105 protein-coding genes, 5 tRNA genes and 2 riboswitches (1 of these 112 cut by a window edge) are annotated in these 111,208 nt (G+C 67.5%); of the genes, 45 read left to right on the top strand and 65 right to left on the bottom strand.

What is annotated here, in order from left to right; all coding sequences use genetic code 11:
• On the bottom strand, nt 1-412 hold the start of the coding sequence (locus ACGTN6_RS13885) for a M18 family aminopeptidase (RefSeq protein ID WP_394592469.1). It extends 887 nt beyond the left edge of the window; 412 of the gene's 1,299 nt are visible here — the first part of the coding sequence; it begins with the start codon at nt 410-412; its stop codon lies beyond the left edge, outside the window.
• Between the two features lie 138 nt (nt 413-550).
• Here ACGTN6_RS13885 and ACGTN6_RS13880 point away from each other — a divergent pair, with 138 nt between their 5' ends.
• Nucleotides 551-2,605, top strand: a complete 2,055-nt coding sequence (locus ACGTN6_RS13880; protein ID WP_394592467.1) for a carboxy terminal-processing peptidase — start codon at nt 551-553, stop codon at nt 2,603-2,605.
• 208 nt (nt 2,606-2,813) lie between these two features.
• On the opposite strand, the gene ACGTN6_RS13875 is transcribed toward ACGTN6_RS13880, so the two are convergent.
• The 5 genes from ACGTN6_RS13875 to ACGTN6_RS13855 all read right to left on the bottom strand — a co-directional run bounded on the left by ACGTN6_RS13875 (nt 2,814) and on the right by ACGTN6_RS13855 (nt 4,380).
• Nucleotides 2,814-2,889 (bottom strand) — tRNA-Asn (locus ACGTN6_RS13875).
• A 59-nt stretch (nt 2,890-2,948) separates the two neighbouring features.
• A tRNA-Asn gene (locus ACGTN6_RS13870) sits at nt 2,949-3,024 on the bottom strand.
• A gap of 49 nt (nt 3,025-3,073) precedes the next feature.
• Nucleotides 3,074-3,149, bottom strand: a tRNA-Asn gene (locus ACGTN6_RS13865).
• Between the two features lie 121 nt (nt 3,150-3,270).
• Nucleotides 3,271-3,347, bottom strand: a tRNA-Met gene (locus ACGTN6_RS13860).
• Nucleotides 3,348-3,441: 94 nt separating this feature from the next.
• Nucleotides 3,442-4,380, bottom strand: coding sequence for a choline ABC transporter substrate-binding protein (locus ACGTN6_RS13855; protein ID WP_394592465.1), 939 nt, complete (start codon nt 4,378-4,380; stop codon nt 3,442-3,444).
• 164 nt (nt 4,381-4,544) lie between these two features.
• Between ACGTN6_RS13855 and betI the strand changes: the two genes are divergently transcribed.
• The 6 genes from betI to ACGTN6_RS13825 all read left to right on the top strand — a co-directional run bounded on the left by betI (nt 4,545) and on the right by ACGTN6_RS13825 (nt 12,728).
• Nucleotides 4,545-5,174 (top strand): transcriptional regulator BetI, encoded by a 630-nt coding sequence (betI, locus tag ACGTN6_RS13850; protein WP_394592463.1) that lies wholly within the window; start codon nt 4,545-4,547, stop codon nt 5,172-5,174.
• A gap of 13 nt (nt 5,175-5,187) precedes the next feature.
• On the top strand, nt 5,188-6,654 hold the full coding sequence (betB, locus tag ACGTN6_RS13845) for a betaine-aldehyde dehydrogenase (RefSeq protein WP_394592461.1): 1,467 nt from the start codon (nt 5,188-5,190) through the stop codon (nt 6,652-6,654).
• Between the two features lie 248 nt (nt 6,655-6,902).
• Nucleotides 6,903-8,594: a choline dehydrogenase gene (gene betA, locus ACGTN6_RS13840; protein WP_394592459.1), complete on the top strand. Its 1,692-nt coding sequence runs from the start codon at nt 6,903-6,905 to the stop codon at nt 8,592-8,594.
• A 147-nt stretch (nt 8,595-8,741) separates the two neighbouring features.
• Nucleotides 8,742-11,189 (top strand): acyl-CoA dehydrogenase, encoded by a 2,448-nt coding sequence (locus ACGTN6_RS13835; protein WP_394592457.1) that lies wholly within the window; start codon nt 8,742-8,744, stop codon nt 11,187-11,189.
• 143 nt (nt 11,190-11,332) lie between these two features.
• Nucleotides 11,333-12,499: a Na/Pi symporter gene (locus ACGTN6_RS13830; protein WP_394592455.1), complete on the top strand. Its 1,167-nt coding sequence runs from the start codon at nt 11,333-11,335 to the stop codon at nt 12,497-12,499.
• Between the two features lie 13 nt (nt 12,500-12,512).
• The gene (locus tag ACGTN6_RS13825; protein WP_394592454.1) at nt 12,513-12,728 is read left to right on the top strand and encodes a hypothetical protein; all 216 of its coding nucleotides are present in this window, start codon (nt 12,513-12,515) and stop codon (nt 12,726-12,728) included.
• Nucleotides 12,729-12,961: 233 nt separating this feature from the next.
• Here the strand turns inward: ACGTN6_RS13825 and ACGTN6_RS13820 are convergent, their stop codons facing one another.
• On the bottom strand, nt 12,962-14,782 hold the full coding sequence (locus ACGTN6_RS13820; RefSeq protein WP_394592452.1) for an SLC13 family permease: 1,821 nt from the start codon (nt 14,780-14,782) through the stop codon (nt 12,962-12,964).
• 93 nt (nt 14,783-14,875) lie between these two features.
• Nucleotides 14,876-15,784: a LysR family transcriptional regulator gene (locus tag ACGTN6_RS13815; protein WP_394592450.1), complete on the bottom strand. Its 909-nt coding sequence runs from the start codon at nt 15,782-15,784 to the stop codon at nt 14,876-14,878.
• A gap of 130 nt (nt 15,785-15,914) precedes the next feature.
• Here ACGTN6_RS13815 and ACGTN6_RS13810 point away from each other — a divergent pair, with 130 nt between their 5' ends.
• Genes ACGTN6_RS13810 through ACGTN6_RS13790 form a run of 5 tightly spaced genes read left to right on the top strand, consistent with a single transcriptional unit; the run spans nt 15,915 to nt 21,221 of the window.
• The gene (locus tag ACGTN6_RS13810) at nt 15,915-16,931 is read left to right on the top strand and encodes a TRAP transporter substrate-binding protein (protein WP_394592448.1); all 1,017 of its coding nucleotides are present in this window, start codon (nt 15,915-15,917) and stop codon (nt 16,929-16,931) included.
• A gap of 12 nt (nt 16,932-16,943) precedes the next feature.
• On the top strand, nt 16,944-17,507 hold the full coding sequence (locus ACGTN6_RS13805; RefSeq protein ID WP_394592446.1) for a TRAP transporter small permease subunit: 564 nt from the start codon (nt 16,944-16,946) through the stop codon (nt 17,505-17,507).
• Nucleotide 17,508: 1 nt separating this feature from the next.
• Nucleotides 17,509-18,807, top strand: coding sequence for a TRAP transporter large permease (locus ACGTN6_RS13800; protein ID WP_394592444.1), 1,299 nt, complete (start codon nt 17,509-17,511; stop codon nt 18,805-18,807).
• Between the two features lie 33 nt (nt 18,808-18,840).
• Nucleotides 18,841-20,331 (top strand): M81 family metallopeptidase, encoded by a 1,491-nt coding sequence (locus ACGTN6_RS13795; RefSeq protein ID WP_394592442.1) that lies wholly within the window; start codon nt 18,841-18,843, stop codon nt 20,329-20,331.
• Entirely contained in the window at nt 20,328-21,221 is an 894-nt protein-coding gene (locus ACGTN6_RS13790; protein WP_394592440.1) for a carbon-nitrogen hydrolase family protein, read from the top strand. The genes ACGTN6_RS13795 and ACGTN6_RS13790 overlap by 4 nt, the downstream gene beginning before the upstream one ends.
• A gap of 119 nt (nt 21,222-21,340) precedes the next feature.
• Here ACGTN6_RS13790 and ACGTN6_RS13785 read toward each other — a convergent pair whose 3' ends face one another.
• Nucleotides 21,341-21,922 carry a carboxymuconolactone decarboxylase family protein gene (locus ACGTN6_RS13785; protein ID WP_394592438.1) on the bottom strand — a complete coding sequence of 194 codons (582 nt, stop codon included), beginning with the start codon at nt 21,920-21,922 and terminating at the stop codon, nt 21,341-21,343.
• Between the two features lie 13 nt (nt 21,923-21,935).
• The gene (locus ACGTN6_RS13780) at nt 21,936-23,264 is read right to left on the bottom strand and encodes an aspartate aminotransferase family protein (protein ID WP_394592436.1); all 1,329 of its coding nucleotides are present in this window, start codon (nt 23,262-23,264) and stop codon (nt 21,936-21,938) included.
• 151 nt (nt 23,265-23,415) lie between these two features.
• Here ACGTN6_RS13780 and ACGTN6_RS13775 point away from each other — a divergent pair, with 151 nt between their 5' ends.
• Nucleotides 23,416-24,321: a MurR/RpiR family transcriptional regulator gene (locus ACGTN6_RS13775; RefSeq protein ID WP_394592434.1), complete on the top strand. Its 906-nt coding sequence runs from the start codon at nt 23,416-23,418 to the stop codon at nt 24,319-24,321.
• A 25-nt stretch (nt 24,322-24,346) separates the two neighbouring features.
• On the opposite strand, the gene ACGTN6_RS13770 is transcribed toward ACGTN6_RS13775, so the two are convergent.
• Nucleotides 24,347-25,324: an NADPH:quinone reductase gene (locus ACGTN6_RS13770; protein WP_394592432.1), complete on the bottom strand. Its 978-nt coding sequence runs from the start codon at nt 25,322-25,324 to the stop codon at nt 24,347-24,349.
• 167 nt (nt 25,325-25,491) lie between these two features.
• Here ACGTN6_RS13770 and azu point away from each other — a divergent pair, with 167 nt between their 5' ends.
• Nucleotides 25,492-25,959, top strand: a complete 468-nt coding sequence (gene azu, locus ACGTN6_RS13765) for an azurin (RefSeq protein ID WP_394592431.1) — start codon at nt 25,492-25,494, stop codon at nt 25,957-25,959.
• Nucleotides 25,960-26,001: 42 nt separating this feature from the next.
• Here azu and ACGTN6_RS13760 read toward each other — a convergent pair whose 3' ends face one another.
• Both ACGTN6_RS13760 and ACGTN6_RS13755 read right to left on the bottom strand, forming a co-directional pair.
• A complete protein-coding gene (locus ACGTN6_RS13760) occupies nt 26,002-26,586 on the bottom strand; it encodes a hypothetical protein (protein WP_394592429.1) in 585 nt (194 codons plus the stop codon).
• 72 nt (nt 26,587-26,658) lie between these two features.
• Nucleotides 26,659-27,438 (bottom strand): YiiX/YebB-like N1pC/P60 family cysteine hydrolase, encoded by a 780-nt coding sequence (locus ACGTN6_RS13755; RefSeq protein ID WP_394592427.1) that lies wholly within the window; start codon nt 27,436-27,438, stop codon nt 26,659-26,661.
• Between the two features lie 309 nt (nt 27,439-27,747).
• Between ACGTN6_RS13755 and ugpB the strand changes: the two genes are divergently transcribed.
• The 5 genes from ugpB (at nt 27,748) to ACGTN6_RS13730 (ending at nt 32,752) form a co-directional block, all read left to right on the top strand.
• Nucleotides 27,748-29,064 carry a sn-glycerol-3-phosphate ABC transporter substrate-binding protein UgpB gene (gene ugpB / locus ACGTN6_RS13750; RefSeq protein WP_394592425.1) on the top strand — a complete coding sequence of 439 codons (1,317 nt, stop codon included), beginning with the start codon at nt 27,748-27,750 and terminating at the stop codon, nt 29,062-29,064.
• An 83-nt stretch (nt 29,065-29,147) separates the two neighbouring features.
• Complete coding sequence (ugpA, locus tag ACGTN6_RS13745; RefSeq protein ID WP_394592423.1) at nt 29,148-30,032, top strand: sn-glycerol-3-phosphate ABC transporter permease UgpA; 885 nt, start codon at nt 29,148-29,150, stop codon at nt 30,030-30,032.
• A gap of 17 nt (nt 30,033-30,049) precedes the next feature.
• Nucleotides 30,050-30,895: a sn-glycerol-3-phosphate ABC transporter permease UgpE gene (ugpE, locus tag ACGTN6_RS13740; RefSeq protein ID WP_394592421.1), complete on the top strand. Its 846-nt coding sequence runs from the start codon at nt 30,050-30,052 to the stop codon at nt 30,893-30,895.
• 28 nt (nt 30,896-30,923) lie between these two features.
• Nucleotides 30,924-32,048: a sn-glycerol-3-phosphate import ATP-binding protein UgpC gene (locus ACGTN6_RS13735; RefSeq protein WP_394592420.1), complete on the top strand. Its 1,125-nt coding sequence runs from the start codon at nt 30,924-30,926 to the stop codon at nt 32,046-32,048.
• Nucleotides 32,021-32,752 carry a glycerophosphoryl diester phosphodiesterase gene (locus ACGTN6_RS13730; protein ID WP_394592418.1) on the top strand — a complete coding sequence of 244 codons (732 nt, stop codon included), beginning with the start codon at nt 32,021-32,023 and terminating at the stop codon, nt 32,750-32,752. The genes ACGTN6_RS13735 and ACGTN6_RS13730 overlap by 28 nt, the downstream gene beginning before the upstream one ends.
• A 40-nt stretch (nt 32,753-32,792) precedes the next feature.
• Here the strand turns inward: ACGTN6_RS13730 and ACGTN6_RS13725 are convergent, their stop codons facing one another.
• Nucleotides 32,793-34,256: a cobyric acid synthase gene (locus tag ACGTN6_RS13725; RefSeq protein WP_394592416.1), complete on the bottom strand. Its 1,464-nt coding sequence runs from the start codon at nt 34,254-34,256 to the stop codon at nt 32,793-32,795.
• 150 nt (nt 34,257-34,406) lie between these two features.
• On the opposite strand from ACGTN6_RS13725, the gene ACGTN6_RS13720 reads away from it, so the two are divergent.
• The 3 genes from ACGTN6_RS13720 (at nt 34,407) to ACGTN6_RS13710 (ending at nt 35,653) form a co-directional block, all read left to right on the top strand.
• On the top strand, nt 34,407-34,817 hold the full coding sequence (locus tag ACGTN6_RS13720; protein ID WP_394592414.1) for a hypothetical protein: 411 nt from the start codon (nt 34,407-34,409) through the stop codon (nt 34,815-34,817).
• Complete coding sequence (locus ACGTN6_RS13715) at nt 34,810-35,175, top strand: VOC family protein (protein ID WP_394592412.1); 366 nt, start codon at nt 34,810-34,812, stop codon at nt 35,173-35,175. Before ACGTN6_RS13720 ends, ACGTN6_RS13715 begins: the two co-directional genes overlap by 8 nt.
• Before the next feature lie 79 nt (nt 35,176-35,254).
• Nucleotides 35,255-35,653 (top strand): GFA family protein, encoded by a 399-nt coding sequence (locus tag ACGTN6_RS13710; RefSeq protein ID WP_394592410.1) that lies wholly within the window; start codon nt 35,255-35,257, stop codon nt 35,651-35,653.
• A 93-nt stretch (nt 35,654-35,746) separates the two neighbouring features.
• Here the strand turns inward: ACGTN6_RS13710 and bluB are convergent, their stop codons facing one another.
• From bluB to cbiE, 6 genes are all read right to left on the bottom strand, one after another.
• Nucleotides 35,747-36,472, bottom strand: a complete 726-nt coding sequence (gene bluB, locus ACGTN6_RS13705; protein ID WP_394592408.1) for a 5,6-dimethylbenzimidazole synthase — start codon at nt 36,470-36,472, stop codon at nt 35,747-35,749.
• 204 nt (nt 36,473-36,676) lie between these two features.
• Nucleotides 36,677-37,282 (bottom strand): cob(I)yrinic acid a,c-diamide adenosyltransferase, encoded by a 606-nt coding sequence (cobO, locus tag ACGTN6_RS13700; RefSeq protein WP_394592406.1) that lies wholly within the window; start codon nt 37,280-37,282, stop codon nt 36,677-36,679.
• A gap of 229 nt (nt 37,283-37,511) precedes the next feature.
• Nucleotides 37,512-38,303, bottom strand: coding sequence for a precorrin-6A synthase (deacetylating) (gene cobF, locus ACGTN6_RS13695; protein ID WP_394592404.1), 792 nt, complete (start codon nt 38,301-38,303; stop codon nt 37,512-37,514).
• Nucleotides 38,300-39,118: a precorrin-4 C(11)-methyltransferase gene (cobM, locus tag ACGTN6_RS13690; RefSeq protein WP_394592402.1), complete on the bottom strand. Its 819-nt coding sequence runs from the start codon at nt 39,116-39,118 to the stop codon at nt 38,300-38,302. The genes cobF and cobM overlap by 4 nt, the downstream gene beginning before the upstream one ends.
• On the bottom strand, nt 39,115-39,507 hold the full coding sequence (locus ACGTN6_RS13685; protein ID WP_394592400.1) for a cobalamin biosynthesis protein: 393 nt from the start codon (nt 39,505-39,507) through the stop codon (nt 39,115-39,117). Before ACGTN6_RS13685 ends, cobM begins: the two co-directional genes overlap by 4 nt.
• Before the next feature lie 47 nt (nt 39,508-39,554).
• Nucleotides 39,555-40,781, bottom strand: coding sequence for a precorrin-6y C5,15-methyltransferase (decarboxylating) subunit CbiE (gene cbiE, locus ACGTN6_RS13680; protein WP_394592398.1), 1,227 nt, complete (start codon nt 40,779-40,781; stop codon nt 39,555-39,557).
• Here cbiE and ACGTN6_RS13675 point away from each other — a divergent pair.
• On the top strand, nt 40,780-41,562 hold the full coding sequence (locus tag ACGTN6_RS13675) for a cobalt-precorrin-6A reductase (protein ID WP_394592396.1): 783 nt from the start codon (nt 40,780-40,782) through the stop codon (nt 41,560-41,562). The two genes, cbiE and ACGTN6_RS13675, sit on opposite strands and share 2 nt — an antisense overlap.
• Here the strand turns inward: ACGTN6_RS13675 and cobJ are convergent.
• The 8 genes from cobJ to ACGTN6_RS13635 form a co-directional block, all read right to left on the bottom strand.
• Nucleotides 41,538-42,302, bottom strand: coding sequence for a precorrin-3B C(17)-methyltransferase (cobJ, locus tag ACGTN6_RS13670; protein WP_394592395.1), 765 nt, complete (start codon nt 42,300-42,302; stop codon nt 41,538-41,540). The genes ACGTN6_RS13675 and cobJ overlap by 25 nt on opposite strands.
• The gene (gene cobI, locus ACGTN6_RS13665) at nt 42,299-43,039 is read right to left on the bottom strand and encodes a precorrin-2 C(20)-methyltransferase (protein ID WP_394592393.1); all 741 of its coding nucleotides are present in this window, start codon (nt 43,037-43,039) and stop codon (nt 42,299-42,301) included. The genes cobJ and cobI overlap by 4 nt, the downstream gene beginning before the upstream one ends.
• A complete protein-coding gene (locus tag ACGTN6_RS13660; protein ID WP_394592391.1) occupies nt 43,036-43,665 on the bottom strand; it encodes a precorrin-8X methylmutase in 630 nt (209 codons plus the stop codon). Before ACGTN6_RS13660 ends, cobI begins: the two co-directional genes overlap by 4 nt.
• Before the next feature lie 72 nt (nt 43,666-43,737).
• Nucleotides 43,738-44,967, bottom strand: a complete 1,230-nt coding sequence (locus ACGTN6_RS13655) for a cobalamin biosynthesis protein CobG (RefSeq protein WP_394592389.1) — start codon at nt 44,965-44,967, stop codon at nt 43,738-43,740.
• Between the two features lie 26 nt (nt 44,968-44,993).
• Nucleotides 44,994-48,887, bottom strand: coding sequence for a cobaltochelatase subunit CobN (gene cobN, locus ACGTN6_RS13650; RefSeq protein ID WP_394592387.1), 3,894 nt, complete (start codon nt 48,885-48,887; stop codon nt 44,994-44,996).
• Complete coding sequence (cobW, locus tag ACGTN6_RS13645) at nt 48,887-49,987, bottom strand: cobalamin biosynthesis protein CobW (protein ID WP_394592385.1); 1,101 nt, start codon at nt 49,985-49,987, stop codon at nt 48,887-48,889. The genes cobN and cobW overlap by 1 nt, the downstream gene beginning before the upstream one ends.
• Nucleotides 49,984-51,408, bottom strand: coding sequence for a cobyrinate a,c-diamide synthase (locus ACGTN6_RS13640; protein ID WP_394592508.1), 1,425 nt, complete (start codon nt 51,406-51,408; stop codon nt 49,984-49,986). Before ACGTN6_RS13640 ends, cobW begins: the two co-directional genes overlap by 4 nt.
• A complete protein-coding gene (locus tag ACGTN6_RS13635) occupies nt 51,405-53,240 on the bottom strand; it encodes an AAA family ATPase (protein ID WP_394592383.1) in 1,836 nt (611 codons plus the stop codon). The genes ACGTN6_RS13640 and ACGTN6_RS13635 overlap by 4 nt, the downstream gene beginning before the upstream one ends.
• A 120-nt stretch (nt 53,241-53,360) precedes the next feature.
• A riboswitch (cobalamin riboswitch) is annotated at nt 53,361-53,586 on the bottom strand.
• A gap of 222 nt (nt 53,587-53,808) precedes the next feature.
• On the opposite strand from ACGTN6_RS13635, the gene ACGTN6_RS13630 reads away from it, so the two are divergent.
• From ACGTN6_RS13630 to ACGTN6_RS13610, 5 genes are all read left to right on the top strand, one after another.
• Nucleotides 53,809-54,825: an ABC transporter substrate-binding protein gene (locus ACGTN6_RS13630; protein ID WP_394592381.1), complete on the top strand. Its 1,017-nt coding sequence runs from the start codon at nt 53,809-53,811 to the stop codon at nt 54,823-54,825.
• 140 nt (nt 54,826-54,965) lie between these two features.
• Nucleotides 54,966-55,946, top strand: coding sequence for a FecCD family ABC transporter permease (locus ACGTN6_RS13625; RefSeq protein ID WP_394592507.1), 981 nt, complete (start codon nt 54,966-54,968; stop codon nt 55,944-55,946).
• Nucleotides 55,943-56,707, top strand: a complete 765-nt coding sequence (locus ACGTN6_RS13620; RefSeq protein ID WP_394592379.1) for an ABC transporter ATP-binding protein — start codon at nt 55,943-55,945, stop codon at nt 56,705-56,707. The genes ACGTN6_RS13625 and ACGTN6_RS13620 overlap by 4 nt, the downstream gene beginning before the upstream one ends.
• 89 nt (nt 56,708-56,796) lie before the next feature.
• A complete protein-coding gene (locus ACGTN6_RS13615) occupies nt 56,797-57,159 on the top strand; it encodes a hypothetical protein (protein ID WP_394592377.1) in 363 nt (120 codons plus the stop codon).
• Nucleotides 57,160-57,336, top strand: coding sequence for a DUF1289 domain-containing protein (locus ACGTN6_RS13610; RefSeq protein ID WP_394592375.1), 177 nt, complete (start codon nt 57,160-57,162; stop codon nt 57,334-57,336).
• A gap of 8 nt (nt 57,337-57,344) precedes the next feature.
• Here ACGTN6_RS13610 and ACGTN6_RS13605 read toward each other — a convergent pair whose 3' ends face one another.
• The 13 genes from ACGTN6_RS13605 to ACGTN6_RS13545 all read right to left on the bottom strand — a co-directional run bounded on the left by ACGTN6_RS13605 (nt 57,345) and on the right by ACGTN6_RS13545 (nt 70,222).
• Nucleotides 57,345-58,142 carry an ABC transporter ATP-binding protein gene (locus tag ACGTN6_RS13605; RefSeq protein ID WP_394592373.1) on the bottom strand — a complete coding sequence of 266 codons (798 nt, stop codon included), beginning with the start codon at nt 58,140-58,142 and terminating at the stop codon, nt 57,345-57,347.
• A complete protein-coding gene (locus ACGTN6_RS13600) occupies nt 58,139-59,140 on the bottom strand; it encodes a FecCD family ABC transporter permease (RefSeq protein ID WP_394592371.1) in 1,002 nt (333 codons plus the stop codon). Before ACGTN6_RS13600 ends, ACGTN6_RS13605 begins: the two co-directional genes overlap by 4 nt.
• Nucleotides 59,127-60,044, bottom strand: coding sequence for a cobalamin-binding protein (locus ACGTN6_RS13595; protein ID WP_394592369.1), 918 nt, complete (start codon nt 60,042-60,044; stop codon nt 59,127-59,129). Before ACGTN6_RS13595 ends, ACGTN6_RS13600 begins: the two co-directional genes overlap by 14 nt.
• A 17-nt stretch (nt 60,045-60,061) precedes the next feature.
• A complete protein-coding gene (locus ACGTN6_RS13590; RefSeq protein WP_394592367.1) occupies nt 60,062-61,888 on the bottom strand; it encodes a TonB-dependent receptor domain-containing protein in 1,827 nt (608 codons plus the stop codon).
• Between the two features lie 87 nt (nt 61,889-61,975).
• A riboswitch (cobalamin riboswitch) is annotated at nt 61,976-62,148 on the bottom strand.
• A gap of 84 nt (nt 62,149-62,232) precedes the next feature.
• Nucleotides 62,233-62,655, bottom strand: coding sequence for a bifunctional adenosylcobinamide kinase/adenosylcobinamide-phosphate guanylyltransferase (locus ACGTN6_RS13585; protein WP_394592365.1), 423 nt, complete (start codon nt 62,653-62,655; stop codon nt 62,233-62,235).
• Complete coding sequence (locus ACGTN6_RS13580) at nt 62,607-63,257, bottom strand: histidine phosphatase family protein (RefSeq protein WP_394592364.1); 651 nt, start codon at nt 63,255-63,257, stop codon at nt 62,607-62,609. Before ACGTN6_RS13580 ends, ACGTN6_RS13585 begins: the two co-directional genes overlap by 49 nt.
• Nucleotides 63,209-63,979, bottom strand: a complete 771-nt coding sequence (gene cobS / locus ACGTN6_RS13575) for an adenosylcobinamide-GDP ribazoletransferase (protein ID WP_394592362.1) — start codon at nt 63,977-63,979, stop codon at nt 63,209-63,211. The genes ACGTN6_RS13580 and cobS overlap by 49 nt, the downstream gene beginning before the upstream one ends.
• Nucleotides 63,976-64,512 (bottom strand): bifunctional adenosylcobinamide kinase/adenosylcobinamide-phosphate guanylyltransferase, encoded by a 537-nt coding sequence (locus ACGTN6_RS13570; protein WP_394592360.1) that lies wholly within the window; start codon nt 64,510-64,512, stop codon nt 63,976-63,978. The genes cobS and ACGTN6_RS13570 overlap by 4 nt, the downstream gene beginning before the upstream one ends.
• Nucleotides 64,509-65,618 carry a threonine-phosphate decarboxylase CobD gene (gene cobD / locus ACGTN6_RS13565; protein WP_394592358.1) on the bottom strand — a complete coding sequence of 370 codons (1,110 nt, stop codon included), beginning with the start codon at nt 65,616-65,618 and terminating at the stop codon, nt 64,509-64,511. Before cobD ends, ACGTN6_RS13570 begins: the two co-directional genes overlap by 4 nt.
• On the bottom strand, nt 65,615-66,595 hold the full coding sequence (gene cbiB, locus ACGTN6_RS13560; protein WP_394592356.1) for an adenosylcobinamide-phosphate synthase CbiB: 981 nt from the start codon (nt 66,593-66,595) through the stop codon (nt 65,615-65,617). The genes cobD and cbiB overlap by 4 nt, the downstream gene beginning before the upstream one ends.
• Nucleotides 66,592-67,431: an adenosylcobinamide amidohydrolase gene (locus ACGTN6_RS13555; protein WP_394592354.1), complete on the bottom strand. Its 840-nt coding sequence runs from the start codon at nt 67,429-67,431 to the stop codon at nt 66,592-66,594. The genes cbiB and ACGTN6_RS13555 overlap by 4 nt, the downstream gene beginning before the upstream one ends.
• A gap of 17 nt (nt 67,432-67,448) precedes the next feature.
• Nucleotides 67,449-68,486 carry a nicotinate-nucleotide--dimethylbenzimidazole phosphoribosyltransferase gene (gene cobT / locus ACGTN6_RS13550; RefSeq protein ID WP_394592505.1) on the bottom strand — a complete coding sequence of 346 codons (1,038 nt, stop codon included), beginning with the start codon at nt 68,484-68,486 and terminating at the stop codon, nt 67,449-67,451.
• Nucleotides 68,487-68,617: 131 nt separating this feature from the next.
• Entirely contained in the window at nt 68,618-70,222 is a 1,605-nt protein-coding gene (locus ACGTN6_RS13545) for an OpgD/OpgG family glucan biosynthesis protein (protein ID WP_394592352.1), read from the bottom strand.
• 430 nt (nt 70,223-70,652) lie between these two features.
• Here ACGTN6_RS13545 and ACGTN6_RS13540 point away from each other — a divergent pair, with 430 nt between their 5' ends.
• Nucleotides 70,653-72,242: an ABC-F family ATPase gene (locus ACGTN6_RS13540; protein ID WP_394592350.1), complete on the top strand. Its 1,590-nt coding sequence runs from the start codon at nt 70,653-70,655 to the stop codon at nt 72,240-72,242.
• A gap of 230 nt (nt 72,243-72,472) precedes the next feature.
• On the top strand, nt 72,473-73,543 hold the full coding sequence (locus tag ACGTN6_RS13535) for a PA0069 family radical SAM protein (RefSeq protein WP_394592348.1): 1,071 nt from the start codon (nt 72,473-72,475) through the stop codon (nt 73,541-73,543).
• 16 nt (nt 73,544-73,559) lie between these two features.
• On the opposite strand, the gene ACGTN6_RS13530 is transcribed toward ACGTN6_RS13535, so the two are convergent.
• Complete coding sequence (locus ACGTN6_RS13530) at nt 73,560-74,480, bottom strand: LysR family transcriptional regulator (protein WP_394592346.1); 921 nt, start codon at nt 74,478-74,480, stop codon at nt 73,560-73,562.
• Nucleotides 74,481-74,663: 183 nt separating this feature from the next.
• Here ACGTN6_RS13530 and aptA point away from each other — a divergent pair, with 183 nt between their 5' ends.
• Nucleotides 74,664-76,007, top strand: a complete 1,344-nt coding sequence (aptA, locus tag ACGTN6_RS13525; RefSeq protein ID WP_394592344.1) for an omega-aminotransferase AptA — start codon at nt 74,664-74,666, stop codon at nt 76,005-76,007.
• 232 nt (nt 76,008-76,239) lie between these two features.
• Nucleotides 76,240-77,730: a CoA-acylating methylmalonate-semialdehyde dehydrogenase gene (locus tag ACGTN6_RS13520; protein WP_183388786.1), complete on the top strand. Its 1,491-nt coding sequence runs from the start codon at nt 76,240-76,242 to the stop codon at nt 77,728-77,730.
• Between the two features lie 69 nt (nt 77,731-77,799).
• Here ACGTN6_RS13520 and ACGTN6_RS13515 read toward each other — a convergent pair whose 3' ends face one another.
• From ACGTN6_RS13515 to ACGTN6_RS13480, 8 genes are all read right to left on the bottom strand, one after another.
• Nucleotides 77,800-78,819 (bottom strand): zinc-dependent alcohol dehydrogenase family protein, encoded by a 1,020-nt coding sequence (locus tag ACGTN6_RS13515; protein ID WP_394592342.1) that lies wholly within the window; start codon nt 78,817-78,819, stop codon nt 77,800-77,802.
• 70 nt (nt 78,820-78,889) lie between these two features.
• On the bottom strand, nt 78,890-79,681 hold the full coding sequence (locus ACGTN6_RS13510) for a DUF2797 domain-containing protein (protein WP_394592503.1): 792 nt from the start codon (nt 79,679-79,681) through the stop codon (nt 78,890-78,892).
• Between the two features lie 31 nt (nt 79,682-79,712).
• On the bottom strand, nt 79,713-79,997 hold the full coding sequence (locus ACGTN6_RS13505) for a YeaC family protein (RefSeq protein WP_183388527.1): 285 nt from the start codon (nt 79,995-79,997) through the stop codon (nt 79,713-79,715).
• 63 nt (nt 79,998-80,060) lie between these two features.
• Complete coding sequence (locus ACGTN6_RS13500; RefSeq protein ID WP_394592340.1) at nt 80,061-80,924, bottom strand: rhomboid family intramembrane serine protease; 864 nt, start codon at nt 80,922-80,924, stop codon at nt 80,061-80,063.
• 165 nt (nt 80,925-81,089) lie between these two features.
• A complete protein-coding gene (locus ACGTN6_RS13495; protein ID WP_394592501.1) occupies nt 81,090-82,076 on the bottom strand; it encodes a metallophosphoesterase in 987 nt (328 codons plus the stop codon).
• 16 nt (nt 82,077-82,092) lie between these two features.
• Nucleotides 82,093-83,004 carry an NAD(+) kinase gene (locus ACGTN6_RS13490; protein ID WP_394592338.1) on the bottom strand — a complete coding sequence of 304 codons (912 nt, stop codon included), beginning with the start codon at nt 83,002-83,004 and terminating at the stop codon, nt 82,093-82,095.
• 64 nt (nt 83,005-83,068) lie between these two features.
• Nucleotides 83,069-83,938: a carboxylate/amino acid/amine transporter gene (locus ACGTN6_RS13485; protein ID WP_394592336.1), complete on the bottom strand. Its 870-nt coding sequence runs from the start codon at nt 83,936-83,938 to the stop codon at nt 83,069-83,071.
• 65 nt (nt 83,939-84,003) lie between these two features.
• Complete coding sequence (locus tag ACGTN6_RS13480) at nt 84,004-84,570, bottom strand: YqaE/Pmp3 family membrane protein (RefSeq protein ID WP_394592334.1); 567 nt, start codon at nt 84,568-84,570, stop codon at nt 84,004-84,006.
• A 231-nt stretch (nt 84,571-84,801) separates the two neighbouring features.
• Between ACGTN6_RS13480 and ACGTN6_RS13475 the strand changes: the two genes are divergently transcribed.
• The gene (locus ACGTN6_RS13475; RefSeq protein WP_394592332.1) at nt 84,802-85,209 is read left to right on the top strand and encodes a CBS domain-containing protein; all 408 of its coding nucleotides are present in this window, start codon (nt 84,802-84,804) and stop codon (nt 85,207-85,209) included.
• A 281-nt stretch (nt 85,210-85,490) separates the two neighbouring features.
• Nucleotides 85,491-85,564: transfer RNA gene (locus tag ACGTN6_RS13470), tRNA-Gly, on the top strand.
• Between the two features lie 241 nt (nt 85,565-85,805).
• Here ACGTN6_RS13470 and fnr read toward each other — a convergent pair.
• Together fnr and ACGTN6_RS13460 are read right to left on the bottom strand one after the other, a co-directional pair.
• A complete protein-coding gene (fnr, locus tag ACGTN6_RS13465) occupies nt 85,806-86,543 on the bottom strand; it encodes a fumarate/nitrate reduction transcriptional regulator Fnr (RefSeq protein WP_394592499.1) in 738 nt (245 codons plus the stop codon).
• 262 nt (nt 86,544-86,805) lie between these two features.
• On the bottom strand, nt 86,806-87,567 hold the full coding sequence (locus ACGTN6_RS13460) for a Crp/Fnr family transcriptional regulator (RefSeq protein ID WP_394592330.1): 762 nt from the start codon (nt 87,565-87,567) through the stop codon (nt 86,806-86,808).
• A 436-nt stretch (nt 87,568-88,003) separates the two neighbouring features.
• On the opposite strand from ACGTN6_RS13460, the gene ACGTN6_RS13455 reads away from it, so the two are divergent.
• The 5 genes from ACGTN6_RS13455 to putP all read left to right on the top strand — a co-directional run bounded on the left by ACGTN6_RS13455 (nt 88,004) and on the right by putP (nt 95,263).
• On the top strand, nt 88,004-88,555 hold the full coding sequence (locus tag ACGTN6_RS13455; protein ID WP_394592329.1) for a hypothetical protein: 552 nt from the start codon (nt 88,004-88,006) through the stop codon (nt 88,553-88,555).
• Nucleotides 88,556-88,814: 259 nt separating this feature from the next.
• Nucleotides 88,815-89,186: a hypothetical protein gene (locus tag ACGTN6_RS13450; protein ID WP_394592328.1), complete on the top strand. Its 372-nt coding sequence runs from the start codon at nt 88,815-88,817 to the stop codon at nt 89,184-89,186.
• Between the two features lie 60 nt (nt 89,187-89,246).
• Nucleotides 89,247-90,047, top strand: a complete 801-nt coding sequence (locus ACGTN6_RS13445) for an AraC family transcriptional regulator (protein ID WP_394592326.1) — start codon at nt 89,247-89,249, stop codon at nt 90,045-90,047.
• Between the two features lie 352 nt (nt 90,048-90,399).
• Complete coding sequence (putA, locus tag ACGTN6_RS13440; RefSeq protein ID WP_394592324.1) at nt 90,400-93,591, top strand: bifunctional proline dehydrogenase/L-glutamate gamma-semialdehyde dehydrogenase PutA; 3,192 nt, start codon at nt 90,400-90,402, stop codon at nt 93,589-93,591.
• 181 nt (nt 93,592-93,772) lie between these two features.
• Entirely contained in the window at nt 93,773-95,263 is a 1,491-nt protein-coding gene (gene putP, locus ACGTN6_RS13435; RefSeq protein ID WP_394592322.1) for a sodium/proline symporter PutP, read from the top strand.
• Nucleotides 95,264-95,369: 106 nt separating this feature from the next.
• Here putP and ACGTN6_RS13430 read toward each other — a convergent pair whose 3' ends face one another.
• Entirely contained in the window at nt 95,370-95,678 is a 309-nt protein-coding gene (locus ACGTN6_RS13430) for a hypothetical protein (RefSeq protein ID WP_394592321.1), read from the bottom strand.
• 275 nt (nt 95,679-95,953) lie between these two features.
• On the opposite strand from ACGTN6_RS13430, the gene ACGTN6_RS13425 reads away from it, so the two are divergent.
• Together ACGTN6_RS13425 and ACGTN6_RS13420 are read left to right on the top strand one after the other, a co-directional pair.
• Nucleotides 95,954-96,562, top strand: coding sequence for an OmpW/AlkL family protein (locus ACGTN6_RS13425; RefSeq protein ID WP_394592319.1), 609 nt, complete (start codon nt 95,954-95,956; stop codon nt 96,560-96,562).
• Between the two features lie 167 nt (nt 96,563-96,729).
• Nucleotides 96,730-97,350, top strand: coding sequence for an OmpW/AlkL family protein (locus ACGTN6_RS13420; protein WP_394592317.1), 621 nt, complete (start codon nt 96,730-96,732; stop codon nt 97,348-97,350).
• A 67-nt stretch (nt 97,351-97,417) separates the two neighbouring features.
• On the opposite strand, the gene ACGTN6_RS13415 is transcribed toward ACGTN6_RS13420, so the two are convergent.
• From ACGTN6_RS13415 to ACGTN6_RS13395, 5 genes are all read right to left on the bottom strand, one after another.
• Nucleotides 97,418-97,918: a gamma-glutamylcyclotransferase family protein gene (locus ACGTN6_RS13415; protein WP_394592315.1), complete on the bottom strand. Its 501-nt coding sequence runs from the start codon at nt 97,916-97,918 to the stop codon at nt 97,418-97,420.
• A 58-nt stretch (nt 97,919-97,976) separates the two neighbouring features.
• Nucleotides 97,977-98,309: a YqcC family protein gene (locus ACGTN6_RS13410; protein WP_183388615.1), complete on the bottom strand. Its 333-nt coding sequence runs from the start codon at nt 98,307-98,309 to the stop codon at nt 97,977-97,979.
• A gap of 67 nt (nt 98,310-98,376) precedes the next feature.
• Nucleotides 98,377-99,126: an amino acid ABC transporter ATP-binding protein gene (locus ACGTN6_RS13405; RefSeq protein ID WP_394592313.1), complete on the bottom strand. Its 750-nt coding sequence runs from the start codon at nt 99,124-99,126 to the stop codon at nt 98,377-98,379.
• Nucleotides 99,123-99,797 carry an amino acid ABC transporter permease gene (locus ACGTN6_RS13400; protein ID WP_394592311.1) on the bottom strand — a complete coding sequence of 225 codons (675 nt, stop codon included), beginning with the start codon at nt 99,795-99,797 and terminating at the stop codon, nt 99,123-99,125. Before ACGTN6_RS13400 ends, ACGTN6_RS13405 begins: the two co-directional genes overlap by 4 nt.
• 18 nt (nt 99,798-99,815) lie before the next feature.
• Nucleotides 99,816-100,574 carry an amino acid ABC transporter substrate-binding protein gene (locus ACGTN6_RS13395; protein ID WP_394592309.1) on the bottom strand — a complete coding sequence of 253 codons (759 nt, stop codon included), beginning with the start codon at nt 100,572-100,574 and terminating at the stop codon, nt 99,816-99,818.
• Between the two features lie 327 nt (nt 100,575-100,901).
• On the opposite strand from ACGTN6_RS13395, the gene ACGTN6_RS13390 reads away from it, so the two are divergent.
• The 4 genes from ACGTN6_RS13390 to ACGTN6_RS13375 all read left to right on the top strand — a co-directional run bounded on the left by ACGTN6_RS13390 (nt 100,902) and on the right by ACGTN6_RS13375 (nt 103,858).
• Complete coding sequence (locus ACGTN6_RS13390; RefSeq protein ID WP_394592307.1) at nt 100,902-101,945, top strand: DUF3549 family protein; 1,044 nt, start codon at nt 100,902-100,904, stop codon at nt 101,943-101,945.
• Between the two features lie 4 nt (nt 101,946-101,949).
• Nucleotides 101,950-102,387: an ATP-dependent zinc protease family protein gene (locus tag ACGTN6_RS13385; protein ID WP_183388624.1), complete on the top strand. Its 438-nt coding sequence runs from the start codon at nt 101,950-101,952 to the stop codon at nt 102,385-102,387.
• Nucleotides 102,388-102,414: 27 nt separating this feature from the next.
• Nucleotides 102,415-103,323 (top strand): 30S ribosomal protein S6--L-glutamate ligase, encoded by a 909-nt coding sequence (gene rimK, locus ACGTN6_RS13380; protein WP_394592305.1) that lies wholly within the window; start codon nt 102,415-102,417, stop codon nt 103,321-103,323.
• 88 nt (nt 103,324-103,411) lie between these two features.
• Nucleotides 103,412-103,858 (top strand): hypothetical protein, encoded by a 447-nt coding sequence (locus tag ACGTN6_RS13375; RefSeq protein ID WP_394592303.1) that lies wholly within the window; start codon nt 103,412-103,414, stop codon nt 103,856-103,858.
• Here ACGTN6_RS13375 and ACGTN6_RS13370 read toward each other — a convergent pair.
• From ACGTN6_RS13370 to ACGTN6_RS13340, 7 genes are all read right to left on the bottom strand, one after another.
• Nucleotides 103,779-104,534 (bottom strand): SanA/YdcF family protein, encoded by a 756-nt coding sequence (locus ACGTN6_RS13370; protein WP_394592301.1) that lies wholly within the window; start codon nt 104,532-104,534, stop codon nt 103,779-103,781. The genes ACGTN6_RS13375 and ACGTN6_RS13370 overlap by 80 nt on opposite strands.
• A 234-nt stretch (nt 104,535-104,768) precedes the next feature.
• Nucleotides 104,769-105,341 carry a putative Fe-S cluster assembly protein SufT gene (sufT, locus tag ACGTN6_RS13365; protein WP_394592299.1) on the bottom strand — a complete coding sequence of 191 codons (573 nt, stop codon included), beginning with the start codon at nt 105,339-105,341 and terminating at the stop codon, nt 104,769-104,771.
• A 15-nt stretch (nt 105,342-105,356) separates the two neighbouring features.
• Nucleotides 105,357-106,598, bottom strand: coding sequence for a SufS family cysteine desulfurase (locus ACGTN6_RS13360; protein WP_394592297.1), 1,242 nt, complete (start codon nt 106,596-106,598; stop codon nt 105,357-105,359).
• Nucleotides 106,599-106,601: 3 nt separating this feature from the next.
• Nucleotides 106,602-107,951 (bottom strand): Fe-S cluster assembly protein SufD, encoded by a 1,350-nt coding sequence (sufD, locus tag ACGTN6_RS13355; protein WP_394592296.1) that lies wholly within the window; start codon nt 107,949-107,951, stop codon nt 106,602-106,604.
• Nucleotides 107,948-108,700: a Fe-S cluster assembly ATPase SufC gene (gene sufC / locus ACGTN6_RS13350; protein WP_394592294.1), complete on the bottom strand. Its 753-nt coding sequence runs from the start codon at nt 108,698-108,700 to the stop codon at nt 107,948-107,950. Before sufC ends, sufD begins: the two co-directional genes overlap by 4 nt.
• A gap of 227 nt (nt 108,701-108,927) precedes the next feature.
• Nucleotides 108,928-110,370, bottom strand: a complete 1,443-nt coding sequence (gene sufB / locus ACGTN6_RS13345) for a Fe-S cluster assembly protein SufB (protein ID WP_183388631.1) — start codon at nt 110,368-110,370, stop codon at nt 108,928-108,930.
• A gap of 70 nt (nt 110,371-110,440) precedes the next feature.
• Nucleotides 110,441-110,902 (bottom strand): SUF system Fe-S cluster assembly regulator, encoded by a 462-nt coding sequence (locus tag ACGTN6_RS13340; protein ID WP_183388632.1) that lies wholly within the window; start codon nt 110,900-110,902, stop codon nt 110,441-110,443.
• Nucleotides 110,903-111,208 lie beyond the last annotated feature (306 nt).

Below are 111,208 nucleotides of genomic sequence, written 5' to 3'. Positions count from 1 at the left end.
CCTCCAGACGCCCATCGGGATGACGCACATGGAGGCGACCGGCGAGCCCCAGGTCGCGGTCATACCAGGGTGCCAGCAACGCGCCGCCGTATACCTCGACGCCGAGCTGCAGCCAACCGGCAGACGCCTGCGGTGCATGAGGCTTGAGGCGCAGCCCAGGGCTGTCGGTATGAGCACCGATCATGCGCAGCGCCGACAGTGGCTCGCGGGGCAGCTGCAGGACAATGATCGAGGAATCGTTGCGCGTGACGTAGACCCGCTCGCCCGGTGCCAGCTGCCAGGCCTGGGTCTCGTCGAGACGACGGAAGCCGGCTGCCTCGAGGCGATCGGCCATGCGGGCCGTGGCATGCCAGGGAGTGGGCGAACGGCGCAGGAACTCGAGCAATCGCTCGAGCGTGGCATCCTCAGACATGAAACTCCTCTCGGTGTCGCATCTTGGGGTCATGGGAACTCGACCGAGCTGCTACAATGGCGGTTCTGTCTTTGCAACTCGTGAGCCAAATCACGGTCTGGACGCTAGAGTGTACATGAATCCGGGAGTGCTTCATCGATGAGCCTGTTTGTGACCCTGGGTCGTACCGCGGCCCTGGCCCTGCTGCTGGGCACCGGCCCGGCCCAGGCGGCAATTGCCGCCACCGACGCCCAGCGCCAGGCCGCCGTGGAAGTGGCCGAATCGCTGCGCTATGGCCACTACGCGGACGTAAGCCTCGACGACGACTGGTCGCGGCAGGCCTTCGAGCGCTACCTGGACCTGCTCGATGGCCAGCGAGCCTACCTGCTGAAGCGCGACGTGGATGCCTTCGATAACCTGTCGACCAGCCTGGACGACGCCATCCTGGACGGTGAGCTGGCGCGTCCCTACGCCCTCTACCAGCGCTATCAGGAGCGCGCCGAGGCTCGCCTCGAATGGCTGCTCGACCGCCTGGATGACGGCCTCGACTTCCGCTTCGACGGCCATCAGCGCATGGCGCTCGACCGCGAGGACGCAAGCTGGCCGCAGCACGAATCGGCGCTGGATGACCTCTGGACCAAGCGTCTCGAGAACGCCGCGCTGACGCTGTCGCTCAGCGACCAGCCCCCCGAAGAGATCGAGGACACCCTGCGCCAACGCTACGAAAACCAGCTGACGCGCCTGCATCAGACCAACGCCGAGGACGCCTTCGGCCTGCTCATGGCCGCAGTAACCGGTAGCATCGATCCTCACAGTGAATACCTGTCACCGCGCCAGAGCGAGTCCTTCGACATCCAGATGAAGCTCTCACTGGAAGGCATCGGCGCCCTGCTCCAGGCGGACGGCGAGTACGTCAAGGTCGCCAGCCTGGTGCCCGGTGGCCCCGCCGAGAAGGCCGGCGCGCTCAAGCCCGCCGACCGCATCGTGGGCGTCGGCCAGGAAGACGAGGAGATGATCAACGTGGTCGGCATGCGGCTGGACGACGTGGTCGACATGATCCGCGGCCCCAAGGGCTCGGTTGTCCGTCTTGACATCATCCCCGCGCAGGCCGTCGACACCACCCGCTCCAAGGTCATCGAGATCACCCGAGACACCGTCAAACTGGAGGACCAGGCCGCTCATAGCGAAGTCATCGAGATCAACCGCGACGACGGCGTACATCGTCTGGGAGTCATTGATGTACCGACCTTCTACGTTGACTTCGACGCCTGGCAGGCCGGCGAGCCCGACTACCGCAGCACCACCCGCGACGTGGCCAAGGAGATCGAAAGCCTCAAGGCCCAGCAAGTGGAAGGCATCGTACTCGACCTGCGCGACAACGGCGGCGGCGCCCTCCAGGAAGCCAACTCGATGATCGGCTTGTTCATCGACCGCGGCCCGACCGTCCAGGTGCGCGATGCCCAGGGACGCATCAGCCTGTACGGCGACACCGAAAGCGGCACGCTCTACGACGGCCCGTTGGCCGTACTGGTCAACCGCCTGTCGGCCTCGGCCTCGGAAATCTTCGCCGGTGCCATTCAGGACTATGGCCGCGGCCTGGTCGTCGGCAGCGACACCTTCGGCAAGGGCACGGTGCAAACCCTGGACGAACTCAGCCACGGCCAGCTCAAGCTGACCCGCGCCAAGTTCTATCGCATCTCCGGCGAGAGTACCCAGCACCGCGGCGTCACCCCCGACATTCTCTTCCCGAGCCTGGTCGACCCGGAAACCATCGGCGAAAGCAGTCTCGACAACGCCCTGGCCTGGGATCGGGTGCGTCAGGTGCAGTATCGTCGCTATGGCCAGCCGGAGCGCTATCTGGAAACGCTGCGCGAGCGCCACCGTCGACGCGCCGATGACCATCCCGACTTCCGCTACCTGGAGCGGGAGGCCAAGCTCGCCGACCGGCTGCGCGAACAGCACACCAGCGTCAGCCTCAATCGCGAGCAGCGCCAGCGCGAGGCCGAGGCACAGGAAGCCGAACAGCTGGCCCTGGAGAACCAGCGGCGAGAAGCGCTCGGCCTGACGCCGCTGGAGGATTGGGCCGACGCCCGTGACGAGGATACCGAGGAAGCCCAGCCCATCGATCGGGCCCAGGTCGTGGAAAGCGCCGAGATCCTGCTCGACTACGCTCGACTGGATCATGGCCTGCGGCTCGCCGACTACGACGATTGACCCCTCTCCTGCCAACACACGACGCCGGGCCATGCGCCCGGCGTCGTCGTTTCAATGCACCTATTCATACGAAAAGAGCCGACACGCACCACACGAACAGGGCAGACAGGCACGACGATAGCCGGCAAGACGCCGGAGAGATCATGACGAGCGGGGTGGAATCAGAAAGAAGCGCAGAAGATCAGCGCAGGAAGCGAGAGAAAGGCATTGGCTCCCCGAACAGGACTCGAACCTGTGACCCAATGATTAACAGTCATTTGCTCTACCAACTGAGCTATCGGGGAACGTTCATGCGCGCCCAAGAGGGCTGAACTGCAAGCCCTGGCGGGCTGAAAAGGCAAGCTGGCTCCCCGAACAGGACTCGAACCTGTGACCCAATGATTAACAGTCATTTGCTCTACCAACTGAGCTATCGGGGAATGACCTTCAGCTTGTACTACCTTGGTGCTCGTTGCTCTGGGACGAAGCTGGCTCCCCGAGCAGGACTCGAACCTGCGACCCAATGATTAACAGTCATTTGCTCTACCAACTGAGCTATCGGGGAATGGCCTCGAGCACGGGGCGTAGTATACGGATCCGCTTGTAAACGTCAAGAGCCAGATCCCGTCCCTCGGAAAGCAAGACGCCCGCCAGGCGCTGGGCCGGACGGGCGTCTCATGCTGTCCTGGTGGCTACGCCCTGACTCGAACAGGGGACCCCATCATTATGAGTGATGTGCTCTAACCAACTGAGCTACGTAGCCATTTTCTGCGCTGCGAAGACCGAGGCCTCGGCAACGGGGGAGAATTATGCACGGCGGCTCGCCCCAAGGCAAGTCCGCCGTCCGCCCCCATCTGTCAGAGAGACAGCGCCTGCTTGACCGCCGGCAGACCCGGCTCGCCATCGGCGGTGGTCACGCCGTCGAGCCAGCCGTCGAGCACCTGGGGATGGGCCTGCAGATAGCCGCGCGCGGCCTCACGCGGGTCGGTCCCCTCGTCCATGATCTCGCCCATCAGCTGATTCTCCATCTCCAGGGTGAAGGAGAGATTGTTCAGCAGTGCCCCCACGTTGGGGCAGGCATCGGCGTAGCCGGCACGGGTGTTGGTATAGACGGTGGCGCCGCCGAGGTTGGGACCGAAATAGTCGTCGGCACCTTCCAGGTAGGCGATGTCGAAGTTGGTGTTCATCGGATGCGGCTCCCAGCCCAGGAACACCATCCACTTCTCGTCCGGCTCGCGGGCCCGCAGCTCGGCCAGCATGCCGGCCTCACTGGAATCCACCAGCTGCCAATCTCCCAGGCCGAAGGCGTCATCGTCGATCATGTCCTGGATCAGCTGGTTGCCGTCGTTGCCGGCCTCAATGCCGTGCAGCGTGGCATCGAACTGCTCGGCGTGCTCGTTCAGGTCGGCCACCGAGGTCACCCCAGCGTCATGGACGTACTGCGGCACCGCCAGGGTGTACTTGGCCCCCTCCAGGTTGGCACCGAGGCGATCCACCTGGCCTTGCTCGACGTAGGGATCGCTGATCGAGGCCATGGACGGCATCCAATTGCCGAGAAAGACATCGAAGTCGCCGTTTTTCATTCCCGAGTAGGCGATGGGCACCGAGACGGTGTCGACCCGGGTCTCGTAGCCGAGCGCCTCGAGCACCTCGGTGGTCAGGGCGGTCGTCGCGGTGATGTCCGTCCAGCCCACTTCGGCGAAGCGAACCGGCTGGCAGCCCTCCTCGGCGGCCATCAGCGGTGAGGCGGAAAGCGCCAGTGCAGTGGTCGCCAGGCCCATGGTCATCTTGTTCATCGCGTGTCTCCCTTGGGTTGGACAATGAGTATAGTTTGATAGAAATTTCGGCTTGCCATTTTTTTATTGATTGAACGTTCAATAAAAAAATGGCAAGCTGTAGCTATCTTAACCATGCTCCAAGGCATGGTTGCAAGACGAACCCCGGGAGAGGAGTCAGCAAAGTGCCCAAGGTTGGTATGGAGCCCATCCGTCGCCAGCAGCTGATCAAGGCCACCATGGCGGCCATCGACGAGGTCGGCCTGGCCGACGCCACGGTGGTGCGCATCGCCCGACACGCCGGCGTGTCCGCCGGCATCATCAGCCACTACTTCGGCGGCAAGGACGGCCTGCTGGAAGCGACGATGCGCCAGATCCTCAACGATCTGGGGGAAGCGGTGGCGTCACGCCGCCGTGCGCTGACCACCGACGCTCCCGAGGCCCACCTGGCGGCGATCATCGACGGTAACTTCGATCGCAGCCAGGTCACCGGGCCAGTAGCCAAGACCTGGCTGGCCTTCTGGGCCAGCAGCATGCATCGCCCGGCGCTCGAGCGGCTGCAGAACGTCAACGATCGACGGCTGTACGCCAATCTCAGCCACCAGTTCCGGCGCCTGCTGCCCAAGGAGCAGGCTCGCGATGCCGCACGTGCCCTGGCCGCCCTGATCGACGGCCTGTGGCTGCGCGGCGCCCTGACGCCTGAGGGGCTCGACACCGACCGCGCTCGACGGCTGGCCCGTGAATATCTGGAGCAACTGCTCAAGGCACATGGCCTGGGCATACGACATCCCGAGACCCTCTCACTCGAGTCCTGATCTGGAGGACCCCATGACCCACGCAACCGAATCCCTCTATATCGACGGCCGCCGGGTGGATGCCACCTCCGGAGAGACCTTCGCGGTCATCAACCCCTTCGATGGCACCACCTTGGCCGACGTGCAGCAGGCCAGCGAAGCGGACGTGGACGCCGCCGTCGCCGCCGCCCGCCGTGGCCAGCGCGTCTGGGCCTCGATGACCGGCATGGAACGCGCCCGCGTTCTGCAGCGCGCCGTGGCCCTGCTTCGCGAGCGCAATGACGAGATCGCCGAGCTGGAAAGCCGCAATACCGGCAAGCCGATCAGCGAGACGCGCGAGGTCGACATCGTCACCGGCGCCGACGTGCTCGAGTACTACGCCGGCCTGGCCCCGGCCATCGAGGGCAGCCAGATCCCGCTGCGCGAGTCCTCCTTCGTCTATACCCGTCGCGAGCCGCTGGGCGTGATCGGCTCCATCGGCGCCTGGAACTACCCGATCCAGATCGCCTGCTGGAAGTCCGCCCCAGCGCTGGCCGCCGGTAACGCCGTGGTCTTCAAGCCCAGCGAGATCACCCCGCTGACCGCCATGGCACTGGCCGAGATCTTCACCGAGGCCGGCCTGCCCGACGGCGTGTTCAACGTGGTTCACGGCGACGCCCGCGTCGGCCAACTGATCACCGGCCACGGCGACATCGACAAGGTGTCGTTCACCGGCGAGGTGGGCACCGGCAAGAAGGTGATGTCGGCCTCCGCCGCGTCCAGCCTCAAGGACGTGACCATGGAGCTGGGCGGCAAGTCGCCGCTGATCGTGTTCGACGACGCCGATCTGGACCGCGCCGCCGACGCCGCCATGATGGCCAACTTCTACTCCAGCGGACAGATCTGCACCAACGGCACCCGCGTGTTCGTCGCCAGCGCCGTCAAGGACGCCTTCGAGGCCAAGATCGCCGAGCGCGTGGCACGCATCAAGGCCGGCGATCCGATGGATCCGGCGGTCAACTTCGGCCCGCTGGTCAGCTTCGAGCACCAGGAGAAGGTGCTCTCCTACATCGCCATCGGCAAGCAGGAAGGCGCCCGCGTGCTGGCCGGCGGCGAGGCCTGGGACCAGGGCGACTGGGCGCAGGGCGCCTGGGCCGCGCCCACGGTGTTCACCGACTGCAGCGACGAGATGCGCATCGTGCGCGAGGAGATCTTCGGACCGGTGATGTCGATCCTCGCCTTCGACGACGAGGAAGAGGTGATCCGCCGCGCCAACGACACCGCCTACGGCCTGGCCGCCGGCGTGTTCACCGAAGGGCTGAACCGCGCCCATCGGGTCATCCACCGGCTGGAAGCCGGCATCTGCTGGGTCAACACCTGGGGCGAGTCCCCCGCCGAGATGCCGGTGGGCGGCTACAAGCAGTCCGGCGTCGGCCGCGAGAACGGCGTCGAGACCCTGGCCCACTACACCCAGACCAAGTCGGTGCAGGTCGAGATGGGCGCCTTCGAGTCGGTGTTCTGACCCACTCTCCCCCGATGACCGCCGGGGACAGGTCGTAGCGAGGATTTTTTGCCAGGGATGGCAAAAGTAGCGCCCAAGGAAGGGTTCAAAGCGACCTCGTGATGGTCCGGCACTCCGGGACCTGTCGCCGGGAAAGATCATCGCTGCCGAGAGTTGTATCACCTGAGCGCGGAGGCATGCTTCGCGCCCCGTTCGGCGAGACCCGACGCCTCGCCACGAGACCCTTTTGACTGTTTCAGGGAGGCTCCATGTCGCAGTCCCGTGAGTTCGATTACGTCATCATCGGCGCCGGCTCGGCCGGCAACGTCCTGGCCACCCGCCTGACCGAGGACCCGGACGTCAGCGTGCTGCTGCTCGAGGCCGGCGGCCGCGACCATCGCTTCGACTTCCGCACCCAGATGCCGGCGGCGCTGGCCTATCCGCTGCAAGGCAAGCGCTACAACTGGGCCTTCGAGACCGCCCCCGAGCCGCACATGGACGGCCGGCGCATGGAATGCGGCCGCGGCAAGGGCCTGGGCGGCTCCTCGCTGATCAACGGCATGTGCTACATCCGCGGCAACGCCCTGGACTACGACAACTGGGCCAAGCGCGACGGCCTGGCGGACTGGACCTACGCCGACTGCCTGCCCTACTTCAAGAAAGCCGAGACCCGCGACATCGGCGAGAACGACTATCACGGCGGCGAAGGGCCAGTCAGCGTGACCACGCCGAAGGAAGGCAACAACCCGCTGTATCATGCCTTCATCGAGGCGGGGCAGCAGGCAGGCTACCCGGCCACCGAGGACGTCAACGGCTATCAGCAGGAAGGCTTCGGCCCCATGGACCGCTTCGTCACCCCGAACGGTCGCCGCGCCTCCACGGCCCGAGGCTATCTGGACCAGGCCAAGCCGCGTCCCACTCTGACCATCGAGACCCGCGCCACCACCGACGTCATCACCTTCGAGGGCAAGCGCGCCACCGGCGTTCGCTACCAGCGCGGCGGCCAACCCCAGGAGGTCAAGGCGCGTCGCGAGGTGCTGCTGTGCGCCGGCGCCATCGCCTCGCCGCAGATCCTGCAGCGCTCCGGCATCGGCCCGCAGGACGTGCTCGACGAGTTCGGCATCACGCCGGTGCAGGTCAACGAGAACGTCGGCGCGCACCTCCAGGATCACCTGGAGATGTACATCCAGTACGAGTGCAAGAAGCCGATCTCGCTGTATCCGGCGCTGAAGTGGTACAACCAACCGAAGATCGGCGCCGAGTGGATGCTGCTCGGCACCGGCGTGGGCGCCAGCAACCAGTTCGAGGCCGCCGGCTTCATCCGCACCCGCGACGACGAGGAGTGGCCGAACCTGCAGTACCACTTCCTGCCCATCGCCATCAGCTACAACGGCAAGAGCGCGGTGCAGGCCCACGGCTTCCAGGCCCACGTCGGCTCCATGCGCTCCGAGAGCGAGGGCCGGGTGCGCCTGACCTCGCTCGATCCCAAGGCCGCGCCCTCGATCCTGTTCAACTACATGTCCACCGAAAAGGACTGGCAGGAGTTCCGCGACGCCATCCGCCTGACCCGTGAGATCATCGAGCAGCCGGCCATGGACGAGTACCGCGGCCGCGAGATCTCCCCGGGGCCGGACGTGAAGACCGACGCCGAGCTTGATGCCTTCGTCCGCGAGCACGCCGAAACCGCCTACCACCCCTGCGGCAGCTGCCGCATGGGCGAGGGGGATGACGCCGTGGTCGACGGCGCCGGCCGGGTCCACGGCGTGGAGGCCTTGCGAGTGGTCGACGCCTCGCTGTTCCCGGTGATCCCTACCGGCAACCTCAACGCGCCGACGATCATGCTGGCCGAGAAGATGGCCGACAAGATCCGCGGCCGCGAGCCGCTGCCGAAGAGCGACGCGCCCTACTACGTCGCCCACGGTGCTCCGGCCCAGCGGGAGCCGCAGCGCCGCAGCGCCTGATCGCTGCGCCAGCAACAGCCAGACGCCCCGCCCCGTGCGGGGCGTCTTGCGTTGGCCAAGGACCAAGAAGGTATTGGCTGCCAGGCTCCGGATGCGCTAGGCTGAAGGCATTCAAACAAGTGTTTAAATGTCACGGAGCCATCCACCATGCTGACCCTGATACTGCTGTTGCTGGCCGTCGCCGGCCTGCTCGTCGTGATGCGCCGCGAGGCAGGCGCCCTGCCCGCCCTGGGCGTGACCGGTGTCCTCGGCCTCGTCGGCCTGGCCACCGGCGCCGTGGCGATCGGCGTGCTGCTGCTGATCGCCACCGCGGCCATCGCCGTCTGCGGCCTGCCCCTGCTGCGCCGCCGCTGGCTCTCGCCTCGGCTGTTCGCCATGTTCAAGCGCGTTGCGCCCAAAGTCTCGGACACCGAGCGCACCGCCCTGGAAGCCGGCAGCGTGGCCTGGGACGGTGAGTTGTTCACCGGCCGCCCGAACTGGCAGACACTGCTCGGCTTCGGCGACGACGGCCTGAGCGACGACGAGCGCGCCTTCCTCGACCACCAGTGCGGCGTGGCCGCCGGCATGTGCAATGCCTGGGACATCGCCCGCGAGCGCGCCGACCTGCCCCAGGAACTGTGGGACTACCTCAAGCGCGAGCGCTTCTTCGGCATGATCATCCCGCGTGAGTACGGCGGTCTCGGCTTCTCGGCCAAGGCCCAGTCGCTGGTGCTGCAGAAGCTGTCGATCAGCGAGACGCTGATGGTCACCGTGGGCGTGCCCAACTCCCTCGGCCCGGGCGAGCTGCTGCTCAAGTACGGCACCGAGGAACAGAAGAACCACTACCTGCCGCGGCTGGCCGACGGCCGCGAGATTCCCTGCTTCGGCCTGACCGGCCCGCGCGCCGGCTCCGACGCCACCTCGCTGCCCGACATCGGCACGGTGGTTCGCCGCGAGATCGACGGGGAGGAGGTGCTGGGCCTCGAGCTGACCTTCGAGAAACGCTGGATCACCCTGGCCCCGATTGCCAGCGTGGTCGGCCTGGCCTTCCGCCTGTTCGACCCCGATCACCTGCTCGGCGAGGAAGAGGACCGCGGCATCACTCTGGCACTGGTGCCCCGCAACACAGAGGGCCTGGAGATCGGCCGTCGACATCACCCGATCGGCAGCCCCTTCCTCAACGGCCCGATCAAGGGCGACCGCGTCTTCGTGCCGCTGTCCACCATCATCGGCGGTGAGGAAATGATCGGCCAAGGCTGGCGGATGCTGGTCGAATGCCTGTCGGTCGGCCGCTGCATCACCCTGCCGTCCGGCGCCACCGGCACCGCCCGCTACGCGCTGGGCTGGACCGGCGGCTTCGCCCGGATCCGCCGCCAGTTCAACCTCCCGGTGGCCGAGATGGAAGGCGTCCAGGAGCCGCTGGCGCGCATGGCGGCGCTCGGCTACATCGCCCAGGCCGCGGTCTACCAGACCGCCAACACCATCGATCAGGGCGAGAAGCCGGCGGTGCCCTCGGCGATCCTCAAGAGCCAGCTCACCGAGTTCCAGCGCGTGATCCTGGCCGACGCCATGGACATCCACGGCGGCAAGGCGGTGACCCTGGGGCCACGCAACTACCTCGGCATCGGCTACAGCGCCAATCCGGTGGCGATCACCGTCGAGGGTGCCAACATCATGACCCGCAACCTGATGATCTTCGGCCAGGGGGCGATCCGCTGCCATCCCTACGTGCTGGAAGAGCTGGCCGCCAAGGACGCCGACGATCTCAGCGCCTTCGACAGCGCCTTCTTCGGCCACGCCGGGCTGATCTTCGGCAACGCTGCCCGCGCCCTGACCCAGGGGCTAGGCATCGGCCAGCCGAGCGTACCCTTCGACGACGTCGCCGCCCCCTACGCCCGCGACATCGCACGGCTATCAGCCGGTTTCGCACTGACCGCCGACGCCGCCATGGCAAGCCTGGGCGCCAAGCTCAAGCAGAGCGAGATGCTCTCCGCCCGCCTCGGCGACGTGCTCTCCAACCTCTACCTGGCCAGCATGCTGCTCAAGCAGTGGCATGAGGGCGACAAGGTCGAGCACGAGGATACCCTGCTACATTACGCCGCCCGCTTCCTGCTGGGCCGTGCCGAGCAGGCCTTCATCGAGCTGTTCGACAACCTGCCCAATCGCGCCCTGGGCCGGATGCTGCGGGTGGTGGTAATGCCGCGCGGCCAGCGCTGGGCCCGCCCTCACGACGATCTGACTCGAACCATCGCCCAAGCGGTGTCCCGCGACAGCGCCCTGCGCCATCGCCTGCTGGCCAACACCTGGGACGCGGACGACGGCCCCCAGGACAATCCGCTGGCCCGCTACAACGCCCTGCTGGCCACCCAGGAGCGCGCCGAGGCGCTGTATCGCACCGTCACCAAGGCCCATGCCAAAGGCGAGATTCCGGCCGAGGCCCTGCATCCCGAGCAGCAGGTCGACGCCGCGCTCGAGAAAGGCCTGATATCGGAAGAGGATGCCACCTTCATGCGCCAGCGCGAGGCCGAGGTGCTCGACATGCTCACCGTCGACGATTTCGACTACGACGCCTTCGTCACCGACAAGAGCAAGGTGCTGCGCCACCATCCGGCCTGATCCGACCTCTCGCCAGCGAACGCGACGATGCCCCGGCCACCCGCCGGGGCATCGTCGTTTCGGGATCGCCTCACACCGGCTCGCAACGTAACGGTCACATAACTCTTCTACTCTGCGCGGACATTTTCTACCAGGCCACGCCCATGACCGCATCGTCCCCACCCTCCGCGTCCAAGTCCGGCGCCCTCCCCGACTGGCTCAAGTGGCTGGCGATCGCCGGCCTCGTCTATCTGCTGCTGGTGGCCGTCACCATGATCGGCTCGGGGTTCAAGGCCGCCGCCGGCGATCAGGCCAGGACCCTCTTCGACTTCGCCTCCAATCCCTTCGCCGGCCTGGTCATCGGCACCATGGCCACGGCTCTGATCCAGTCTTCCAGTACCGTGACCTCGATCATCGTCGGCCTGGTTGCCGGCGGCATGCCGGTGTCGATCGCGGTTCCCATGGTGATGGGCGCCAACATCGGTACCAGCATCACCAACACCCTGGTCAGCCTCGGCCATGTCAAGGACAAGGAAGAATTTCGCCGCGCTTTCTCCGCCGCCACCGTCCACGACTTCTTCAACCTGCTGAGCGTAGTGATCTTCCTGCCGCTGGAGATCATGTTCGGCTTCCTCGAAAAGATCGGCGGCTGGATGGCCAGCCTGTTCGTCAACGCCGACTCCATGAGCATGGGCGGGCTCAATTTTATCAAACCGCTCACCAAGCCCCTCGCCAATGCCTTTGCCGACGTCTTCACGGCCCTCCAGAACGGGCTCGGGTTGCCCGAGTGGACCTCCGGCGCCCTGTTGATCCTGGCCGGCATCGGCCTGATCTTCTTCGCCGTGACCTACATCGGCCGTCTGATGAAGACGCTGATGGTCGGAAAGGCCCGCGAGATCCTCCACAGCACCATCGGACGCGGGCCCATCAGCGGCATTTTCTCCGGCACCCTGATCACCGTGCTGGTACAGTCCTCCTCCACCACCACCAGCCTGATGGTGCCCCTGGCCGGCTCCGGCGTATTCCGCGTCAAGGACATCTATCCCTTCACCCTGGGCGCGAACATCGGCACCTGCATCACCGCTCTGCTGGCCGCCACGGCAGTGAGCGGCGAAGCCGGCTATTTCGCGCTGCAGATCGCCCTCGTGCACCTGGTCTACAACGTGCTCGGTGTGGTGCTGATCTACGGCGTGCCCTTCCTGCGTCGGATACCGCTAGTGCTCTGCGAAGGGCTGGCAAAGCTGTCGGCGGAACGCAAGGTCTACGGCCTGGGCTACATCCTCGCCGTCTTCTTCGTCGTCCCCGGTGGCCTGATCGTGTTCACCCAATAAAGGAATCGCCGACATGACGGACCAAGCAAAACTCGAAGAGCTCGAGCGCAGGATCGACGAGACCCGGACCCTGCTCGACGAGCTGCAGAAGACCGCCCGCCAGCTGCGTGAGAAGCGACAGCATGAGGCCATCGATCAGCTCGAGGAGCTATTTCCGGATACCAGCCTGCTCGGCCCACTGGCCGCCGAGTGTCGAGAGCTCATCGCTCGCCTGAAGCATATGGTATGAGCTCCGACAAGCCCCGGTTAAAACCATCACGACGCCCCGGCATCGCCCGCCGGGGCGTCGTGCATTCGGCCACTGGCCGCCCCAGCTCGCCACGACCAGCCCCCCAAGGCGTCAAGGCAGTGTCGCGCCGACTTCCTGGCCAGCAGGCTGTACCGAGTCACTCCGCATGACATCTTCGGGCAACGGCGTCCCGCCCCCCGCCTGGGGAGGCGGGTAATCGCTGATAACATCAGCTAAAGCGGCCACACCAGCAGGATCATCGGGATGGCCACCGCCATCACCGCCAGCGACAGCGGCAAACCCAGCTTCCAGTAGTCGCCGAAGCGATAGCCGCCTGGCCCCATTACCAGGGTGTTGGACTGGTGGCCGATGGGCGTCAGGAAAGCACAGGAGGCGCTGATCGCCACCGCCATCAGGAACGGATCCGGGGACGCATCGAAGCCGCGGGCCAGGCTCGCCGCGATGGGCGCCATCAGCAGTGCCGCCGCGGCGTTGTTGACCACGTTGGACAGCAGCATGCCGATCGCGAACAGCGCCAGCAGGGTCACCACCACCGGCCAGTCGCTGCCCAGGGTCAATAGCCCCTCGGCGATCTGGTCAGCCCCACCGCTGGTCTCCAGCGCCTGGCCCACAGGGATCATGGCGCCGAGCAGCACAATCACCGGACCATCGATCGCCTGATACGCCTCACGTAGCGTCAGCACTCCCGCCAGCAGCGAGACCAGGGCGGCGGCGCTAAGCGCCACCGCCGCCGGCAGCCAGTCCAGCACCATGGCCAGGATGGCGGCGGCGAAGATGGCTACCGACACCAGCAGCCGGCGCGGCTGGCCCAGGGCCAGGTTACGGCTGGCCAGCGGCAGGCACCCTAGGGTGGCCAGGCTCTCGCCGATATCGCCCTCGCCGCCCTGCAGCAGCAGCACGTCTCCGGCGCGGAAGCTGATGTTGCGCAGCCGCTGGTTGAGGCGTCCGCCATCCCTGGCCACGGCCACCAGGTGCAGGCCGAACTGGTTGAGCAGGCGCAGCTGGCCGACGGTGCGATGCAACATCATGGAGTCGTTGCGCACCACGGCCTCGACCAATTGCAGGCCCTCGGTATCGACACCGCTGCGCTTGTCCTGATCTTCCTCGGCCGCTGGTTCCGAGTCGGCTCCCTTGTCCTCGTCGGTGGGCTCAGGGCCCACCGTCAACCCCGCCTTGTCCTCGAGCAGCGTCATCTCGTCGGGTCCGGCTTCTACCAGCAGGATGTCATCCGCCCGCAGCGTGCCGAGAAAGGCATGGCCCGGATAGCGTGCCTCATCGCGCACCACCGCCAGCACCGGAATGGGTTCCTCCACTGCCTCGAGCAGGTCGCGCAGCGACCAGCCCACCGCCTTGCCCTCCTCCGGCACGCGCAGCTCGACCAGGTAATGGGCGGTATCGAACATCGCATCCAGCGAGGCCTTGCCGGCCCGCTGGGGCACCAGAAAGCGGCCGGCCAGCACGATCACGGCCAGGCCGGCCAGGGCGACGCTGGCACCGACGGGAAAGAAGGCGAACATGCCGAAGCCCTCGCCGCCAAGCGACTGGCGATAGGCCGAGATGATGATATTGGGCGGCGTGCCGATCAGCGTGGTCAACCCGCCGAGCAGCGAACCGAAGGCCAGCGGCATCAGCAATAGCGAAGGCGGACTGTCATGCTCACGGGCCAGGCGCAGTGCCACCGGCAGCATCAGCGCCAGGGCACCGACGTTGTTCATCACTCCCGAGAGCACCAGCACCGTGCCGCTGAGCACCAGGGTTTGCAGAATCAAGCGGTCACCAACGCGCAACGCCTGCTCGGCGATCAGATCGACCAGCCCCGAACGCTCGAAGCCGCGGCTCAGCACCAGAACCGCGGCAACGGTGATCACTGCGGGATGGCCGAAGCCGAGAAAGGCCTCCTCGGCAGGGACCAGCCCCAGCAGCACCGATGCCAGCAGCGCCGCCAGCGCCACCAGGTCATAGCGGAAGCGGCCCCAGACGAAAGCCGCCAGGGTCGCACCGAGCAGGAAGAAGACCTGCGTGCTGTCGGCCATGACGGCTCACCTCCCTGTGATGAAACGAAAGCAACGATCAATGCCTTCATCATCGTCGCAAGCGGCATCGGGCACCACCTCTCGTTGCCCGCCTCACCAGGCGAGAGATGTCATGCGTTCCTCGATGCGCGTCACGAACTCGCGAACATACAGCGTCTGCATGGACGTCGTGGGGGTCAGAACGCCGATCTCGCGATGGATGGTAGGCTCGGCCACGTCGCGGAACACCAGCTCGGGAATGCGAAACGCCTCGATGGCGGAACGCGGCACAACGGCCAACCCATCACCCCGTCGGACCGTCATGATAGCGCCGAGCATCGAACGAATCTGATGGAACCAGTTGAGCTGGATCGACTCATCCTCCAGGGCGCGCTGGATGCGCAGCCAGTTACCACTCTGCTGAATGTTCGAGGCCATGGGATAGTCTCTCAGATCCCGCCAGCACAGGTTCTCCACCTCTGCCACCGGATGCTCTCGATGACAGACCACCCCCAGGGCTTCTCTCCCCAGCGTGCGGAACTGCACATTGGGATTGGCCGCCGTGAACATGCCGATCCCCAGGTCCAGGGTGCCCTTGGCGACTTCCTCCACCAGTTCGATGGCATTCATGTCCATCACGCGCAAGGCAACGAACGGGTAGCACTGGCGAAACTCCTCGAGCACGTCGGGAATCAACTGCATGCCCAGCGACGGTAGGCAGCCGATGCGAATGAGTTCTCGGCGGCTGGCCGCGGCACCACGCAGGCTCGCCAAGCTCTCTTCGGTGTCGATGACGATCTTGCGCGCCCGCTCCAGGAAGTTGCGCCCCGCCGCGGTCAGGTGTACCTGCCGGGTCGTGCGCGTGAACAGCACCACGTCGATCATTTCCTCGAGCTTTCGGATTCGACGGCTCAGCGCCGGCTGGGTGATGTTGAGCTGGTCGGCAGCGGCATGAAAGGAACCGAGGTCGGCCACCATGACGAAGGCGTGGAGGTCGGAGATACGCATTATTGATGCAACCATGTAATCAATACCGAATATTATTCGAATTATAATATCAGAGGATGTGTGCCAATCTGATTTTCAACGCCCCCCCAAGACTCGCGCCTTCAGGGGCGTGGGACACAACAACAACCCCCAGAGGTACGCAACGATGCACACTTCCCCCCGCCGTGTCTTCTCCCTGACCGCGCTGGCGGCCGCCATTCTTGCCAGCAGTGCAGCGCCGGCAAAAGCCGAGGAGACCTTCGAATGGACCATGGTATCGCCCCTGACGCCGGCCATTTCCTACATGTCCCACTACCAGGAAATGGTCGACAACATCAACGAGCGCAGTGATGGCCGGCTGTCCATCAACTTCCTCTCCTATGGGCAGCACCCTTTCAGCGGTGCCGACATCCTCTCCGCCGTCCGCGACGGCGTGGTGCAGATGGGCAATACCGCGGACGTCTATGTCAGCTCCAAGGAACCCGCCATCGCCTTTCTCGGCCTGCCGTTCCTGTTCGACGACCTGGACCAGGCCAAGTCGGTCTTCGCCGAACTCGAGGCGCCCTACTACCGGAAGATCTTTGCCGACGAATACAACGCCGAGCTCGCCACCAGCTTCATCATCAGCGGCTCGGCGATCCACGGCAATCGACCGTTGGATAGCCTCGAGGCCCTCGAAGGCCAGAAGATCCGAGTATTCGGCCCCGAGAGTGGCGAGATGATTCGCCTGTTGGGCGGCGAGCCCAGCACGGTGGCCTTCGGCGAGCTCTACACCTCCTTGCAGCGCGGCACCATCGATGGCGCTCTCACCGGCATGGATGGCGCCAGGGCCGCCCGCGTCTACGAAGTGGTCGATCACAACACTTGGTGGAACTGGTCCTATCCAGTGGAGTTCACCTTCATCAACCAGGACGCCATGGCGGCCCTTCCCGAGGATTTGCAGCAGATCGTTCGCGAAGAGACGCAGCACACCAACGAGCTGCTTCAGGCCGATCGCGACCTTGGCACCATGCAGATCCTCATCGATGCCATCGAGGACCAGGGCATCACGGTCACCGGCCTGGACGCCGACACCCGAGCGCTGTTCCGCGAACGCACCCAGCCGATCCGAGATGCCTGGCTGGAGGAGACCGGTGAACTCGGCCAGCAAGCCTTCTCCCTCTATGAGCAGAGCCTCCAGTAAGGGCCCATTACGATGTCCATCCTTGCCACGCTACACCGACTCGACACCCTGCTTGGCAGGGTGTCCCGGGTAACGTCAGGCTTCGGCAGAGAGCTGGCCGTCATCGCCATCGTGCTGATGATGCTGCTGGTCAGCCTCAACACCCTGGCCCGCGCCCTGCCCTTCACCGCCAGCCTCTACTTCGTCGAGGAGTACGCCGGGTATCTATTCGTCGCTCTGGCCTTCATGGGCCTGGCCGACACGTTTCGCACCCGAGGCCACATCCGCGTCGAACTGCTGGTGCAGCGCCTGCCGCCCAGGCCCGCTGCCGCACTAGAGCTGCTGGTGACCCTGGCCGCCATCGGCATCATCGCCATCCTGGCCTGGCATGCCGTAGCGCTGTTCACCAGCAGCCTGGCCAGTGGTGAACAGGCCCAGACCGTGACCCGTACTCCACTGTGGATCCCACGTCTGTTCCTGGCTCCTGGCTATGGCCTGCTGCTGATAGAGCTACTGGCCAACCTCAACCGTAGCTTGATCGGGCTGCTGACCGCCCAGGACGCCGCCATCACCACGTCCACGGCCGAGGGGAACTAGCATGGATCTCTCCTTTTTCACCCTGTCGATCGCCCTGATCATTCTCGCCGTCGTGCTGCTCAGCGGCATCTGGATCTCCATCGGGCTGGCAGGCCTTGGGCTGGCGTTGCTGCACTTTTTTCTGCCCCCCAGTTTGTTTCGCGTCGTCGAGACCATCCAGTACGAGGTGCTCAACGACTTCATCCTCGCCGCGATTCCGCTGTTCATCTTCATGGGCAGCCTACTGCTAAAGGGCGATGTCGCCACCAAGATCTACCAAGGACTTGCGCCGCTGATGTCGCGCCTGCCGGGCGGCCTGGTACAGACCAACATCACCGCCTGTGCGGTATTCGGCGCCTGCTCGGGCTCCAGCCTGGCGGGAGCTGCGACCATGGGCACCCTGGCAGTCGAGGAGCTTACCCAGCGAGGCTATGATCGCCGCCTGGTCTACGGTTCGCTGGCCGCCGGGGGCACCCTGGCCACCATGATTCCGCCCAGCATCCTGTTCATCCTATATGGCAGTTTCTCCGGGCAGTCCATCAGCACGCTGTTCATCGCCGGCCTGGCGCCGGCCCTGATACTGGTGCTGGCCTTCATGGCCTATGTAGCCCTGCTGGCCCTTCGTGTCTCGGGCACCTGCCCTCCTAGCGATCGCCTGCCCTGGGGCCAGACCCTGGCCGCCATGAAGTCGCTCTTCGCGCCCCTGGCCCTGATCGCGGCCGTGCTGGGCTCCATCTACACCGGCTTCGCCACCCCCACCGAGTCGGCCGCCGTCGGCTCGATGGGCGCCTTGCTGATACTGGCCCTGGAGCGTCGCCTGACCCGCGCGACGATCCACGACGCCGCGGTGATGTCGATCCGTACCACCTGCATGATCGCGCTGATGATGATCGGGGCCCATCTCGTTTCGACGGCGCTGTCGTTCATGATGATCCCTCAGCAGATCAGCCAGATGATCCTCGCCCTGGCATGGGAACCCTGGCACATCGCCCTGGTGGTCGGCCTGCTCTTCATCGGCCTGGGCTGCCTGATTGAAGGCACCAGCATGTTCTTCCTGACCTTCCCGATCATCTATCCACTGATGATGGACCTGGGCTTCGACCCTATCTGGTTCGGGGTCATGATGGCGCTGTTCATCGAGATGAGCCTGATCACGCCGCCGGTCGGCCTCAACTTGTTCATCATCAACCAGGTCGCGGGCGAGCGGGGCATGTCGCGCACCATCCGCGGCGCCCTGCCCTTCTTTTTCATCATGATCCTCGTCATGTGCCTGCTGATTGCCTTCCCCGGCATCGTGCTGTACCTGCCAAGCCTGCTCTGACCCATGCTTCCCACGAACGAAACGGTATTGCCCATGAAACTCGCCATCGCCGGCTTCCACATCGAGTCGGTCAGCTTCTTGCCCAACACTTCCCGCTATGCCGATTTCGAGGAGGGAGCACTGCGCGGCGTCGGCATTCTAAAGGGCCTCGGCGGCACCAACACGGTACTCGGCGGCTTCCTCGAGATCTGCGAGGAACGAGGCGCTATGCCGGTACCGCTCGTCTACGCCTATCTGGGCGCCATGGGCCGCGTCGCCGACGATGTCATCGAGCGCTACACGGACGAGATATGCCAAGGACTGGCCGAGATCGACGACCTCGACGGCGTACTGCTGCACCTGCATGGCGCCGCCTGGGCCCCAGGCTACGAGGATCCCGAACGCTACATGATCGACGCGGTGCGTCGCACAGTGGGCGATCAGGTCAGGGTCATGGTGGGCTTCGACTACCACGGCAACCTGGATGCCGACAGCATTCGCGCCGCCGATGCCGTCTTCGCCTACCAGAAGTCGCCCCACACCGACATGGGCGACACCGGCCGGCGCACCGCGGATTGCATGGTCCGCACTCTGAAAGGCGAGATCCAGCCTCGCTGCGTGCTGGTCAAGCCCGGGGTCCTGACACCGAGCATCTTCAGCGCCACTGAACTGCACCCGCTAGCCGAGCTTCTCGCCGAGGCCCGTCGCCTAGAGCAGGCGTCCGACACCTACCTGGACATCTCCGTGATGGCTGGCTTTTCCTATGCCGACGCCATCAATACCGGCTTCTCGGTCATCGCCGTCACCGACGACAACGCCGATCGAGCCGAGGACATCGCCAACGCCCTTGCCGAGCGCATCTGGCGGCAGCGCCGGGAGCTCTATCGCCCCGAGCCCATCTACGCTCTCGACGAGGCCGTCGAACGTGCCATGACCCTCGCGCCCAGGGTCGACAAGCCCATCGTGCTGCTGGAGCATGCCGACCGCATGAGCGACTCGACCTATCTGCTCGATGCGCTGATCAAGCGCGGCGCCCGGCGCACCGCGGTACCCTTCCTGTGGGATCCCCAGGCGGCCGAGGCAGCGGCCGCCGCCGGGGTAGGCGCCACCGTCACCTTGACCCTGGGCGCGCACAGCTCGCGCAAGGCGGGTCCACGGCTCACCGTGGAGTGCGAGGTGCTGCAGGCCGAGCCCAAGAGCTATCATGTTTCCGGCGCCATGCTGCAAGGGAGCTACGTCAACCTGGGCCTGTCCGCACTACTGCGCATCGGCGATATCATGGTCAGCGTGATCAGCCGCTTCGCCTTCGGCGTCGATGAGGATGCCTTCACCGTCTTCGGCCAGAACCCCCGGGACTACGACCTGATCGTGCTTCGCTCGAAGACCCATTTCCGCCAGGTCTACCAGGAACTGGCCGAGGAGATCCTGATCGTGGATACCCCCGACTACGGTCCGGCCGACCTACTGACCCTGCCTTACGAGCGGCTGGACACCCGGTGCGTCTATCCCTTCGTGGAGCAGAACGTTCCGATGGAGGCGCGATGAACCGTTCCCTTGACGTCAGCCTTGCCCAGCTCGATGTTGCCCCACTGGCCCCGGCCGAGAATGGCGCCCGAATGCTGGAGATCGCCACCGCCGAGGCACGGGCCGGCGCCGGCCTGATCGTGTTTCCCGAACTCTGCAATACCGGCTACGTGGAGCCCCTGGCGCCCGGCCAGGGATACCCTTCGGGGAGTGCCTCCCATGCCGACTACGCCAGACGGCTACATGCCGCCGCCGCCGCGCCGGACGACGACCTGATACAGGCACTCGCGGCGCAGGCCGAACGCTATCGCTGCCACCTGGTGGCAGGACTCGCAATGCGCTCGGCCAGCCGTCCCGGGGTGCTCTACAACGCCTCTCTCCTGCTGGGGCCGGATGGCCAGCGCGCCTGCTATGCCAAGGCCCACCTGTGGCACAACGAAAAGCTCTTCTTCTCGCCCGGCCGCTCGCTGCCGGTCAGCGACATCGGCGCCGCCCGCCTGGGCATGCAGGTCTGCTACGATATCCGCTTCCCCGAGATCACCCGCTGCCTGGCGCTGGCCGGAGCCGAGCTCGTCACCAACGTCTGGGCCTCGTTTCGCCATGCCGAGGAACCGGTCGAAGACGACGGGCTCTTCCGCCACCGGGCCTATACGCGAGCCCAGGAGAACGGCGTTTTCTTCCTCAGCTGCAACCGGGTCGGCCGCCAGGGAGACATGCGTTTCATGGGCCGCAGCCTGGTCGCTCGACCCGACGGCAGGATCCTGGCCGCGCTGGATCATGAAAAGCCAGGCGTGCTACGCACCTCCCTGGACCTCGACGAGGTGGCGACGTACCGGATGAGCACCGGCATTCTCAACGACCGACGCCCCGAGCTCTATCGACCGCTGGCCGACCCCGAGCCGCTGCCCTGAAGCGCGTGCGCCCGACGCACCGCCTCCCCTGAAACCGCCAGCCCCCATCGATCGACGGGGGCTGACTGTCATGTCCGTGCCGGCCCCGGCGCGCGCCGGGGCCGGCCGACACTTACCGCTCAGGCCACGGGCCCCGCCTGCGGCGGTTCGGGAAACGGCAGCGGGGTGCTGCCGCGCCGCACCTCGAAGACGTTGAGCGTCATCGCGACCAGGGCGTAGTAGCCGAACACGCCCACCAGCTCGACCACCGCCGGTTCGCCGAAGGCCGCCACGGCCTCTGCGTAGAGGCCTTCATCGACGCGCCGAGTGGTGTACAGCGACTCGCCAAGGCGCACCACCAGCGCCTCGTCGTCACGCTCGAAGACCGGCTCGCGTCCTTCCCGCAGGGCCTCGATCACCGCCTCGGAGACGCCGGCTTCGCGAGCGATGGGCGCATGGATCTGCCACTCGGCCTGTGATTGCCACCAGGCCGCGGTGAACAGGATCGCCAGCTCGGTGAGCCGCAGCTCCAGACGGGTGTCATAGCGGCAGAAGGCGCCCAGGCGCTGGGCATGATCGGCCAGTGCCGGGCTGTGGATCCAGGCCAGGAAGGGGCCGTCAAGATTGCCGCGCGGACCGCTGAGAATGGCGTCCAGCACGCGGCGCTGCTCGGGGGCCATGTTCGCCTCGTCGAGGGGCGAGAGACGGGATTCGATCGACATCGGGCGAATTCCTTCAATGGTGGTCGAGAACGGTCTTCAGGGTCGCATCGAGCTTGTCGACGATCTCGTCCAGATGCGATTCCTCGAGGATGAACGGCGGCGCCAGCAGGATATGGTCGCCGCGCTGGCCGTCGATGGTGCCGCCCATCGGATAGCACATCAGGCCGTGATCCATGGCCGTTCGCTTGATGGCGGCGTGCAGCTTGCGCTCCGGCGCGAACGGCGTCTTGTCGTTGCGATCGGCTACCAGCTCGAGGCCACGAAACAGCCCCCGCCCGCGAATGTCTCCGACGTGGGGATGCTCGCCGAAACGATCCTCCAGGCGCCCTTGGAGCCCCTCGCCCAAGGTGCGAACGCGGGACAGCAAATCGCGAGACTCTATGGTGCGCTGCACCGCCAGCGCCGCGGCGCAGGCGGTGGCATGGCCGATATAGGTGTGGCCATGCTGGAAGAAGCCCGAGCCCTCGGCAATGGCCGCGCGAATCCGCTCGCTGACCAGGGTCGCGCCGATCGGCTGATAACCGGCCCCCAGGCCCTTGGCGATGGTGACCAGGTCCGGCGACACGCCTTCCTGCTCGGCGGCAAACAGGCTGCCGGTACGCCCCATGCCACACATCACTTCGTCGAGGATCAGCAGGATGCCATGGCGGTCGCAGATCTCGCGGACGCGCTTGAAGTAGCCCGGCACGGCAGGCACCGCACCCAGCGTCGCCCCCACCACCGGCTCGGCCACGAAGGCCATCACCGTCTGTGGCCCCAGCCGCTGGATCTCCGCCTCGAGCTCTTGCGCCAGCCGCTCGCCATAGGCCTCCGGGGTCTCGCCCGGCTCCTGGCCACGGTAGGCGTAGCAGGGACTGACATGGGTCACCTCCACCAGCAGCGGCTCGAACTGCTGCCGCCGCCAGGCGTTGCCACCGGTGGCCAGGGCCCCGAGGGTGTTGCCGTGATAGCTCTGGCGCCGCGCGATCAGGTGGCGTCGTTCAGGCTCGCCGCGCTCGACGAAATACTGCCGGGCCAGCTTCAGCGCCGCCTCTACCGCCTCGGACCCACCCGAGACGAAATAGACCGACGACAGCCCCTCCGGTGCGCGCTCGACCAGGAAGTCGGCCAGTGCCTCCATCGGCTCGGTGGTGAAAAAGGAGCTATGGGCATAGGCCAGCCGCCCCACCTGCTCACGAATCGCCTCGACCACCTCGGCATCGCTGTGGCCCAGGCAAGACACCGCGGCGCCACCGCAGGCATCGAGATAGCGACGTCCGTCGGCATCGATCAAGTACGGGCCCTCGCCACTCACGGCAGTGGGATAGCGTTGTTTCAGGTGACGATGGAACACGTGACTCATGCTGCCCTCCCCATGGGGCTTTTGCAAAGACATTTCCTATTTTGATTAAATGGAAATATATTTGCAAATAGATTCGATGCCGGCCTGACGCCGTGATTCCCGGGAGCTACAATGCCCCTCCTCGATCGCCAGCAGGAGCTCGTTCCACGCCATGACGCCCCCTACGCTCCATCGACCGGATACCCTCGCCGATCTCGAGCGCCTGCTCACCGACATAGAATCGGGCAACGGCGCGCTGCGCCTGGGCAAGCGCTCGCGACAGGTGCTGACGGCGATGATTTCCGCCCCCCAACAGACCGCCGTCTCGTCGATCAGCGACCTGGCGGAGCGTCTCGGTGTCAGCCCTTCGACGCTGTCGCGCCTGGCCCAGCGGCTGGGGTTCGACGGTTTCGGGGGGCTGCAGGGCGTGTTCCGGCGCCAGGTCACCGAGGGCAAGAGCTTTTACAGCGACCAGGTATCCCGCCTGCTGGATAGCGATGACGAAGGGGATGCTATGACCCGCCTGGCCCGACTGGGACGTCAGGAAAGCGCCAATATCAGCGACACGATATCGGGAATCGATGGTGAGGCCTTATCGCGCAGCGCACGGCGGCTGGTGGAAGCCAGGCGGGTGAGGATCCACGGCATGCGCCAGTTCGCCTCGCTGGCGTCTTTCATGGCCTACGGGCTGAGCATGCTGCGACCCGACGCGGCGCCGCTCGATCCCATCCGTCACGGGGTCGCCGACGCCCTGGCCCAGCTCGACGAAGACGACGTGCTGGTGGTGGTGAGCTGCTTTCCCTACACCCCCAGCGTGCTGGCCACGGCCGAAGTGGCGGCCCGCCAGGGCATCCACGTCATCGCCTTGACCGACGCCGCCGGCTCACCGCTGGCCAGGGTCGCCCGCGACAGCTTCACGGTGCCCAATCACAGCCTGTTCTTCAGCAACAGCATGTGCGCCTTCATGCTGCTGGCAGAGGGGCTGCTGAGCGAGGCGGCAAGCCTGATGGGGGATAAGGGCCTGGCCGCCCTCAAGCGGCGAGAGCGGCTGATCGGCGAGCTCAACGACTCGCTGTGATCCGCCCGCGCCGCGGCGACAGGAATCAGGGCTGCAGGATGGTCGAGCCGGTGGTCTGGCGCCCCGCCAGAGCCTCCTGGGCCTTGCCCGCCTCGGCGAGCGGGAAGCGCTGGCTGATATCGACGCTGACCTGGCCGCTTTCCAGCATCGCGAACAGGTCGGCGGCCATATCCTCGAGGCGCTCGCGGGTATCTGCATAGCCGTTGAGGCTCGGACGCGTCACATAGAGCGACCCCTTCTGGTTGAGGATGCCGATGTTGACGCCCTCCACCGGACCCGAGGCATTGCCGAAACTGACCATCAGGCCGCGCTTCTTCAGGCAGTCCAGCGACAGCCCCCAGGTATCCTTGCCCACCGAGTCATAGACCACGTCGCACATGGCGCCACCGGTGAGCTCGCGGACCCGTTCGACAACGTTCTCGCGGGTATAGTCGATGGTCGCCCACGCGCCGTTCTTCTCGGCCAGCGCCGCCTTCTCCGGCGAACTCACCGTACCGATCAGTTTGACGCCGAGCGCTTTCGCCCACTGACAGGCGATGGAGCCGACCCCACCGGCGGCGGCGTGCCACAGGATGGTCTCGCCGCCCTGCAGCGGATAGGTCTGGCGCAGCAGGTACTGCACGGTGAGCCCCTTGAGCATGGCGGCCGCCGCGGTCTCGACGTCGACGCCGTCCGGCAGCACCACCACCTTCTCCGCCGGCAGCACGTGCTGCTCGGCATAGGCGCCCAGCGGCCCCTGGGCATAGGCCACGCGATCACCCACCTCCAGATGCTCGACGCCCTCGCCCACGGCGTCGACCACGCCAGCACCCTCGGTGCCTAGCCCGGACGGCAGCGCCGGCGCCGGGTACAACCCGGTGCGAAAGTAGATGTCGATGAAGTTCAGGCCCACCGCCTGATGGCGAACCCGCACTTCGCCGGGCCCCGGTTCGGCAGGCGTGAACTCGACGAACTCGAGGACCTCGGGCCCACCGGTACGGGAAAACTGGATGCGCTTGGACATGCTGAGTATCCTTATGCCGCTAACGAAGATGATGCCCAGTCAAGCGCCCTCGCCCCGCGGGGTCAAGCGCTACACACTCGGGAAAGGCTTGACAGGTAGCGAGGGCTGTCAAAGAATGAAACTGTATACATTAAGCACACCCAAGTGACGACAATAAGGACGCTCCCATGAAAGCTACCTGGATGCTGATCACAACCGCCCTGGCCGCCGTCCTCACCGCCTCGCCCGCCATGGCGCAGGACGGCGAGGAATGCCAACTGACCATCGAGGGCAACGACCAGATGCAGTTCAACAAGGACGCCATGAGCGTGCCGGCCAGCTGCGACGAGATCACCCTGACGCTCGAGCACACCGGCTCGATGCAGGCCAACGTCATGGGCCACAACTGGGTGCTCTCCGAGACGTCGGAGTACCAGGCCCTGGCCCAGGCCGGCATGAACGCCGGACTGGAGAGCGACTACCTGCCGGCGGACGACGACCGCATCCTCGCCGCCACCGATGTCATCGGCGGTGGCGAGAGCACTTCCATCACCTTCTCCACCGAGGGCCTGGCCGGTCGCGACCTGACCTTCTTCTGCTCCTTCCCGGGCCACTCCAGCCTGATGAAAGGCACCTTCACGGTGACCGAAGCGTAACGCCTCCCCTGAACGCGCGCCGCCACGGCGGCGCGCTTCCCGTCAGTGGCTCGCCGACAGCGTGGCAGGAAAACTCTCCAGCCCCTTCACGAAGCGCTGCTTGTAATCGTCGAATAGCGCCCGATCGCGCTTGAACGACTGCACAATGCCCTGCTCGTCTACCGTCAGGGTGCGCGGCAGGTCGTCGAGCCCGGTGGCGGGATGGCGCTTGGACAGCCCGATGCGTACCCCGTGCTTGCCGCTGAGCCAGCGCTCAATGCCGGCCTCGCGAAACCGCTGCTCCTGCGCCGCATCGACGGCATCCACGCGCAGCGGCGCACGCAACGCCAGCTCGCCGACCAGCCGCAGCCCCGGGGCCTTGACGGTATCGGTGGAAAGATCCGCCAGCTGCATCACGGTCATGCCCTCGCCGGTCTCGTCCAGTGCCAGCAGCGCCAGCGCCAGTGGCCGTCCCTGGTCGTCGGCCAGCGCCAGCAGCCGCGCGGCTTCCTGTTCGAACAACACGCCCATCACACCGGCGAAGGTCACCAGCGGGGCAATTCCGGCGTCCTGGCCGTACGCCTCGGCACACAGCCGCGCCAGACAAGCCTCGCGCTGGGCCTCGTTCTTGATATGCACCACTCTCATTGCGTTCGGCTCTCCCTCGATACCTGACGCCCGGCGCGACCGGGCTCGAAACCGCGCAGCCTAGCACACTCGTCACACCGCGTCCGGCCCCGCCCCCGCACCATCGGGCTGGTCGCCCCATACCAGGCGACGATAGTCAAAATGCTCGTCCAGGGTCGGCTTGACGACCTGGAAGTAAGGCGAGACGTCGAAGTCCCGGGGCACGAAATGGCTGTAGTGGCGCGGATAGAGCACCCGGATCTCGCAGCCCCAGCAGCCCGGGTCCAGTGAGGCCGCCGGCACCACTAGCGGCAGGATCGGATAGCGCATCGACTGGAAGGCCTGGGCGATCAGGGTGGAGCAGATCGCCCGGGTAGGGTCGCCGCTGCCCAGCGCCAGCATCGGACGCCGCCAGCGCGTCGGCACCGGCGGCGTCGGCAACAGGTAGCGCGCCAGGTCGATGACATGGCCCAGGTCATAGCGATGGCCCAGGCGCTCTCCGGCGAAAGTCACCAGGCGAGCCACTTCCGCCTCGTTCAGCCCGACCGGCCGACAGATGCGGCAGTGCAGGCCGGCATAGTGTTCGATCCCCACCCGTCGCACGCCCTCGCGCACATCGGCCTCGATCAGGCCCTGCGGGCCGCCGCCGGCATGCTGGAAGGCCTCGCCCACATAGAGCGCAGCATGGGACCAGGTCGACTGGGTCAGGTACTTGATCGCGGTGCTGATCCGGGTATTGCCCTCGACCACCAGCACGTCGCCGGGCCGAAGGCTGGCCGCCAGGCGTTCGAGATCCACTGGCTCGAGGGTCTTCAACCCCGGCAGCGGCTTGGTCAGGTAACGGCTCAGCCAATCGCCGATATAGCGTCGCATGGAGACCTCCTACTCCCGGCGCCGTCATGACGACGCCAGGAAGGTGCGCCGTTTCGATCTTCTCCCGCACCAGGCACGGCGTCCAGGCCTGCAGCCACTTGGCCAGGGCGCACTGCCGTTACGTTCCCCACCCTTGCGACCGTTTCTCGAGACATCTCGCGCCCGCAGCATGGCGACGCTCGATGGCATGATCTAACTTTCATCTTGCTGTCATCGTCAGGACCTAATGTATCAATGCCCGACTGCTGTGATCGCCGCCTGGCTCGGGCTTACTGACTGCCAAGAGACCCAATGGAAAAGGAGATTCCGATGCCACGCCTTCACGCGGGAGCGCTGACCCTGGGGATGGCCGCCGCCGGCCTGTCGCTGTCTGCCCAGGGCGCCACCGAGATCGCCTGGTGGCACGCCATGGGCGGCGAACTCGGCAACAAGGTCGACGAGATCGCCGCCGACTTCAACGCCTCCCAGGACGACTACGTCGTCAATCCCTCTTTCCGCGGCAACTACTCGGAGACCATGACCGGCGCCATCGCTGCCTTCCGCGCCGGCGAGGCCCCGGCCATCGTGCAGATCTACGAGGTCGGCACCGCCACCATGATGAACGCCGAAGGCGCCATCGTGCCGGTCCACGAGCTGATGAGCGAGTCGGGCCAGGACTTCGACCCGAGTGCCTTCCTGCCCGCCGTGACCGGCTACTACACCGACGCCGAGGGCCAGATGCTGTCCATGCCCTTCAACTCCTCGACGCCGGTGGTCTACGTCAACCGCGACATCCTCGCCGAGGCGGGCGTGGACGAGGTGCCGACCACCTGGCAGGGGCTCGGCGAGACCCTCGGCCAGATCGTCGACGCCGGCGCCGCCGAGTGCGGCATGACCACCACTTGGCCGTCCTGGATTCAGCTCGAGAACTTTTCGGCGCGCAACGACCTGCCTTTCGCCACCGAGCAGAACGGCTTCGGCGGCCTCGATGCCCGCCTGACCATCAACGACACCGCCGCCGTCGATCACATCCAGCGCCTGGCCGACTGGCAGCAGGACGGCCGCTTCGACTACGGCGGCCGCTTCGACGAGGCCGCCCCGGCCTTCTACACCGGCCGCTGCGCCATGCTGATGGCGTCCTCCGCCTCGCTGGCGGGCGTGCGCGCCAACGCGGAAGACTTCGACTTCTCCGTCGCCCCGCTGCCCTACGACAGCGACCTGGTCGACACGCCGCAGAACAGCATCATCGGCGGCGCCTCGCTGTGGGTGCTGGCCGGCAAGAGCGACGAGGTCTACCAGGGAGTGGCGCGCTTCTTCGACTACCTCTCCTCCGCCGAGGTCCAGGCCGACTGGCACCAGTTCTCCGGCTACCTGCCGATCACCCAGGCGGCCTACGAGCTCGGCCAGCAGCAGGGCTTCTACGAGCAGAACCCGGGCAGCGCCGTGGCCATCGAGCAGATGACAGGCGTCACGCCCACGGCCAACTCCAAGGGACTGCGCCTGGGCAACATGCCGCAGATCCGCGACGTCATCGAGGAGCAGTTGGAGCGCATCTTCAACGGCGACGTGAGCGCCCAGGAAGGCCTGGACGAGGCAGTGCGCCGTGGCCATGAACTGCTGGAGCGCTTCCAGCAGGCCAACGGCTGATCCGCCCCTGAATCCTTAGACCCTGGCCCAGCGCCGGCACGCCGCTTCAGCGTGCCGGCTCCCCGTTCCGGCAAACGACGACCATGGCGACCTTCCAGCGACACCGCCTCACGCCCTGGCTGCTGCTCGCCCCGCAGTTGGCCGTCGTGGCGATCTTCTTCTTCTGGCCCGCTGCCCAGGCCATGTTCCAGGCCTTCTACGTCGAGGACCCCTTCGGCCTCGGGCGCACCTTCGTGGCCTTCGAGAATTTCATCCGCGTGCTCGCCTCGGCAGAGTACTACCGGGCGCTGGGCATCACCGTGGCCTTCAGCGCCGGCGTGGCGCTGGGCGCCATGGCCCTGGCGCTGCTGCTGGCGGTGCTCGCCGATCGGGTGATCAAGGGCGCCACCGCCTACCGCACCCTGCTGGTCTGGCCCTATGCCGTGGCGCCAGCGGTCGCCGGCGTGCTGTGGGGCTTCATGCTCGACCCAGAGCTCGGCCTGATCAGCGCCTGGCTCGGCGCGCTCGGCGCGCTCGGCATCGACTGGAATCATCAGCTCAACGGCGGACAAGCCATGGCACTGGTGGTGATGGCCTCGATCTGGAAGCAGATGAGCTACAACTTCGTGTTCTTCCTGGCCGGCCTGCAGGCCATCCCCCGCAGCCTGCTGGAGGCGGCGGCCATCGACGGCGCCGGCCCCTGGCGACGCTTCTGGACCATCACCTTTCCGCTGCTGTCGCCGACCAGCTTCTTCCTGCTGGTGATGAACAGCGTCTATGCCTTCTTCGAGACCTTCGGCACTATCGATGCCACCACCGCTGGGGGGCCCGGCGGCGCCACGCGCACGCTGGTCTACAAGGTCTTCGAGGACGGCTTCATCGGCTACGACCTGGGCTCCAGCGCCGCCCAGTCGGTGCTGCTGATGGGGCTGGTGGGTCTGTTGACGCTGCTGCAATTCCGCTATCTCGAGCGCAAGGTCCAGTACTGACATCGGAGAAACGCCCCATGCGCTACCGCCGCCGCGGACTGGACATCGTCAGCCACGGGCTGCTGATCCTGTCCCTGATCGCCTTCTGCCTGCCGGTGTGGCTGGCCATCACTGCCGCCACCCACGACCAGGCCTCGCTGTACACCGGCACCGCGCCGCTGTGGTTCGGCGAGCAGGGGCTCGACAACTTCCGCGCCGTGCTCAGCGAGCCGGTCAGCCGGCTCGGCACCGACGCGTCCCGGCTGCTGCTCAATTCCACGGTCATGGCGCTGGGTATCGCCTGCGGCAAGATCGTCATCGCCATCCTGGCCGCCTACGCCATCGTGTTCTTCCGCTTCCCGCTGCGCCGGCTGTGCTTCTGGCTGATCTTCATCACCCTGATGCTGCCGGTGGAGGTGCGCATCATGCCCACCTACAAGGTGGCGGCCGATCTCGGGCTGCTGAACTCCTACGTCGGGCTGATCCTGCCCTTGATCGCCAGCGCCACCGCGACCTTCCTGTTCCGGCAGTTCTACCTTACCGTACCGCCGGAGCTGCTCGAGGCGGCCCGGGTCGACGGCGCCGGCCCCTGGCGCTTTCTCAAGGACATCCTGCTGCCGCTGTCGACGACCAATATCGCCGCCCTGTTCGTGATCATGTTCCTCTACGGCTGGAACCAGTATCTCTGGCCACTGCTGATCACCACCGAGGCAGACCACATGACCATCGTCGTCAGCCTCAAGCGCCTGCTCTCCTCGGCCGACAACCTGGTGCCCTGGCAGACGGTCATGGCCACCGCCCTGCTGGCCATGCTGCCGCCGGTGGCGGTGATCGTGCTGATGCAGCGCTACTTCGTGAAGGGGCTGGTCGACGCCGAGAAATGACGCTTTCACCGATCAACGAGACATGCCTATGGCCACCCTCCGCCTGGACGCCCTGAGCAAGACCTATCCCAACGGCTTCACCGCCCTGCACGGCGTCGACCTGGCGATCGACGACGGCGAACTGATCGTGGTGGTCGGCCCGTCGGGCTGCGGCAAGTCCACCCTGCTGCGCATGCTCGCAGGCCTAGAGTCGATCAGCGGCGGCGAACTCGCCATCGACGGGCGCCGCGTCAACGACCTGGAGCCAGCCGAGCGCGATATCGCCATGGTGTTCCAGAACTACGCCCTCTACCCGCACATGAGCGTGGCCGACAACATGGGCTATGCGCTGAAGAATCGCGGCGTGCCGAAGGCCGCACGCCGGCGCAAGGTCGAGAAGACCGCACGTCTGATCGGGCTCGAGGACCTGCTCGACCGGCGCCCTCGCCAGCTCTCCGGCGGCCAGCGCCAGCGGGTGGCCATGGGGCGCGCCATCGTGCGCGAACCCAAGGTATTCCTGTTCGACGAACCGCTCTCCAACCTGGACGCCAAGCTGCGCGTCCAGATGCGCATCGAGATCCGCCGCCTGCAGAAGCGCCTTGGCGTCACCGCGGTCTACGTCACCCACGACCAGGTCGAGGCCATGACCCTGGCCGATCGTCTGGTGGTGATGAACGGCGGGCGCATCGAACAGGTCGGCACGCCGATGCACCTTTACGAGCGCCCCGCCAGCCGCTTCGTGGCCGGTTTCATCGGCTCGCCGGCGATGAACTTTCTCGACGCCCGCCTCGACGGTGACGGCCTGACGCTGCCCTGCGGAGCGCGACTGGCGCTGCCGAGCGAGCCCGAGCGCGTCGCCGACGGCGAGGCGGTCTGCCTGGGCGTGCGCCCGGAGCATCTGGCCGTGGTGTCCGAGGGTGGCGCCGGCGACGGCGTCCTCAGCGTTCGCGTCGAGCTGGTCGAACCGCTGGGCGCCGACACCCTCGTCCACGCGCGGCTCGACGGTCAGGACGACCTGGTGGTGGCGCGCATCGACGGTATTCAGCCGGTGGCCGAAGGCGATAGTCTGATCCTGCGCCCGGACACCGACCGCCTGCACCTCTTCGACCCCGACTCCGGGCAGCGCCTGGATGACCTGGAGCCCGAATGCCAGCACTCGACCTCCCCCGCCTGATCGCCCACCGCGGCCTTTCCGCCCAGGCTCCCGAGAATACCCTGGCGGCGGTGCGGGCGGCCCACGACGCCGGCATCGACTGGGTCGAGCTCGACGTCCAGCTGCTCGGCGACGGCACCCCGGTGATCTGGCACGACCGAGACGTGGCGCGCTGCTCGAACGGCCGCGGCCGGCTGGCCACGCTGGACCTCGCCGCGGCGCGCCGACTGGACGCGGGCGCCTGGTTCGCGCCCGCCTTCGCCGGCGAGCGGATGGCCACCCTCGACGAGATGCTCGCGCTGCTCGCCGAGCTGGGCATGGGCGTCAACCTGGAGCTCAAGGTCAACCGCGGCCACGACCCGGCGGCGCTGGCCGAGGCGGCGGTGCCGACGCTGATGGAGGCGCTGCCGTTCGAGCGGCGGCTGGTGTCGTCCTTCGACGCCCGAGCGCTGGGCGTCGCCCGGGCACTGGTCGGCCCCGAACGGCTGGCTCTGGGGGCGCTGTTCGACCGCGTGCCTCGCGACTGGCAGGCCCGCGCCGAGGCGGCCCAGGCCGTCAGCGTGCATGCCAACTGGAAGCCACTGAAGTCCGAACGGGCCCGGGCCATCAAGGCCGCCGGCTACGCTCTGCTCTGCTACACCGCCAACGACCCCGACGCCTTCGCCCCGCGCTGGGACTGGGGCGTCGACGCGGTGATCAGCGACGATCCCACGCAATTCCGCTAAGCCTGACTTGGCGTCTGTACAACAACCGTAAGACGAACACTCAGCAGCCGATCAGCCCCCCGATGGCGGCCGAATCGAGATGTTCCTCCAAAGTATCGGCCAGCCGGTCGAGCTGGCGCTCGCGGTGGGCGGCCAGATCCACGGCCGCGTCCTCGCTTTCGAACCCCAGCATGGCCAGCAGCGCGGCGGCCGCCGGCGCCTCGTCGAACAGCCCGTGCAGATAGGTGCCCATCACCTGGCCGTCCTCGCTCACCGCACCGTCGGGGCGGCCGTCCAGGTCGAGCAGCGGGTGCGCGAGCGCCGGGCCCTCGCTGACGCCGTTGTGGATCTCGTAGCCGCTCACCGCCACGTCTTCGCCGGCCGGGGTGCCCGTGAGCGTACCGCGCACGTTGCGCAGCTGCTTGCCGGCCACCATGCGGGTGCGCATCGGCAAGAGCCCCAGCCCCGGCACGCTGCCGGCCTCGCCCTCCAGGCCGTCCGGGTCGTCGATGGCATCGCCGAGCATCTGGAAGCCGCCGCAGATGCCGAGCACCCGGCCGCCGTAGCGCAGATGGCGACGTATCGCCGGTTCCCAGCCCTGGCGTCGCAGCCAGGCTAGGTCGCTGGCAGTGCTCTTGCTGCCGGGCAGCAGGATGACGTCGGCAGGCGGGATGGGCCGGCCCGGCCCAACCAGCGTCAGCTCGACCCGCGGATGCAGACGCAGCTCGTCGAGGTCGGTGTGGTTGCTGATCCGCGGCAGCGCCGGCACCGCCACGCGCAACCCCGGCGCCTCGGCAGCGCTCTCGGTGAGGCCGAGGCCATCCTCGGCGTCCAACAGCAGGCCATTGAGATGCGGCAGCACGCCCGTCACCGGCTTGCCGGTGCGCTCGGTGAGCCAGTCCAGCCCCGGTTCGAGCAGCGCGATGTCGCCGCGGAAGCGGTTGATCACAAGCCCGGTGGTGCGCGCACGCTCGGACTCGCTGAGCAGCTCCAGGGTGCCCACCAGCTGGGCGAAGACGCCGCCGCGGTCGATGTCGGCGACCAGCCACACCGGGCAGTCCACCGCCTCGGCGAAGCCCATATTGGCGATGTCGTTGGCACGCAGATTGATCTCGGCGGGGCTGCCGGCGCCCTCGGCGATCACCAGATCAAAGCGACTCGACAACCGCTCCCAGGCCGCCAGCACGGTCTCCCGGGCCTGGCGCTTGAAGGCGTGGTAATCCAGCGCATCCATATGGCCGTGGACCCGGCCGTCGAGGATCACCTGGGCGCCGCGGTCGGTCTCGGGCTTGAGCAGTACCGGATTCATGTCGGCATGGGGTGCCAGCCCGCAGGCCAGCGCCTGCAGCGCCGTGGAGCGGCCGATCTCGCCGCCCTCCGGCGTCACGGCGCTGTTCAGTGCCATGTTCTGGGGCTTGAACGGCGCCACCGACACGCCACGCCGCGCCAGCAGCCGGCACAGCCCCGCCACCACCGTGCTCTTGCCGGCGTCAGAGGTAGTGCCCTGGATCATCAATGTCGCCACGCCAGATGCCTCGCTTTAACCGGGTCGTCCTCAAAGATGGCGAGACTCTACCTAGCCGCCCAATGAGCCGCAATTACCAACGATGCCCCTCGCTATCCCCGATCCCTCAAGGCATGCCATCATGCCTAGATCACTATGTGGGGAAATGACATGGAACCGGTCATACAGGAAGACATTTCGGGCTGTGGGATTGCCGCGAGCGCGGCGCTGGCGGGCGTGTCCTACTCAGCAGCAAGGCGAGTTGCCAACGGTTTGGGGATTCATGCCCAGGACAAGACCCTATGGTCCGATACTCGGTATGTCCGCACCCTGCTCTCGGCCTTTCACATCACCACGTCGCCGATGGAGACGCCATTCACGTCCTGGGAAGCATTGCCCGACAAGGCTCTGCTCGCCATCAAGTGGCGTCGGGAAGGCGGTCGCCCCTTCTGGCACTGGGTCGTATTCATCAGACGAGACGGCGACGCCTGCGTGCTGGATTCCAAGAAACAGCTGCGTTCGCATGTTCGACGGGATTTCGGACGTATGAAACCCCGGTGGTTCATCGAAGTATATGACTGAGATAACGGCAGCCAGAGACCAGCCGGCCCTGCAGCTCAACCTTCTCGTCCTGCGCTGCCAGGCGCTGGAGGCCAGCAAACGATTCTATGAGCGGCTAGGGTTTCGCTTCGTGAAGGAGCAGCATGGCAATGGCCCGGTCCATTACGCCTCAGAGGAGGCGGGCATGGTCTTCGAGCTATACCCGCTACGTGAAGGTGAGTCGGTGGACAACACGCGACTCGGCTTTCGCGTGCCGGACCTCGAGGAGATCGTGGCGCCCCTCGAGACGCTGAATCGCGATATCATCGCCGACGAAGTGATCCATATCGTCCAGGATCCCGACGGCAGAAACGTCGAGCTCAGGGAACGGACGACATGACGCCACGTCGCGGCGAGCAACGCCGGCGTTCTCGAGGACACATCCTGGACGCGAGTCCGGAGCATTCATGGAGAAAGACATGCAAGGAAGCTGCCTGTGTGGCGTCGTGACCTATGAGATCGACCGTCTCGATCTGCCGATCGTTCACTGCCACTGCAGCACCTGCCAGAAGGCCCATGCCGCGGCCTTCACCACCACTGCCGGCGTCGAGCGCCGGCATTTCCGCTGGACCGCGGGTGAGGAGACGCTCTCCCACTTCGTATCATCACCGGGCAAGCGGCGCTGGTTCTGCTCAGCGTGCGGGACGCATCTGATGGCGGAGCGCTCCGAAAAGCCCCACGTCATCCTGCGCGTAGCGACCCTGGACGAGGATCCGGGAGAGCGTCCCGCCCTGCATATCTGGCGCTCCCATGACGTGGCCTGGCTGGCAGACGATAAGGCGCTTGCGTCCCATGACGAATGGCCGCCGGGGCGGTAGGGCTCTGGCCGGAGCTCCATCCGGCTTCCGGCACAACATGGCCTGTAGCGGTCACCCTGCTCCACTCCGCGTGGTGCCCTGGATCCAGTGCCCTTACCGTTTATCCTCCCGGGCCGCGAGCGCCTCGAACAGCGCCGGGGCCTCGGCCACCTCGCCCCAGCCGTTGCCGTGCACCCGCTCGGCCAGCGGCAGGCGCTGGCGCCAGCCGGCGCGGGCCAGCTCGGGGCGATCGAGGAACGCGTCGACGTAGCCCAGGCACAGGTAGGCGAGCGGATAGACGTGCTCCGGCAGGCCCAGCACCTCACTAAGCTCGTCCTGATCGAGGATGCTGACCCACCCCACGCCGATGCCCTCGGCCCGGGCCGCCAGCCACAGGTTCTGGACCGCCAGGCAGGTGCTGAACAGGTCCATCTCGACGATGCTCTGGCGCCCCAGCACGTGCTCGCCGCCGCGGCTGCGGTCGCAGGTGATGCACAGGTTGAGCGGGCTCTCGAGGATGCCCTCCAGCTTGAGGCGGCGATACAGCGCGCCGCGCTCACCGGTATGGGCCTCGGCCGCCTTGGCGTTCTCGCGCTCGAAGATGGCGTGCACGCGCTCGCGCACCGCGCGGTCGTCGATCAGCAGGAAGTCCCAGGGCTGCATGAAGCCCACCGAAGGCGCGTGATGGGCGGCATCGAGCAGCCGCGCCAGCACCTCGGGCGGAATCGGGTCCGGGCGGAACTGGGCTCGCACGTCGCGGCGCTCGAAGATGGCCCGGTAGAGGCCTTCGCGCTGCGCCTCGGGGAAGGCGTGGTCGGGTCGCCTGCTCGGATCTGCCATGCGGCGGTCTCCTGGAAATTTCGATAGTGAGGTGTCTGGCGTGGCAGCGGGACAAGAGCAAGACTAGGCCGAGTCTGAAAGTCGGCGAGCGAAGGCTAGACAAGGCAAAAATCAGCGAAAAGCCGGAGTTTACGAGCCGTAAATGAGGACTTTGAGCTGATTTTTAACGCCGTATAGCCGAGCGCAGCCACTTTTCAGGCCGGCCTAGAGCTCGACCCCTTTTTGGGCCTTTACTCCCTGATCCTTGAAGGCGTGCTTGACCACCTTCATCTCGGTCACCGTGTCGGCCAGTTCGATCAGCGCCTCGGGGGCGTGGCGGCCGGTGACCACCGCGTGCTGCATGGCCGGACGGCCCTGGAGATCATCGAGCACGGTGTCGAGTGCCAGGTAGCCGTGGCGCAGGGCGATGTTGAGCTCGTCGAACAGCACCAGCGCGTAGTTCGGGTCGGCCAGCATGCGCCGGGCCTCGGCCCAGGCCGCCTCGGCGGCGCGCACGTCGCGCTCGCGGTCCTGGGTGTCCCAGGTGTAGCCCTCACCCATGACGTGGTAGTCCACGCCCGGCAGGTTGCGATAGAAGGCCTCCTCGCCGGTCTGGAACTTGCCCTTGATGAACTGCACCACGCCGACCTTCATGCCGTGGCCCAGGGCGCGTGCGACCATGCCGAAGCCGGAGCTGCTCTTGCCCTTGCCGGGGCCGGTGAGCACCAGCAGCACGCCCTGCTCCTTGTCGGCGGCGGCAATCCGCTCGTTCATGATTCTCTGCTTGTGGGCCATGCGCACCGCATGGCGCTCGGGGTCGACGTGCTTCATCGGGATCTCCAGCGATCGAGGGAATAGCGTGGTGGTTCTGGGAGAATGCCGGGGACAAGCCTACGCGGAGACGCGATGAATACATCCTTGTAGCTCCCGACGCCCTGCAGCGCTCTCGCATCCTGCTCCGCTTGCAGGTCCGGTGCTGGCCATCCTTGGCCAGCCCGTTCGGAGCAAGGCTCCTCACCCATGGCGTAGGAGCTCCGCTGCGGCTTGTCCCCTATATCAATCATTCGATAGGCCCTGGCAGCAGAGGATGACGCGCCAGCAGGTAGACATCCATGATCCAGCCATGGCGCTCGCGCAGCGCGGCGCGGCGCTGGACGATGGCCGGGCCGACCTCGGCCAACGGGCCGTCGATCAGGCACTGCTTGTCCATGCCGAGATAGGCGCCCCACCAGATGTGCAGGCCCTCCGGGGCCAGCGACTGGAAGGCGCCGCCGGCGTCCAGCATCACCGCCACGCTGGCGGCGTCGCCGGGCCAGCCGCGCTCGCGCAGGCGCCGCCCGGTGGTGATCTGCACCGGCTCGGCCAGGGCGTTGAGGGGAATGCGGTGCTCGGCGGTCAGTACCTGCAGGCTGGTGATGCCGGGCACGACCTCGACCGCCAGCGCCGCGTCCCCGTCTCGGCCCGAGCTCTTCAGGCGCTCGGCGATGCGCAGGCTACTGTCGTATAGCGAGGGATCGCCCCAGATCAGCATGGCGACCCGCCCGCCCTCCGGCAGGTGGCGCGTCATCTGTTCGGCCCAGACGTCGGCGATCGCCGCGTGCCAGTCGTCCACCGCGCCCAGGTAATCGGTACGGGCCTCGCGGTGCGGCAGATCGAACTCCACGACCCGCGAGTGCGCGGCCTCGTCGAGCAGGTGGCGGCACAGCAGCCGGCGCAGGTCGACCAGGTCCGACTTGGCGTCCCCCTTGCGCGGCAGCAGGATCAGCTCGGCCTCGCGCAGCGCGCGCACCCCGGCCAGGGTCACGTGGTCGGGATTGCCGGTGCCGATGCCGATCAGCGACAGATGGATCATGACGCGCCTCGCTCCTCGCCCACCGCATCGTCTGCCCCGCTCTCGGCGAAGGGCGAATCCGCCGACTGCGGCCGGAAGCGGCGGTCGTAGCCGATGGCGTAGAGACGGCTGTCGTCGAAGTCCTCGCTGGCCAGCGCCGGGCCGACCAGGATCAGCGCGGTACGGTTCATGGCCGGATCGAGCCGCGCGACGATGGTGTCGAGCCGCCCGCGGATCACCCGCTGGTCGGGCCAGCTGGCCCGCCAGACGATGGCCACCGGGCAGTCGTCGCCGTAGCAGGGCGACAGCTCGGCCACCACATGCTCGAGGTTGTGGATGGACAGATGAATCGCCAGGGTCGCGCCGGTCCGAGCGAAGTTGGCCAGGCTCTCGCCGTCCGGCATGGCACTGGCGCGGCCCGGCGTGCGGGTCAGCACCACCGACTGCGCCACGCCCGGCAGGGTCAGCTCCTGGCCGAGGGTGGCGGCCGCCGCGGCGAAGGCCGGCACCCCGGGGGTGATGGCGTAGGGAATGCCCAGCGCGCGCAGCCGGCGCAGCTGCTCGCCCATGGCCGACCACACCGACAAATCGCCGGAGTGCAGCCGGGCCACGTCCTGGCACGCGGCGTGGGCGCTGGCGATCTCGTCGATGATCTCGTCGAGGGACAGCGGCGCGGTGTTGATGATCCGCGCGCCCTCTGGGCAGTGATCGAGGATCGCCTCGGGCACCAGCGAGCCGGCGTAGAGGCACACCGGACTGGCGGCAATCAGGTCGCGCCCGCGCAGGGTCAAGAGATCCGGCGCACCGGGGCCGGCACCGATAAAGTGAACGGTCATATCGTGTCTCCTGCCGGGGTGTCGCTTGTCATCGCAGTGCTGGCCATCGCGGCGGTGGCGCGTCGATCCGGGGAAACCAGCCGCGGGCCGAGCAGCTCGCCGTTCGGGCCCGCCGCCAGTACCGCCACGGCCTCGGCGACGCTGCCGGTGCCGCGGGCCCGGCGGCTATGCGAGGAGCGGGTCAGCGTCTCGGCCGTGGCCAGCGCATGGTCAGGCACGCCGAGGGTCTCGAGCCCCCGCGTCTCGCTCAGCGCCTGCACCAGCGGGCGCATGCTCTCGGCCGCCGCCAGCCGGTCGGCCGGGCCGTGGCGCGTCTCGATCCGGTCCAGCGCCTCGGTGAGCGAGGCGAGCGTGGCCGCGCGACGAAAGCCGAAGCCCGCGACCCTCATCGTTTTGCTCTTCATGGCGCCCGGCCCCGCGCCGTTCATCTCGCTGTTCATTTCTCGACCCGCCACTGCACGATGGGATAGGCGGCCTTCCAGCCGCGGCGGGTGCCGAGGGCGGCCGCCGACGACAACTCCAGGCGCACCAGTTCGCCGCCGGCCTGGCACTGCCAGTGGGTCAGCAGCGCCTCGGACTCCAGGGTGACGGCATTGGCCACCAGGCGCGTGCCGGCCGGCAGGCGTCGCCATAGCGTCGCCAGCAGCGCCTCGGAGAGCCCGCCGCCGATAAAGACCGCATCGGGCGGCGGCGCGTCTTCCGGCGCCTGCGCGTTCAGCATTTCCAGGGCATCGCCCTCCACCACCTCGAGCCAGTCGACGCCGAGCTCGCGGGCGTTGTGCCGTGCCCGGTCGGCCCGCTCGGCGTCGCGCTCGAGGCCCAGGGCGCGGTTGTCCGGATGGGCCAGCAGCCATTCGATGGCGACCGAGCCGGAGCCGGTGCCGATGTCCCACAGCCGTTCGCCCGGCGCCGGCGCCAGGGCGGCGAGCGTCGCGGCGCGCACCGCCGGCTTGGTGATCTGGCCATCGTGGTCGAACCAGTGATCCGGCCGCCCGGGCGTCAGTGGCAGCGCCGGCCCGTCGCCGTCGACCTCGAGCCCCACCGCCACCGGATGGGCGATGTCGTCGGGCAAGTCGGCGTTGGCGCGCAGGTGACGGACGCGTTCACGTTCACCGCCCAACGCCTCCAGCACCAGGAGCCGGCTCGCCCCGAAGCCGACGCGGACGAGCAGGCCTGCGAGCTCGCTCACCGCCGCGCCGTCACGCAGCAACACCAGCAGGCGGCGCCCGCGATGCAGGTGCGGGCGCAGGCGCGTCAGTGGCCGGGCATGCAGGCCCAGGCAGGTCAGCCCCTCCAGCGACCAGCCCAGCCGTGAAGCCGCCAGGCTGAAGGTCGAGGGCGACGGCAGCGCGCGCCACTCGCCGGCCTCGAGGTGGCGCGCGAGGGTCGCGCCGGCGCCGAACCAGAAGGGATCGCCGGAGGCCAGCATCACCGTCCGCCGGCCGCGCTCGGCCAGCAGCTCGGGGACGCCGTCGGCGAAGGGCACCGGCCACTCGCGCACCTCGGCGGCGAGCACAGGCAGCAGGCGCAGGTGGCGCCGCGCGCCGAACACCACCTCGGCGGCCTGAAGCGCCTCGCGGCTTGCCGGCGTGAGCCCGGCCGTGCCACCCTCGCCCCAGCCCAGTACCGTCAGCCAGGGAGCGTCGTCCGCGTCAGTCATCATGAAGGTCCTGATTCTGGGAGGTACCACCGAGGCCAGCGCCCTGGCCCGCGCGCTGGCCGAACGCGAGATCCCCGCACTGTTCAGCTACGCCGGTCGCGTCACCGCGCCCAAGCCCCAGCCGCTGCCCACCCGCGTCGGCGGCTTCGGCGGCGTGGACGGGCTGGCCGCCTTCCTCGCGGCGGAGCGCATCACCCATCTGGTCGATGCCACCCATCCCTTCGCCGAGCGGATGAGCCGCCATGCCGTGGCCGCGGCCGAGCGGCTCGGCATCGCACTGCTCGCCCTGACCCGCCCGCCCTGGGCGCCTCAGCATGGCGATGGTGGAAAGCCTGGCGATTGTGGGCAGCAAGGCGACCGCTGGCAGCGGGTCGATAGCATCGGGGCGGCGGTGTCGGCGCTTTCCGGCCCGCCGCAGCGGGTGCTGCTGGCCATCGGGCGCATGCATCTGGCCGCCTTCGCCGCCCGCCCCGAGCACCACTACGTACTGCGGCTGGTCGACCTTCCCGTTGATCCGCCACCGCTGCCGCGCCATACCCTGACCGTCGACCGCGGCCCCTTCACCCTCGAGGGCGACCTGGCCCTGCTGCGCGAGCACGGCGTCGAACGCCTGGTGTGCAAGAACGCCGGCGGCGCGGGGGCGGCGGCCAAGCTCGAGGCCGCTCGAGCGCTTGGCCTGCCGGTGGTGATGATCGACCGTCCGGCACTTCCGCCCCGCCTCGAGACGCATGCGATCGACGACGTACTCGAGTGGCTGGGTCATATGACCGACCGCGGCGTATAGACCCACTCGCCCGCCTCATAGCTTGCTGCCGGAATGCGCCGCGTCAGGCTCGAGCCCACCATCACCAGGGTGCGCATGTCGGCCATCTCCGGCGTCGCCTCGCCGAGGGTCGTGACGCGCAGGCTCTCCTCCGGCGTGGAGATCGCGCGGGCGAACATGATCGGTCGGTCAAAGCCGCAGGCCTCGCGCAGTACGTCCAGGGCGCGAGCAAAGCCCTCCGGCCGCGCGCGGGAGCGCGGGTTGTAGAAGGCCATGGCGAAGTCGGCCTCGGCGGCCAGCCGCAGGCGCGTCTCGATCAGCGCCCAGGGCTTGAGGTTGTCGGAGAGGTTGATGCAGCAGAAGTCGTGGCCAAGCGGCGCACCGAGCCGCGCGCTGGCGGCGAGCATCGCCGATACCCCCGGCAGCACCTGGATGTCCAGCGCCCGCCAGGCCGGCTCGCCCGCCTCCAGCGCCTCGAACACCGCCGCGCCCATGCCGAACACCCCGGGGTCGCCCGAGGAGACCACCACCACCCGGCGGCCCTCGGCGGCCATCGCGAGCGCCTGCTCCGCGCGGCGGATCTCCTCGCGGTTGTCCGAGCCGTGGCGGGTCAGCCCCGGCCGCGGCGCCAGGCGCTCGACGTAGGGCACGTAGCCCACCGCATCGGTGGCCTCGCCCAGCACGACCGACGCCTCCGGGGTGATCAGCGCCTCGCTGCCGGGGCCTAGACCGACCACTTTCAGCCATCCTGTATTGCTCATGGCCGCCTCCCGTGGCCGTGAATCACCAAAATCGAGAAATAGGGCACGCGCTCGCCGGCATCGCGCAGCGGCACCACCCGCTGCCGGCCCATGGAGGCGTACTCGATCAGCCAGGCCTCGTCCTCACGGCCGGCGCTTTCCAGCGCGCGGCGCAGCTTGTCGAGGTGGCGGCCGATCTTCATCACCACCAGGGCGTCGGTGCGCGCGATGCGCTCGGCCAGCCGGTCCTCCGGCTGGGTCGCGGTCAGCACCGTCAGCACATCGTCGCCCCAGGTGATGGGCCGGCCCGTGGCCGTCCAGGCGGCGGACATGCCGGTGATCCCGGGCACCACCTCGACCGGCACGCGATCCAGCAGCCGCGTGTAGAGGTGCATAAAGGAGCCGTAGAAGAAGGGATCACCCTCGCACAGCACCGCCACGTCGTGGCCCGCCCCGGCGATCTCGGCGAGCTGCGCCACCTGGCGCGCGTAGAAAGCCGACAGCCACTCGTTGTACCGCGGGTCGTCGACGGGAATCTCGGTGGTGACCGGATACTCCATCGCAAGCTCCACGGCGCCGGGTGCCAGCATGCCCTCGACGATGGTGCGGGCGTGGCCGGTGCGGCCCTTCTTGCGGAAGTAGGCGACGTGGCTGGCACCGCGGATCAGCCGGTCGGCGCGCACGCTCATCAGGTCCTGGCTGCCGGGGCCGAGGCCGACGCCGAAGATCGTGCCGAATCGGGTATCGAGCGTCGTCATTCGCGGCGATCCGCCATGGCGTTGATGGCGGCCACCGTCACCGCGCTGCCGCCGAGCCGGCCCTCGACGATGGCGCAGGGCGCCGCACCGCTCTCCCACAGCGCCTGCTTGGATTCCGCCGCGCCGACGAAGCCCACCGGGCAGCCGACGATCGCCGCCGGACGCGGGCAGTCCGGGGCCTTGAGCATGTTGAGCAAGTGGAACAGCGCGGTCGGCGCGTTGCCGATCGCCACCACCGCGCCGTCCAGCTGGGGCCGCCACAGCTCCAGCGCCGCCGCCGAGCGGGTGTTGGCCATCTCACGCGCCAGGCCCGGCACCCGCTCGTCGTGCAGGGTGCAGATCACGGCGTTATCCGCCGGCAGGCGCTGGCGGGTGATGCCCTCGGCGACCATGCGCGCGTCGCAGAGGATCGGCGCGCCGGCCTCCAGCGCCGCCCGGGCGCGGGCCACCGCGTCGTCGCGGAAGTGGACGTGGGGCGCCAGCGCCACCAGGCCGGCGGCGTGGATCATGCGTACGGCGACCGGCTCCTCCTCGGGCGAGAAGCGTGACAGCTCAGCCTCGCGCCGTATGATGGCGAAGGACTCCCGGTAGATCGCCGGCCCGTCGGTTTCATAGACGTAAGGCATGTTGTTCCTCTCAATCACTCAATACCGGCAACAAGGCATCGCGAGCGATGAGCGCGCCACCTTGTTCCCGTGTCATCTGTTGTTCCGCACCGCGGCGATGCGCTCGACGGCGTCGGCTTCGCTGAGGCCAGTCGCGACCGGCGTGTCATCGGCGCGGCCGCCCAGGATCAGGTCATAGCGGCCGTCGCGCCCCGTCAGGCAGACCTCGGCCGGGCCGCTGTGGGCGCAGCCCTTGGCGCAGCCGGAAAGATGCAGGCGGCCGGTCGCTGGCTTGCCGGAGCATTCGGCCAGCCGCTCTCTCAACCACTCGGCCAGCGCCGTCGCCAGCTCCTGGGTCGCCACGCTGGCCTGGGCGCAGAACGGCGCGCCGGGGCAGGCGTCCATGGCCAGGCGCGGGTCGCGGGCGTTATGGATCAGGCCGTCGTCCGGTGCGCTTTCTTTCGTATTCAGATTCGGATTCGCGGGCTCACCTTCCAGCAGCAGGCGCCGCCAGGGCGTCACGCGCACGCCGGTAATACCTTTGGCGGAGAATAAAGAGCGAAGCGCCGCGGCCGGCGCCCGGCCAAAAGGCAGCCCGACCACCCGGCCGGCAGGATGCGGCCCCGGCGCCAGGTCCGGGGCGTGGTCGGACGCTTCCGGCGCGGCAGCTGGCTCGGTATCGGCCTCCGCCCACTCCGGCAGCGGCGTCTCGAAGCGGCGCATCCGCCCGGCCGCGTGACCGCCCTCGTCGACGAACCAGTGCGCCAGCCGCGTCATCAGCGCGACCGCGGCCTCGACGTCGGCGACCGGCGTGCCGAGATCGCGCCCATCGGCCCGCACCATCAGGCCGCCCTCGACCGAGCGCTCGAGGCGCAGGTCGGCGGGCACGTCGCCCAACACCGGCGCCGGGCCAGCATCCAGCGCCAGGCCCCACTTGTCCGGCAGGGCCGGCCAGTCGGCCATGCGGCGTTCCAGCCGGCGCGCCGCCGCGACGGTGGCATCGCCGGCACGCCAGTCCGGGGCCAGCAGCAGCCCCGGCCGGCGCTCGCCCTCGGCGTCCGGGGCCGCCAGGCCGTGCTCGACCAGAAACGCCATCAGCTCGGGCCAGCCGGCCTCGCTCACTCCGCGCAGCTGCAGGTTGGCGCGACGGGTCAGCTCGATCAACCCGCTGCCCCAGGTCTCGGCGGCCTCGCACAGCGCCAGCATCCGGGCCCGGGTGAGCCGGCCCAGCGGCGGGCGCACACGCACCAGCAGGCCATCGCCGGTGGCCATGGGCCGCCAGGCACCGGGGCACCAGCCGCGCACGCGGGGCGAGGCGCTCAAGCTCTTCTCCTTCACGCCCTGTTCTTTCAAGACATCCCCTCCCGCCGCTCGTCGAACTCGAGCAGCAGGTCCTGCAGGGCGTCGGCGCGCTCGCCGGCATCTTCCCATAGGCCGCGCTGGACGGCCTCGAGCAGCCGCTCGGCCATCTCCTCCAGCGCGGCGACGTTGTGCTCGCGCAGGAAGCGCTGGTTGGCATCGTCGAACACCAGGGCATCGCTCACCTGGGCGTACTGGTGATCGGGCACCAGGTCGGTGGTGGCGTCATAGGCGAACAGATAGTCCACGGTGGCCGCCATCTCGAAGGCGCCCTTGTAGCCGTGCTCGCGCATGGCCTCGATCCACTTGGGATTGAGCACTCGGGAGCGCACCACCCGCGTGATCTCCTCCTGCAGGGTGCGGATGCGCGGTCGCGCCGGGTTGGCATGGTCGGCGTGGTAGACGGCCGGCGCCTCGCCGCCCAGGGCGCGGCCGGCGTTGGCCATGCCGCCCTGGAAGGCGTAGTAGGTGCTGGAGTCGAGGATGTCGTGCTCGCGGTTGTCCTGGTTGTGCAGCACCGCCTGCAGCCCCACGAGCCGGTGCGCGAAGGCGCGGCGCGCGGCGGCGCCGGACTCGGGGAACTGGCCGTAGGCGTAGGCCCCGGCCGCGAGATAGGCCTCGGCCAGCTCGTCGGCGTCGTCCCAGGCGCGGCTGTCGACCAGCCGATCCAGGCCGGTGCCGTACTCGCCGGGCCGGCTGCCGAACACGCGGAAGCCCGCTTCCTGCTCGGCCGCCTCCGGCGAGAGCCCGGCGGCCTCCAGCTCGCCGCGGCGCGCCTCGACCGCGGCGCGGATGGTGTTGCCGTCGCCCGGCTCGTGATAGCCCGCCACCGCGCGCACCGCGGCGTCAAACAGCCGGACGACGTGGGGGAAGGCGTCGCGGAAGAAGCCGGACACCCGCAGGGTGACGTCCACCCGCGGCCGGCCCAGCAGCATGCTGGGGATCACCTCCACGTCGACCACCCGCTGCGAGCCCAGCGACCAGATCGGCCGCACGCCCATCAGCGCCATGGCCTGGGCGATGTCGTCACCGCCGGTGCGCATGGTGGCGGTGCCCCAGATCGACAGCCCCAGCCGACGCGGGTAGTCGCCGTGGTCCTGCAGGTAGCGCTCGACGAACGCCTGGGCCGAGGCCTCGCCCAGCGACCAGGCGGCGGGCGACGGCACGGCGCGGTTGTCGACGCTGAAGAAGTTGCGCCCGGTGGGCAGCACATCGAGCCTGCCGCGACTCGGCGCCCCGCTCGGGCCCGGCGGCACGGCGAGGCCGTCCAGCCCGTCGAGCAACGCGCCGATCTCGCGCTCGGCGCCGTGGCACATGGCGGCCCAGAGGCCGTCGCGGGCGTGGCAACACAGCGCCGCGGTGGCCGGCCAGTCGCGGACCAGCGCCTCGAGGTCGCCCGACGCCAGTACGTAACCTTCGACCAGCCGCTCGGCGAGCAACTCGAGGCGCTCGCGGGTATCGGCGGCGCTGCGCCAGGGCGAGCCCTCCAGCTCGGCCAACTCACTCAAGGCCGCCGGCCGCGGCCCCGTCCAGGGCTCGGCGCCGGCGGCCAGCGGATCGAAGCGCGCGCCCGCCTCGCGCAGGCCCAGGTCGTCGGCCAGGGCGTGCAGCAGGCCCTGCTGCGTCGACTTATCGCCTCGCGGCAGCCGCAGGATGGCGACCAGGGTCGCGGCCCGCTTGTCCGCCGGCGGCAGGGTGCCGAGCACATGCAGGCCGTGGCGGATCTGGGCCTCCTTGATATCGCACAGGAAGGTGTCGAGCTCGTTGAGCAGACGCTCGTCGTCGCCCTGGCAGGCCTCATCTCCCTCCCCCGTCGACTGATTCAGCTCGGCATCGATGCCGGTGCGTTTCAGGTGCTCGAGGATGCGCTCGCGCAGCAGGGCCTCGCGGCGCGGGTCCATGCCCAGCGCCTGGTAGTACTCGTCGGTCAGCGACTCGAGCTCGGCCAGCTCGCCGTAGAGCTCGGCCCGGGCCAGCGGCGGCATCAGGTGGTCGATGATCACCGCCTGGCAGCGGCGCTTGGCCTGGGCGCCCTCGCCCGGGTCGTTGACGATGAAGGGATAGAAGTGCGGCAGCGGACCCAGGGCGACGTCCGGCCAGCACTCGGCGGAGAGCGCCGTGCTCTTGCCGGGCAGCCACTCCAGATTGCCGTGCTTGCCGACGTGGATCACCGCGTCCACTCGGTAGTGCTCGCGCAGCCACAGGTAGAAGGCCAGGTAGCTATGGGGCGGCACCAGCTCGGTGTCGTGGTAGCTCTTGACCGGGTCGGCGTCCGGACCGGCATCGATGTCGCGTGCCGGCTGGATGCCGACGAAGGTCTCGCCGAGGCGGATGCCGGCGATCAAGAGCCGACCCTGGCGGTGCTTGGGATCGTCCTCGGGGGCGCCCCAGCGCCGCCAGACTGCCTGCTGCAAGGATTCCGGTAAGGTGCGGAACCAGGCCAGGTAGTCGTCGACGCCAAGGCTCTGCCAGCTACCGCGCCAGTGAAGCGACTGCGGATCGTTGGTCACGCTGCCCTGCAGGCGCCGGATCAGCTCGTCGCCGTCCTCGGGCAGGTCCGCCAGCGGATAGCCGGCACCTTCCAGCGCGCGCAGCAGCTGGACGGTGGAGGCCGGGGTGTCGAGGCCGACGCCGTTGCCGATGCGGCCGTCCCGCGTGGGGTAGTTGGCCAGCACCAGCGCCAGGCGCTTGTCGGCGTTGGCGGTGTGGCGCAGCCGCGCGTAGCGCCGCGCCAGTTCGGCGACGAAGGCGGCGCGCTCGGGGTGCAGCGCATGGCGCGTCACCGACAGCTGGCAGCGCTCGCTGTAATGGGCCTCGGCCTTGAAGCCCACCGCCCGGGTGATGACGCGCCCGTCCATCTCCGGCAGCACCACCTGCATGGCCACGTCGCGGCTGTGCAGGCCGGCGGCCTTGTCGCGCCAGTCGTCCAAGGGGCTGCTGGCCAGTATCGCCTGCAGCACCACCGGGCGGCCGGCGAACAGGCCCGCCGCGTCCTCCCCTCCTTCGCCGAACGCACCACCGGTGACCTCGCCCTCGTCGGGCTCGCGGTTGACCGAGAAGCCGGTGGTATTGACCACCAGGCCGGCACCGGTGCGCTCGATCAGGTGATCGACGAAGGCGACGCAGGCGTCCTCCTTCAGCGAGGCCACCGCCACCGCCAGCGGCGCCAGGCCCTCGGCCTCGAGCGCCGCGATCAGGCCGTCCAGCACCGCGGTGTTCGCCCCCTGCAGATGGCTGCGATAGAACAGCAGCAGGCAGACGGGACGCGCGGGATCGCGCTGCGCCTCCCAGTCCGCCAGGGTCGCTTCCGGCCGTGCCGGCAGGTAAAGCAGCGCATGGGGGATCGCCCGTGGCTCGCCCCAGTCGAGCGGCGCCGCCGCGCTCTGTTCCAAGCCCAGATGTTCCGCGCCGACGAAGCGCAGCAGCTGCTCGGCGTTGTCGGCGCCGCCCTCGCGCAGGTAGCGCCATACCCGACGGGCCGATTCGAACGGCACGCTGGAGGCCTCCAGCAGGGCATCGTCGGGAGCGTCGCAGCCCGGCACCAGGATCAGCTGCCGCTCGGGGTCCGCCGCCGCCCAGGCCCGCAGGCGATCGAAGCCGTACTGCCAGTAGGCGCTGCCGCCGAGCAGCGAGACGATCACCAGCCGCGCCTGGTCCAGCACCCGATCCTCGTAGAGGTCATAGGCGGCCGGCTTGACCAGGTTCATCCAGTTGGCGAGGCGCACCGAGGGATAGGCGTCGCCCAGCCGCTCGGCCGCCTGGGCCAGCGCCGACAGGCTGCTGTCGGCGGCCGACAGGATCACGACCTCGCCGGGCGACTGCTGCAGGTCGACGATGCCCTCGTCGTCGACGAAGCCTCCGGGCTTGGCGGCGAACAGGTGCATCAGGCGGGCGTCGCGCTCTCGGCGCCGGCCAGGGTGGCCTTCAGGACCTCGCGGTCCAGGTGCCGGCCGATGATGACCAGCTCGGTGTGGCGCGGCTCGTCCCGCGCCCACAGCCGGTCAAAGTAGCCGTCCAGGCGCTCGCCGACGGCCTGGATCACCCGGCGCATGGGCTTGCCGGGAATCGCCGCGAAGCCCTTGGCGCGATAGATTTCGTGTTCTTTCAGCAGCGCGGCCAGGCGCGCCTCCAGGGCCTCGGCGTCGACCTCGCCCAGGCGGATCACCAGGCCGTCGAAGTGATCGTGGGCGTGATCGTGATGGGCGCCCTCGGCGTGGTGGCGATCGTGGTGGTTGTCGATGCGGTCGATGCCCTCCTCGCTGGCCGCGCCGATGCCCATCAGGGCCTCAAGACGGGCCGGGTCGTCGGCCAGGCTCGGGTCGATAAACAGCGTCTTCACGGACTCGGGGACCTTGTCGGCCACCAGCGCCTCGACCCGATGGCGCTCGTCCTCGGTCAGCAGATCGCTCTTGCTGACCAGCACCAGGTCGGCGGCGCTCAGCTGGTCGTCCAGCAGCTCGCGCAGGCTGGGGTCGTGATCCAGGCTGTCGTCGGCGCGGCGCTGGGCCTCGACCTGGTCGACGTCGCTAGCGTAGCGGCCGGCGGCCACCGCCGGGCCGTCGACCACGGTGATGATGGCGTCGACGGTGCAGTGCTGGCGCACCTCCGGCCAGTTGAAGGCCTGCACCAGCGGCTTGGGCAGCGCCAGGCCGCTGGTCTCGATCAGGATGTGGTCGATGTCGTCGCGGCGCTCGACCAGCTTCTTCATCACCGGCAGGAACTCTTCCTCCACCGTGCAGCAGATGCAGCCGTTGGCCAGCTCATAGATGCCGCCGTCGTCGTCCAGTGCCACCGCCTCCTCGTCTTCACAGCCGATGGTGCAGCCACGCAGCAGACTGGAGTCGATGTCCTGCTCGCCGAACTCGTTGACGATCACGGCGATGCGCTTGCCGGTGATCCGGCGCAGAATGCCGGCCAGCAGCGTGGTCTTGCCGCTGCCGAGGAAGCCGGTCACCACCGTGGCGGGAATCTTGTCGAGTTTCATGCTTGGCATTCCTTGGTTTGATCGGGAGTCTGATCGAGCGTCTGGTCGAATCGAGAGACGTCGGCCTCGACCGCGGCCGCGCCGAACAGGCGGGCCACGGCGGCGGGGTTGTCGGGGAAGAACAGGTGCAGGTAGGACGCGGTCAAGCCTCGCGCGCGATAGATCGCCTCGCCCGGCGCGGGATGGCGCTGGCGGCGGCCGTGGGCGATGGGCTCGGGCGTGCCGCTGGCCTGGGAGCGGTGATGGGCGTGGCCGCGCACCGGCCCCTCGGGCAGCTCGGCGGTCTGCATGCCCTGGCAGCCTCGCCGCCCGCGCATGGCGCCGGCGCCGGGCAGCAGGCCCAGCATGGCGTGGGTCTCGCCGTCCTGGTCGGTCAAGGTCTCCAGGCAGTAGAGCAGCCCGCCACACTCGGCGAGGATCGGCAGATCGTCCTCGAAGGCCCGCTTGAGGTCGTCGCGCAGCGCGGCGTTGGCGGCCAGGCCTTCGGCGTGCAGCTCCGGGTAGCCCCCCGGCAGCCACAGGGCATCGCAGGCCGGCAGAGTCGTATCGGCCAACGGAGAAAAGAAGCGCAGCGTGGCGCCCATGCGCTCGAGCAGGTCCAGGTTGGCTTGATAGACGAAGCTGAAGGCGGCGTCCCACGCCACGGCGATGGTGCGGCCGGCCAGCCAGGCCGGCGGCGCGGAGGCATCAAGAGACACCGGGGTGAGGGCTACCGGCGGCAGCGCCAGCAGGGCCTCGGCCAGCCCTTCGGCGGCCAGCGCCTCGGCGCCGGCGTCGAAGCGCGCCTCCAGGTCGTCGCGAATCTCCTCGGCCTGGACCAGCCCCAGGTGGCGCTCGGGCAGCGCCAGGGCCGGATCGCGGGGCAGCGCCGCCAGCAGCGGCACGCTATCCGGCAGCGCCGCCTCAATCAGCTCGCGATGGCGGGGCGAACCGCAGGCGTTGGCGATCAGCCCGGCGATGCGCACGTCGTCGCGGAAGCCGGCCAGGCCGGCCACCAGCGCCGCCGCGGTCTGGGCCATGCCCTTGACGTCCATGACGATCACCATCGGCAGGCCGAACAGCGCGGCGAGATCGGCGCTGGAGGGCTCGCCGTCGAACAGCCCCATGGCGCCCTCGACCAGGATCAGGTCGGCCTCCCGGGCGGCCTCGAACAGCCGCTGGCGGCAGTAGGCCTCACCGGCCATCCACAGGTCGAGCGGGTCCACCGGCTGGCCGGAGGCCTGGGCCAGCACCCGCGGGTCCAGGTAGTCCGGCCCGGTCTTGAACACCCTCACCACCCTGCCCTGCCGGCGCAGCATCCGCGCCAGCGCCGCGGTCACGGTGGTCTTGCCCTGGCCCGAGGCCGGCGCGGCGACGAACACCGCCGGGCAGCCGACGGCATCGTCGTGCTCGTGCATCGCGTTCGCTTCCTTGACGTTCATGTCCGTGCCCATGCCATGGTCTCCAGGCCGGCCAACAGCCGGTAATCGGCGCCCAGCGCCCGAGCGATGTCGCGGCCGCGGCCGCGCTTCACGACGGCGGATTCGGTGTCGATGACCACGCAGTCGCCGAGCGGCGGCAGGCCGCCCAGCGGCTGGCGGGTGCGGCCATCGGTGATCAGATAGGTACGCACCTGCAGGCCGGCGTCCTGGCGGCGCCAGCGGCGAACCAGATGTGCCGCCTGCTGAACAGCCGCGCGCAGCGGCGTGCCGCCGCCGCCAGGCACGGCGTCGAGCCGTTCGAGCAGGTTCTTGGGCGCGCGGCGTCTTGGCTGGAGGGTCTCGATGCCGTCGTTGCCGAAGCCCAGCACCGCGATCTGCTCGCGGGCGGCGTAGGCCCGGCGGGCCAGCGCGTCGACCGCGCCCTTGGCCCGGCCCAGCAGGCGCCGGCCGAGGGTCGAGGCGGAGGTGTCCAGCAGCACGAGGTGCAGCATCGGCTGGCCAGAACGGGGGCGGTGATAGCGCAGGCGGCGCCAAGGGCGTCGACCGCGATGCTCGACCAGGGTCGCGAACCAGTCAGGCCGCGGCGCGGGATCGGCCGGCTCACTCTGTCGGCGATTCAGGCGACGATCCCGGCGGCGGCCCGCCTGACGGCCGGGACGCCGGCTGCTGGACGCGGCCGAGGCCGTCGCCGTCTTCGCTGGCGCAGCGGCGCCCTCGGGCAGCAACGGCATCGGCGTCGCGACACTCGGCTGCGCCACCGGCGGCATGGCGCCCCACTGACCCTGGGGCCGTGCATCGGCCCCGGGGGCCCGGGTGTCGTCGGAGACCGGCTTGCGTGAATCGTCGCCGCTGGCCCCGCCGCGGCCCGTCTCGCGCTCGCCGGGACCGTTCTTGCCGGACCCGCGCTCGCCAGGCCCGTTACTACCAGCACCTGAGTCGGAGCCGCCGCCGTTGTCGTCGGGGGCGACGGTGCGGCGGTGGGCCAGCACCCAGGGCTCGACGGCGTCGAGGTCCTCGCGCTCGACGCGCGCCGCGCCGCGCCAGGCCGCATGGGCCCGGGCGGCGCGGTGCCAGGTCACGTCGGCGCGCATGCCCTCGACCCCGGCGGCCTCGCTGCGCGCGGCGATATGCTCGTAGACCCAAGGCTCGGCCGTGATCCCGCCCAGCCGCTCGCGGGCCTCGGCCAGCCGCCGAGTCAGCGCCGCCTGCTCAGCCTCGTGGGCATCGACGAAGGCCCTGGAGTCGTGATCGAAGGCCTCGCGCTGGCGCAGGATCGCCACCCGCTCGGCCACGCCGGGGCTCGCCGCCTGCTCGACGCACAGGCCGAAGCGGTCGAGCAGCTGCGGGCGCAGCTCGCCCTCGTCGGGATTCATGGTGCCGATCAGGCTGAAGCGCGCGGGGTGGGCATGGCTCAGGCCGTCGCGCTCGACCCGGTTGACGCCGCTGGCGGCCACGTCGAGCAGCAGGTCGACCAGCGCATCCGGCAGCAGGTTGACCTCGTCGACATACAGCAGCCCGCCGTGGGCGCGGGCCAGCAGGCCTGGCTGGAAGCGCGCCTCACCCTCGGCGAGCACCCGCTGCAGATCCAGGCTGCCGGTCAGGCGCTCCTCGCTGGCGCCCAGCGGCAGGGTCACCAGCGACGGCCGCCGGCCCTCGGCATCCTCCGGCAGGATCGCCGCCAGCGCCCGGGCCAGGGTCGACTTGGCGCTGCCCCTGGGGCCGCTGATCAACACGCCACCGATGAAGGGATCGATGACGTTGAGCAGCAGCGCGGTCTTGAGCGCCGGCTGGCCGACGACAGCGACGAAGGGGAATTCGGGCACGGCGGTCATGGCATCGCCACCCGGCATCGGGCAGGCGCGACGAGAACACGACGGCGGGGACGCCACCGGTAGGAGGCATCGGGAAACGCAGGCATTTTGATCCTCTCGGTGCCCACCGCACCGCACTGGGATGACACGAAACGACAGGCCGGTCTCCGGGCTCGAAGGTGGCACTCGCCGGGGCATGGCCCTGGGTGTGGTGCCGTGATCCGCACCTTCCCGGCGGGTCGCCAGTGGTCATCGCGGATCGCGCTTCATTACCGTTGCGGGGGCAGCGCTGGGATCGGCCGTGGCCTCACCAGACTTCCCGATTATCCCCCAGATCGTCAGGGGCACCTGTCTTCGGAGACAGTATCGTAATGGACCGGTTACGCCCTGCGCAATCGTCGACTACCGCAGCCTCGAAGACCTTGCCGACACTATGAGTTATGTTATAACATTACTTTTTATATCGCTTAACGTCTTCCGCATCCGGGGCCACTATCCCGCGCCGAAGGGAGTGGAAAATGCACCGAAAATCGTGGCAATCTCCCAACGCCGGCCGCTCATGTCACCCACGCCACCTGGACACCATCGCATGACTCTCGCTCGCAAACTACTGGCAGCACTCACGCTCATCCCGGCATCATCCGCCTGGTCGGAGGCCACGCATTATCCGCTAACGCTGATGAATTGCGGGCGAGAAATTCACATTGATACTGCACCGAAACGCACCGTCACTATCGGTCAGTCGGCGACCGAAACGCTCTACGCCTTGGGCCTGGACAATCGCGTTGTCGGCACCTCGGTCTGGTTCACCCCGGTACTGCCGGAATTCCAGGAAGCCAACGCCGATATCGAGCGACTTGCCGACAATGACCCGAGCTTCGAAGGGGTGGTAAACCGTCGCCCTGGCCTGGTCGCAGCCCAGTACGAATGGCACGTCGGCCCCACCGGCAGCGTGGCCACCCGCGACCAGTTCCAGGATCTCGGCATCGACACCTACATCATGCCCGCAGACTGCGACACCAAGGACAATGCCACCGGCGGCGACGGCACTCGCACCGCCGCCTTCTCCACCGAATCGGTCTACAAGAGCATTCATGAACTGGCCGCCATTTTCGACGTCAATGATGCCGGCGATAAGCTCATTGATGAGCTGAAAGAGCGCGAGGGAAATGCCATTTCCCGCGCCGAGTCGCTGTCGCTTCCTGACGACCTTTCGGCGGTATTCTGGTTCTCTTCTCCCGACGACTCATCGGATCCCTACGTCGCCGGAAGGCTCGGCGCCCCCGGCTACATGATGGACAAGCTGGGCATCCAGAACGTCATCCAGTCGAACGAGGAATGGCCGACCGTGGGCTGGGAAACGATCGCCCGCGCCGACCCAGACATCATCGTGATCGCGACGATGGACCGCCGCCGCTATGCGGCAGACAGCGCCGAGACCAAGCGCGACTTCCTGCGCAACGATCCCGTGGCACAAGAGATGTCAGCGGTGAAAAATGGCCACATCATCGAGATGGATGCCCACGCCATGAGTGCGACGATGCGTACCGTCTACGGCTTGGAGACGCTGGTCGAGGCCCTGTCGATCCAGTCGTTCGATCGATGACTGACGCCGCTCGCTCCCTGACGTCGGCCACGGCGCCCTCCGGGTACTCCAAGGCCGCGCGCCCTGCCCGTCTCGGGCCTTCGGCACGCTCCGCATGGCACTGGTGCTGGCTGGCACCGCTGCTGCTGTTCGCCGCGGTGATGGCAGGCACCGCCATCGGCGAGACCGCGATTCCGCTCGATACCATTCTCAAGGTGCTGGCCAACCATATCGGCGGCGCAACCTTTGCGGTAGATCGCATCGACGCCGGCATCGTCTGGGAATACCGCCTGAGCCGGGCGATCCTCGCCGCCTGCTGCGGCGCCGGCCTGGCCTTGGCCGGGGTAGTGCTGCAGGCGCTGCTGCGCAACCCGCTCGCCGACCCCTTCCTGATGGGTATCTCCGCCGGCGCCTCCACCGGCGCCGTCTCGGTGGCCATCCTCGGCATCGGCGCCGGTACCCTGACGCTGTCACTCGGTGCCTTCGCCGGTGCCGGCCTGGCCTTCGGCCTGGTGGTGATGCTGGCCCACACCGCCGGCAGCGGCACCGGCGGCGGCCGCGCAACCCATGCCGCCGGCGCCATCATCCTCGCCGGCATCGCCGGCTCGCAGCTGTTCAATGCCCTCACCGCGCTGATCATCGCCAAGTCGGCGAGCGCCGAGCAGGCCCGCGGCATCATGTTCTGGCTGATGGGTAACCTCTCGGGCGTGCGCTGGAGCGACGTCGCCCTGGCGCTGCCCGCCGCTCTGACGGGCCTGGCGATCTGCCTGTGGTACCGGCGCGCCCTGGACGCCTTCACCTTCGGCGCCGACAGCGCCGCCTCGCTGGGCATCCCCGTGCGCCGGGTGCGTGGGGTGTTGATTGCCGCCATGGCGCTGGTCACCGCCGCCATGGTGTCCATGGTCGGCGCCATCGGCTTCGTCGGTCTGGTGATTCCCCATGCCATGCGCTTTCTCGTCGGCAGCCGCCATACCCGGCTAGTGCCGGCCTCGGCCCTGGCCGGCGCCGTCTTCCTGATCGGCTCGGACGTCCTCTCACGCATTCTGGTGCCGGGGCAGGTGCTGCCGATCGGCGTGGTCACCGCGCTGATCGGCGCCCCGGCATTCGCCGTGATCCTGGTTCGTGGCACGAGGGCACGATGAGACTGACAGCGGAACGGATCGACTGGACGGTGCATGGCCACAGGCTGCTGGGCAACGTCAACCTGACGGTGGAATCGGGCGAGACCTTCGGCCTGATCGGGCCGAACGGGTCCGGCAAGACCACCCTGATGCGCCTACTGGCCGGATTGCGCCGGCCGAAAGTCGGCCGCGTGCTGATGGACGACCGCCCCATGGCGGGGATGCCGCAACGTGACATCGCCCGGGCCATCGCCTTCGTCGAGCAGCAGGCAGATACCTTCGAGCGTATCCAGGTCCATCAGGCGGTCGCCCTGGGGCGCACCCCTTTTCTCTCGCCGCTGCACGCCTGGTCCGATCTGGACGACGCCACCGTGGCGCACGCCCTCGACGCCGTCGGCATGAGCCGCCTGGCGGATCGCCTGTGGCACACCCTCTCCGGTGGCGAACGCCAGCGCGTACACATCGCCCGCGCCCTGGCCCAGCAGCCCCGCGCCCTGCTGCTCGACGAACCCACCAACCACCTGGACATCCGCCATCAGCTGTCGATCCTGCGCCTGGTCGGGCAGCTGCCGATCACGGTGGTGATCGCCCTGCACGATCTCAACCAGGCCATGGACTGCGATCGCATCGGGGTGATGGACGGCGGACGCCTGATCGCCGTCGGCCCGCCCCGGGAGGTGCTGACCGTCGAGCGGCTGCGCCATACCTTCGGCGTGCACGCCGACTTCCTCGACGACCCCAGAGAGGGCCGATCGATGCTGCGCTTCCGCCACGCGCTCTAGGCAATGTCCGAGAACTGCCCTCGCTCGTCGGCTTTTCAGACACTGCCTAGGCCGCTACCCTGCCAAACTCCACGATGAGAGGGCTCGATATGCTCGACAAGAAAGCCAGCCGACAGATGGAGCGCAGGCTGACCCAGGCCCTGACCGGCGCCTGCGAGACCGCCAAGCCACTGCTGCCTGGCTTCGCCTGGCTGACTCACCTGGTGGACTACCGCTGCTTTCCCGACAGCATACGGGTGGTCTGGGTGTTCGAGACCCAGGACGACCTGGCTCGCGCCCTCAAGGGCGACGGCCGCCGGCGCATGCACGAGCTCACCGAGGCCGCGCTGTTCGAGGTGGACGTGAACGTTCGCGACATCGACGCCCATCTGGATGTCGACAGCGAAGAGGAGTGCCGCCGCGTGCACGGCGGCGATTGGGAACGTCGGCTGTCCATACTGGAGCGCCACTGAATGGCCAAGCGCATCGACAGCCCCTGCGTCTCGATCTGCCAGCTGAAGGGTGGGCTGTGCGTCGGCTGCGGTCGCACCACCGAGGAGATCACCCGCTGGCAGTCGATGAAGCGTCCGGAGCGCATGCAGACCAATCAGCGTGCGGCGCAGCGGCTGAAGAAGATCCGGAGCGACTGAGCGGCGCTTCAGCGTATGGGAACGAAAACGGGGGCGCCGTCTACCTCCACGCAAGTCAACGGCTGGTCGTAGAGCCGCTCCAGGGCGGCGGGCGCCAGCATGGCCTCGGCCGGGCCCCAGCAGGCCTCGCCGTCGGGGTAGAGCAGCAGCAGGTGGCTGCACCAGCGAGCGGCAAGGTTGAGGTCGTGCAGGCACATGATCACGCCTCGCCCCCGCTCGGCCTGCTCCGCGAGCAGCGTCATGATCGCCACCTGATGATGAAGGTCGAGGTGGTTGGTAGGCTCGTCGGCGAGCCAGAAGCGCGGCGACTGGGTCAGCACCGTGGCCAGGCTGACCCGCTGGCGCTCGCCGCCAGAGAGCGTCGCCAGCTCGCGCTCGGCGAGGTGCGAGAGCTCGAGTCGTTCGAGTGCCGACTCGGCCCGGGCGTGGTCATCGGGCCCTTCCTGGCGCCAGGGCGAGAGGAACGGATGGCGGCCGATCAGCGCGGTCTCGCGCACCGTGGCCGGGAAATCGTCGTGGCGCTCCTGGAACACCACGCCAAGGTGTCGGGCCAGCTCGCGGCGTCGCCGGCGGGCCAGCGGCCTACCGCCGAGGCTCACCTCCCCCGCCCGCGGCGGGCGCAGCCCGGCCAGGGTATGCAGCAACGTGGTCTTGCCGGCGCCGTTGGGCCCGAGCACCCCCCAGCGCTGGCCGGGCTCGATGGCGAGATCGAGCGCCCGACCGCCCTCGCGCCCCGGCACGTCGATGACCAGGCCTCTCGCTTCCAGGCCCTTTCCTTCCAGGCCCTTCGCCGCCGGGCCCGTCATCGTTGGCTCCGCTGCAACAGGTAGAGGAAGGTCGGCACCCCGATCAGCGCGGTGATCACGCCCACCGGCAGCTGCTGCGGGGCGATCAGGGTACGCGCCAGGGTGTCGGCCAGGGTCAGCAGGGTGCCGCCGGCCAGCAGGCTGGCCGGCAGGATCAGTCGCTGGTCGTTGCCTAGCCGCAGGCGCAGCATATGCGGCACCATCAGCCCGACGAAGCCGACGCTGCCGGCGGTGGTCACCGCCATGGCGGTGATGAAGCTCGCCAGCAGGTAGAGGGTCCACTCCAGCGGCCGCACCGCCACGCCCAGGGCAGCGGCCTGCAGCCCGCCCCGGGCCAGCACGTTGAGCGTGCGCCCCAGCGGCAGCACCACGGCCAGGCCCGCGGCGGCCGTCGCCAGCACCGGCCAGGGGCTGCCCGCGTAGGCGAGATCGCCCATCAGCCAGTAGAGCATGCCGGGCAGGCGCTCCACCGGGCTGACCGCCAGCAGGAAGGTGATCAGCGCGCCCCAGCCGGACGCCATCACCACCCCGGTGAGCAGCAGCCGAGTGGGCGTCCAGCTGCCGCCGCCATGGGCCAGGCCGAACACGATCAGCGTCGAGGCCAGCGCCCCGGCGAAGGCCGCGCCGCCCACCAGGGTAGCGCCCAGGCCGGCGAGCATGGCCAGCAGTGCGGCCACCGAGGCCCCGCCGGAAAGCCCCAGTACATAGGGGTCGGCCAGCGGATTGCGCAGCAGGATCTGCATCAGCGCCCCGGCCACCGCCAGCAGCGCCCCGGTGCCGAACGCCGCCAGCGACCGGGGCAAGCGGAGTTCGAGCACCAGGGTGCGATGCAGGGCCTCGCCGTCGCCGGCCAGCACCGACAGCAGCTCGCCGGGACCCAGGGAGACGCTGCCCAGCGCCAGAGCCACCAGTTGGGAAAGCAGCGCCGCCAGCGCCAGTACCCCCAGCGCGCCCGTGCCCGGCCGCCGGACGAGACGAGACGCCCTAGCGCCGCCCACGGGCCGTCTCCAGATGGGCGCACAGCGCCCGAGTGCCCTCGACCAGCCGCGGCGTGGCGCGCTGCACCAGGTCCGGGTCGATGAAGAACAGGTTGTCGCGACGCACCGCAGTCAGCTCGGGGAACGCGCGCCAGGCCTCGAGCCAGGAGGAATCGGCCTTGCCCATGCCGCCGGTGACGATGACCTCGGGATCCCGGGCCAGCACCGCCTCGCGGGCGATGCGCGGCACCAGCGGCGCCTCGTCGGCGAACAGATTCTCGCCGCCGCACAGCGCCAGGGCATGGCTGATCCAATGCTCGCCGTTGACGGTCATCAGCGGCTGCTCCCAGACCTGGTAGAAGACCGGCACCGGGGCGGCGTCGGCATAGCGGCGTCGAAGCTCGGCCACCTCGTCGCGCAGCCGCGCGGCCGCGTCATGGCCCTCGACCTCGCTGCCGGCCAGCGACCCGAGACGCTCCAGGCTCGCGGCGATGGCGGCGAAGTCCTCGGCATCGGAGAAATACACCGGCAGGCCGAGCGTGGGCAGGCGATCGATCTGCTCGCGAGGATTGCCCCCGGCCCAGGCCACCACCAGGTCAGGCTCGAGGGCCAGCAGCGCCTCGAGATCGAGGCGGTCGTAGCTGCCCACCCGGGGCAACGACTCGGCCGCAGGCGGGTAGTCGCTGAAGCTGACCGCCCCCACTACCCGCTCGCCGGCGCCGGCGGCGAACAGCAGCTCGGTCACGCCGGGCGACAGCGCCACGATGCGCCGCGCCGGGGCATCCAGGCAGACCTCACGCTCAGCGTCGTCGGTGACGCAGACATCGGCGGCGGCCTGGGCCGGCACGAGACCCGCCAGCCCCAGTCCGACCAGCAGGCCCGCGCTGCGGCCCCACCCCCGGGCCAGCGCCATGGTTCGTTGCATGCCAGCTTGCCAGGACATCAGCCGCCGAAGCTTACGCTGAGGAAGGCCGCGCGCCCGGCGTCGCGATAGGCGTAGTCGTTGAAGCTGTCGTAGGTGGTGACGTACTCCTTGTCGAAGACGTTCTCCAGCATCAGTCGAGCCGACCAGCCCGGGGCGAAGTCCCAGCCGGCGCGCAGGTTGAGAATGCCGAAGCCGGGCAGGCGCTGCTCGTTGTCCACATCATTGTAGCGATGTCCCTGGGCGATCCAGGAACCGCCGAGCGTCCAGTCGCCCAGCGCCCGGTCGGCGTCGAAGCGCAGGCTGCGCGAGGCACGGCGCACCAGGCGCTTGCCGGTCTCGCGGTTCTCCGGGTCGGTGTAGGTCAGGGCGGCACGCAGCGTCCAGTCGTTGACGTCGGCGCCGGTGGCGATCTCCACGCCGCGGATGCGGGCCCGGTCGACGTTGAAGGGGGCGAAGCGGCCGTTGCGCAGGGTGTTGGCGATCATGTCGTCGATCTCGGTGCGGTACAGCGCCAGGTCCCAGAAGCCGCGGCCGAGCTGACCGCGCAGGCCGAGTTCGATGCTCTCCGAGTGCTCCGCCTCGAGATCGGGATTGCCGAAGTTGGGGAAATAGAGCTCGTTGAAGGTCGGCGCGCGGAAGGCGGTGCCGTAGCTGGCGCGCAGGGTATGGATCTCGTCGAGGGCATAACCCAGCGCCAGGCTGCCGGTGACCTCCTCGCCGAAGGCCTCGTTGTCGTCGTGGCGCAGAGCGGCCTGCACGGAGAACGGGGAGAAGTCCAGCAGCGCCTGGCTGAACACGGCCAGGTTGTCGCGGCTGTCCTCGACGTAGGCGGTGGTGCCGGAGACGTCGTCGCGGGCGTACTCGGCGCCGGCGACCAGCTGGTGGGGCCCCAGATCCAGGGTGTTCTCCCAACGGGCGGTGCGCGTGCGGGTGTCAATCACCGAATCGCCGAAGTCGTCGTGGTTGTCGCTCTCGTCCCGGGCCTCGCTCAGCGTCAGGCGGCTGCCCCAGGCCTCGGTGATCGGCAGCTCGCCGTAGACTCCGGCCACCTGCTGGGCATAATCGGTATCGCCGCCCACGAACTCGGTGTTGCCGCGGGAGCGCAGCCCCACCAGGCCCAGCTCGGCGCCGCCGGCGAAGGTATGAGAGAGACGCACCAGGCCGGTGGTGTTGTCGTAGCTCTTGTCGCCCTGGCCGTCGACGATCTCGTAGCCGTTGCTGTCCAGATGGCTGGCGGCGACGTGATAGCGAGTGCCGCCCTCGCCGCCGGACAGCGCGGCGCTGCCCCGCCGGGTATCGAAGCTGCCGCCACCCAGGGTGACGCTCGGTGTCGGTTCGCCCTCGCCCCGGGGGGTGAACAGCTGGACCACGCCGCCCACGGCATCGGCGCCGTAGAGGCTGCCCCGCGGGCCGCGCACGACCTCGACGCGCTCGAACATGCGCGGGTCGAGGAATTGCCAGGCCGGGCTACCGAGCGTCGCGGAGCGCAGCCGGATGCCGTCGATCATCAGCGGCGTGGATTCGCTGCCGGTACCGCGCAGATAGACGCTGCTGGTCTTGCCGAAGGCGCCGTTGGAGGAGACGTCGACGCCAGGCCGGGCACGCAGGATGTCGGTGATGCCCTTGGGATCCTGACGGCGCAGGGCTTGCTCGTCGATGACGGTGACCGAGGCCAGGCTCTCCTCGGCGGTGCGCGGCGCCAGGGCGGCGGTCACTACCAGCGGGTTGAGCGTCTGTGAGGCGGCATCGTCCGCCGCGGCGGTCGTCTCGCCCTGGGCCTGCACGGCCAGCGGCAGCGCGGCCAGGGCGAAGGCCAGGCCGCGGGAGGAATGGGGCTTGTTCATGGGAATCCTTGCTCACCGTGCTCACCCGCACGGCTTCTCGGTTTTTATCGCGCCACGAGGCCATCCGGCCCATCGCGGCATTGGCTCCCAGGCCGGTCTCCGGGCTGACGAGCGAGGCGCTGCTGCGCCTCTCCACCGCCGCCTTCCCGTGCATGGCACAGTGGCATTGTGGCGGTGTGTGACTCGATCACCGTTGCGGGGGCAGCGTCGGACTGGATCACCGACTTCCCGTTTCAACCCGGCCCGTCGTGGGGGCCTGGCGCCGGATCGGAGGGCGCCTGGGTCACCTGAGAGTGCGCGTAAGCTAGCAATCGCCTACCGGGGCGTCAACGCGGCGCGGGCCCTCACAGCCTACGCGCCAACCCGTGGCGCACATACCAGACCGATTCGGCGCGGGCGGCGGCGTCCTGGGCCAGCCAGCCGGCCAGGTCGCGCAGGCGCCGGTCCGCCGCGTCCATGGGCACGATGCCGCGCCCCATCTCGGGCAGGATCAGCACGGTCTCTCCCCTCGCCTCGCGCTCGGCGTCCCTCAGCCTGTCGAGCGCCGCGACCAGCCGCGCGCGCAGCCGGTCGTCGTCGGACTCGTCCGCCAGGACCGCTTCCAGCCAGTCCGTCCAGCCGGTCAGCACCCGCACCGCGCCCGAGCGCAGGTCTTTCTCACAGCCTTCGAGCCCGGCCTCGTCGACCCGAGACCAGGCGGCATCGGGGAAGCGCGCGGCTACGAGGTCGCGCTTGCCGGCGCAGGCACCGCCGATGAAGAGCTGCATGACCAGACGTCCTCCTCGCGTATGAAGGTGAAACACCGCCCCTGGGCCTGGCCGACCACGCCGTCCCAGAAGTTCGCGTTCTCCAGGCGACGGCGCAGCTCGCGGATGGCGCCGCCGTGGCTGACCGCCAGCACCCGGCGATGGCCGGCCTCGCGTGCCTCGGCCTGCACGTCCACGAGCCAGGCCGAGAGCCGCGCCCAGAGGTCGTCGGCGGACTCGCCGCCGGGCGTGGCCAGCCGCCCCTGGCTATCGACCCAGGCGCGATAGCCGGGATCGTCCTTGAGCTCGTCCCAGGTTTGGCCCTCGTAGTCGCCGAAGGCCAGCTCGCGCAGCCGGGCATCGAAGCGCGGCGCCCCTTGTTCTCCCTCGCGCTCCCTACCCTCCAGCACATGGGCCAGGGTCTGGCGGCAGCGCGTCAGGTCGCTGCAGTGCACGGCGTCAAAGGCGACGTCGGCCAGCGCCTCGCGCAGCCGGTCGAGGTCCGGCTCGGCCTCCGGCAGCAGCAGCGGGATGTCGCGATGGCCCTGGTAGCGGCGCTCGCGGTTCCAGCACGTCAGGCCATGACGAACGACCACCAGCTCCAGGCGATCAGCAGCAGCCATAGTTCTCCTCCCTCGATGGCGGCGCCGACGATGTCGCCGTTGATGCCGCCGAAGGCCCGGCGCACCGCCCGGCCGTAGATGATGACGAAGCCCGTAAGACCGGCAAGCAGCCAGGCTAGCAACCAGGTCGGCCCGGGCACGAAAAACAGACACGCCAGCGCCGGCAGTGAGGCCAGCACCAGGTCGCGCCGGCCGAGGCTCTGCTGCCAGGCGTGGGCCAGGCCCTCGGCGCGGGCGGCGGGCTGGCTCACCAGCAGGCCGACCGCGGCCAGCCGGCCCAGTGCCACCACCGGCACCAGCCACCAGGGGCTCGCCCCGGCGGCCAGCAGCGCCCACAGCAGCGCCGCCTTCCAGGCCAGTTGGAAGACCAGCGCCAGCACGGCGAAGCTGCCGACCTGCGGGTCCTTCATGATCGCCCAGCGCTTCTCCAGTGGCGCATTGCTGCCGAGCGCGTCGGCCAGGTCCATCAGGCCGTCGAGATGCAGCCCGCCGGTCAGCGCTACCCACAGGCTGAGCAGCGCAAGCGTCAGCAGCGGCAGAGGGACCATCTCCTCGAGCAGCGTGCCGGCGACGGCCAGGATCGTCCCGACCAGCGCGCCGACCAACGGATAGGCCCGTGCCGCCCAGCGCCGGGTGGCCGGCGTCCAGGGGCAGGACAGCGGCACCGGCAGCCGGGTCAGGAACTGGAGGGCCAGCAGCGCGCCGAAGCCCGCATCCTTCATGGGGTATCTCCTTTCCACTCGATGGCGCGGCCGGTCACCACCTCGATCACCCGATCCGCGGCCGCGGCCAGGTCGCGATGCAGGGCCTGCAGGAAGGCCAGGTAGCGCCACACCAGGGCGTCGCGGGGCGCCACGTCCTCGTTGAGGTCGTTGGAAACCACCACCAGGGCGAGGTCGCGCCGGCGCGCCTCGGCGAGTCCGGCCGAGAGCATCGCCCGGCCCTCGGCCTCCGGGAGGCCGGCCTCGAACATCACCCGGCTGGCCCACAGGGTCAGGCAGTCGAGCAGCACCGTGCTGCCCCTGGGCATGGCGGCGAGCGTCTCAGCGAAGGCCAGGGGCGGCTCGTGAGTCAGCCAACCCTCGCCGCGCTCGCGGCGGTGGCGTTCGATGCGGGCGGTCATCTCGGCGTCGCCGGCCCGGGCGGTGGCGAGATAGTGGCGCTCGCCGCCGCGGGCGGCCTGCCATTCGCCGACCAGCGCCTCGGCCACCCCGCTCTTGCCGGAGCGCGCCCCGCCGGAGACGAAGGCGATCATGACCGCCTCCAGGCCGCCAGGGCCTCGAGCAGCCGGGCGTTGTCCTCGCTTGAACGCAGCGCCAGGCGCAGCCAGGCGCCGTCGAGGCCGGGGAAGCCGTGGGTATGGCGGGCCAGCAGGCCGCGCTCGAGCAGGAAGGCGAACAGCGCCCCGGCCTCGCTGGCATCGTCACCGCCGCGCAGCAGCAGGAAGTTGGCATGGGTCTCGGGCACCGTATAGCCCAGCGCCCGCACGCGTTCGGGCAGATCGCGCTCGGCGGCAAGCCAGGCCCGGGTGCGGGCCAGATAGTCACGGTCGGCGAGCAGCGGCGCCGCCAGCGCCAGGGCCAGGGCGTTGATGCTCCATGGCATCTGCAGCGCGGCGAGCTTCGCGACGGCCTCGGGGGCGCCGAGCAGGTAGCCGAGCCTGAGCCCCGGCACGTCGAACAGCTTGGTCAGCGAGCGCAGCAGCAGCAGGTTCCTCGAGCGCTCGAGCAGAGGGGTCAGCCGCTCCTCACGCTCGGTGAAGTCGATGAAGGCCTCGTCCACCACCAGGGTGGTGCCGGTGTCGTCGGCCCTCGCCAGCAGCCGCGCGACGTCGGCGCGGGGAATCAGTGTGCCGCTGGGATTGTTGGGCCGGCACAGGAAGGCGATGTCGACGCCGGCCAGGGCGGCCTCGGCGGCATCGATATCCAGCCGGAACGTCGGGGCTTCCAGCGCCAGCCGATCGACGTCGATGCCGTGCCGGCGAGAGGCCAGGGCGTACTCCGAGAAGCTGGGCTCAATCACCAGCGCCCGGCCGCCGGCATGCCACGCCGCGGCGAGGTGGATCGCCTCGATGCCGCCGTTGGTGACCAGCACCCGCGCCGGGGCCACGCCGTCGTGGGCGGCGATGGCGCGGCGCGCCCGGTCGTCGTCCGGGTCCGGATAGCGGGAGAGCGACTCGTCGGCGCCGGCCAGCCAGTCGCCCAGCCAGGTCGGGGGCCCAAGCGGGTTGAGGTTGGCGCTGAAGTCGATCACCGGATGATCGGCGGGCAGGCCGTGACGCGCCAGCAGCGGCGCGATGCGCCCGCCGTGGGCCGGCCAGTCCGGCGTGTTCTTCGCGTCCGTTCTCGCCGGTGGTGTCATGCCAGCCACTCCTTCAACAGCACCAGGGGCGCCAGCAGCGCCAGCACACCTAGCCAGCCGCCGTGCATATGACGGATGGCGCGCTCGATATGGGAGACGGTCAGCGGCTCCAGGGCGCGGCCGAAGACGGCGCGATGCGAGGGGCGCCCATCGTAGTGGTTGAGCCCGCCGAGCCGCACACCCAGCAGGTGCGCCACCATCGCCTCCGGCCAGCCGGCGTTGGGGCTGGGATGACGCGGCGCCTCGCGGCGAGTCGCGGCCATGGCGCCCTTGGTGCGGCCGCCGACGACAAGGCGCGCTGCGAGCCACATGGCCAGCGCCGTGAGCCGCGCCGGCACCCAGTTGACGGCGTCGTCCAGGCGCGCCGAGGCGCGGCCGAAATCCTCGAAGCGCGGGCTGCGATAGCCGACCATCGAATCCAGCGTATTGACCGCCTTGTAGGCCAGCGCCAGGGGCGCGCCGCCGAGCAGCGCCCAGAAGAGCGGCGCGGTGATGCCGTCCACGGTGTTCTCGGCCACGGTCTCCACCGCGCCCCGGGCGAGCCCGGCCTCGTCCAGCGCCTCGGTGTCGCGGCCGACGATCCTCCCCAGCGCGCGGCGAGCCGCCGGCAGGTCGCCGCACTTGAGCGGCGCGGCCACCGCTCGGGCCGCCTCGGCAAGCCCGCGGGTGGCCAAGGCCGTGGCCAGCAGGATGAGCTCGGCGGCCAGCGACAAGCCGGTAGATATCCAGGCCAGCGCCGTCAGCAGGCCCCAGGCCAACGCCCAGGTACCGACGGGTACGACCAGCGCCAGCCAGAGGCCCCGCCGCCGCCGGGCCTCGGCGGAGCCGTGATTCCAGGCGCGCTCGAGCCGAGCGATCACCCGGCCGATGCCGACGACAGGATGGGGCAGCCAGGGGGGATCCCCCAACGCGAGGTCGATGATCAGCGCCACGCCGATCAGCGCCAGCAGTTCCCAGGACAGCGGATCCAGCGTCATGACGCGCCCTCCCCGGCCGCCAGGGATTCGCGCACGGCGCGATAGACCGCGGCGCCGATCGCGCGGCCGAGGCGCGTGCCCGAGCCGGCATAGGGCGTCGGCGCGCCGCGCTGGGTGGCGACGATGGCCAGGCAGTCGGTGGAGGTGCCGGTGGCCGGGGTGCCGTGCTCGGGATCGCGCACCCCGTCGGCCGCCAGGGCCTGCACCTTGGCCTCGGTGGCGGAGAGCGCGGCGTTGACCAGGGCGCCGTCGGTGAGGTGGCCGTCGACGAACACCAGCACATTGATGGTGCCCGCGACCAGGCGCGGATCGCCGCTCGCCGGCGCGGTGATGTCCACGGCGTTGCCCACCCCGGCGGTGACCGCCGCCAGCACCCGAGGCTTGCCATCCGCCTCGTCGACATCGACCGGCACCAGCGCCAGATGCGCCAGCGGCACCGCGGTCATCATCGCCAGGGCCTCGTCTCTTTTCTCGGCCCGGCCCTCGCCTCTTTTCTCGGCCCGGCCCTCGCCTCTTTCCTCGGCCCGGCCCTCGCCTCTCTCCTCGGCCCAGCCCGCGCCTCTGCCCTCAAGCAGGCCGCGCGCGGCAAGCCAGCGGCGCAGGTCTTCCGACGGGGCCCGGCCATCGTAGTCCCTGTCGACGTAAAAATTGCAGAAGTCGCGGGCCCAGCCGAGCCCTTCCCCGACCAGGGCGTTGCTGAGGGTGCGCAGCGGCGTGGGATACCGAAAGTGCAGGCAGCCGGCCTCGGCGACGAGGCTCAGGCCGTCGCCGAAGGCCAGCGTCCGAGAGGCCGGCCCGTGGTGCCGGCAAGGGTCATGGCGAAGGGCGTGACGCAAGGGGGCATCCATCGGCATCAAGCCCCCTCGCGATCGTCGACCCCGGCGCCGTCGAAGGTGGCCATCTCGGCCAGCATCGCCGTGGCCGCCTCGAGCAGCGGGAACGCCAGGGTCGCGCCGCTGCCCTCGCCCAGGCAAAGCTCCATGGCCAGCAGAGGTTCGGCGTCCAGCGCCGCCAGGGCGTGGGCGTGACCGGGCTCGTGGGAGCGATGACCGAAGATCAGGTAGGGGCGCAGCGCCGGGTCGAGCCGGCAGGCGGTCAGCGCGGCCACCGTGGCGATGAAACCGTCGACGAGACAGGGAAGACGCCTGGCCGACGCTTCCAGGTAGGCCCCGGCCATGGCGGCGATCTCCAGCCCGCCTAGCCTGGCCAGCACGTCCAGCGGATCGTCGGGATCAGGCGCGCGCTCGGCCAGGGCCGCCTCGATCACCGCGCGCTTGTGGGCCAGCGCCTCGCCGGCCACGCCGGTGCCAGGGCCGACCAGCTCGGCGACGGGTTCGCCGGTCAGCGCTGCCAGCATGGCGCTGCTGGCGGTGGTGTTGGCGATGCCCATTTCGCCGGCGATCAGGCAGCGGCAGCCCGCCTCTGCGGCGCGCTCGGCGGCGCGCCGGCCGGCGGCGATGGCGGCCAGGGCCTGGTCGCGGGTCATGGCGTTCTCGCGGGCCAGGTTGGCGGTGCCGGAGCGGACGCGATCGTGGACCACGCCATCATCGGGCAGCTCCCCCGCCACGCCCACGTCGACCACCTCGAGCCTCGCGCCGATGCGCCGCGCGAAGGCATTGATAGCCGCCCCGCCGGCGACGAAATTGGCCACCATCTGACCGGTAACGGCCTGGGGGAAGGCCGAGACGCCCTCCGCCGCTACGCCGTGGTCGGCGGCGAACACCACCACCCCGGGCGGGCCGACCCGCGGGAAATCCTCGCCGGTGATCGCCGCCAGGCTCACCGCCAGGGACTCCAGACGGCCGAGGCTGCCGGGGGGCTTGGTCAGGGTGTCGAGATAGCGGGCCACGCGCCCGGCACAGGGGGTGTCGGGCGCGGGAATGGGCGGCATGGCATCGGTCACGGGGCGTCTCCGGGCGTCCTTGGCGAGGCGCCCATCCTACCAGAGGCCCCGGCAAGGCGGAGGCCCATCGGCCGCCGCCCGCTCGGGCGGGCTCCCCATGCCCCTGGCGCGAGATCCCCCTAGAGGTGTCCGGGATTGCGCAGCTTGCGCTCTTCGGCGGGCGGCGGTGTCCATTCGTAGAGCCAGGTCTCGGTCAAGGGTTGATCGCCGCGCTTCAGGTAGAGCCGCAGGGTGATGGGCTCGGTGCCATCGTCGGGGGGCACCACGTCGAACCTGGCGCGGTAGCCATCGATGGCGTCTAGCGGGCGGGCCGAGGCGATCTCGACGCGCCCGTCGGAGGCGTCGATGACGGGTTCGACCTCGGCATCCTCGCCCAGCGGCAGCGGCCCGCCCGCGAAGTCGACCACGAAGCGCCGACTGTAATAGTCGCGACGCTGGCCGACCACGCCGCCGAGCCCGGTGCGGGTCGCCACGCAGCGCGCCAGCGACGGCCGCGCGGGCGAGGTGTCGCACCAGCTGAGCCGATAGCCGAACAGCAGCTCCTCGCCGGGCTCGGCGGGCCTGGCCGGGTTCCAGAAGGCGACAATGTTGTCGAAGGTCTCGTCGAGGGTGGGCAGCTCGACCAGCTGTATCGACCCCTCGCCCCAGTCGCCCTTCGGCTCGACCCAGACGCCGGGCCGCCGGTCGTAAAAGACGCCGTCGTCCTGGTAATGGTCGAAGTCGCGATCCCGCTGCAGCAGCCCGAAGCCGCGTGGCGAGCGGTCGCCGAAGGCGTTGAAGCGCAGCCGATCAGGATTGGCGAGCGGTCGCCATAGCCATTCGCCGTTGCCCGAATGGATCGACAGGCCATCGGAGTCGTGGATCTCCGGCCGCCAGTCCCAGTCGGCGCCGCGATCGTTCTCGCCGACCATGTACATGCTGGTCAGCGGCGCCACCCCGAGCCGCTCGATGGTGCGCCGCGGATAGAGGGCGGCATCGATGTCCATGACCACGCCCTCGTCCTCGGTGATCACGAAGCGGTAGGCGCCGGTGACGCTGGCCGATTCGAGCAGCGCATGGACGATGACCCGCGCCTCGCCGCCCTCGGGGCGCTCCAGCCAGAAGCGGGTGAAGTCGGGGAACTCCTCCTCGCCGGTCGCGGTGGCCATGTCGATGGCCAGGCCGCGGGCCGACATGCCGTACTGCAGGGAGTCGCTCACCGCCCGGAAGTAGCTGGCCCCCAGAAAGGCGGCGACGTCGCGCTGCCAGTCGTCACGATGGTGGAGCCGGAACCCGGCGTAGCCCAGCCCCTCGGGCAGGCGCTCCGATTCGATGCCCGACTCGCCGAAATCGAAGCGCTCGGCGGCGTAGGCGAGCTCATGGGCCCGGCCCTCGACGACCTCGTAGATGCGCACCGGCGTCCGGTAATGGAGCCCCAAATGGAACAGCTGGGCGCGGAAATCCGTTCCCGGGTCCCCGGCCCACAGCGCCCGCTCGGGCCGATAGCGGATCGCCTGGTAGGCGTCCCAGTCGAGCCCCCGGATCGGCGCGGGCAGCTCGATAGCATGTTCACGCGGCGGTCGGGCGGATAGCTCCCGAGCCAGCCCCTTGAGCCAGGCATAGTCGAAGGGCTCGCCGTCACCGCTCGGCCGAGCCTCCCGCGTCGCCGCCAGCACGGTGCCCATCGGCAGCAGGCCGCTGCCGCCGAGTGCCCCGGTGAGTTTGAGGAAATCGCGTCGCTTCATAACGGGTTCCTTGTCAGTGGCATCCATCACGGCCCCGGGCTCGCCCTGGGCGCCCTCGCGTCCGTGTGGAACCCCGCACCCCCTTCCGAGTTCCCCGACCCACGCTTTGCCGCCAGGACGCGGGACACATATACTGTACATAATTACAGAAAAGGAGCCCGACATGGCGATGCCTCCCCACCGCCAAGGCTCCCTGGAAGCTGCGCGGCAGCAACCCGTCATCGCGCTATACCACTCGCTGGGGAGAGTAGCTCGAGGTCGAGGCATGAGCCCGCGGCTGGATGCCGAACCGAGCTGACGCGGCCGGTCGACGGGGCGTGTAGATAGCCACGCGGTCCGGCACGTACAATGCGCCCTCCACTTTGGTCGAAGCCCCTTGTCGTGCCGGCCCAAGTCTCTCATTCATGTTCCTCCCGCGAGATACTCCGACGTGCTCTCTACCGCCAACATCACCATGCAGTTTGGCCCCAAGCCGCTGTTCGAAAACGTTTCCGTCAAATTCGGCCAGGGCCACCGCTACGGCCTGATCGGGGCCAACGGCTGTGGCAAGTCGACCCTGATGAAGATCCTTGGGGGCGACCTCGAGCCGACCAGCGGCCAGGTGATGAAGGACGCCACCACTCGCCTGGGCAAGTTGCGCCAGGACCAGTTCGCCTTCGAGGACGAACGTGTCATCGACACCGTCATCATGGGCAACGAAGAACTCTGGCGCGTCGCCGCGGAGCGTGAGCGCATCTACTCGCAGGCCGAGATGAGTGAAGAAGATGGCATGGCGGTCGCCGATCTCGAGGTCCGTTTCGCCGAACTCGATGGCTATACCGCCGAGGCCCGTGCCGGCGAACTGCTGCTGGGCCTGGGCATTCCCCTCGAGCAGCACGACCAGCCGATGAGCGTTGTCGCGCCAGGCTGGAAGCTCCGCGTGCTGCTGGCCCAGGCGCTGTTCAGCGACCCCGACGTGCTGCTGCTCGATGAGCCGACCAACCACCTCGATATCAACACGATTCGCTGGCTGGAGGACATCCTCAAGGCACGCTCGTCGACCATGATCATCATCTCCCACGACCGCCACTTCCTGAACAGTGTCTGCACGCACATGGCGGATCTGGACTACGGCGAGCTGCAGCTGTTTCCGGGCAACTACGACGAGTACATGACCGCCGCCACCCAGGCACGCGAGCGCCTGCATGCCGAAAATGCCAAGAAGAAGGCGGAAATCGCCGAACTGCAGCAATTCGTCAGCCGCTTCTCGGCCAATGCCTCAAAGGCCAAGCAGGCCACGTCGCGGCAGCGCAAGATCGACAAGATCCAACTCGAGGAGATCAAGCCCTCCTCGCGCGTCAGCCCCTTCATTCGCTTCGAGCAGAACAAGAAAATCCATCGCCAGGCGCTCTCGGTGGAAGATCTCTCCAAGGCCTGGGGCGATAACGTACTGTTCGAGCGACTCGGCCTGCGCGTCGAGGCCGGCGAACGGATCGCCATCATCGGCCCCAACGGCATCGGCAAGACCACCCTGCTCAACTGCCTGGTGGGCAGCATGACGCCGGATGCCGGCGAAGCCAGATGGACCGATGCGGCCGAAGTCGGTTACTTCGCGCAGGACCACGCGGCGGACTTCGAGGGCGGCGAGACGCTCTTCGAATGGATGCAGCAGTGGACGACCGGCGGTGAGCAGACCGTGCGCGGTGCACTAGGCCGGATGCTGTTCTCCAATGACGACATCGGCAAATCCGTGAAGGTCATCTCGGGTGGCGAACAGGGGCGCATGCTGTTCGGCAAGCTCATCCTGCAACAGCCCAATGTGCTGATCATGGATGAGCCCACGAACCACCTGGACATGGAGTCCATCGAAGCGCTCAATCTGGCACTAGAACACTATGCCGGCACGTTGATCTTTGTCAGTCACGACCGGGAATTCGTCGGCTCGCTGGCCACGCGCATCATCGAGATGAAAGACGACGGCATCGTCGATTTCAGTGGCAGTTATGACGATTACCTGCGCAGTCAGGGTGTTCCCGGATAAGTCTCCCCTTGCGCCGTCGTGATGGGTGGCGCCCGCCGCCCATCCGTCAGCCCCCGCCTCATCGGCACAGCCCTTCCACGACTCGACCCCTAGCGTCCCCTGCGCGACGGCAAAGGCGTCGCTCAGCAACGTCGAAGCGCTCGATCGCGTAGACGAGCTCCCCGGCCAACGCTTTGTCGTGATGACGGGAGACCCCTACACTGTACATATATACAGAAAAGGAGCCCGACATGGCGACGCCTCCCCGGGACGCCCTGGTCCGCAAGGGCCGAGGCGCCACCTTCGATCCCGAAAATCGCTTCGCGCCGACGCGGGTAGAGGCCGTGGACGACGGCTGGTGGCAGGACGCCGTGCCCGAGCGGCTGGCCAACGAGGTTGCCGAGGAGCGGTCGCGCAGCGCGCTGGCCTGGAACCGTTCGCCGGACCTGCCCTTCGACCGCTCGCTGAACCCCTATCGGGGCTGCGAGCACGGCTGCATCTACTGCTATGCCCGCCCCAGCCACGCCTACTGGGACCTCTCCCCCGGGCTCGACTTCGAGACGCGGCTGATCGCCCGCCACGGCCTGGTCGAGCGACTCGAGGAAGAGCTGGCCCATCCCGGCTATGTGTGTCGTCCGATCAACCTGGCCGGCAACACCGATGCCTACCAGCCCCTCGAGGTCGAGCGCCGCACCACGCGGCGCCTGCTGGAATGCCTGCTCGCCTGCCGCCACCCGGTCACCCTGGTGACCAAGGGGGCGCTGATCCTTCGCGATCTGGACCTGCTGGGCGAGCTGGCCCGCCGCCGCCTGGTCCGGGTGCTGATCAGCCTGACCAGCCTGGACACCGACCTGAAGCGCAGCCTGGAGCCACGCGCCGCCTCACCGGCGACGCGGCTCAGGATGATCGGCCGGCTGGCCGAGGCCGGCGTGCCGGTAGGCACCCTGATCTCGCCGGTGATCCCGGGGCTCACCGACCACGAGCTGGAGCGGCTGATGGGCGCCGCCCGAGAGGCCGGAGCCGGCGACGCCCGCTGGATGCTGCTGCGCCTGCCCCGGGAGGTGGCGCCGCTGTTCGAGGACTGGCTGGCCCAGCACTATCCCGAGCGCGCGGCCAAGGTGATGAGCCTGATCCGCCAGTGCCGCGGCGGGCGCGACTACGACTCGCGCTTCGGACATCGCATGCGCGGCCAGGGGGTATTCGCCGACCTGCTCGACCAGCGCTTCCGCAAGGCTTGCCGGCGGCTCGACTTTCCCGGTCTGCCGTCCCTGGACTGCGAGTCCTTCCGTCCGCCGCGGCGCCAGGGCGAACTGTTCGAGTGAGCTCGAAGCACCCGTTCTATCCGCCGATCCGGCTTGCCAGCTCCTCGAGATAGCTCTCCAGCACTAGGTTGGGCGGCGCCCCCTTACGGGTGATGGCGCTGTAGTGGGTTAGGTAGTGCCAGGTCTTGGGGTTCAGGGCACGCATTCGCCCCTCTCGCACCCAGCGTTCGGCGTAGTGGGTCGGTAGGTAGCCGATATAGCGACCGGACAGGATCAGGAAAGCGATACCTTCGCGGTCGGTCGCCGATGCGGCGGCCCGGAGCGGCTCATGCAGCGCCTTGATCTCCGGCGCCTGGGCGTAGGCGGGCACCACGGCATCGCATTCGGCCAGCCGTTCCCGCGTCACGTGGCCGGCCTCGAACAGCGAATGGTCCGCTGCGCAATACAGCTGGGAGCGCTCTTCGTAGAGCGACAGATACTCGAGGCCGGGTAGGGTCTTGAGCGCCGGAATCACGCCGGTATGCAGGCGGCCGTCCAGCACCGCCAGCTCGATATCGCTGGGCGGAATCATGCGGATGTTGATGCGCACCTCGGGCCCGCGCTCCTTGAGCGCACTGAGCGCGTCGGTGATGTGCATCTCCGGCATGGTCACGAGGTTGTCGGTGATGCCGATGTTGAGTTCGCCCTTGAGCCAGGCATGCAAGCCATTGACCCGGGTGCGAAACCCCTCCACCGCCGCCTGCAGCTGCAGGGTGGCCTCATAGACCTCGGCGCCTTCGTCGGTCAGGGCGAAGCCGCTACGGCCGCGCTGGCAAAGCCGCAGGCCGAGCCGCGCTTCCAGATCGTTCATGGCCATGCTGATCGCCGCGCGGCTGATGTTCAGCTCCACTTCGGCGGCGGAAAAACCACCGCATTCCACGACCTTGCGGTAAATACGCAGCAGGCGAAGATCGGCATCGCTGGGCTGGCCCGACAGGGCCTGTTTGCGGGTCGGCATGGCACGGCTCTCTGGTCGAGGACGTTCGTTGCGAAGGGTATCGGACATCGAGGCAGAAAGTTAACCAAATGCTTTCACGAAATTAAAGATATCTAGATTTAACTTATCCACTCCCGGGCCTACCTTTTCCATACGACGACCTGCAATGACCTGAAACGGCCTATCAACAGGAGGGGTGCTGCCATGTCGGTTCGAGACGACTCACACATCGCGGGCTTGAGCCCGGAGCAGTTGGATGCCTACTGGATGCCCTATACCGGCAATCGCCAGTTCAAGCGCGATCCGCGCATCATCACCGGCGCCCAGGGCAGTTATCTCACCGACGCCGAGGGACGACGCGTCTTCGATGGCCTCTCGGGGCTGTGGACCTGCGGCGCCGGCCATTGCCGCCCCGAGATCGCCGAGGCGGTCAGCCGCCAGCTCGGCGAGCTGGATTACGCCCCGGCCTTCCAGTACGGCCATCCCAAGGCCTTCGAGCTGGCCCATCGGATCCGCGAGCTGACGCCCGCCGGCCTCGACCACGTGTTCTTCACCGGCTCCGGCTCGGAGAGTGCCGATACCGCGCTGAAGATCGCCCGCGCCTACTGGCGCAAGAAGGGCAAGGCGACCAAGACCAAGCTGATCGGGCGCAGCAAGGGCTACCACGGGGTCAACTTCGGTGGCTTCAGCCTGGGCGGCATCGGCGCCAACCGCACCCTGTTCGGCCAGGGCGTGGATGCCGACCATCTGCCCCATACCCTGCTCAAGGACAACGCCTTCACTCGTGGCATGCCGGAGCGCGGCGCCGAACGTGCCGACGAGCTGCTGGAACTGATCGCCCTGCACGACGCCTCCAACATCGCCGCGGTGATCGTCGAGCCGCTGGCCGGCTCCGCCGGGGTGATCCCACCTCCCAAGGGTTATCTCAAGCGCCTGCGCGAGATCTGCGACCAGCACGACATCCTGCTGATCTTCGACGAGGTGATCACCGGCTTCGGCCGCATGGGCTCGATGACCGGCGCCGAGGAGTTCGGCGTGGTGCCGGACATACTGAACGTCGCCAAGCAGCTCACCAACGGCGCGGTGCCCATGGGCGGCGTCATCGTGAAGGGCGAGATCTACCAGACCTTCATGGAACACGGCGGCCCCGACTACATGATGGAGCTGCCCCACGGCTACACCTATTCGGGCCATCCGGTGGCCTGCGCCGCGGCGCTGGCATCCCTCGACGTGCTCGAGAACGATCGCCTGATCGAACGGGTGAAGGAGATGGCGCCGATCTTCGAGAACGCCCTGCACGGGCTCAAGGGCACACGCTACATCAGCGATATCCGCAACTACGGCCTCGCCGGTGCCCTGCAGATCGAGCCCTACCCCGGCGAACCGGCCCGGCGCCCCTACGAGATCGCCATGAAGTGCTGGGACAAGGGCTTCTACGTGCGCTACGGCGGCGACACCATCCAGCTCGGCCTGCCCTTCATCGTCGAGCGCGAGGAAATCGACCGGCTCATCAACGCATTGGGCGACGCCATCGGCGAGCTGGACTGAGCCATCGGCGAGCCCAACCAAAAGCTGCTTTACACAAGCCGGTTAACGAGATGAGCTTTCCCGGCGTCAAGCCTTCGCGAGGGCGCTGTAAACCCTTCCATGGGCGCTACTTTTGCCATCCATGGGCAAAAGACCCTCGCGCCGCCTTGTCCCCGGCGCTCATCTCGCCCGACGTTTGTGAATGATGTCTAACTCACCTCACCCCATAACGGTGACTTCGAGAGGTAACTCCATGACCACACTCGGCCATCTGATCAACGGCGTCCGGATCGACGACGACGCGCGCACCCAGGACCTCTACAACCCCTCCACCGGCGTGGTCGCCGGCCAGGTCAGCCTGGCCAGCAAGGCCACCGTCGAGGAGGCCATCGCCGCCGCCCAGGCCGCCTTCCCGGCCTGGCGCGATACCCCGCCGGCCAAGCGAGCCCGCATCATGTACCGCTTCAAGGCACTGCTGGAGCAGAATGCCGATGAGATCTGTCGGCTGATCGGCCAGGAACATGGCAAGATCGTCCACGACGCCAAGGGCGAACTGCAGCGCGGCATCGAGAATATCGAGTACGCCTGCGGCGCGCCGGAACTGCTCAAGGGCGAGTACAGCAAGAACACCGGCCCAGGCATCGATTCCTGGAGCGATTTCCAGCCGCTGGGCGTGGTCGCGGGCATCACGCCGTTCAACTTCCCGGCCATGGTGCCGCTGTGGATGTACCCGATGGCCATCGCCTGCGGCAACACCTTCGTGCTCAAGCCCTCCGAGCGCGACCCGACCTCCTCGCTCTACATCGCCGAGCTGGCACTGGAGGCGGGCCTGCCCGCCGGGGTGCTCAACGTGGTCAACGGCGACAAGGAAGCCGTCGATACCCTGCTCGACGATGCCCGCGTCCAGGCCGTCAGCTTCGTCGGCTCCACGCCGATCGCCGAGTATATCTACGGCCGTGCCAGCGCCAACGGCAAGCGCTGCCAGGCGCTCGGCGGCGCCAAGAACCACGCCATCGTGATGCCGGACGCCGACATGGACAACGTGGTCAGCTCGCTGACCGGGGCCGCCTTCGGCTCCTCCGGCGAGCGCTGCATGGCGCTGTCGGTGGCCGTGGCGGTGGGCGACGAGGCCGCCGATGCCCTGATCGCCAAGATGCAGGCGCAGATGACCTCCCTGAAGGTCGGCCCCTTCCATGATGCCGACAACGACTTCGGCCCGGTGATCACCAAGGCGCACCAGGAGAAGGTCTGCGGCTACATCGACAGCGCCGCCCAACAGGGCGCCGAGATCGTCGTCGACGGCCGAGGCGTCCAGGTGCCGGGGCACGAGCAGGGCTTCTACGTCGGCGGCACCCTGATCGACCGCGTGACGCCGGACATGACCTGCTACCTCGAGGAGATCTTCGGGCCGGTGCTGCTGGTGGTGCGCGTCGACTCCATGGAAGCCGCCATGAAACTGATCGACGACCACGAGTACGGCAACGGCACCTGCATCTACACCCGCGATGGCGAGGCGGCCCGCTACTTCAGCGACCGCATCCAGGTGGGCATGGTCGGCATCAACGTGCCGCTGCCGGTGCCGGTGTCCTACCACAGCTTCGGCGGCTGGAAGCGCTCGCTGTTCGGCGACCTCTCCGCCTACGGCCCGGACGCCGTGCGTTTCTATACCCGGCGCAAGACCGTCACCCAGCGCTGGCCGTCAGCGGGCGTCCGCGAGGGAGCGCAGTTCTCCTTCCCGTCATAACCCCACCCAGCGACCCAGGTCGCATCCATGAAAGACGGCCGAAACGGTTCCCGGTTCGGCCGTCCTGCGTCAGGGCACCAGCACGGCGGCGCCGGAGAGGCGTCCGGCGCGCAGGTCGTCGAGAGCGCGGTTGGCCTCTTCCAGGGGATAGGCGACGGTCTCGGTACGGATCGGCACCCTCGGAGCGAGTTCGAGGAATTCCTCGCCGTCGCGGCGGGTGAGGTTGGCCACCGACTTGAGGCTGCGCTCCTCCCACAGCAGCCGGTAGGGAAACGACGGGATGTCGCTCATGTGAATGCCCCCGGAAACCACGGTGCCCCCAGGACGCACGTGGGACAGTGCGATCGGTACCAAGTCACCCACCGGGGCGAACAACAGCGCGGCGTCCAGCGGTTCCGGCGGAGCCTCGTCGCTGCCGCCCGCCCAGGCGGCGCCGAGGCGCCGGGCGAAGGCCTGGGCCTCGCGGTCGCCAGGCCGGGTGAAGGCGTAGAGGGTCTGGCCGCGGGAGAGCGCCAGCTGGGCGAGGATATGCGCCGCGGCGCCGAAGCCGAAGAGGCCCAGCCGCCTGGGTTCGTCGCCACCGGCCAGCCGCCAGGTGCGATAGCCGATCAGCCCCGCGCACAAGAGCGGCGCGGCGGCCTGGGCATCGTCGGCGGGTAGCGGGAAACAGTAGCGGGCGTCGGCCACGCAGTACTCGGCGTAGCCGCCGTCGCGGGTGTAGCCGGTGAACTCGGCGCGCTCACAGAGGTTCTCGCGCCCGGCCCGGCAGGGCGCGCACTCGCCGCAGGTCCATCCGAGCCAGGGAATGCCGACCCGTTGGCCTCTCTCAAGCCCTCTCTCAAGCCCTGTCTCGAGACCGGCGACGCCCTCGCCCAGGGCATCGACCTCGCCGACGATCTCGTGGCCGGGAATCAGCGGCAATCTGGGATGCTCGAGCTCGCCGTCCACCACGTGCAGGTCGGTGCGACACACCCCGCAGGCCAGCACCCGGACCCGCACCTCGCCGGGGCCGGGCTCGGGAATCGGCACGCGCTCGCAGCACAGCGGCTGATTCGCGACGTGCAGGCGCATGGCGCGCATCTCGCTCATGGGAGGCTCCTCGTACGGCTTACCTCCCGAGCATAGCGCAACCACAAATCCCACTCGGTCCTGGCGGTACTCAGGCTTCGACGGCGACCTCGTAGCCCGTAAACTTGCGCAGGTTGATCACCCCGCTGTCGAGGATCAGGTACTGGCCCTTGATGCCGAGCAGGGTGCCAGCGACCACCGGCTGCTTGTCGAAGTTGTGCGAAACCACCTTGGCGGGATGCTCGAGCACCGGGTACTCGAAGGCCCAGGGCGCGGCGTCGACCTCGCGGATGGCGTCATGGCCGAAGCGCTCGCGCAGCGCGAGCAGGCCCGGTGCGAGACGCTCAAGCAGACGGTCGCGCTCGCCGGGCAGGTCGAGTTCCACGGCCTCGCCCTTGAGCATGGCGCGCCAGTTGGTGCGATCCGAGACCTCGTCCTTGAACAGCACCTCGACGTAGCCAGACTGCTGGCGGGAGTCGACCTCGAGGATCGGCAGCGCCTGGACGGCGCCCTGGTCGAGCCAGCGGGTCGGCACCTGGGTGTCGCGGGTGATGCCGACCTTGAGCCCGGAGGCGTTGGCCAGGTAGACCACGTGGGGCCGGAAGCAGTGGGTTTCGCCCCACTCGGGCTCGCGGCAGGTGCCCTGGAAATAGTGGCACTGTTCGGGCTTCATGATGCAGCTGTCGCAGCGCGCCAGCTTCTTAAAACAGGGATAGCAGTGGCCCTGGCCAAAGCTTTTCCTGGTCGCCCGCCCGCAGTGTGTACAGGCGATGGCGCCGGTCCAGGTCAGCCGCAGCGGTTGGCCGAGCCGCGCGTTGAGATCGAGACGCTCGTCACCGGCGCGCAGGGTGTAGCGCACCGGGGAACCCGGCTCGACGGCCATCTTGGTCAAACAGCCCGTGAGGGCGACAGCCTCAGTCACGGCCGACGTCTCGACCGAGACCGGCCTGTTCCGGCGACACGCCGGCGCCGCTGCTGTCGGCACCGCAGGTGCGCCGCTCTAGGTAGCCGACGCGCTGGTCGGCGGGCACGTTGTTCTCGGCCTCGAAACGCATCACCGCCTCGAGACAAAGCTCGGTCTGCTCGGGCGTCAGGAAGCGACCATCCGGCCACTTGCGCAGGGCCACTGCCTGCTTGAGGCTCTCGTAGATGGCCGGCGTCATCTGCTGGATCATTCGCTCGAAGGTCATATCGCTCATGGCGGAATCTCTCGGAAGAAACGAATCGGGGCGAGACCGGTCGTTGACGGGCGAGGCCCCTGGTCAGGGTCGCTGGATATGGCGCGAATGATACCAGCCCAGCGCCAGCCCCACGACCAGTCCCCCCAGGTGCGCCTCGTTGGCCACGTTGCCGAAGCCGAACAGTTCGGCCACGTCGGTCATGGTGAAGACCATCCAGCCGAGCATGAACACTACCAGCATCTGGGGGACGAAGAAGCCGTCGCCGGGGCGCCGGCGCGACATCAACCAGACGTAACCAAGCAGCGCAAAGTCGACCCCGGACATGCCACCGAACAGCACCGTGCCGGTGGCATACTGAGCCAGGTTGCCGCCGATGCCGGCGGCCAGCAGCAGCGTCAGCATGCGCCCGCGGCCGTGGAAGCCCTCGACCTGGCGGCCGAAGTACCATAGCCACAGCATGTTGAAGACCAGGTGCATCCAACCGAAGTGCAGGAAGGCCGGCGACAGCAGCCGCCACACCTGCCCCGAGGCCAGGGTCTCGCCCAGGTTGCCGAAGGCCAGCTGGCCCTGAGCCACGCCCACCGGCACGATCGTCATGGCGGCGATCACCAGATCGCCGAGCACGCTCATCACCGCGAATACCACCAGGCACAGCGCCAGCGCGGCGGCCGTCACCGGGGCCTGGCGAAAAGGCGCCAGCCAGGCGGGTATGCCCGAACGCGGAGCCTGCGACCGCGATCTGTCACCCCCTTTGGGCATCAGCGGCTCGCCACGCTGCCAGCGCAACACCAGTCGCTGCATGGCATCCTGCTGCTGAAGGTCGACCAGCCACAGCACCTGGCCGTCATCCTCATCGGTGAAGAAGTGTCCGATGCGATGCGCCCAGAGTGCCTGGCGAAGCTCGCGGGTGTCGGTGTCACGGGGCAGCAGCATCACCCGATACATGGTCTCTCCCAGGGTCGGCAAACCGGGCGTGCCGGGCACAAAGAAAAAGTCCGGCGGAGGGGGCCGCCGGACAAGAGCAAGGGATCATTCAAGGGAACACCTACTCTGACGGCGCGGTGGGCGGCAAGTTCGCCACCTTGCTCGAAAATTAGGTAACGTTTTGTATCAGTCGAAATCGATCTCCCAGGGCTGGGGTCGTGCCTGTTCTTCGCGAGGCACGCGAATCCACACGAAGCGGTTGGCATCGAGACATTTCTCGCCGCTCCAGCGATAGGCCACCAGGCGACCGAACTTCACTGCACTGTAGTCCAGGCAGGCAATGTTGGGCGCCGGCAGCGCCGGGATGCCCTCGCACCAATAGTGGCCAATGAACAGTGGTGGTTCATCGGGACCGTAGTGGCTCAGCCGGGCCGACTCGGCCGCGGTAAGCGGGCGCTGCTCGAGATCGTCCGGCAAGTTGTCGGGTTGGAAGACCACATCGCCCCAGGTCCGCGGCGAATGGGCCCAGAAGTGCGCTCGAAAACTGCGCCGGGTGAAGCCGTCTCCGGAGTGGATCTGCACGCCCTCGGGCAGCAGGATGTGGCTGCCTCGCGTCAGACGGTCGAGAATCCGGAACTCGCGGGTACCCGGCTGAACGGCGGCGGCCAGGAAATCGAGATCGATACGCCCGTCCGGCCGCGAGACGCGCAGCTCGTCGATCAGTGCCTGATCCCAGCAGGCATGCACGACCCGCAGGCCGTCGAGTTCAAGATACAACGGGATCTCGAGGAACCAGGCCAGCGCGTCTTCCCACTCCTGGGGATGATCTCGGTACTGCTCCAGAGTCTCGCGGACGATGCGATTATGGCGCGGGGTGTGCTCGCGCAACCACTCACGCCCCAGCTCGGGCGGGGCACGATGACTGTAGGCCAGGGCGTTGATCTCGTGGTTGCCCATCACGATCAGCGCTTCGCCCTCCTCGACCATGCGTCGAGCGATGGAGACCGCCAGGCGAATCCGCGGCCCCCGGTCGATAAGATCGCCGAGAAAGATCACCTTGCGACGCGGATGGCGGTAGACGCCACCGCGCTGGTGATAACCGAGGCGCTCGAGCAGGGTCGCCAGCGTCGCACCGCAGCCGTGCACGTCGCCGATCAGGTCATAGCCTTCCAGGGGCGCTCTGCTCACCTCAGTCTCCCAGACGGTTGCTCCAGCCCAGCTTGCTGCGCAGGACCTCGTAGAAATTGTGCCCCAGGGGATGGACGAGCTGCACCCGCTGGGGCTTGCGGCGGATCACCAGGACGTCGTCGGGCTTGGCTACGGCGCGGGTCTGGCCATCGCAGCTGATGTGCGGGTAGGTCTGGTTGGTCTCGCCGATGTGAATGCGGATCTCGCTGGCCGCATCGATGGCAATGGGCCGGCTGGACAGAGTATGCGGAAACATCGGCACCAGGGTGACGACATCCAGCCTGGGGTGCATGATCGGCCCGCCGCCGGACAGCGCATAGGCGGTGGAACCGGTCGGGGTGGCGATGATCAGCCCGTCGCTGCGCTGGCTGTGCACGAACTGGCCGTCGATGAACAGCTCGAACTCGATCATGCGCACCGCCTTGCCGGGGTGCAGCACCACCTCGTTCAGGGCATCGCCATCGCCGACCAGGACATCGTCGCGATAGAGCTCGGCATCGAGCAGGAAACGCTCCTCAAGCTCGTAGCGTCCGGCCAGCACCTCGCCAACGCGCTCCTCGAGCTCGTCGGGGGAGATGTCGGTGAGAAAGCCCAGGCGGCCCCGATTGACCCCCAGCACCAGGGTGCCGCTATGGCACAGGGTACGGGCGGCGCCGAGCAGGCTGCCGTCGCCGCCGACCACGATCACCAGGTCACACAGCTCGCCCAGCCGGCGCCGGCTGGCTTCGGGATGGCCGTGGCCAAGCAGCACGGTGGCGGTGCGATCCTCGAGAATGACGTGATAGCCGGCATCGTCGAGGAAGCGGCTCAACCGCTTGAGGGTCTCGACCACCTTGGCACTGCCCAGGCGGCCGATCAGGCCTATGTTCTTGAAGGCCTGGTTCTTGACGGCATTGTTCTTAAAGGCTTGCATGCGCGGGTCCTTCGCTTCGCGACGGCTCATTATGGCGATTGGACCCCGGCCGGGCAAACCGCCCTCAGGCCGGTCGCGGCGCGCGGCGACGCTGCCACCACTCGTTGATTAGCAGCGAGGCCAGGATGATCGCTCCGCCCAGCGCGAGACGCGGCAAGTCCGCATCGCGGTTCCAGATCAACAGGTTGACCAACAGTCCCGCCGGGACCAGGGCATTGTTCATCACCGCCAGCGCCCCGGCATCGACCCGCGTCGCACCCAGGTTCCACAGGAAATAGCCGACCCCGGAGGCCACCAGGCCGAGCCAGGCCAGCACGCCCCATTGCAGCGGTGTGGTGGGCAGTGCCGTGGCATCGCCCCACCACAGGAAGGCAGGCAGCGCCACCGCCAGAGCCCCGAGGTAGAACCAGCCGAACACCGCCAGGCGCGGCAGTGCGGCGGGCAGCTCACTAGAGAGACGGCGATAGCCGACCTGACCCAGGGCGAAACAGATATTGGCGCCCTGGACTACCAGGAAGCCCAGCCAATAGTTGCCGTCGAGGCCGCGATAGCGAATCACCGCCGCCCCCAGCACCGCCAGCGCCGCGGTCAACAGGTGGAAGGGCGAGAAACGCCGGAACAGCAGGTCGTCGAGCAGGGTGATATAAAGCGGCGTGAGCACCGTGAACAAAAGCACTTCGGGAACCGACAGCAGCAGGAACGACTGATAGAAGAAGATGTACATCAGCCCTAGCTGCACGGCACCCAGTCCCATCAGCGCCAGACGCTGGCGCCCGTGCAGCAAGTGAGGGCGCAGCACCGGCAGAAACAGCAGCGCCGCCAGTGTGATGCGGGTCAGCACCGAGAAGTAACTGTCCACCTGACCGGCCAGGTAGGCACCGATCAGCGAGAACGAGAAGGCCCAGAGTACAGTGATGCCGACGAGATAACCCAAGAGTCAACTCCGTGATGATATGGAGGCCGACGGGATTATACCGGCGACATCTCGCCTGCCAACCGTCAAGATTTCATCAGATATAGCCGATACAAGACGTATGCCACCCCGGGCAACCAGCCGAGCAGGGTCAGCCCCAGGGCGATCAGCACCCGTTGCTTCCCGCCCCCGGCCAAGCCCAACGCCAGCGGCGGGAGCAGCACGGCCAGTATCACCAGGGCGACGAAGGCTCCTGGGCGCTCCACTACCGACGCCTCACTGGCCGCAGGCGTCGTCGTCTCTACAGACGCCGAGCGCTCGGTGGTCTCGAGCGTAAAATGCTGGACGCTATCGCGCTCATGCTCATGCTCATGCTCATGCTCATGCTCATGCTCATGCTCGTGCTCGTGCTCGTGCTCAAGGGCACGGCGATGGGCGTCGTGATCGATCTTCTGCTCGAGGGTTTCAGCGCCCTCGGCGAGCTGCTCGTGATAGCGCTCCCAGTCCTCCCAATCATGCGGCGTGCCGGCCCGAGGACGATGATCCCCGGACTCCCTGGCGCGAGACCAGGCCTTCTCCTCCAGGGTATTGGGGCGCTCGCGATCACGTTCTCCATCCAGCCCCTTGCGGGCCAGGTATTCACGGGCATCCATGGGACGTCTCCATCAATCGAGGGATGCGGCATTGTGCCTCATTGGAGTAGAGGCTCAAGGGCGGGTTCCACGACGCCCCTTCTGCGTTGGTGACCGACCGCGTGCAGCCCAGGGGGAGTCGGCTATGATAAACGCGAGACACGCCATGGTCTCCGGCTGGCCGAGGGTGCCGGGAAGTCGCCCGGACCGGAGCTCCAGGCGAGAGGTCCCATCGGCACAAGGAGAACCGCCATGCAAAGCAAGGCCCCCACCATCGTGCGCGACATCATGTCTCGCGACTGCTACCGGGTCACCGGCAAGACGTCGGTCATCACCCTGGCCCAAGGCCTGGCACTGCACCGGCTTCCCGGCGCCCCGGTGGTCGATGACCATGATCGGCTGATCGGCTTCATCTCCGAGCAGGACGTGATCGGCAAGCTGCTGGAAAGCGCCTACCTCGACGACGAGCCGCCGCTGGTTCATGAGCTGATGCGCAACGAGGTGCTCTCCGTCACGCCCGCCAAGAGCATCACCGACCTGGCCCAGGAAATGCTGGGTGCCAAACCCAAGGTCTATCCGGTCACCGAGCAGGGCCGGCTGGTCGGCATAGTGACTCGGCGCGACGTGCTCAACGCCATCCTGCGCATGCGTCACAGCTGAGCCTCTCGTCACGTGCCCGACACCCGGCCCGGCGCCGGGTGTCGGCTTTTCCGGGCCACGAAAAAAACCGCCTCATCGATGATGAGGCGGTCAAGGATCGAATCGCAAGCCAGAGCGACAGTGCTAGCGACTGCCATCGCTGATGTCGTCTGCACCTGTTATGACAGTCTTGGCACGGAAAGTTCAGCGCCGCGACGAAAAAATTTCACGCTATCTATCCGCTGTACGCCAGCGGGCGGGTTGTAATCATTAAACCACTGGATATACTGGCAAAACGCCTCGCGGGTGTAGCTCAATGGTAGAGCAGAAGCTTCCCAAGCTTAAGACGAGGGTTCGATTCCCTTCACCCGCTCCAACGGCCCTTCCAGACTCGACCAGATTCGCTTCCCCGCACCCCGCAAGCTTCCGAATCTCAAGGCTTTACCGCTCCATACACATCCTGACATGAGCAGGCATAGCCCAGAGCGCCGTGTATGGCGAGATTTCTGCCATAGATGGCAGCCGCTCCATGAAGCGTGAAAACATCAAGCGTCGCCCGCTGGCGGATCTCCTGCCATCAACGCTCGATCCCGAGGCAACGGAGTACCGCGCCGGCTTCAGCGACCGCTCTTTTCCTCGCCGACGGCGATCAGGACGTCCATATCGAGAATGTGGATCTCACGACCGGCCGCTGCAACCAGGCCCTGCTGCTGAAAGCGCCCCAGCACGCGGCTGACGGTTTCCACGGCCAGGCCAAGGTAATTACCGATATCCGCCCGCGTCATCGAGAGCCGAAACGTGTAGGCCGAATAGCCACGTCGACGAAAGCGGTCGGACATGCTTACGAGGAAGGTCGCGAGCCGCTGGTCGGCGGTCTTGTGCGACAGCAGTCGAATCATCCGCAGGTCCTCGCGCATCTCCTTGCTCATGCAGCGGTAGAGCTGGGCACGCAACACAGGCATCCGTTCAGAGAGCGTATCGAGCCGGTCGAAAGGAATCTCGCAGACGGTGGAGGTTTCCAGGGCGATCACCGAGCCGGCGTAGGCAGCCTCGTCGATGCCATCGAGCCCAACCAGTTCACTGGGCAGATAGAAATGGGTCAACTGCTCCTCACCTCCCACCTCGGCGGTGAGCTGCTTGAGACTTCCGGATCGTACGGCATAAACGCCTGTGAAAGGGCTACCCTGCCGAAACAGCAACTCGCCCTTCCTCAAGGGAGGACGGCGACGAATGATGGTGTCGAACTGATCCAGGTCCTCTAGCCCGAGGGCCAGGGGAAGGCACATCGAGCGATGGCAACAGCTCTGGCAGCGGCTCTCTTCGAGAGGAGAGCATTGCTTCGGCGCCGTAGCCATCGTCGCCGTGCCGCTGTTATCTCTATCGTCGCGAGACATGGCCTGTTCCAAACTGATACGCCATACATGACACCCGGTCGAAATACAGCATCGATGCTCTTCACCGCCTTGCAGAGGCACGGTCGGGAGGCCTTCACTGCGGTATTGGCTCACGCTACCGCCGACAAGAAAGAGGCATCCATAACATTTGTTAAGAAAGAGGCGATTTACCCCCCCCCCCTCGGGCCCAGCCGTTGCCTGCGGCACAGACAGCCCTCGAGGGCTAGGGCGAGTCCCCTCTCAGCGCTTCCAGCCGCTCCAAGAGACCGTCCATGCGGTCGCTGAGATAGCCGTCATCGAACTCCGCTTCGTCGTAAAGACGCTGCGTATCGGGAATGGCGACGTAGTCGCGATGCTTCTTCATGACGCCATCCCGCTCCAGCGCCATCAGGATGCGATTGATGTGCACCGATGACTGGCCCAATATCTGGCCCAACAGCTGCTGTGAGATGGGGAACGGAACGTTCTCCGGGGCCACACCGCGGACCTTGCGCAACCGCAGGAAGGTCTCGAGCACGAAGTGGCAGACCTGGGTCCGGGCCGAACGGTGCAGCGTCACCATCATGCGCTCGGTGAGCAGTGCCTCCTGACGCGAGATAGCGGCGAACAACGCGATCGAAAGGGGCGGTGACGCCATCACGAGATCGACGATCTCATGATGGGGAAAACCACAGACCACACCGGACGTGATCAGTCTGGCGTCGCTGACGTGGTGAGGAAGGGTGAATTCTCGCAGCCCGAGGATATCGCCGGGCAGCAGCAGCTCGATGATCTGCCGCTCGCCGTCGCGAGTGTCGCGAAAGGTACACGCCCAGCCATCCTGAAGGATGAAAAGATCCTCTACCGGATCGCCAGATGACCATAAACACTCCCCCCTGACAGCCCGGTACGGGCGATGTTCGAGGCCTTCCAGTAGCCGCCTCTCGTGTGCTTCCAGTTCGATATAGCGACCCATCGAAACCCCTAGGCCGTTGGCGGTTCCCATGTCGCCACCTCGATCGTTTCTCCCGTCATTTCGAGTGAGCGGAACGGCTCTCTCCAGCCGAACCATGGAAAACTGCTTGCCTCATGATTCAGGTTAGACCGTCGGCCGGGCATGCCGACAGGGCAAAGAATTGCTCACCGCCATGGCGGGAACGGTGCTGCGTTCTCGCCGGGCGCCCCCTGTCGAGGCCCGTCCCGGGCAGTCCATCGCGCCTTGTCTGCGCTTCGCACGCAGGTAGGCAGGAAGCAGCCGGCGTCGATCACGCCTCCCTTTTTGCAGCGACGCCCAGCGTATGAGAAACCTCACTTCAAAGCATGAAATCGCCCGACGGCTCCCATGCAGGCAGACAAACTTGACCGGCGTCATGGTGGCTCATCATGCCCTTTCCTACCTTTGCCTCTCATGTCACCGTGCCGCATTCATGGAGGCCGCTGCAATGTCCCAACCCGCTCCCACGGCTTTGCTACCTCAGGATCTGTTGGCTCTGGCCATCGATCACGAGCGCCAGGAGTTGCAGCGCTACCGCAAGCTGGCCTTCCGGTTCCTGACGTTCGGCTGGGGAATCAGCACCCTGATGGCGGCCCTCGGCATCGAGTGCGAAGCGCGACTGGCCGAATTACAGCAAAAGGCCCAGGAGATCACGCCATCGCCGACGCCTTATCCGCCCGCTGCCGACACCACGGCGGTAGCGAACGACGGACTGATCGCGGATCGCTGGCAGGCACTTCGCACCCTGAAACGCGCCATGGTTCGCGCCGAGCATGCGGCTCGCATCTTCATGCATTGTCAGGAGAGCAATCTCTCTCCTGCCCTGCAATCACTGTTGCAAGGCATGGCGATTCAGAAGCAGGCGGAATGTCACATCCTGCGGGAGCTGATTGCCGCGCATGATGGAGAGGTCGCGCCCGACGCCCAGCTTGCCTCACATCCCTGGCCGAGAGGCTGGCTGGCAGGAGCCCGGCACCTGAGGGGAATGTCCGCCAACTGACGGCCATTCACGACACCGGCTGGCCGTATCGCATGCCGTGACTCTGCGCTTCCCGTCATGGGCAGGACCTGGATGCCTTCGGCCTGGCCCGGCCAGGCCGAAGGCCGTACAATCACAACAATCCCGGAAAGGAGCGGCGGCCACCGCGACGACGGTTCTGCCGCTTTCCTGCGTCGGGATCGATCACGCTGGGATAAGCGCTCCTCCCCGCTCCACTCATGCCTCGCTTCAGCGAGCCAAGCTGTCATCTTTGCGCCCCATGGCCCTGTTCCTGACCGTCTTTCTCGTTTGCCTGCTGATCATCGGTGGCATGGTCACCATCCTGATGACTGCCAGAACCCCGCGCTACCGAACCGAGCCTGAGCACCTGCTGACACTGTTCGATCAGGCGCTGGAGAGCCGCGTCAACGAGAATGAGTGGAACGCCGTTGTCGGCTACCCGATTCGACACGACGAATACCTGGAAGGGGTGCGTCGCCGCGCCCATCGACTGATGAACGACCACGGCCGCCATGGCCGAGTAGCGCGAGGCAAGCCCCTGCTCGACAGCGAAGGCCAGGCCGAGCTGTCCGCCCTGCGCGATCACCTCGCCGCCCGCACCGCATTACGCCACGACCACCGCCAGGAATGAGTCATGGCGGCGGATCCGGTACACTGGCAACACGCCGTGAAGCCACGCCGGAGGCCAACGATGACCAGCGCCATCCGCCAGACCCCGCTCGACACCGCCATACATCACCACGCTCACGATTTTCACCAGATCGTGATCGGGCTCGATGGCCAGGCAGAGTTCGAGATCGAAGGGCTCGGCGGCTGCATTTCGGCGCTCTCGGGATGCATCGTGCCGGCCAACCATCTGCACTACTATGCCGGGACCGGTGACAACCGCCAGCTGATCCTCGATCTTCCCCATGACGCCCTGTCGCTGACCGGCCACCATCACGAGCTAGCCCGCCTGTTCGATGCGCCTCGCTTCTTCGACCTGGACGATCCGCTGGCGCGCTTCCTCGACTTCGTGCTTCACGAACTTCATCAACTGGCCGGCCAGGGCGCATTGACCGCCCTGCATCAGGAACGCCTGGCCACCACGCTGCTGGGCTCGCTGCATGCCCGACTGGCCAGCGATGCCTCGTCCGCCGGGCGCCCACTCGACCTGACGGCCCTGGATCGCTTCATCGACCGCCACCTGGCCGGGGGCTTGCGGGTCGCCGATATGGCGGCCGAGGCCTGTCTCAGCGAAGCACACTTCACCGTGCGCTTCCGCGCCCAGACCGGCCTCTCGCCGTGGCGCTACGTGATGCGCCGTCGCCTCCAGGCGGCCGATCGCCTGATCCGCGAGAGTCACCTGCCGCTCTCCGAGATCGCCGCGCTTACCGGGTTCACCAACCAGAGCGCCCTGTCGCGCGCCTTCCGTCGCGATTACGGCCACCCCCCCAGCCAGCTGCGCCAGGCGGCATCGCAACGGCTCGGCAGCGGCCTGCCAACGCCATAAGTGCCTGTCGACTCCGATCGCTTACGGGGCCAAAGGAAGCAAGTGTCGCGATGCCCTTATCGATGTAATGGGGCGAAAAACTCTCTATTTCTCACCTCGGAGCGCATGACATTGTCCGCAAGACCAAACGTCGTCTCGAACCGGACGCAACGCTCAGAAGCTATAGACCTAAGTCGTAGAAAGTTCCGTCTCTCGCCCCAATATCCGCGAATTCGTCAAATCCCCCAACGGAATCGACAAGCAGAGCCTCTCTCGTCGCCCTACCCTTGCAAGATACCGTGCATTCGCCGACGTTCCATGACGCGGCGGCGGGAACTCTACCCTGTACGACGGGTTGCTTTCGGGGAAATACATGCTCAACGCCAACAACATGCTGGAGGACGCCACCTGGCGTCAGGATCTCGACACGCTCTTCGCGCGCATCAGTGAACACTATTCGGTCGACGAAAACGCCTACGTCGCAGAGCTCATCGCCGCACTCGGCGCGAACCGACAGGACTTCGCCCGCACCGCCGACAAGACCGCCGAGCTGGTACGAGAAATCCGCGAGATGGATACCGCGGTAGACACCATCGACGAACTGCTCCAGCAGTACAGCCTGGACACCCATGAAGGCCTGATGCTGATGTGCCTGGCCGAGGCCATGCTGCGCATTCCCGACAAGGCAACCGCCGATGCCCTGATCGAGGACAAACTCGGCCCGGCCGACTGGAAGTCGCACCTCGGCAAGAGCGAATCCTGGATGGTCAACGCCTCCACCTGGGGCCTGTTGATGACCGGCCGGGTCGTGACTCTGGACAAGCCTCAGGAAGGCCGGCCGTCCGGCTTCATCAACAAGATGGTCAACCGCATGGGCGAGCCGGTGATCCGCCGCGCCATGGTCGAGGCCATGAAGGTCATGGGCAAGCAGTTCGTGCTCGGCCGCGACATCGACGAGGCGCTCAAGCGCTCCAAGCCGCTGTTCGATAAAGGCTACACCTACTCCTACGACATGCTCGGCGAAGCCGCTCGCACGCGCCGTGATGCACGCCGCTACTTCGAGGACTACGCCCAGGCCATCGAGCGGGTCGGCAAGACCAGCCGCACGCTGTCCAGCCGCACCCCCACCCCCTCGATCTCCATCAAGCTTTCGGCGCTGCACCCGCGCTATGAGTTCGGCCGCCGCGAGCAGGTGCTGCGCGAACTGGTCGCCAGCGTGCGCGAACTCGCCGCCATGGCCCGCGAGCGCAGCGTCGCGGTGACCATCGATGCCGAGGAAGTCGACCGCCTGGAACTGTCGCTGGAGGTATTCCGCGCCGTCTACGAGAGCGATACCTGCCGCGGCTGGGGCCAGTTCGGCCTGGTCGTCCAGGCCTACTCCAAGCGCGCCCTGCCGGTGCTGCACTACCTCAACCGCCTGGCCGAATACCAGGGCGACGAGATCCCGCTGCGCCTGGTCAAGGGCGCCTACTGGGATACCGAGATCAAGGAGTCCCAGCAGCTGGGCGTGGACGGCTATCCGGTCTACACCCGCAAGGCGTCCACCGACGTGGCCTACCTGATGTGCGCGCGCTTCCTGCTGTCCGACGCCACCCGCGGCCGGATCTTCCCGCAGTTCGCGACTCACAACGCCCACACCATCACCAGCATTCTGGAGCAGGCCAACGAGGCCGACAGAGCCTTCGAGTTCCAGCGCCTGCACGGCATGGGCGAGGCGCTCTACGATGCGGCGCTCAAGCGCGCGCCGCAGGGCACCTACTGCCGTATCTATGCCCCCACGGGCGCCCACAAGGACCTGCTGCCCTACCTGGTGCGCCGACTGCTCGAGAATGGCGCCAACTCGTCGTTCGTCCACCAGTTGGTCGACCCCAAGGTCCCGGTGGAATCACTGTGCGTGCATCCGGCGGAAACCCTGCGCCAGTACGATACCCTGGCCAACCAGCGCATCCCCCTGCCCCAGGACATCTACGGGCCGAACCGCCGCAACTCCAGGGGCGTGAACCTGAACATCCGCAGCCAGTACCAGCCGCTGATGGATGCCATGGCCAAGCACATGGACACTCGCTACGATGCGCGTCCGCTGCTGGCCTTCGACGTGGCCACCGACCCAGCTCTGATGCACGAGGTCACCAGCCCCTATGACCGCCGTCAGGTCGTCGGTAGCGTGCTATGGACCAACAAGGAACAGGCGCAGAAGGCGCTGGACGCCGCCTGGGCGGCCTTCCCTCGCTGGGAGACGACGCCGGTAGCCGAGCGCGCCGCCATCCTGCGCCGCTTTGCCGACCTGATGGAGACGCACCTGGCCGAGTTGATGGCGCTGTGCTCCCGAGAAGGCGGCAAGCTGCTCACCGACGGCGTCGACGAGATCCGCGAGGCGGTGGACTTCTGCCGCTACTATGCCAGCCGCGCCGAAGAGCTGTTCGCCGAGCCGACCCGCCTGCCGGGACCCACCGGAGAGACCAACGACCTGATGATGGGCGGCAAGGGCGTATTTGCCGCCATCAGCCCGTGGAACTTCCCGGTGGCGATCTTCTGTGGCCAGGTGGTGGCCACCGCGGTGGCCGGCAACACCGTGCTGGCCAAGCCCGCCGAACAGACCTCGATCGTCGCCCACCGGGTGGTCGAGCTGCTGCATGAGGCAGGCATGCCACGCGACGTGGTCCAGCTGCTGCCCGGCGACGGCCCCACCGTGGGCAGCGTGCTGACCAGCGACCCGCGCGTCACCGGCGTTGTGTTCACCGGCGGCACCGACACCGCCCAGATCATCAACCGTGCCCTGGCCAGCCGCGAGAACGCCGCGCTGCCGACGCTGGTGGCCGAGACCGGCGGCATGAACGCCATGATCGTCGACTCAACCGCCCTGCCCGAGCAGGTGGTAGCCGACGTCATCCACTCGGCCTTCCAGAGCGCCGGCCAGCGCTGCTCGGCGCTGCGCGTGCTCTATCTCCAGGACGACGTGGCCGACCGGGTCATCGAGATCCTCGAGGGCGCCATGGCCGAACTCCATGTCGGCGATCCCCGCGACCTGGGCACCGACGTTGGGCCGGTGATCGACGAGGACGCGCGCCGCGGCCTGCAGGCCCACATCGACAGGCTCAAGGGCGAGGGGCGGCTGCTGGCCGAGACGACCCTCGACCCGGCGCACACCGCCGAGGGCACCTTCATCGCGCCCACCGCTTTCCAGATCGATGGCATCGAGGCCCTGGAACGCGAGCAGTTTGGCCCGGTGCTGCACATCGTGCGCTACCAGGCACGGGATCTTGACCGGGTGATCGAGTCGATCAACGGTCGCGGCTATGGCCTGACCTTCGGCGTGCACAGCCGCAACGAGTCATTTGCCGATGAAATAGCGCAGAAAATGCGTGTTGGTAACGTCTATATCAATCGCAATATCATCGGAGCCGTCGTGGGGGTTCAGCCGTTCGGCGGTCAGGGCCTCTCCGGTACAGGCCCCAAGGCAGGTGGTCCTCACTATCTGCTGCGGTTTGCCACGGAAAAGACAGTGACGGTCAATACCGCCGCACTTGGCGGTAACGCGTCACTGCTTGCGCTGGGAGACGAGTGATCCACACTCGTTATCAACGACAACAAACTGAAGGAAGCTCCCCATGATCGAAAACCACGCCAATACGGGCTTGACGCGCGCACTCTCCCGGATCGCGATACCAGCCACAGGCGCTATGGACGGCATGCGTACCAACAACCCGCCGGCGATGCGGCCGGCTGAATAAAAAGGAGACGTTCTTATGGCTATTGGTGTCTGGATCAGTCTTTTTGCGTACTTTGCACTGATGATCGCCATCGGCTTCTATGCCATGCGCAAATCGACATCGACGTCGGAAGGTTACATCCTGGGGGGCCGCTCCCTCAGCCCGAAAGTGGCAGCCCTGTCGGCCGGTGCGTCGGACATGAGCGGCTGGTTGCTGCTGGGCCTGCCCGGGGCCATGTTCGTCTCGGGCCTCGGCTCGGCCTGGATCGGTATCGGCCTGCTGGTGGGGGCCTTCTTCAACTGGCTGCTGGTGGCGCCGCGCCTTCGCGAGCAGACGGTTCACTACGGCAACGCGATCACCATTCCGGAGTTCCTGGCCAACCGCTTCCCCACTCGGGCGATTTCGCTGAGAACGGTCTCCGCCATCGTGATCGTCGTGTTCTTCTCGGTGTACACGGCCTCGGGCCTGGTGGCCGGCGGCAAGCTGTTCGAAAGCGCCTTCGCCGGCGTGTTCAACATCGGCGGCATGAGCGACTACGGGACGGGCATCGTCATCACGCTGGGCGTGGTATTGGCCTATACCGTGGTCGGCGGCTTCATGGCCGTGAGCATGACGGACTTCGTGCAGGGCTGCATCATGATGCTGGCGCTGGTGATCATGCCCGCGGTGGTGCTGTTCGGCGAAGGCGGCGGCGGCTTCTCCCAGGCCTCACAGACCCTGAACGAGGTCGATCCCACCCTGCTCTCCTGGACAGAGGGGCTGACCTTCATCGGTTGGCTCTCGGCAGTGACCTGGGGCCTGGGGTATTTCGGCCAGCCGCACATCATCGTGCGCTTCATGGCCATCCGCACGCTCAAGGACGTGCCCATTGCCCGTAACATCGGCATGAGCTGGATGCTCATCTCGCTGGTCGGCGCGATCTCACTGGGCATCTTCGGCCGCGCCTACGCGGTCCGCAACGGCATGAACGTCGAGGATCCGGAAACGATCTTCATCATCCTGGCGGACCTGCTGTTCCACCCGCTGATCACCGGCTTCCTCTACGCTGCACTGCTGGCGGCGGTGATGAGCACCATCTCCAGCCAGCTGCTGGTGGCCTCTTCCTCCCTGACCGAAGACTTCTATCGCCTGTTCCTGCGCAAGGAGGCGACCGAGAAGGAGACCGTCACCGTAGGCCGCGTGTGTGTCGCCCTGGTCGGCCTGGTGGCCGCCGTCATCGCGTCTGACCCGAACTCTCAGGTCCTGGGACTGGTCAGCAACGCCTGGGCAGGCTTCGGCGCCGCTTTCGGCCCGCTGATCATCCTGTCGCTGATGTGGTCGCGCACCAACGGCGCCGGCGCCATTGCCGGCATGATCGTGGGCGCCGTCACCGTAATGGCATGGATCTCGCTGGGCTGGAACGGCTCCTTCCTGGGCGGCCCCGGCGTGTACGAGATCATCCCCGGCTTCATCGCCGCCTTCATTGCCATTCTGGTGGTGAGCAGCGTAACGGCCGATGCCGGCGAGTATCAGCACATCACTCGCTGACCTGGCACACGTCATGCGCTCAACCTGGAAAGGGCTCCTTCGGGAGCCCTTTCTGCTGTCTGCGCACCGAACGACAGCAAGCTACTCACCGCAGTCGATCACGAGGTCAGCCCAGCAGAGCTCGCCCTGCGAGGAGCAGCGCGAAGAGCGGCAACGAGGCACGGCTCCAGGCGGTACCGGCCAGTCGCCAGAGGCCACGCTCACCGACCTCCAGCGCCAGGGGCCTCAAGAAAGCGCAGCCCAACGCCCAACCTCCCAGCACGACCATCGGCCACCGCCAGGGCCAGGACAACCCCTGCACCAGCCCCGGATGCCACAGTAGCCAGGCCGCCAGGCCTCCCGCCACCAACAATGCCACCAGCGGCCGATCGCCTTGCCCGGAACGCGTCCTCGCCAGGAAAGTGCCGATCATCATGGTCGCCCCCTCAGGCTGTCTTTCCCTCCAGTGAAGCCGAAAACCCACGCCTCGGCGAGCCATGTGCAAGAAATGTGAAAACCTGTACAACATCTTTCCTAAATAAATCCATGTGAGCATACACTTCGATGCATTGATCGAATCCACGGCTATCAATGCCATAGAAAAATTTTACAAGACATTTAGAAACAGTGTTTTTATACTTGCAGTCATCACATGCAAGGACGTCGAATGACTCGGCGTCGGCATATTGAACGACACAAGGGGGGCTTCCCATGAACATGACTCGTCTACTCACTGCCACCGCCTTCGCCGCAGCCGGTCTCGTCGCCACCCAATCGGCCCTGGCCTATCAGGCCGGCGACTTCTACGTGCGAGGCGGCATCGCCAAGTCCGAGGTCAAGGACGACAATGGCCGCGTGGCCGGGGGCGACCTCGACGTCTCCGACGAGCGCGGCATCACCTACGGTCTCGGCTACCAGTTCCACGACAAGCTGGGCGTCGAGCTCAACGGCTCACAGGACGTTGAGCACGACCTTGCCCTTAATGGCGCCAGCATCGGCTCGATCGATCGTCGTCCGGTCAACCTGATGCTCAACTATTACCCGCTGGGTGGTACCGGCTCGCGGGTGCAGCCCTACGCCGGCGCCGGACTCAATTACACCCATTTCAATGACGAGACCCTCTCGGGCCTCGAAGTGGAAGAATCCTATGGCGCGGCCGCCCAGATCGGCGTGGACCTGGCCCTGACCGATTATCTGCTGGTTGGTGCCTTCGCCAACTACGCCAACGTGGACGCAGACGTCAAGCTGAATGGCAACGATGTGGGCGACGCCGAGATCGACCCGGTCACCGTTGGCGGCGGCCTGACCTACCGCTTCTGATCATCACTCCCTCCTGCGCAAGCCATGGCGCCGGGCCTCGTGCCCGGCGCCATCTTGTTGATCTCCATCAATTACTGACGCGGGTTTGGTTGCGTTGGATCAATCCCGCGCCCAGGCGCGCGCCCTAGACTGGTGCCCTCGCTTAACGACACCGAGGAGCCAGCCCCATGCGCCGCCACCTTATCTCCACCCTGATCGTCGCCACCGGCCTCGCCTCCAGCAGCCAAGTGCTGGCCTATGGCGCCGGCGACGTCTTCACCCGCGTCGGCGTGGCCAAGGTCGCGCCCAAGAGCGATAACGGCGATCTCGCCAGCGGCGCCTATGACGTTGACGTTCGGGACGGTAACGGCTTCGCCTTCACCCTGGGCTACCGCTTCACCGACCAGTGGGGCGTGGAGCTGCTGGCCGCCGAGCCCTTCGAGCACGATATCCGACTCAACGGCGCCAACCTGGCCTCCACCGAGCATCTGCCGCCGACCCTTACCCTGCAGGTCTACCCACTCGGCGGCACCCAGTCTCGCGTGCAACCCTATGCAGGCATCGGCGTCAACTACACTCGCTTCTCCGACGAGGCAATCGACCTGGCCGATGCCGATCTGACGCTGGACGACTCCTGGGGCGCGGCCGCGCAGCTGGGCGTCGACCTGCTCATCGACGAGCACTGGGCGTTCAACGCCTCCGCCTGGTACCTGGATATCGACACCGACGCCAGCCTGAACGGCAGCGGAATCGGCACCGTCGAGATCGACCCCGTGGTGGTGATGGGCGGCATCAGCTTCCGCTTCTGAGCTCCCCTCGGTACGCAGAAGGCCCGCCAAATGGCGGGCCTTCTGCGTGATCGACGCCGTCGCAAGACTAGCGCGGCGAGTGGCGCGATAGCCCCAAGGCTTTCAAGGTGGCGTCGTCGAGGCCATGAACGGCATCCGTCCCGGCCAGGCGGGCATGGTACTCAGGGCTCAGGAAGGCCTGACCGGCCAACAGGTGCTCGAGATACTCCCGAGCCGGCTTGAGCGCCTCGCCGGTGGCTCCCGGAGCGGCGATGTAGACCCAGGCCTCGATGGCACCCTGGCCGGTGTGGATGGGCATACGGTGGCGATCGTAGTCGTGGGGATACCCTTCGAAGGGGTCCATGCACTCGATCTGCTCGTGGGCGAGTAGCTCGAACAGCGCGCCCTCGACGCGCTGGCCGGGTGCGGACACCACGTTGGCATGGCTGATGCCGTCGATGCGAGAGGCCTTGTCGAAGCGCAGCGCATGATCGTACAGCACACCGGGCAGAACACGCCGGGTTGCCCCGATTCGCGCTTCGACACGGGCCGGATTCATGTTGCTGCCGTAGGCGAAATAGTAAGGCATACCCACCTCGGATGGAGAGTGGCCGATGCGACAGTCGCCGTCGTTTGACGGTCCTGTCTCAGTTCTCGGTGACCAGCTGATCGATCCGCTCCACCGCCTTGCACATCAGCACCCGCTCGCTGGTCTTGGCGCCTTCCTGAATCAGGTAAGCGTCCACCGCGGGCGCCACGTCGCAGCTGGCCGGCATCGGCGCACGGGCCTCCACCAGCGTCTCCAGCCGGGCAATGAACACGAAGCGAAGCCACTGGGGCAACGCCATGGTGTCGATGCAGAACGGCTGGGCGCTATCGAAGGCCTCCGGCGCGGGACGCTCCATACGCCACATGTCGGCCGCCTTCATGGTGGACTCGAGTTCGCGCAGCGCCTGCTCGAGTTCGTCGTGAACGGTCATGGAAAAATCCCCTCGCTGTGGCTGTGTCCCCATTATCCCGCGCAGCCCTCGGCCGGGCCACCCCTGATCAGGTAGACGGCCCAGCCGCCAGCACCTTGCGCAGGAAATCGCGGGTGCGTGGATCCTCCGGGGCATTGAACAATCTCGAGGGCGGCCCCTGCTCGACGATACGCCCGCCCTCCATGAAGATCACGCGATCGGCCACGTCCCGAGCAAAACCCATCTCGTGGGTGACCACCAGCATGGTCTGGCGTTCGGCGGCGAGCTGTTTCATCAGCGCCAGCACTTCCTCGACCCACTCCGGATCCAGCGACGAGGTGGGCTCGTCGAACAGGATCACTTCGGCCTGGGCGGCCATGGCCCGGCCGATGCCGACCCGCTGCTGCTGCCCCCCGGACAGCGATGCCGGATAGGCGTCGGCCTTGTCGGCCAAGCCGATGCGCTCGAGTATTTCCCGGGCGCGCGCATGCGCCCGGACCTTGGGCCAGCGATTGACCACGATCAACCCTTCAGCGATGTTCTCGAGCGCCGTCTTGTTGGCAAACAGCGCATAGTTCTGGAACACGAAGGCCGTGCGACGCCGAGCAGCCAGGATATCGGCACGATTGGCCCGGGTGACGTCGACGTCCAGGTCACCGAGCGTCAGCCGGCCGGCGTCGGGCCGCTCCAGGAAGTTGAGACAGCGCAGCAGGGTCGACTTGCCAGTACCGGAGGGGCCTATCACCACGATGATCTCGCCCCGCTCGATCTCGAGATCGATACCGTCGAGCACGGTGGCGTCGCCGAAGCGCTTGACGAGATTGGCTACCTTGATCATCTGCGATACGCCTCGTTGAGCCGCCACTCCAGGCGCCGCTGGCACCAGGCCAGCAGCTCGACAATACCCCAGTAGATCACCGCCACGGTGATGAAGGCCTCGAAGTAGAGGAAACTGCCGGCGGCCTCCTTCTGGGTCGCTCCCATCAGCTCGGTGACCCCCAGGGTGAACGCCAGAGAGGTGGCCTTGATCATGTCGATGAAGTAGTTCATCAGCGTCGGCACCGCCACCCGGGTGGCCTGGGGCAGAACGATGCGCCGCATCAGCTGGGCGTTGGTCATGCCGATCGACAGCGCCGCCTCGGTCTGGCTGCGGTCGACGCCAACGATGGCAGCACGGATTGACTCCGCCATGTAGGCGGAGAAGTGCAGGGTCAAGCCCATGATGGTGGCGGTGATGCCGTCGATCTGGGTCAGGAAGGCCAGCACCTGGGGCAAGCCGTAATAGAACAGGAACAGCTGCACCAGCAGCGGCGTACCGCGAAAGAAGGAAATGAACAGCAGGGTGATGCCGTTCAGGCCCGGAATCCTCAGCACCCGGATCACCGCCAGACCGCAGGCCAGTGCCAGGGCCAGCACCATTCCCGCCATCGCCATCCCCAGGGTGTGCGGCAGGTAGCTCAGCAAGATGGGCAGCAGCCCCAGCATGTAATCGAAATCGAGCACGCTCATATCAGGCGCCAGCGCTCCTCAGGGCCGGGTGATGTCGGTGCCGAACCAGTGCCCGGAGATCTCGGCCAGAGTACCGTCCTCGCGCAGCGTCGAGAGTGCCGCGTCGACTTCGTCGCGCAGGGCACGGTCGGCCTCGGTATCGCGGAACGGCAGAGCATTGCGAATCTCGGAGAACGGCTGCCCGGCCAGAGCCAGCGGCAGTGGCTTTTCCTTGATTACCTGGCTTGCGCTGACGCGATCCATGACGAAGGCATCGACGCGGCCAAGTGCAGTATCCTGCTCGATGTTGCTCTCGTAGGTACGAATGTCGATCTCGTCGGCATGAGGCAGCTCGCGCAGCAGCTGCTCGTAGTTGGAACCCAGGTTGACCGCCACGGTCTTGCCGCGCAGGTCCTCGACGCTGCCGATCGCCTCGTTGCCTTCCTTGACCACCACCTGGGCCCCGTCATAGACATAGGGCTGCGTGAAGACATACTTCGCTTCGCGCTCCTCGGTGATGGTGATCTGGTTGGCGATGGTGTCGATACGACCGGACTCCAGCATGCCGAACAAGCCGGAGAAGTTGGCGGTGACGAATTCCACCTCGGTACCCATCTCCTCGGCCACCGCCTCCATGACGTCGACCTCGAAGCCCTTGAGGGTATCCTGTTCGACAAAAGTGAAAGGAAAGTAGCCGCCGGACATGCCGACCTTGAGCGTATCTTCCTCGGCGGCGGCGCCACCGGCGAAGCCGATGACACCGGCGGACAGCAGCGCCAGAGCAAAGGAGCGAGACATGATGACCTCCTGTTTTTGACAGAGCTTTATGGAATAAAAACCTAAAACCCATATTCCACTTTGGCCTTCACCATAGAGAAAATTCCAGGCGATGGCCAATAGCGGACAATTATGCCTGCCATAGGCGAAGTCCGCAGGTGATTCATTCACAGCAACGCTGAACGTCCCTGTGGATAACCACTGGAAAGCCGTCGCAAGCTCCGTCTACTCGGGCCCGTCGGACAATCGATCAGGAATTGATCACTGCCGACAACGCGTGAGGTTTCCGGCGGGCTGACAGGAGAGAGGCGCCGCGGTAGAGTGCACGGTCCGAGACGGGGAGACAGCATGCAGCCGATCGACAGCCTTCACGACTTTTTCGCTCGCACCGGAGCCGAGGTGACGCTCTACCACCTGGGGCGTCGCGTCGAGCCCTGTGCGCTCGCCACCCTGGCAGCCCTGGAGCACGACGGCCAGCCCTGGCCGCAACCCTGGCAGGGCAAGGCCCGGCTGGCGATGGTGTTCCGTCTCGGCGAGCTCCCCGACCCGCTGATCTGGTTCCTGGATCTGCCGCTGGACGAACAGGGTCGGCTGGACCCGGCTCCTCGTGATGCCTTCCTGCAGCGCCTGCTCGAGACCCTGGGGCGCAACGTCCAGGGGCTGGGCCGCGAGGACGGCGAGACGATCGACAACCTGATGAAGGACAACCCCCTGGCCTTCACCCCCACCCTGCCCTTCCAGGCCATGCTGCACGCCCGTGCCAGCTTCGATCTTGACCGGCCGGCCAGCCAGCACCTGGAGCTGGCCGAGGCCTATCTGGAAGGCCAGCAGGATCTGGACTGGCGAGCACTGGGTCTGCAGGGGCTGGCCGACTTCGCGGTGCGCATGGACGACGGCCAGGCCGAGCGGCTGGCGACTCGGTTGCCGGCCCTGCCCGGCGAGGTACTCACCTCACTGTGCTACTGTCTGGAGCACGTATCCGTTGGGACCACACTGGGCGAGGCCCTGCGCGCCCGGGGCGAGGCGGCCGCCAATGCCGGCGACATCGAGGGCTTCTGCGCCTGCGTGCGGGCGGTCTCGGGGGCAAGCGACGAGCTGGCCGGTGCCTGGTATGACGATCTGCTCGTCGATTCGAAGGCCTGCGGCCCCGACTTGCTGGCCGCCATCGCTGGACGCGGCTGGCGCCATCTCGAAGACGGCGAGCGATTACCGCGTTACCTGACTCGGCTCGCCGAATTGCCGCGGACGGACTTCACCTCCGTGGCACGGGACCTGGCGTTGATCCCGCGCCTGCGACTGCCGGTCCTGATGATACTGCGCGAGGCCGAGCCGGACTCGGCGATCGGCCGCCGCCTGGCCGGCCTGTCCCGCCAAGGACGCCACGAGGAGTGAGTCAATGAAGGAGCTGCCCTACCAGGCCAAGGCGGTGATCGGCCGCCGCGAGATGGTAACGTTGCCGGAACTCGGCCTGACGCTGTGCGCCAAGGCCGACACCGGCGCGCGCACCTCGGCGCTGCACGCCGAGGACATCGAGTCCTACGAGGAGGACGGCCACCTGTGGGTGAGCTTCACCACCCGAGGCGGAGGGCCGACCAGCCCGCCCCACGTGTTCCGTGTACATCTCCATGATCGACGCCGAGTCACCAGTTCCAACGGCCAGGCCGAATGGCGCTACGTGATTCGCACGCCCATGCAGCTAGGTGAACTGGAATTCCTGGTCGAGCTGACGCTCACCGACCGCCGTAACATGCGCCACCCCATGCTGCTTGGGCGGCGCGCCCTGCGTAGGCTGCTGGTGGCACCCGGCGCCGGCTTCCTGCACGGCGAACCCTGATACTGGCCATTTGGCAACGGAGGCCACATGCATATCGCGCTGCTGTCTCGCAATCGCAAGCTCTACTCCACTCGCCGGCTGATCGAGGCCGCCGAGCAAAGGGGTCACACCACGCGGGTGGTCGATACCCTGCGCTGCTACATGAGCATCGCCTCGCATCATCCTTCGATCCATTACAAGGGTGCAGAGCTCGAGCCGTTCGACGCCGTGATCCCCCGCATCGGTGCCTCGATCACCTTCTATGGCTGCGCCGTGCTGCGCCAGTTCGAGATGATGGGGACGCCGGTGCTCAACGACAGCGTGTCCATCACCCGCTCTCGGGACAAGCTGCGTTCGCTGCAGCTGCTGTCGCGCAAGGGCATCGGACTGCCGGTGACCGGCTTCGCCCACTCGCCGGACGACATTCCCGACCTGATCACCATGGTCCGAGGGGCCCCTTTGGTGATCAAGCTGCTCGAGGGCACCCAGGGCATCGGCGTCGTGCTGGCCGAGACCAACCAGGCCGCCGAGTCGGTGATCCAGGCTTTCATGGGCATGAAGGCCAACATCATGGTCCAGGAGTACATCAAGGAGGCCAAGGGCGCCGACATCCGCTGCCTGGTGATCGGCGACAAGGTCGTGGCCTCGATGAAGCGCCAGGCCGCCGAAGGCGAGTTTCGTTCCAACCTGCATCGTGGCGGCAGCGCCAGCGTGATCCGCATCACTCCGGAGGAACGCTCCACGGCGATTCGCGCCGCCAAGGCCATGGGCCTGAGAGTCGCCGGCGTCGACCTGCTGCGTTCCAACCACGGGCCCGTGATCATGGAGGTGAATTCCTCGCCCGGCCTGCAGGGGATCGAGACCGCCACCGGCAAGGACATCGCCGGGCTGATCATCGAACACCTGGAAAAGAGTTCAGTTCCCCGTCGCAAGGCGCCACCCAAGCCTAAAGGCTAAGCCGCATCGCACAATAAATTGGTCGTGGGGGGTGGCAAAAGGCCGGCGACACCCCCACAATCTGCGTCACCGGAGGAGGTGACCGCCCATGTTTCTCGATAATCGCCAGGTGGCGATGGACAGCGTCCTCGAGGCGCTGGCCGACAGCATCGACTATTTCCAGGATAACCATGAGCGCCTGAGGCCGAGCCTGCGTCAGGCCCTGCAGCCCTATTTCGAGACCCGCAAGTCATCGATGCGCCGGCTCCAGGACCTGGCCCGCAAGCACCTCGACCTTCTCCCCCGCGATGCCGACGTCGAACGCGACGACTACATGTGGCTGTGGAGCCGCCTGAAGAGCTTCGTCGGCGACGACAGCCAGGTGCTGATCAACGAACTGCTGGAACAGGAGCGGGTGCTGATGCAAGCGCTCTCGACCCTGTTCACCCACCCGCTGCCCGATCCCATCGAGCCGGTCATCGAGGAGTGCTGGAAGCACTGTCGGTCGCTGATCCGCGAACTCTATCGTCAGCAGAAGAAGCATCAGAAGCGCTGAGCGCGTCCTGCGGTACGACCTGCAGCGGCTCTTCGGGCCCCAGGAAATGAGGCTCGCGCCCCCAGACATAGAGATCTCCCAGGGTCGCCACCCGCGCGACCCATTCCCGCGCCCTCAGCCATAACACGCCTTCGGAGGGACGTTCCGGGGCAGCGCAACCACGCGCCTCGAGGCCCAGCGCCTCGGCAATGAACAGCGCCCGCGGCAAATGCCAGGACTGGGTGACCAACAGCGCCCGATCCACCGTGAACACATCCCGGGCCCGAGACAGGGTATCGAAGGTGCTGAAACCAGCGTAGTCCAGGGTCATGGCGGCATCGGGCACCTCCCGTTTGCGCAGGTCCCGCCACATGGTCACCGGCTCGTTGTAGTAGCGAGTGCTGTTGTCACCGGAGAGCAGCAGGTGCATCACCCGCCCCTGCCGGTAAAGCCGCGCTGCCGCCTGCATGCGTCCCTCGAAGTGCGGGTTGCGCTCACCGCTGCGCGTCCAATGCGACGTACCGAACACGATGCCGACCCGCTCTGGACCACAGTGGCCAGGCTCCGTGTCGATCCGCTCTCGCGTCTCGGACAGCATCCACAGGTTGGCCCCCACGAACAGTAAAATCGCCAGGAGCGCGAGCGCCCCCAGCGACATCAGCAGCCCCCTGACACCTTTCCACAATAAGATGGGCATCCGCCTTTCCTGATTGGCTTACCATAGCGGCGATTCATGCCGCGAGCGGCCGGCCCTTGGCAGCCCGCAGCAACCGCCGTTGACGTGTGGACCAATAAAAATTTCGACGGTCCGAGGCTTCGACACCTCGGCGGCCGGAATGACTTGGTTCGTGACCGATGAGCCTGCACACTTCCTCATTGCCATCGGGTCGTCGAGCGCCGACATGAATCGCATTGTGGTGAAATGTTGCGGTCAAAACATGCCGAGCTCGAGCTTCGCTTCATCGCTCATCATCTCACGGCTCCAGGGCGGGTCGAAGACGATCTCGGTATGTACCTGGCTGATCTGCGGAGCGCCGAGGATCTTGTGCCGCGCATCGGCAGCGATGACGTCGCCCATGCCGCAGCCAGGGGCGGTCAACGTCATGCGGATGGTGACGATGCGCTCGCCGGTGATCAGACGCTCGATACGGCAGCCGTAGACCAGCCCGAGTTCGACGATATCGACCGGGATCTCGGGGTCGAAGCAGGTGCGCAGCTGGTCCCAGACGAACCGTTCGATCTGCTCCTCGGTGGCGTCCTCGGGCAGCGTCGGCCGCGGCAGCGCCTCGAGCCCAAGGGCATCCAGGTTGCTGCCCTCGATCAGATAGAGCCGTCCCTCATGCCCCACGCTGACCGAGTTGCCCTTGGCCTGCATCACGCTGACCTCGCTGTCCTCGGCCAGCGTCACCGTCTTGCCGAAGGGAATGGAGATGACCTCGACGTCGCGCTGCAGGGGCAGGACCTGCCCCTTGCTCAACGCTGCCAGTGGATCGGTATCGCTCATGTGTCTCCCTTTGGCTCAGCGCAGCATGCCCACGACCCGCTCCAGCCCGTCGACGAAGACGTCGACCTCCTCGGGGGTGTTGTAGGCAGCGAAGGAGGCACGGCAGGTGGCATCCACCCCGAACGACGCCAGCAGCGGCTGGGCGCAGTGATGGCCGGTGCGGATCGCCACACCGAGCTGATCGATCAACAGGCCGATGTCCTGGGCATGGGCCCCCTCGACGACGAAGGACAGCACCCCGGCCTTGTCCGGCGCGGTGCCAAGGATACGCAGGCCGTCGATGCGCGCCACGCCCTCGGTGGCATGCTGCAGCAGTCGCCCTTCCCAGGCGCTGATCAACGGCAGGCCAATCTCCTCGATCCACTCTAGCGCCCGGCCCAGGGCAACCACTTCGGCGATGGCCGGGGTGCCGGCCTCGAACTTGTGGGGAATGCCGGCGAAGGTGGTGGGCGACTCGAAGGACACGGTGGCGATCATCTCGCCGCCACCCTGCCAGGGCGGCATGGCCTCGAGCAGCTCGGCGCGGCCGTAAAGCACACCGACGCCGGTGGGCCCATAGACCTTATGGCCGGAGAAGGCATAGAAGTCGACGCCCAGCGCCTGCACGTCGACCTTCTGGTGCGGTGCGCCCTGGGCGCCATCGACCAGGATCAGCGCACCGTGCCGATGCGCCACCTCGGCCATCTCGGCCACCGGGTTGACGGTGCCGAACGCATTGGAGACATGGTTGACCGCCACCAGCCTGGTGCGCTCGGAGATCAGGTCGCGATAGGCGGCCTGGTCGAGCACGCCGCGCTCGTCCACCGGAATCACCTTGAGGGTGAAGCCGCGCTCGGCGGCCAGCAGCTGCCAGGGCACGATGTTGGAGTGATGCTCCAGGCGCGAGACCAGTACCTCGTCGCCTTCGCCCAGGTTGGCGCGCCCCCAGCTGCCCGCCACCAGGTTGATCGCCTCGGTGGTGCCGCGAGTGAAGACGATCTCGCGGGTCTCGGCGGCGTTCAGGAAGCCGCGCACGGTCTCCCGAGTGCCTTCGTAGGCCGCGGTGGCCTCGTCGGCCAGGGTGTGCAGCCCGCGATGGATATTGGCGTTATAGCGCCGGTAATAGTCGTCGAAGGCCTCGATCACCTGGCGCGGGGTCTGGCTGGTGGCCGCATTGTCGAGATAGACCAGCGGCTTGCCGTGGACCTCCCGATCGAGGATCGGGAAGTCGCGGCGTACCCGGGCCACGTCGAGCAGCAGATCGCTGAAATCGACCATGGATCAGTCCTCGCTGAAGGCGGCGGCGGTCTCCACCAGACCCGCCAGGTTGAAGCGCTCCGGCAACTTGCCGGCCACGGTCAGCTCGACCCGCTCGGCCACCGCGTCCAGATCGACCAGCTCCATCACCTCACCGGCGAAGGCCAGGGTCAGCAGCCCACGGGCGGTCTGTTCGTCGATGCCGCGGGTGCGCATGGCATAGACCGCTTCCTCGTCGAGCTGACCGGTGGTGGCGCCGTGGGCGCACTTGACGTCGTCGGCGTAGATCTCGAGCTCGGGCTTGGTGTCGACCTCGGCGCGGTCGGAGAGCAGCAGGTTGGCGTTGCTCTGCTCGGACTCGATCTTCTGGCTGTCGCGCTTGACCACTACCCGGCCGTTGAACACGCCATGGGCCCGGTCGTCGAGGATGCCCTTGTAGTTCTCGCTGGAGCGAGTGTGGGGCGCGTTATGGTTGACCAGAGTGTGGTTGTCCACGTGCTGGCGGCCCTGGCCATAGAACAGGCCATGGAAGGTCGCCTCGGCGCCCTCGCCGTTGAGGTCGCTGACCAGATCGTTGCGCACCAGGCCGCCGCCCAGGTTCAGGTTGAACGAGGTGTAGCGGCTGTCGCGGGCCTGCTCCACCTGGATGCTGGCCACGTGGCGATCCTTGAGCGGCGCCTCCTGCAGCTTGTAGTGAGTCAGGATCGCACCGCGATCGAGGATGATCTCCTCCACCAGGTTGGTGAAGTTGGCAGCACCCTCCTCGCCTACGTGGTGCTCGATCAGGGTGGCCTCGCTGCGTCCGCCGGCCTCGACCAGGATCCGCGGATGACTCATCACCTCGCGCTCGCCGGCCCGGGACAAGAACTGCAGCACGATGGGCTTCTCCACCACGGTGCGCGGCGCCATCCGGACCAGGGCCCCTTCCTCGAAGAAGGCGGTGTTGAGGGCGGCGAAGGGCGAGAACTCGACGCCGGTGAGTCGACCCAGCGGGCCGCCCACGGCCTCGTGGTTCTCCTCCAGGGCCTTCGACAGCGGCACGACCTGCACCCCCGCGGGCAGATCGCCGAGATCCGACAGCGCCGGGGCGAATACGCCATCGACGAAGGTCAGCCGATGGGCCTCGATGGGCAGGGTCAGCGCCGCCGCCGCGGCCGGGGAAAATTCAGCGCTATCCGCCAGGGCGAAGTCGTTGGCGGCGATGTCGCGCACGTCGGTGTATTTCCATTCCTCGATACGCCGGTGCGGGAAGCCCAGCGCCTCGAAGCGGGCGGCGCCGGCCTGGCGCCGGGCGGCGATCCAGGTCGGCTCGTCGCCACGGGCGGCATTGCGCTCGGCCAGACGGTCGAGGAAGCGTTGCACGTCGTCGTTCATGCCGCGGAGCCCTCCAGCAGCCAGTCGTAGCCACGGTCCTCGAGTTCACGGGCCAGGTCGGCGTCACCGCTCTTGACGATGCGGCCGTCGACCAGCACGTGCACACGATCGGGCACGATGTAGTCGAGCAGCCGCTGGTAGTGGGTCACCAGCAGGATGCCGCGGTCCTCGGCGCGCAGCGAGTTGACGCCTTCGGCGACCACCTTCATGGCGTCGATATCGAGGCCGGAGTCGATCTCGTCGAGCATGGCCAGCTTCGGCTGGAGCACCAGCATCTGCAGGATCTCGTTGCGCTTCTTCTCGCCGCCGGAGAAGCCCTCGTTGACGGCGCGCTGCAGGAAGCTGGCGTCCATCTTCATGAAGGCGATCTTCTCCTTGATCAGCTTCATGAACTCGGGTGCGGGAATCTCGCCCAGGCCTTCGGCCTCGCGCTTGGCGTTGAGGGCCGCCTTGAGCAGGTAGATGTTCTTGACCCCGGGGATCTCGACCGGGTACTGGAAGCCCAGCAGCAGGCCGGCGCGAGCGCGCTCCTCGATCTCCATTTCGAGGACGTCTTGGCCCTCGAAGGTGATCGTGCCCTGGGTGACCTCATAGCCGTCCTTGCCGGCGATCACCGCCGACAGGGTCGACTTGCCGGCCCCGTTGGGGCCCATGATGGCGTGCACCTCGCCGGCGCCGATGGTCAGGTTGAGGCCCTTGAGGATCTCGGAACCCTCGACCGTGACGTGCAGATCCTTGACTTCGAGCATCTTGACTACCTTTCGATCTTTGGGCCGCCTCGGCGGCTCGCAATAAGTTGATTCGTGTCCGACGCGTCTAACGCCTGGCAGCGGCATGAACGATGAACTGTCCCGGCGACAAGCCTGCGCGAGGCGCTGTGAACCCATCCCTGGGCGCTACTTTTGCCATCCATGGCAAAAACCCTCGCTCCGCCTTGTCCCCCGCGCTCATCTCTCCGGGGCCGCGAACAGCGGCCTTAACCAACCGCCCCTTCCAGGGTGACGTTCAACAGCGCCTCGGCCTCCACGGCGAACTCCATCGGCAGCTCCTGGAAGACGTCCTTGCAGAAGCCGTTGACGATCATGTTCACCGCATCCTCCTCGGCGATGCCGCGGCTCTGGCAGTAGAACAGCTGGTCCTCGCCGATCTTGGAGGTGGTCGCCTCGTGCTCCACGGTGGCCGAGCTGTTGCGGATCTCCTGGTAGGGGAAGGTATGGGCCCCGCAGGTGTCGCCGATCAGCAGCGAGTCGCACTGGGTATAGTTGCGGGCGTTGCGCGCCCGTGGCCCCACCTTGACCAAGCCCCGATAGGACTGGTCGGAGCGGCCGGCGGAAATGCCCTTGGAGACGATGGTCGAGCGCGAGCCCTCGCCGATATGGATCATCTTGGTGCCGGTGTCGGCCTGCTGGCGGCCGTTGGTCACCGCCACCGAGTAGAACTCGCCCACGCTGTCCTTGCCCCGCAGCATGCAGGACGGGTACTTCCAGGTGATGGCGGAGCCGGTCTCGACCTGGGTCCAGCTGATGTGGGAGCGGTCGCCGCGGCAGTCGCCGCGCTTGGTGACGAAGTTGTAGATGCCCCCCTTGCCATCCTCGTCGCCCGGATACCAGTTCTGCACCGTGGAGTACTTGATCGAGGCGTCTTCGAGTGCCACCAGCTCGACCACCGCGGCATGCAGCTGGTTCTCGTCACGCTGGGGCGCGGTGCAGCCCTCCAGATAGGAGACCTGGGCACGGCTCTCGCAGACGATCAGGGTGCGCTCGAACTGGCCGGTGTTGGCGGCGTTGATGCGGAAGTAGGTGGACAGCTCCATGGGGCAGGTCACGCCTTCCGGCACGAACACAAAGGAACCGTCGGTGAACACCGCAGAGTTGAGCGCCGCGAAGTAGTTGTCACCCTGAGGCACCACGCTGCCAAGGTACTGCTTGACCAGCTCCGGGTAGTCACGGATCGCCTCGGAGATCGAGCAGAAGATCACGCCCGCCTCGTGGAGCTTGTCCTTGAAGGTGGTGGTCACCGAGACGGAATCGAACACGGCGTCCACCGCCACCCCGGCCAGTGCCGCCCGCTCGTGCAACGGGATGCCCAGCTTCTCGTAGGTCTCGAGCAGCTTGGGATCGACCTCGTCGAGGCTCTGGGGCTTGTCCTCGTCGCGCTTGGGGGCGCTGTAGTAGGAGATCGCCTGGTAGTCGATCGGGGGATAGTCCAGGTGCGCCCAGGAGGGAGGCGTCATCTTCAGCCACTGGTGGTAGGCCTTCAGGCGCCACTCCAGCATCCACTCGGGCTCGCCCTTCTTCTTCGAGATGAAGGCGATGGTGTTCTCGTCCAGGCCCGGCGGTACCGTATCGCTCTCGATGTCGGTCACGAAGCCTTCCTTGTATTCGCGACGGACAAGCTGTTCCATTTCCTGACTTGCCATGATGTTGTCCCCTCCCGGGCTGGTTGGGTCGGCGAGCGACGCTCGCCTCGGGTAATGAATCCGCGGGTGATCAGGCCTCGGCGGCCAGACTCACGCTCTGAATGGGCAGCTGCACAGGCAGCTTGATCGGGGTGGTGTCGGCCAGGTGGGCCAGGGTCACGCTGTCGAGCAGGGCCCGCACCGCCAGCGAGACCCGCTGCCAGTTGTCGGAGACGCCGCAGGTAGCCACCAGCTCGCAGTCGCCCTCGGCCTGACTGCACTCGGTCATCGCCACCGGCCCCTCGATGGCGGCGATGATGTCGCTGGCGGTGATATGCGACGCCGGCCGCGCCAGGGAATAGCCCCCCTGGGCACCGCGGCGAGACTCCAGCAGCCCCGCGCGCACCAGCATCTTCAGCGTCTTGCTGACCGTCGGATGCGGCACCTGAACCGCCTCGGCGAGTTCCGCCGCCGCATGCGGCTGCTCGGGGTGACGGGCGATCTGCGCCATCACCACCGCCGCGTAGTCGGTCAGTCTGGAAAGCTTCAGCAAGGCGGACCTCCCCGGAAACACCCCTGTTGATCGATTGCGGACCATTTTAGTCCTGTATGGCCCCGATGTGAACCCTAGGCCAGGCGCTTTCCTGCCCGAGAGCGACACTTGGCGACACGTTCGATGCCATTACCATCAAAAACGACAATCGTTCTCATTCTGAAAGACAATCACTTCAGCCCGTCTCCCGTCTCCCGTCTCCCGTCTCCCGTCTCCCGTCTCCCGTCTCCCGTCTCCCGTCTCCCGTCTCCCGTCTCCCGTCTCCCGTCTCCCGTCTCCCGTCTCCCGTCTCCCGTCTCCCGTCTC

This window comes from Halomonas sp. B23F22_20, assembly GCF_043496985.1.
In the GTDB taxonomy this organism is placed as follows: Bacteria; Pseudomonadota; Gammaproteobacteria; order Pseudomonadales; family Halomonadaceae; genus Halomonas.
Note: the sequence above shows the minus strand (reverse complement) of the source record. Positions and strands in the feature narration are given on the sequence as shown.

Excerpts from the sequence above, each read along its gene's own strand:
- ACGTN6_RS13880 (WP_394592467.1), top strand. The coding sequence starts at position 551 with ATGAGCCTGTTTGTGACCCTGGGTCGTACCGCGGCCCTGGCCCTGCTG.
- ACGTN6_RS13855 (WP_394592465.1), bottom strand. The coding sequence starts at position 4,380 with ATGAACAAGATGACCATGGGCCTGGCGACCACTGCACTGGCGCTTTCC.
- betB (WP_394592461.1), top strand. The coding sequence starts at position 5,188 with ATGACCCACGCAACCGAATCCCTCTATATCGACGGCCGCCGGGTGGAT.
- betA (WP_394592459.1), top strand. The coding sequence starts at position 6,903 with ATGTCGCAGTCCCGTGAGTTCGATTACGTCATCATCGGCGCCGGCTCG.
- ACGTN6_RS13835 (WP_394592457.1), top strand. The coding sequence starts at position 8,742 with ATGCTGACCCTGATACTGCTGTTGCTGGCCGTCGCCGGCCTGCTCGTC.
- ACGTN6_RS13830 (WP_394592455.1), top strand. The coding sequence starts at position 11,333 with ATGACCGCATCGTCCCCACCCTCCGCGTCCAAGTCCGGCGCCCTCCCC.
- ACGTN6_RS13825 (WP_394592454.1), top strand. The coding sequence starts at position 12,513 with ATGACGGACCAAGCAAAACTCGAAGAGCTCGAGCGCAGGATCGACGAG.
- ACGTN6_RS13820 (WP_394592452.1), bottom strand. The coding sequence starts at position 14,782 with ATGGCCGACAGCACGCAGGTCTTCTTCCTGCTCGGTGCGACCCTGGCG.
- ACGTN6_RS13815 (WP_394592450.1), bottom strand. The coding sequence starts at position 15,784 with ATGGTTGCATCAATAATGCGTATCTCCGACCTCCACGCCTTCGTCATG.
- ACGTN6_RS13810 (WP_394592448.1), top strand. The coding sequence starts at position 15,915 with ATGCACACTTCCCCCCGCCGTGTCTTCTCCCTGACCGCGCTGGCGGCC.
- ACGTN6_RS13805 (WP_394592446.1), top strand. The coding sequence starts at position 16,944 with ATGTCCATCCTTGCCACGCTACACCGACTCGACACCCTGCTTGGCAGG.
- ACGTN6_RS13800 (WP_394592444.1), top strand. The coding sequence starts at position 17,509 with ATGGATCTCTCCTTTTTCACCCTGTCGATCGCCCTGATCATTCTCGCC.
- ACGTN6_RS13795 (WP_394592442.1), top strand. The coding sequence starts at position 18,841 with ATGAAACTCGCCATCGCCGGCTTCCACATCGAGTCGGTCAGCTTCTTG.
- ACGTN6_RS13790 (WP_394592440.1), top strand. The coding sequence starts at position 20,328 with ATGAACCGTTCCCTTGACGTCAGCCTTGCCCAGCTCGATGTTGCCCCA.
- ACGTN6_RS13785 (WP_394592438.1), bottom strand. The coding sequence starts at position 21,922 with ATGTCGATCGAATCCCGTCTCTCGCCCCTCGACGAGGCGAACATGGCC.
- ACGTN6_RS13780 (WP_394592436.1), bottom strand. The coding sequence starts at position 23,264 with ATGAGTCACGTGTTCCATCGTCACCTGAAACAACGCTATCCCACTGCC.
- ACGTN6_RS13775 (WP_394592434.1), top strand. The coding sequence starts at position 23,416 with ATGACGCCCCCTACGCTCCATCGACCGGATACCCTCGCCGATCTCGAG.
- ACGTN6_RS13770 (WP_394592432.1), bottom strand. The coding sequence starts at position 25,324 with ATGTCCAAGCGCATCCAGTTTTCCCGTACCGGTGGGCCCGAGGTCCTC.
- azu (WP_394592431.1), top strand. The coding sequence starts at position 25,492 with ATGAAAGCTACCTGGATGCTGATCACAACCGCCCTGGCCGCCGTCCTC.
- ACGTN6_RS13760 (WP_394592429.1), bottom strand. The coding sequence starts at position 26,586 with ATGAGAGTGGTGCATATCAAGAACGAGGCCCAGCGCGAGGCTTGTCTG.
- ACGTN6_RS13755 (WP_394592427.1), bottom strand. The coding sequence starts at position 27,438 with ATGCGACGCTATATCGGCGATTGGCTGAGCCGTTACCTGACCAAGCCG.
- ugpB (WP_394592425.1), top strand. The coding sequence starts at position 27,748 with ATGCCACGCCTTCACGCGGGAGCGCTGACCCTGGGGATGGCCGCCGCC.
- ugpA (WP_394592423.1), top strand. The coding sequence starts at position 29,148 with ATGGCGACCTTCCAGCGACACCGCCTCACGCCCTGGCTGCTGCTCGCC.
- ugpE (WP_394592421.1), top strand. The coding sequence starts at position 30,050 with ATGCGCTACCGCCGCCGCGGACTGGACATCGTCAGCCACGGGCTGCTG.
- ACGTN6_RS13735 (WP_394592420.1), top strand. The coding sequence starts at position 30,924 with ATGGCCACCCTCCGCCTGGACGCCCTGAGCAAGACCTATCCCAACGGC.
- ACGTN6_RS13730 (WP_394592418.1), top strand. The coding sequence starts at position 32,021 with ATGCCAGCACTCGACCTCCCCCGCCTGATCGCCCACCGCGGCCTTTCC.
- ACGTN6_RS13720 (WP_394592414.1), top strand. The coding sequence starts at position 34,407 with ATGGAACCGGTCATACAGGAAGACATTTCGGGCTGTGGGATTGCCGCG.
- ACGTN6_RS13715 (WP_394592412.1), top strand. The coding sequence starts at position 34,810 with ATGACTGAGATAACGGCAGCCAGAGACCAGCCGGCCCTGCAGCTCAAC.
- ACGTN6_RS13710 (WP_394592410.1), top strand. The coding sequence starts at position 35,255 with ATGCAAGGAAGCTGCCTGTGTGGCGTCGTGACCTATGAGATCGACCGT.
- bluB (WP_394592408.1), bottom strand. The coding sequence starts at position 36,472 with ATGGCAGATCCGAGCAGGCGACCCGACCACGCCTTCCCCGAGGCGCAG.
- cobO (WP_394592406.1), bottom strand. The coding sequence starts at position 37,282 with ATGAAGCACGTCGACCCCGAGCGCCATGCGGTGCGCATGGCCCACAAG.
- cobF (WP_394592404.1), bottom strand. The coding sequence starts at position 38,303 with ATGATCCATCTGTCGCTGATCGGCATCGGCACCGGCAATCCCGACCAC.
- cobM (WP_394592402.1), bottom strand. The coding sequence starts at position 39,118 with ATGACCGTTCACTTTATCGGTGCCGGCCCCGGTGCGCCGGATCTCTTG.
- ACGTN6_RS13685 (WP_394592400.1), bottom strand. The coding sequence starts at position 39,507 with ATGAGGGTCGCGGGCTTCGGCTTTCGTCGCGCGGCCACGCTCGCCTCG.
- ACGTN6_RS13675 (WP_394592396.1), top strand. The coding sequence starts at position 40,780 with ATGAAGGTCCTGATTCTGGGAGGTACCACCGAGGCCAGCGCCCTGGCC.
- cbiE (WP_394592398.1), bottom strand. The coding sequence starts at position 40,781 with ATGATGACTGACGCGGACGACGCTCCCTGGCTGACGGTACTGGGCTGG.
- cobJ (WP_394592395.1), bottom strand. The coding sequence starts at position 42,302 with ATGAGCAATACAGGATGGCTGAAAGTGGTCGGTCTAGGCCCCGGCAGC.
- cobI (WP_394592393.1), bottom strand. The coding sequence starts at position 43,039 with ATGACGACGCTCGATACCCGATTCGGCACGATCTTCGGCGTCGGCCTC.
- ACGTN6_RS13660 (WP_394592391.1), bottom strand. The coding sequence starts at position 43,665 with ATGCCTTACGTCTATGAAACCGACGGGCCGGCGATCTACCGGGAGTCC.
- cobN (WP_394592387.1), bottom strand. The coding sequence starts at position 48,887 with ATGCACCTGTTCGCCGCCAAGCCCGGAGGCTTCGTCGACGACGAGGGC.
- cobW (WP_394592385.1), bottom strand. The coding sequence starts at position 49,987 with ATGAAACTCGACAAGATTCCCGCCACGGTGGTGACCGGCTTCCTCGGC.
- ACGTN6_RS13640 (WP_394592508.1), bottom strand. The coding sequence starts at position 51,408 with ATGAACGTCAAGGAAGCGAACGCGATGCACGAGCACGACGATGCCGTC.
- ACGTN6_RS13635 (WP_394592383.1), bottom strand. The coding sequence starts at position 53,240 with ATGACCGCCGTGCCCGAATTCCCCTTCGTCGCTGTCGTCGGCCAGCCG.
- ACGTN6_RS13630 (WP_394592381.1), top strand. The coding sequence starts at position 53,809 with ATGACTCTCGCTCGCAAACTACTGGCAGCACTCACGCTCATCCCGGCA.
- ACGTN6_RS13625 (WP_394592507.1), top strand. The coding sequence starts at position 54,966 with ATGGCAGGCACCGCCATCGGCGAGACCGCGATTCCGCTCGATACCATT.
- ACGTN6_RS13620 (WP_394592379.1), top strand. The coding sequence starts at position 55,943 with ATGAGACTGACAGCGGAACGGATCGACTGGACGGTGCATGGCCACAGG.
- ACGTN6_RS13615 (WP_394592377.1), top strand. The coding sequence starts at position 56,797 with ATGCTCGACAAGAAAGCCAGCCGACAGATGGAGCGCAGGCTGACCCAG.
- ACGTN6_RS13610 (WP_394592375.1), top strand. The coding sequence starts at position 57,160 with ATGGCCAAGCGCATCGACAGCCCCTGCGTCTCGATCTGCCAGCTGAAG.
- ACGTN6_RS13605 (WP_394592373.1), bottom strand. The coding sequence starts at position 58,142 with ATGACGGGCCCGGCGGCGAAGGGCCTGGAAGGAAAGGGCCTGGAAGCG.
- ACGTN6_RS13595 (WP_394592369.1), bottom strand. The coding sequence starts at position 60,044 with ATGCAACGAACCATGGCGCTGGCCCGGGGGTGGGGCCGCAGCGCGGGC.
- ACGTN6_RS13590 (WP_394592367.1), bottom strand. The coding sequence starts at position 61,888 with ATGAACAAGCCCCATTCCTCCCGCGGCCTGGCCTTCGCCCTGGCCGCG.
- ACGTN6_RS13585 (WP_394592365.1), bottom strand. The coding sequence starts at position 62,655 with ATGCAGCTCTTCATCGGCGGTGCCTGCGCCGGCAAGCGCGACCTCGTA.
- ACGTN6_RS13580 (WP_394592364.1), bottom strand. The coding sequence starts at position 63,257 with ATGGCTGCTGCTGATCGCCTGGAGCTGGTGGTCGTTCGTCATGGCCTG.
- cobS (WP_394592362.1), bottom strand. The coding sequence starts at position 63,979 with ATGAAGGATGCGGGCTTCGGCGCGCTGCTGGCCCTCCAGTTCCTGACC.
- ACGTN6_RS13570 (WP_394592360.1), bottom strand. The coding sequence starts at position 64,512 with ATGATCGCCTTCGTCTCCGGCGGGGCGCGCTCCGGCAAGAGCGGGGTG.
- cobD (WP_394592358.1), bottom strand. The coding sequence starts at position 65,618 with ATGACACCACCGGCGAGAACGGACGCGAAGAACACGCCGGACTGGCCG.
- cbiB (WP_394592356.1), bottom strand. The coding sequence starts at position 66,595 with ATGACGCTGGATCCGCTGTCCTGGGAACTGCTGGCGCTGATCGGCGTG.
- cobT (WP_394592505.1), bottom strand. The coding sequence starts at position 68,486 with ATGCCGCCCATTCCCGCGCCCGACACCCCCTGTGCCGGGCGCGTGGCC.
- ACGTN6_RS13545 (WP_394592352.1), bottom strand. The coding sequence starts at position 70,222 with ATGAAGCGACGCGATTTCCTCAAACTCACCGGGGCACTCGGCGGCAGC.
- ACGTN6_RS13535 (WP_394592348.1), top strand. The coding sequence starts at position 72,473 with ATGGCGACGCCTCCCCGGGACGCCCTGGTCCGCAAGGGCCGAGGCGCC.
- ACGTN6_RS13530 (WP_394592346.1), bottom strand. The coding sequence starts at position 74,480 with ATGCCGACCCGCAAACAGGCCCTGTCGGGCCAGCCCAGCGATGCCGAT.
- aptA (WP_394592344.1), top strand. The coding sequence starts at position 74,664 with ATGTCGGTTCGAGACGACTCACACATCGCGGGCTTGAGCCCGGAGCAG.
- ACGTN6_RS13520 (WP_183388786.1), top strand. The coding sequence starts at position 76,240 with ATGACCACACTCGGCCATCTGATCAACGGCGTCCGGATCGACGACGAC.
- ACGTN6_RS13515 (WP_394592342.1), bottom strand. The coding sequence starts at position 78,819 with ATGAGCGAGATGCGCGCCATGCGCCTGCACGTCGCGAATCAGCCGCTG.
- ACGTN6_RS13510 (WP_394592503.1), bottom strand. The coding sequence starts at position 79,681 with ATGGCCGTCGAGCCGGGTTCCCCGGTGCGCTACACCCTGCGCGCCGGT.
- ACGTN6_RS13505 (WP_183388527.1), bottom strand. The coding sequence starts at position 79,997 with ATGAGCGATATGACCTTCGAGCGAATGATCCAGCAGATGACGCCGGCC.
- ACGTN6_RS13500 (WP_394592340.1), bottom strand. The coding sequence starts at position 80,924 with ATGTATCGGGTGATGCTGCTGCCCCGTGACACCGACACCCGCGAGCTT.
- ACGTN6_RS13490 (WP_394592338.1), bottom strand. The coding sequence starts at position 83,004 with ATGCAAGCCTTTAAGAACAATGCCGTCAAGAACCAGGCCTTCAAGAAC.
- ACGTN6_RS13480 (WP_394592334.1), bottom strand. The coding sequence starts at position 84,570 with ATGGATGCCCGTGAATACCTGGCCCGCAAGGGGCTGGATGGAGAACGT.
- ACGTN6_RS13475 (WP_394592332.1), top strand. The coding sequence starts at position 84,802 with ATGCAAAGCAAGGCCCCCACCATCGTGCGCGACATCATGTCTCGCGAC.
- fnr (WP_394592499.1), bottom strand. The coding sequence starts at position 86,543 with ATGGCTACGGCGCCGAAGCAATGCTCTCCTCTCGAAGAGAGCCGCTGC.
- ACGTN6_RS13460 (WP_394592330.1), bottom strand. The coding sequence starts at position 87,567 with ATGGGAACCGCCAACGGCCTAGGGGTTTCGATGGGTCGCTATATCGAA.
- ACGTN6_RS13455 (WP_394592329.1), top strand. The coding sequence starts at position 88,004 with ATGTCCCAACCCGCTCCCACGGCTTTGCTACCTCAGGATCTGTTGGCT.
- ACGTN6_RS13450 (WP_394592328.1), top strand. The coding sequence starts at position 88,815 with ATGGCCCTGTTCCTGACCGTCTTTCTCGTTTGCCTGCTGATCATCGGT.
- ACGTN6_RS13445 (WP_394592326.1), top strand. The coding sequence starts at position 89,247 with ATGACCAGCGCCATCCGCCAGACCCCGCTCGACACCGCCATACATCAC.
- putA (WP_394592324.1), top strand. The coding sequence starts at position 90,400 with ATGCTCAACGCCAACAACATGCTGGAGGACGCCACCTGGCGTCAGGAT.
- putP (WP_394592322.1), top strand. The coding sequence starts at position 93,773 with ATGGCTATTGGTGTCTGGATCAGTCTTTTTGCGTACTTTGCACTGATG.
- ACGTN6_RS13430 (WP_394592321.1), bottom strand. The coding sequence starts at position 95,678 with ATGATGATCGGCACTTTCCTGGCGAGGACGCGTTCCGGGCAAGGCGAT.
- ACGTN6_RS13425 (WP_394592319.1), top strand. The coding sequence starts at position 95,954 with ATGAACATGACTCGTCTACTCACTGCCACCGCCTTCGCCGCAGCCGGT.
- ACGTN6_RS13420 (WP_394592317.1), top strand. The coding sequence starts at position 96,730 with ATGCGCCGCCACCTTATCTCCACCCTGATCGTCGCCACCGGCCTCGCC.
- ACGTN6_RS13415 (WP_394592315.1), bottom strand. The coding sequence starts at position 97,918 with ATGCCTTACTATTTCGCCTACGGCAGCAACATGAATCCGGCCCGTGTC.
- ACGTN6_RS13410 (WP_183388615.1), bottom strand. The coding sequence starts at position 98,309 with ATGACCGTTCACGACGAACTCGAGCAGGCGCTGCGCGAACTCGAGTCC.
- ACGTN6_RS13405 (WP_394592313.1), bottom strand. The coding sequence starts at position 99,126 with ATGATCAAGGTAGCCAATCTCGTCAAGCGCTTCGGCGACGCCACCGTG.
- ACGTN6_RS13400 (WP_394592311.1), bottom strand. The coding sequence starts at position 99,797 with ATGAGCGTGCTCGATTTCGATTACATGCTGGGGCTGCTGCCCATCTTG.
- ACGTN6_RS13395 (WP_394592309.1), bottom strand. The coding sequence starts at position 100,574 with ATGTCTCGCTCCTTTGCTCTGGCGCTGCTGTCCGCCGGTGTCATCGGC.
- ACGTN6_RS13390 (WP_394592307.1), top strand. The coding sequence starts at position 100,902 with ATGCAGCCGATCGACAGCCTTCACGACTTTTTCGCTCGCACCGGAGCC.
- ACGTN6_RS13385 (WP_183388624.1), top strand. The coding sequence starts at position 101,950 with ATGAAGGAGCTGCCCTACCAGGCCAAGGCGGTGATCGGCCGCCGCGAG.
- rimK (WP_394592305.1), top strand. The coding sequence starts at position 102,415 with ATGCATATCGCGCTGCTGTCTCGCAATCGCAAGCTCTACTCCACTCGC.
- ACGTN6_RS13375 (WP_394592303.1), top strand. The coding sequence starts at position 103,412 with ATGTTTCTCGATAATCGCCAGGTGGCGATGGACAGCGTCCTCGAGGCG.
- ACGTN6_RS13370 (WP_394592301.1), bottom strand. The coding sequence starts at position 104,534 with ATGCCCATCTTATTGTGGAAAGGTGTCAGGGGGCTGCTGATGTCGCTG.
- sufT (WP_394592299.1), bottom strand. The coding sequence starts at position 105,341 with ATGAGCGATACCGATCCACTGGCAGCGTTGAGCAAGGGGCAGGTCCTG.
- ACGTN6_RS13360 (WP_394592297.1), bottom strand. The coding sequence starts at position 106,598 with ATGGTCGATTTCAGCGATCTGCTGCTCGACGTGGCCCGGGTACGCCGC.
- sufD (WP_394592296.1), bottom strand. The coding sequence starts at position 107,951 with ATGAACGACGACGTGCAACGCTTCCTCGACCGTCTGGCCGAGCGCAAT.
- sufC (WP_394592294.1), bottom strand. The coding sequence starts at position 108,700 with ATGCTCGAAGTCAAGGATCTGCACGTCACGGTCGAGGGTTCCGAGATC.
- sufB (WP_183388631.1), bottom strand. The coding sequence starts at position 110,370 with ATGGCAAGTCAGGAAATGGAACAGCTTGTCCGTCGCGAATACAAGGAA.